Origin of the sequence: Nocardioides ginsengisegetis (assembly GCF_014138045.1) — a bacterium.
Classification (GTDB): domain Bacteria; phylum Actinomycetota; class Actinomycetes; order Propionibacteriales; family Nocardioidaceae; genus Nocardioides; species Nocardioides ginsengisegetis.
In genome coordinates this window covers 1874389-1986498 of record NZ_JACGXA010000001.1, presented here as the reverse complement: position 1 = coordinate 1986498, position 112110 = coordinate 1874389, and the positions used below count along the sequence as shown (strand labels likewise).

Annotated in this window: 117 protein-coding genes (2 of these 117 cut by a window edge); 67 read left to right on the top strand and 50 right to left on the bottom strand. The window is 71.4% G+C overall.

Translation table 11 applies throughout. The features are described from left to right. Window positions 1–471 carry the 5' portion of a crotonase/enoyl-CoA hydratase family protein gene (locus FB382_RS09470; protein WP_220481307.1) on the bottom strand. It extends 345 nt beyond the left edge of the window, so the window shows 471 of its 816 coding nt (coding positions 1–471); the start codon lies at window positions 469–471; its stop codon lies off the left edge, out of view. Window positions 472–517: 46 nt separating this feature from the next. Here FB382_RS09470 and FB382_RS09465 point away from each other — a divergent pair, with 46 nt between their 5' ends. The 5 genes from FB382_RS09465 to FB382_RS09445 all read left to right on the top strand — a co-directional run bounded on the left by FB382_RS09465 (window position 518) and on the right by FB382_RS09445 (window position 6875). Continuing rightward, complete coding sequence (locus FB382_RS09465) at window positions 518–2167, top strand: AMP-binding protein (protein WP_182538653.1); 1650 nt, start codon at window positions 518–520, stop codon at window positions 2165–2167. Further along, complete coding sequence (locus tag FB382_RS09460; RefSeq protein WP_182538651.1) at window positions 2167–3270, top strand: NAD(P)H-dependent flavin oxidoreductase; 1104 nt, start codon at window positions 2167–2169, stop codon at window positions 3268–3270. Before FB382_RS09465 ends, FB382_RS09460 begins: the two co-directional genes overlap by 1 nt. Before the next feature lie 30 nt (window positions 3271–3300). Next, on the top strand, window positions 3301–4779 hold the full coding sequence (locus tag FB382_RS09455; RefSeq protein ID WP_182538649.1) for an LVIVD repeat-containing protein: 1479 nt from the start codon (window positions 3301–3303) through the stop codon (window positions 4777–4779). Window positions 4780–4815: 36 nt separating this feature from the next. Then, complete coding sequence (locus FB382_RS09450; RefSeq protein WP_182538647.1) at window positions 4816–5379, top strand: CG0192-related protein; 564 nt, start codon at window positions 4816–4818, stop codon at window positions 5377–5379. A 362-nt stretch (window positions 5380–5741) separates the two neighbouring features. After that, window positions 5742–6875: an HNH endonuclease signature motif containing protein gene (locus FB382_RS09445; protein WP_246377133.1), complete on the top strand. Its 1134-nt coding sequence runs from the start codon at window positions 5742–5744 to the stop codon at window positions 6873–6875. Between the two features lie 25 nt (window positions 6876–6900). On the opposite strand, the gene FB382_RS09440 is transcribed toward FB382_RS09445, so the two are convergent. After that, on the bottom strand, window positions 6901–7386 hold the full coding sequence (locus FB382_RS09440; RefSeq protein ID WP_182538643.1) for a hypothetical protein: 486 nt from the start codon (window positions 7384–7386) through the stop codon (window positions 6901–6903). 62 nt (window positions 7387–7448) lie between these two features. Between FB382_RS09440 and FB382_RS09435 the strand changes: the two genes are divergently transcribed. Together FB382_RS09435 and FB382_RS09430 are read left to right on the top strand one after the other, a co-directional pair. Then, window positions 7449–7994 (top strand): hypothetical protein, encoded by a 546-nt coding sequence (locus FB382_RS09435; RefSeq protein WP_182538642.1) that lies wholly within the window; start codon window positions 7449–7451, stop codon window positions 7992–7994. Then, on the top strand, window positions 7991–8695 hold the full coding sequence (locus tag FB382_RS09430) for an alpha/beta fold hydrolase (RefSeq protein WP_182538641.1): 705 nt from the start codon (window positions 7991–7993) through the stop codon (window positions 8693–8695). The genes FB382_RS09435 and FB382_RS09430 overlap by 4 nt, the downstream gene beginning before the upstream one ends. 6 nt (window positions 8696–8701) lie before the next feature. Here FB382_RS09430 and FB382_RS09425 read toward each other — a convergent pair whose 3' ends face one another. Together FB382_RS09425 and FB382_RS09420 are read right to left on the bottom strand one after the other, a co-directional pair. Then, complete coding sequence (locus FB382_RS09425; RefSeq protein ID WP_182538640.1) at window positions 8702–9808, bottom strand: acyl-CoA dehydrogenase family protein; 1107 nt, start codon at window positions 9806–9808, stop codon at window positions 8702–8704. A gap of 3 nt (window positions 9809–9811) precedes the next feature. After that, complete coding sequence (locus tag FB382_RS09420; protein WP_182538639.1) at window positions 9812–10999, bottom strand: acyl-CoA dehydrogenase family protein; 1188 nt, start codon at window positions 10997–10999, stop codon at window positions 9812–9814. A 46-nt stretch (window positions 11000–11045) separates the two neighbouring features. Between FB382_RS09420 and FB382_RS09415 the strand changes: the two genes are divergently transcribed. The 4 genes from FB382_RS09415 to FB382_RS09400 all read left to right on the top strand — a co-directional run bounded on the left by FB382_RS09415 (window position 11046) and on the right by FB382_RS09400 (window position 15541). Beyond that, window positions 11046–12170 (top strand): 3-ketosteroid-9-alpha-monooxygenase, oxygenase component, encoded by a 1125-nt coding sequence (locus tag FB382_RS09415; protein WP_182538638.1) that lies wholly within the window; start codon window positions 11046–11048, stop codon window positions 12168–12170. Next, entirely contained in the window at window positions 12170–12472 is a 303-nt protein-coding gene (locus FB382_RS09410; protein ID WP_182538635.1) for a hypothetical protein, read from the top strand. The genes FB382_RS09415 and FB382_RS09410 overlap by 1 nt, the downstream gene beginning before the upstream one ends. A 7-nt stretch (window positions 12473–12479) precedes the next feature. Then, window positions 12480–13556, top strand: a complete 1077-nt coding sequence (locus FB382_RS09405; RefSeq protein ID WP_182538633.1) for a ferredoxin--NADP reductase — start codon at window positions 12480–12482, stop codon at window positions 13554–13556. A 104-nt stretch (window positions 13557–13660) separates the two neighbouring features. Then, window positions 13661–15541 (top strand): hypothetical protein, encoded by a 1881-nt coding sequence (locus FB382_RS09400; protein WP_182538631.1) that lies wholly within the window; start codon window positions 13661–13663, stop codon window positions 15539–15541. 12 nt (window positions 15542–15553) lie between these two features. Here FB382_RS09400 and FB382_RS09395 read toward each other — a convergent pair whose 3' ends face one another. Then, complete coding sequence (locus FB382_RS09395; RefSeq protein WP_343055541.1) at window positions 15554–15742, bottom strand: MBL fold metallo-hydrolase; 189 nt, start codon at window positions 15740–15742, stop codon at window positions 15554–15556. A 15-nt stretch (window positions 15743–15757) separates the two neighbouring features. Here FB382_RS09395 and FB382_RS09390 point away from each other — a divergent pair, with 15 nt between their 5' ends. From FB382_RS09390 to FB382_RS09360, 7 genes are all read left to right on the top strand, one after another. Beyond that, window positions 15758–17206 (top strand): recombinase family protein, encoded by a 1449-nt coding sequence (locus FB382_RS09390; protein WP_182538629.1) that lies wholly within the window; start codon window positions 15758–15760, stop codon window positions 17204–17206. A gap of 351 nt (window positions 17207–17557) precedes the next feature. After that, window positions 17558–17914, top strand: a complete 357-nt coding sequence (locus tag FB382_RS09385) for a helix-turn-helix domain-containing protein (RefSeq protein WP_182538627.1) — start codon at window positions 17558–17560, stop codon at window positions 17912–17914. Continuing rightward, on the top strand, window positions 17911–18588 hold the full coding sequence (locus FB382_RS09380) for a hypothetical protein (protein ID WP_182538625.1): 678 nt from the start codon (window positions 17911–17913) through the stop codon (window positions 18586–18588). Before FB382_RS09385 ends, FB382_RS09380 begins: the two co-directional genes overlap by 4 nt. Then, window positions 18585–19304 carry a hypothetical protein gene (locus FB382_RS09375; protein ID WP_182538623.1) on the top strand — a complete coding sequence of 240 codons (720 nt, stop codon included), beginning with the start codon at window positions 18585–18587 and terminating at the stop codon, window positions 19302–19304. The genes FB382_RS09380 and FB382_RS09375 overlap by 4 nt, the downstream gene beginning before the upstream one ends. Then, entirely contained in the window at window positions 19301–19495 is a 195-nt protein-coding gene (locus FB382_RS09370) for a hypothetical protein (protein ID WP_182538621.1), read from the top strand. Before FB382_RS09375 ends, FB382_RS09370 begins: the two co-directional genes overlap by 4 nt. Window positions 19496–19645: 150 nt before the next feature. Continuing rightward, window positions 19646–20056 carry a hypothetical protein gene (locus tag FB382_RS09365; protein ID WP_182538619.1) on the top strand — a complete coding sequence of 137 codons (411 nt, stop codon included), beginning with the start codon at window positions 19646–19648 and terminating at the stop codon, window positions 20054–20056. A 272-nt stretch (window positions 20057–20328) separates the two neighbouring features. Next, on the top strand, window positions 20329–21765 hold the full coding sequence (locus FB382_RS09360) for a phage major capsid protein (protein WP_182538617.1): 1437 nt from the start codon (window positions 20329–20331) through the stop codon (window positions 21763–21765). 174 nt (window positions 21766–21939) lie between these two features. On the opposite strand, the gene FB382_RS09355 is transcribed toward FB382_RS09360, so the two are convergent. Continuing rightward, window positions 21940–22155 carry a hypothetical protein gene (locus FB382_RS09355; protein WP_182538615.1) on the bottom strand — a complete coding sequence of 72 codons (216 nt, stop codon included), beginning with the start codon at window positions 22153–22155 and terminating at the stop codon, window positions 21940–21942. A gap of 117 nt (window positions 22156–22272) precedes the next feature. Here FB382_RS09355 and FB382_RS09350 point away from each other — a divergent pair, with 117 nt between their 5' ends. Next, a complete protein-coding gene (locus FB382_RS09350) occupies window positions 22273–22605 on the top strand; it encodes a hypothetical protein (protein WP_182538613.1) in 333 nt (110 codons plus the stop codon). Between the two features lie 2 nt (window positions 22606–22607). On the opposite strand, the gene FB382_RS09345 is transcribed toward FB382_RS09350, so the two are convergent. The 3 genes from FB382_RS09345 to FB382_RS09335 form a co-directional block, all read right to left on the bottom strand. Beyond that, window positions 22608–23081, bottom strand: a complete 474-nt coding sequence (locus tag FB382_RS09345; protein ID WP_182538611.1) for a hypothetical protein — start codon at window positions 23079–23081, stop codon at window positions 22608–22610. Next, the gene (locus tag FB382_RS09340; RefSeq protein ID WP_182538608.1) at window positions 23074–23517 is read right to left on the bottom strand and encodes a hypothetical protein; all 444 of its coding nucleotides are present in this window, start codon (window positions 23515–23517) and stop codon (window positions 23074–23076) included. Before FB382_RS09340 ends, FB382_RS09345 begins: the two co-directional genes overlap by 8 nt. Window positions 23518–23587: 70 nt before the next feature. Continuing rightward, entirely contained in the window at window positions 23588–23743 is a 156-nt protein-coding gene (locus FB382_RS09335; protein WP_182538606.1) for a hypothetical protein, read from the bottom strand. 83 nt (window positions 23744–23826) lie between these two features. On the opposite strand from FB382_RS09335, the gene FB382_RS09330 reads away from it, so the two are divergent. Next, window positions 23827–24606 carry a hypothetical protein gene (locus FB382_RS09330; RefSeq protein ID WP_182538604.1) on the top strand — a complete coding sequence of 260 codons (780 nt, stop codon included), beginning with the start codon at window positions 23827–23829 and terminating at the stop codon, window positions 24604–24606. Here FB382_RS09330 and FB382_RS09325 read toward each other — a convergent pair. Both FB382_RS09325 and FB382_RS09320 read right to left on the bottom strand, forming a co-directional pair. After that, window positions 24574–25245 carry an MBL fold metallo-hydrolase gene (locus FB382_RS09325; protein WP_425490070.1) on the bottom strand — a complete coding sequence of 224 codons (672 nt, stop codon included), beginning with the start codon at window positions 25243–25245 and terminating at the stop codon, window positions 24574–24576. The genes FB382_RS09330 and FB382_RS09325 overlap by 33 nt on opposite strands. Then, complete coding sequence (locus FB382_RS09320) at window positions 25239–25940, bottom strand: maleylpyruvate isomerase family mycothiol-dependent enzyme (protein WP_182538602.1); 702 nt, start codon at window positions 25938–25940, stop codon at window positions 25239–25241. Before FB382_RS09320 ends, FB382_RS09325 begins: the two co-directional genes overlap by 7 nt. 173 nt (window positions 25941–26113) lie before the next feature. Here FB382_RS09320 and uvrA point away from each other — a divergent pair, with 173 nt between their 5' ends. Next, entirely contained in the window at window positions 26114–29125 is a 3012-nt protein-coding gene (gene uvrA, locus FB382_RS09315; protein WP_182538600.1) for an excinuclease ABC subunit UvrA, read from the top strand. Window positions 29126–29139: 14 nt separating this feature from the next. Continuing rightward, window positions 29140–29556, top strand: a complete 417-nt coding sequence (locus FB382_RS09310) for a Rieske (2Fe-2S) protein (protein WP_343055540.1) — start codon at window positions 29140–29142, stop codon at window positions 29554–29556. On the opposite strand, the gene FB382_RS09305 is transcribed toward FB382_RS09310, so the two are convergent. Beyond that, window positions 29549–30844: a tetratricopeptide repeat protein gene (locus FB382_RS09305; protein ID WP_182538598.1), complete on the bottom strand. Its 1296-nt coding sequence runs from the start codon at window positions 30842–30844 to the stop codon at window positions 29549–29551. The genes FB382_RS09310 and FB382_RS09305 overlap by 8 nt on opposite strands. Window positions 30845–30978: 134 nt before the next feature. Here FB382_RS09305 and uvrC point away from each other — a divergent pair, with 134 nt between their 5' ends. The 10 genes from uvrC (at window position 30979) to FB382_RS09255 (ending at window position 40760) form a co-directional block, all read left to right on the top strand. After that, window positions 30979–32946: an excinuclease ABC subunit UvrC gene (gene uvrC / locus FB382_RS09300; protein WP_220481305.1), complete on the top strand. Its 1968-nt coding sequence runs from the start codon at window positions 30979–30981 to the stop codon at window positions 32944–32946. Beyond that, window positions 32946–33818: an RNase adapter RapZ gene (gene rapZ / locus FB382_RS09295; protein WP_182538594.1), complete on the top strand. Its 873-nt coding sequence runs from the start codon at window positions 32946–32948 to the stop codon at window positions 33816–33818. Before uvrC ends, rapZ begins: the two co-directional genes overlap by 1 nt. After that, window positions 33818–34786, top strand: coding sequence for a gluconeogenesis factor YvcK family protein (locus FB382_RS09290; protein WP_182538592.1), 969 nt, complete (start codon window positions 33818–33820; stop codon window positions 34784–34786). Before rapZ ends, FB382_RS09290 begins: the two co-directional genes overlap by 1 nt. A gap of 39 nt (window positions 34787–34825) precedes the next feature. Next, entirely contained in the window at window positions 34826–35812 is a 987-nt protein-coding gene (whiA, locus tag FB382_RS09285; protein ID WP_182538590.1) for a DNA-binding protein WhiA, read from the top strand. A gap of 160 nt (window positions 35813–35972) precedes the next feature. After that, on the top strand, window positions 35973–36968 hold the full coding sequence (gap, locus tag FB382_RS09280; RefSeq protein WP_182538588.1) for a type I glyceraldehyde-3-phosphate dehydrogenase: 996 nt from the start codon (window positions 35973–35975) through the stop codon (window positions 36966–36968). A 3-nt stretch (window positions 36969–36971) separates the two neighbouring features. Next, window positions 36972–38171: a phosphoglycerate kinase gene (locus FB382_RS09275; protein ID WP_182538587.1), complete on the top strand. Its 1200-nt coding sequence runs from the start codon at window positions 36972–36974 to the stop codon at window positions 38169–38171. A gap of 6 nt (window positions 38172–38177) precedes the next feature. Continuing rightward, window positions 38178–38969 (top strand): triose-phosphate isomerase, encoded by a 792-nt coding sequence (gene tpiA, locus FB382_RS09270; RefSeq protein ID WP_182538585.1) that lies wholly within the window; start codon window positions 38178–38180, stop codon window positions 38967–38969. A 30-nt stretch (window positions 38970–38999) separates the two neighbouring features. Continuing rightward, window positions 39000–39236, top strand: a complete 237-nt coding sequence (secG, locus tag FB382_RS09265) for a preprotein translocase subunit SecG (RefSeq protein WP_125036193.1) — start codon at window positions 39000–39002, stop codon at window positions 39234–39236. A 13-nt stretch (window positions 39237–39249) separates the two neighbouring features. Continuing rightward, a complete protein-coding gene (locus FB382_RS09260; protein ID WP_125036192.1) occupies window positions 39250–39612 on the top strand; it encodes an RNA polymerase-binding protein RbpA in 363 nt (120 codons plus the stop codon). Window positions 39613–39761: 149 nt separating this feature from the next. Continuing rightward, window positions 39762–40760, top strand: coding sequence for a type IV toxin-antitoxin system AbiEi family antitoxin (locus FB382_RS09255; protein WP_182538584.1), 999 nt, complete (start codon window positions 39762–39764; stop codon window positions 40758–40760). A gap of 76 nt (window positions 40761–40836) precedes the next feature. On the opposite strand, the gene pgl is transcribed toward FB382_RS09255, so the two are convergent. The 6 genes from pgl to tkt are packed head-to-tail and all read right to left on the bottom strand — an operon-like array spanning window position 40837 to window position 48792. Continuing rightward, window positions 40837–41568 carry a 6-phosphogluconolactonase gene (gene pgl / locus FB382_RS09250; RefSeq protein WP_182538582.1) on the bottom strand — a complete coding sequence of 244 codons (732 nt, stop codon included), beginning with the start codon at window positions 41566–41568 and terminating at the stop codon, window positions 40837–40839. Continuing rightward, a complete protein-coding gene (locus FB382_RS09245; RefSeq protein WP_182538580.1) occupies window positions 41565–42476 on the bottom strand; it encodes a glucose-6-phosphate dehydrogenase assembly protein OpcA in 912 nt (303 codons plus the stop codon). The genes pgl and FB382_RS09245 overlap by 4 nt, the downstream gene beginning before the upstream one ends. Then, entirely contained in the window at window positions 42473–43996 is a 1524-nt protein-coding gene (zwf, locus tag FB382_RS09240) for a glucose-6-phosphate dehydrogenase (RefSeq protein ID WP_182538579.1), read from the bottom strand. The genes FB382_RS09245 and zwf overlap by 4 nt, the downstream gene beginning before the upstream one ends. Further along, complete coding sequence (locus FB382_RS09235) at window positions 43993–45663, bottom strand: glucose-6-phosphate isomerase (protein ID WP_182538578.1); 1671 nt, start codon at window positions 45661–45663, stop codon at window positions 43993–43995. Before FB382_RS09235 ends, zwf begins: the two co-directional genes overlap by 4 nt. Beyond that, window positions 45660–46766, bottom strand: coding sequence for a transaldolase (gene tal, locus FB382_RS09230; RefSeq protein WP_182538577.1), 1107 nt, complete (start codon window positions 46764–46766; stop codon window positions 45660–45662). Before tal ends, FB382_RS09235 begins: the two co-directional genes overlap by 4 nt. After that, window positions 46759–48792: a transketolase gene (tkt, locus tag FB382_RS09225; protein ID WP_220481648.1), complete on the bottom strand. Its 2034-nt coding sequence runs from the start codon at window positions 48790–48792 to the stop codon at window positions 46759–46761. Before tkt ends, tal begins: the two co-directional genes overlap by 8 nt. Before the next feature lie 213 nt (window positions 48793–49005). On the opposite strand from tkt, the gene FB382_RS09220 reads away from it, so the two are divergent. Continuing rightward, window positions 49006–49950: a heme o synthase gene (locus FB382_RS09220; protein ID WP_182538575.1), complete on the top strand. Its 945-nt coding sequence runs from the start codon at window positions 49006–49008 to the stop codon at window positions 49948–49950. A 123-nt stretch (window positions 49951–50073) separates the two neighbouring features. Here the strand turns inward: FB382_RS09220 and FB382_RS09215 are convergent, their stop codons facing one another. From FB382_RS09215 to FB382_RS09190, 6 genes are all read right to left on the bottom strand, one after another. Then, on the bottom strand, window positions 50074–50934 hold the full coding sequence (locus FB382_RS09215; RefSeq protein WP_182538574.1) for a COX15/CtaA family protein: 861 nt from the start codon (window positions 50932–50934) through the stop codon (window positions 50074–50076). A gap of 1 nt (window position 50935) precedes the next feature. Beyond that, window positions 50936–51721: an ABC transporter permease gene (locus FB382_RS09210; RefSeq protein ID WP_343055539.1), complete on the bottom strand. Its 786-nt coding sequence runs from the start codon at window positions 51719–51721 to the stop codon at window positions 50936–50938. After that, the gene (locus FB382_RS09205) at window positions 51718–52659 is read right to left on the bottom strand and encodes an ABC transporter ATP-binding protein (RefSeq protein ID WP_425490067.1); all 942 of its coding nucleotides are present in this window, start codon (window positions 52657–52659) and stop codon (window positions 51718–51720) included. Before FB382_RS09205 ends, FB382_RS09210 begins: the two co-directional genes overlap by 4 nt. 47 nt (window positions 52660–52706) lie before the next feature. After that, window positions 52707–53369 (bottom strand): glycerophosphodiester phosphodiesterase, encoded by a 663-nt coding sequence (locus FB382_RS09200; protein WP_182538573.1) that lies wholly within the window; start codon window positions 53367–53369, stop codon window positions 52707–52709. Next, the gene (locus FB382_RS09195) at window positions 53366–54106 is read right to left on the bottom strand and encodes a phosphatase PAP2 family protein (protein WP_182538572.1); all 741 of its coding nucleotides are present in this window, start codon (window positions 54104–54106) and stop codon (window positions 53366–53368) included. Before FB382_RS09195 ends, FB382_RS09200 begins: the two co-directional genes overlap by 4 nt. Window positions 54107–54223: 117 nt before the next feature. Then, a complete protein-coding gene (locus FB382_RS09190; RefSeq protein ID WP_182538571.1) occupies window positions 54224–55093 on the bottom strand; it encodes a lysylphosphatidylglycerol synthase domain-containing protein in 870 nt (289 codons plus the stop codon). A gap of 181 nt (window positions 55094–55274) precedes the next feature. On the opposite strand from FB382_RS09190, the gene FB382_RS09185 reads away from it, so the two are divergent. From FB382_RS09185 to FB382_RS09130, 12 genes are read left to right on the top strand one after another with little or no spacing between them, the layout of a single operon-like run. Then, window positions 55275–55964 (top strand): helix-turn-helix domain-containing protein, encoded by a 690-nt coding sequence (locus tag FB382_RS09185; RefSeq protein WP_182538570.1) that lies wholly within the window; start codon window positions 55275–55277, stop codon window positions 55962–55964. Continuing rightward, entirely contained in the window at window positions 55961–57379 is a 1419-nt protein-coding gene (sufB, locus tag FB382_RS09180; protein WP_125036180.1) for a Fe-S cluster assembly protein SufB, read from the top strand. Before FB382_RS09185 ends, sufB begins: the two co-directional genes overlap by 4 nt. Before the next feature lie 50 nt (window positions 57380–57429). Next, window positions 57430–58620 carry a Fe-S cluster assembly protein SufD gene (gene sufD / locus FB382_RS09175; RefSeq protein WP_182538568.1) on the top strand — a complete coding sequence of 397 codons (1191 nt, stop codon included), beginning with the start codon at window positions 57430–57432 and terminating at the stop codon, window positions 58618–58620. Continuing rightward, entirely contained in the window at window positions 58617–58964 is a 348-nt protein-coding gene (locus tag FB382_RS09170; RefSeq protein WP_125036178.1) for a non-heme iron oxygenase ferredoxin subunit, read from the top strand. The genes sufD and FB382_RS09170 overlap by 4 nt, the downstream gene beginning before the upstream one ends. Further along, window positions 58961–59719 carry a Fe-S cluster assembly ATPase SufC gene (gene sufC / locus FB382_RS09165; protein ID WP_182538566.1) on the top strand — a complete coding sequence of 253 codons (759 nt, stop codon included), beginning with the start codon at window positions 58961–58963 and terminating at the stop codon, window positions 59717–59719. The genes FB382_RS09170 and sufC overlap by 4 nt, the downstream gene beginning before the upstream one ends. A 2-nt stretch (window positions 59720–59721) precedes the next feature. Then, window positions 59722–60984, top strand: coding sequence for a cysteine desulfurase (locus FB382_RS09160; RefSeq protein ID WP_182538563.1), 1263 nt, complete (start codon window positions 59722–59724; stop codon window positions 60982–60984). Between the two features lie 3 nt (window positions 60985–60987). Next, window positions 60988–61452 carry a Fe-S cluster assembly sulfur transfer protein SufU gene (sufU, locus tag FB382_RS09155; RefSeq protein ID WP_182538562.1) on the top strand — a complete coding sequence of 155 codons (465 nt, stop codon included), beginning with the start codon at window positions 60988–60990 and terminating at the stop codon, window positions 61450–61452. Further along, the gene (locus FB382_RS09150) at window positions 61449–61850 is read left to right on the top strand and encodes a metal-sulfur cluster assembly factor (RefSeq protein ID WP_182538560.1); all 402 of its coding nucleotides are present in this window, start codon (window positions 61449–61451) and stop codon (window positions 61848–61850) included. Before sufU ends, FB382_RS09150 begins: the two co-directional genes overlap by 4 nt. A 4-nt stretch (window positions 61851–61854) precedes the next feature. Further along, on the top strand, window positions 61855–62466 hold the full coding sequence (locus FB382_RS09145) for an acVLRF1 family peptidyl-tRNA hydrolase (RefSeq protein ID WP_182538558.1): 612 nt from the start codon (window positions 61855–61857) through the stop codon (window positions 62464–62466). A gap of 10 nt (window positions 62467–62476) precedes the next feature. Beyond that, complete coding sequence (locus FB382_RS09140) at window positions 62477–63361, top strand: ATP-binding cassette domain-containing protein (RefSeq protein ID WP_182538556.1); 885 nt, start codon at window positions 62477–62479, stop codon at window positions 63359–63361. Next, window positions 63358–64923, top strand: coding sequence for an ABC transporter permease (locus FB382_RS09135; protein ID WP_182538555.1), 1566 nt, complete (start codon window positions 63358–63360; stop codon window positions 64921–64923). Before FB382_RS09140 ends, FB382_RS09135 begins: the two co-directional genes overlap by 4 nt. A 10-nt stretch (window positions 64924–64933) precedes the next feature. After that, window positions 64934–65851 carry an aminoglycoside phosphotransferase family protein gene (locus FB382_RS09130; RefSeq protein WP_182538553.1) on the top strand — a complete coding sequence of 306 codons (918 nt, stop codon included), beginning with the start codon at window positions 64934–64936 and terminating at the stop codon, window positions 65849–65851. On the opposite strand, the gene ypfJ is transcribed toward FB382_RS09130, so the two are convergent. Then, window positions 65848–66789, bottom strand: a complete 942-nt coding sequence (ypfJ, locus tag FB382_RS09125; protein ID WP_182538551.1) for a KPN_02809 family neutral zinc metallopeptidase — start codon at window positions 66787–66789, stop codon at window positions 65848–65850. The genes FB382_RS09130 and ypfJ overlap by 4 nt on opposite strands. A gap of 63 nt (window positions 66790–66852) precedes the next feature. Here ypfJ and FB382_RS09120 point away from each other — a divergent pair, with 63 nt between their 5' ends. The 4 genes from FB382_RS09120 (at window position 66853) to FB382_RS09105 (ending at window position 71612) form a co-directional block, all read left to right on the top strand. Then, the gene (locus FB382_RS09120) at window positions 66853–68451 is read left to right on the top strand and encodes an ABC-F family ATP-binding cassette domain-containing protein (RefSeq protein ID WP_125036168.1); all 1599 of its coding nucleotides are present in this window, start codon (window positions 66853–66855) and stop codon (window positions 68449–68451) included. Window positions 68452–68484: 33 nt separating this feature from the next. Further along, the gene (locus tag FB382_RS09115) at window positions 68485–69288 is read left to right on the top strand and encodes an enoyl-CoA hydratase/isomerase family protein (protein WP_182538549.1); all 804 of its coding nucleotides are present in this window, start codon (window positions 68485–68487) and stop codon (window positions 69286–69288) included. After that, window positions 69288–71168 (top strand): ABC transporter ATP-binding protein, encoded by a 1881-nt coding sequence (locus FB382_RS09110; RefSeq protein WP_220481303.1) that lies wholly within the window; start codon window positions 69288–69290, stop codon window positions 71166–71168. The genes FB382_RS09115 and FB382_RS09110 overlap by 1 nt, the downstream gene beginning before the upstream one ends. 96 nt (window positions 71169–71264) lie before the next feature. After that, the gene (locus FB382_RS09105) at window positions 71265–71612 is read left to right on the top strand and encodes a cupin domain-containing protein (protein WP_125036166.1); all 348 of its coding nucleotides are present in this window, start codon (window positions 71265–71267) and stop codon (window positions 71610–71612) included. Here FB382_RS09105 and FB382_RS09100 read toward each other — a convergent pair. The 3 genes from FB382_RS09100 to FB382_RS09090 all read right to left on the bottom strand — a co-directional run bounded on the left by FB382_RS09100 (window position 71576) and on the right by FB382_RS09090 (window position 74162). Continuing rightward, entirely contained in the window at window positions 71576–71785 is a 210-nt protein-coding gene (locus FB382_RS09100) for a hypothetical protein (protein WP_182538547.1), read from the bottom strand. The two genes, FB382_RS09105 and FB382_RS09100, sit on opposite strands and share 37 nt — an antisense overlap. Window positions 71786–71873: 88 nt before the next feature. Next, window positions 71874–72590, bottom strand: a complete 717-nt coding sequence (locus FB382_RS09095) for a hypothetical protein (protein ID WP_182538545.1) — start codon at window positions 72588–72590, stop codon at window positions 71874–71876. A 75-nt stretch (window positions 72591–72665) separates the two neighbouring features. After that, entirely contained in the window at window positions 72666–74162 is a 1497-nt protein-coding gene (locus tag FB382_RS09090) for a hypothetical protein (RefSeq protein WP_182538543.1), read from the bottom strand. Between the two features lie 156 nt (window positions 74163–74318). On the opposite strand from FB382_RS09090, the gene FB382_RS09085 reads away from it, so the two are divergent. After that, window positions 74319–75266, top strand: coding sequence for a phosphotransferase (locus FB382_RS09085; RefSeq protein ID WP_182538541.1), 948 nt, complete (start codon window positions 74319–74321; stop codon window positions 75264–75266). 12 nt (window positions 75267–75278) lie between these two features. Here FB382_RS09085 and FB382_RS09080 read toward each other — a convergent pair whose 3' ends face one another. Beyond that, window positions 75279–76148 carry an SURF1 family cytochrome oxidase biogenesis protein gene (locus FB382_RS09080; RefSeq protein WP_182538539.1) on the bottom strand — a complete coding sequence of 290 codons (870 nt, stop codon included), beginning with the start codon at window positions 76146–76148 and terminating at the stop codon, window positions 75279–75281. Window positions 76149–76214: 66 nt separating this feature from the next. Here FB382_RS09080 and moaA point away from each other — a divergent pair, with 66 nt between their 5' ends. Then, window positions 76215–77204 (top strand): GTP 3',8-cyclase MoaA, encoded by a 990-nt coding sequence (moaA, locus tag FB382_RS09075; RefSeq protein ID WP_182541433.1) that lies wholly within the window; start codon window positions 76215–76217, stop codon window positions 77202–77204. 6 nt (window positions 77205–77210) lie between these two features. On the opposite strand, the gene FB382_RS09070 is transcribed toward moaA, so the two are convergent. Both FB382_RS09070 and FB382_RS09065 read right to left on the bottom strand, forming a co-directional pair. Further along, the gene (locus tag FB382_RS09070) at window positions 77211–77438 is read right to left on the bottom strand and encodes a hypothetical protein (RefSeq protein ID WP_125036159.1); all 228 of its coding nucleotides are present in this window, start codon (window positions 77436–77438) and stop codon (window positions 77211–77213) included. 133 nt (window positions 77439–77571) lie between these two features. Further along, window positions 77572–77928 (bottom strand): DUF3099 domain-containing protein, encoded by a 357-nt coding sequence (locus tag FB382_RS09065; RefSeq protein ID WP_182538537.1) that lies wholly within the window; start codon window positions 77926–77928, stop codon window positions 77572–77574. Window positions 77929–77994: 66 nt separating this feature from the next. Here FB382_RS09065 and FB382_RS09060 point away from each other — a divergent pair, with 66 nt between their 5' ends. The 4 genes from FB382_RS09060 (at window position 77995) to FB382_RS09045 (ending at window position 81548) form a co-directional block, all read left to right on the top strand. Beyond that, window positions 77995–78207: a dodecin gene (locus FB382_RS09060; RefSeq protein WP_125036157.1), complete on the top strand. Its 213-nt coding sequence runs from the start codon at window positions 77995–77997 to the stop codon at window positions 78205–78207. Window positions 78208–78270: 63 nt separating this feature from the next. Continuing rightward, the gene (gene fabG / locus FB382_RS09055; RefSeq protein ID WP_182538535.1) at window positions 78271–79020 is read left to right on the top strand and encodes a 3-oxoacyl-ACP reductase FabG; all 750 of its coding nucleotides are present in this window, start codon (window positions 78271–78273) and stop codon (window positions 79018–79020) included. A 44-nt stretch (window positions 79021–79064) separates the two neighbouring features. Then, window positions 79065–79835: an enoyl-ACP reductase FabI gene (fabI, locus tag FB382_RS09050; protein WP_182538533.1), complete on the top strand. Its 771-nt coding sequence runs from the start codon at window positions 79065–79067 to the stop codon at window positions 79833–79835. Between the two features lie 27 nt (window positions 79836–79862). After that, window positions 79863–81548 carry a Mur ligase family protein gene (locus FB382_RS09045; RefSeq protein ID WP_182538532.1) on the top strand — a complete coding sequence of 562 codons (1686 nt, stop codon included), beginning with the start codon at window positions 79863–79865 and terminating at the stop codon, window positions 81546–81548. 2 nt (window positions 81549–81550) lie between these two features. Here FB382_RS09045 and FB382_RS09040 read toward each other — a convergent pair whose 3' ends face one another. From FB382_RS09040 to FB382_RS09030, 3 genes are read right to left on the bottom strand one after another with little or no spacing between them, the layout of a single operon-like run. Further along, complete coding sequence (locus FB382_RS09040) at window positions 81551–81889, bottom strand: cupin domain-containing protein (protein WP_182538531.1); 339 nt, start codon at window positions 81887–81889, stop codon at window positions 81551–81553. An 8-nt stretch (window positions 81890–81897) separates the two neighbouring features. Beyond that, window positions 81898–84672, bottom strand: coding sequence for a cyanophycin synthetase (cphA, locus tag FB382_RS09035; RefSeq protein ID WP_182538530.1), 2775 nt, complete (start codon window positions 84670–84672; stop codon window positions 81898–81900). Continuing rightward, entirely contained in the window at window positions 84669–85655 is a 987-nt protein-coding gene (locus FB382_RS09030; protein ID WP_182538529.1) for a cyanophycinase, read from the bottom strand. The genes cphA and FB382_RS09030 overlap by 4 nt, the downstream gene beginning before the upstream one ends. Window positions 85656–85688: 33 nt before the next feature. Between FB382_RS09030 and FB382_RS09025 the strand changes: the two genes are divergently transcribed. Continuing rightward, on the top strand, window positions 85689–86204 hold the full coding sequence (locus tag FB382_RS09025; protein WP_182538528.1) for a histidine phosphatase family protein: 516 nt from the start codon (window positions 85689–85691) through the stop codon (window positions 86202–86204). Window position 86205: 1 nt separating this feature from the next. Here the strand turns inward: FB382_RS09025 and serB are convergent, their stop codons facing one another. Both serB and FB382_RS09015 read right to left on the bottom strand, forming a co-directional pair. Further along, window positions 86206–87438, bottom strand: a complete 1233-nt coding sequence (gene serB, locus FB382_RS09020; protein ID WP_182538527.1) for a phosphoserine phosphatase SerB — start codon at window positions 87436–87438, stop codon at window positions 86206–86208. Between the two features lie 34 nt (window positions 87439–87472). Further along, complete coding sequence (locus FB382_RS09015; protein WP_182538526.1) at window positions 87473–88207, bottom strand: hypothetical protein; 735 nt, start codon at window positions 88205–88207, stop codon at window positions 87473–87475. Between the two features lie 73 nt (window positions 88208–88280). On the opposite strand from FB382_RS09015, the gene FB382_RS09010 reads away from it, so the two are divergent. Genes FB382_RS09010 through FB382_RS08995 form a run of 4 tightly spaced genes read left to right on the top strand, consistent with a single transcriptional unit; the run spans window position 88281 to window position 91489 of the window. Continuing rightward, a complete protein-coding gene (locus FB382_RS09010) occupies window positions 88281–89078 on the top strand; it encodes an ABC transporter ATP-binding protein (RefSeq protein ID WP_182538525.1) in 798 nt (265 codons plus the stop codon). 42 nt (window positions 89079–89120) lie between these two features. Next, the gene (locus tag FB382_RS09005; RefSeq protein ID WP_182538523.1) at window positions 89121–89582 is read left to right on the top strand and encodes an NfeD family protein; all 462 of its coding nucleotides are present in this window, start codon (window positions 89121–89123) and stop codon (window positions 89580–89582) included. 21 nt (window positions 89583–89603) lie between these two features. After that, window positions 89604–90728, top strand: coding sequence for an SPFH domain-containing protein (locus tag FB382_RS09000; protein ID WP_182538521.1), 1125 nt, complete (start codon window positions 89604–89606; stop codon window positions 90726–90728). Continuing rightward, window positions 90725–91489: a TSUP family transporter gene (locus FB382_RS08995; RefSeq protein ID WP_182538519.1), complete on the top strand. Its 765-nt coding sequence runs from the start codon at window positions 90725–90727 to the stop codon at window positions 91487–91489. The genes FB382_RS09000 and FB382_RS08995 overlap by 4 nt, the downstream gene beginning before the upstream one ends. Before the next feature lie 3 nt (window positions 91490–91492). On the opposite strand, the gene FB382_RS08990 is transcribed toward FB382_RS08995, so the two are convergent. Further along, window positions 91493–92053 (bottom strand): RDD family protein, encoded by a 561-nt coding sequence (locus tag FB382_RS08990; RefSeq protein WP_182538518.1) that lies wholly within the window; start codon window positions 92051–92053, stop codon window positions 91493–91495. A gap of 71 nt (window positions 92054–92124) precedes the next feature. Further along, complete coding sequence (locus FB382_RS08985; protein WP_182538516.1) at window positions 92125–92484, bottom strand: DUF4267 domain-containing protein; 360 nt, start codon at window positions 92482–92484, stop codon at window positions 92125–92127. Window positions 92485–92508: 24 nt separating this feature from the next. Between FB382_RS08985 and FB382_RS08980 the strand changes: the two genes are divergently transcribed. Next, window positions 92509–93168, top strand: a complete 660-nt coding sequence (locus FB382_RS08980) for a nitroreductase family protein (protein WP_182538515.1) — start codon at window positions 92509–92511, stop codon at window positions 93166–93168. 10 nt (window positions 93169–93178) lie between these two features. On the opposite strand, the gene FB382_RS08975 is transcribed toward FB382_RS08980, so the two are convergent. Continuing rightward, complete coding sequence (locus tag FB382_RS08975; RefSeq protein ID WP_220481302.1) at window positions 93179–94144, bottom strand: alpha/beta hydrolase; 966 nt, start codon at window positions 94142–94144, stop codon at window positions 93179–93181. Between the two features lie 125 nt (window positions 94145–94269). On the opposite strand from FB382_RS08975, the gene FB382_RS08970 reads away from it, so the two are divergent. Then, window positions 94270–95553: a hypothetical protein gene (locus tag FB382_RS08970; RefSeq protein WP_182538513.1), complete on the top strand. Its 1284-nt coding sequence runs from the start codon at window positions 94270–94272 to the stop codon at window positions 95551–95553. On the opposite strand, the gene FB382_RS08965 is transcribed toward FB382_RS08970, so the two are convergent. The 6 genes from FB382_RS08965 to FB382_RS08940 are packed head-to-tail and all read right to left on the bottom strand — an operon-like array spanning window position 95529 to window position 101346. Then, on the bottom strand, window positions 95529–96320 hold the full coding sequence (locus FB382_RS08965; RefSeq protein WP_182538511.1) for a glycerophosphodiester phosphodiesterase family protein: 792 nt from the start codon (window positions 96318–96320) through the stop codon (window positions 95529–95531). The two genes, FB382_RS08970 and FB382_RS08965, sit on opposite strands and share 25 nt — an antisense overlap. After that, window positions 96317–97039 (bottom strand): gamma-glutamyl-gamma-aminobutyrate hydrolase family protein, encoded by a 723-nt coding sequence (locus FB382_RS08960; protein WP_182538509.1) that lies wholly within the window; start codon window positions 97037–97039, stop codon window positions 96317–96319. Before FB382_RS08960 ends, FB382_RS08965 begins: the two co-directional genes overlap by 4 nt. Window positions 97040–97050: 11 nt before the next feature. Beyond that, window positions 97051–97830 carry a 3-oxoacyl-ACP reductase gene (locus tag FB382_RS08955; protein ID WP_182538508.1) on the bottom strand — a complete coding sequence of 260 codons (780 nt, stop codon included), beginning with the start codon at window positions 97828–97830 and terminating at the stop codon, window positions 97051–97053. A gap of 10 nt (window positions 97831–97840) precedes the next feature. Then, window positions 97841–99217, bottom strand: coding sequence for an aldehyde dehydrogenase family protein (locus FB382_RS08950; RefSeq protein ID WP_182538505.1), 1377 nt, complete (start codon window positions 99215–99217; stop codon window positions 97841–97843). After that, window positions 99217–100590, bottom strand: coding sequence for a glutamine synthetase family protein (locus tag FB382_RS08945; protein WP_281379851.1), 1374 nt, complete (start codon window positions 100588–100590; stop codon window positions 99217–99219). Before FB382_RS08945 ends, FB382_RS08950 begins: the two co-directional genes overlap by 1 nt. Before the next feature lie 21 nt (window positions 100591–100611). Next, complete coding sequence (locus FB382_RS08940; RefSeq protein ID WP_182538503.1) at window positions 100612–101346, bottom strand: FadR/GntR family transcriptional regulator; 735 nt, start codon at window positions 101344–101346, stop codon at window positions 100612–100614. Between the two features lie 146 nt (window positions 101347–101492). On the opposite strand from FB382_RS08940, the gene FB382_RS08935 reads away from it, so the two are divergent. Genes FB382_RS08935 through FB382_RS22845 form a run of 3 tightly spaced genes read left to right on the top strand, consistent with a single transcriptional unit; the run spans window position 101493 to window position 106422 of the window. Then, entirely contained in the window at window positions 101493–103079 is a 1587-nt protein-coding gene (locus FB382_RS08935) for an amino acid permease (protein ID WP_182538502.1), read from the top strand. 12 nt (window positions 103080–103091) lie between these two features. Continuing rightward, the gene (locus FB382_RS08930; protein ID WP_182538500.1) at window positions 103092–103997 is read left to right on the top strand and encodes a phosphotransferase; all 906 of its coding nucleotides are present in this window, start codon (window positions 103092–103094) and stop codon (window positions 103995–103997) included. Beyond that, complete coding sequence (locus FB382_RS22845) at window positions 103987–106422, top strand: FAD-dependent oxidoreductase (RefSeq protein ID WP_182538498.1); 2436 nt, start codon at window positions 103987–103989, stop codon at window positions 106420–106422. The genes FB382_RS08930 and FB382_RS22845 overlap by 11 nt, the downstream gene beginning before the upstream one ends. Window positions 106423–106425: 3 nt before the next feature. Here FB382_RS22845 and FB382_RS08920 read toward each other — a convergent pair whose 3' ends face one another. The 4 genes from FB382_RS08920 to FB382_RS08905 all read right to left on the bottom strand — a co-directional run bounded on the left by FB382_RS08920 (window position 106426) and on the right by FB382_RS08905 (window position 109588). Then, the gene (locus tag FB382_RS08920) at window positions 106426–107379 is read right to left on the bottom strand and encodes an ABC transporter ATP-binding protein (protein WP_343055538.1); all 954 of its coding nucleotides are present in this window, start codon (window positions 107377–107379) and stop codon (window positions 106426–106428) included. A 2-nt stretch (window positions 107380–107381) separates the two neighbouring features. Beyond that, window positions 107382–108194: an ABC transporter permease gene (locus tag FB382_RS08915; RefSeq protein ID WP_343055537.1), complete on the bottom strand. Its 813-nt coding sequence runs from the start codon at window positions 108192–108194 to the stop codon at window positions 107382–107384. Continuing rightward, on the bottom strand, window positions 108187–108984 hold the full coding sequence (locus FB382_RS08910; RefSeq protein WP_182541428.1) for an ABC transporter permease: 798 nt from the start codon (window positions 108982–108984) through the stop codon (window positions 108187–108189). Before FB382_RS08910 ends, FB382_RS08915 begins: the two co-directional genes overlap by 8 nt. An 82-nt stretch (window positions 108985–109066) precedes the next feature. After that, entirely contained in the window at window positions 109067–109588 is a 522-nt protein-coding gene (locus tag FB382_RS08905; RefSeq protein WP_182538496.1) for a CAP domain-containing protein, read from the bottom strand. A 246-nt stretch (window positions 109589–109834) separates the two neighbouring features. Here FB382_RS08905 and FB382_RS08900 point away from each other — a divergent pair, with 246 nt between their 5' ends. Further along, window positions 109835–110929: a hypothetical protein gene (locus FB382_RS08900; RefSeq protein WP_182538494.1), complete on the top strand. Its 1095-nt coding sequence runs from the start codon at window positions 109835–109837 to the stop codon at window positions 110927–110929. Continuing rightward, the gene (locus FB382_RS08895; RefSeq protein ID WP_343055536.1) at window positions 110926–111579 is read left to right on the top strand and encodes a class F sortase; all 654 of its coding nucleotides are present in this window, start codon (window positions 110926–110928) and stop codon (window positions 111577–111579) included. The genes FB382_RS08900 and FB382_RS08895 overlap by 4 nt, the downstream gene beginning before the upstream one ends. On the opposite strand, the gene FB382_RS08890 is transcribed toward FB382_RS08895, so the two are convergent. After that, window positions 111562–112110 carry the 3' portion of a DUF2238 domain-containing protein gene (locus FB382_RS08890; RefSeq protein ID WP_182538492.1) on the bottom strand. The gene runs 42 nt beyond the window's last position, so 549 of the gene's 591 nt are visible here — the last part of the coding sequence; its start codon lies off the right edge, out of view; it ends in the stop codon at window positions 111562–111564. The two genes, FB382_RS08895 and FB382_RS08890, sit on opposite strands and share 18 nt — an antisense overlap.

The window sequence follows — 112110 nt, the reverse complement described above, 5'->3', positions numbered from 1 at the left end:
GGCGCTGCCGCCCAGCGGGTAGAGCCCCCACCTGGGCTCGGAGACCCCGAAGCGGGCCGACTCGCCGGCCACCCGGATGTCGGTCGCCTGGAGGATCTCGGTGCCGCCCGCGATCGCCGGGCCCTCGACCGCGGCGATGAGCGGCTTGGTGAGCCGGAAGCCCTTGAGCAGCGACTTGATCCGGCTCGGGTCGAAGGCCCCCGACTCGAAGCTGTCGGAGGGGGAGGAGGCGGACATCGCCTTGAGGTCCGCGCCCGCGCAGAAGTAGCCGCCGGCGCCGGTGAGGATGCAGACCCGGATCGAGTCGTCCTCGTTCACGCGGTCCCACGCGTCGGCCATGATCGCGAGCATCTCGCCGGACAGCGCGTTGCGTGCCTCGGGGCGGTTCATGGTGACCACCAGGGTGTGGCCGACCTGCTCCACGAGGCAGTGCGGGGCGGTCGTCTCGGGCGCGCTCTGGCCAGTCGTCATGGGCGTCATGCTAGCCAGAAACAAGAACGTGTTCTAGTCTCGCGGAGTGGCCCTGAACATTGCTGACCTCTTCGAGCACGCGGTCGACGCAGTCCCGGACAACCCCGCCCTCAAGGTGGGTGACCGGGTCGTCACCTTCGCCGAGCTGGAGGCCGACGCCAACCGGCTGGCCCACTACTTGAGCGGTCGCGGGATCGGGGTCGGCGACCACGTCGGCATCTACGCGAAGAACTCCATCGAGCACGTCGTCGCGCTCCTCGCCGTGGTCAAGATCCGCGCCGTCGCCATCAATGTGAACTACCGCTACGTCGAGGGCGAGCTCGACTACCTCTTCGACAACGCCGACGTCGTCGCCCTCGTCCACGAGCGCACCTACGCGCCGCTGGTCGCGGCCACGTTCCCCCGGCACGACCGGCTGCGCGTGGCGGTGGTGATCCCCGACGCGCTCGAGCCGCAGGACACGTCCGACGTGACGGCGTACGGCGGCGTGCTGTGGGAGGACGCGCTCGCCGGGCAGAGCCCGGACCGCGGCTTCGACGAGCGCAGCCCCGACGACCTCCACATCATCTACACCGGCGGCACCACCGGCTTCCCCAAGGGCGTCATGTGGCGGCACGAGGACTTCTGGCGCGTGCTGGGCGGTGGCATCGACTTCTACAGCGGAACGCCGCTTGAGGAGTACGACCAGAGCAAGCAGGCCAGCGACCCGCGGATGGTGACCTTCCCGCTGAGCCCGCTCATGCACGGCGGTGCCCAGGCCGGCCTGCTGATGCACCTCTTCGCCGGCCACCTCACGGTGCTCGAGCCGAAGTTCGACCCGGTCCGCACCTGGGAGATCATCGAGCGCGAGAAGGTCCAGCTGATCTTCATGACCGGCGACGCGATGGCCCGGCCGCTGATCGAGGCCTACGACGAACGCCTGGCCCGCACCGGCACGACGTACGACTGCTCGAGCCTCTTCGCCATCTCCAGCAGCGCGGCGATCTTCAGCCGTGCGGTGAAGGAGCGGTGGATGGCCGCCTTCCCCAACAGCATCTTCACCGACTCGATCGGCGCGTCCGAGACCGGCTTCCAGGGCATGGGGATGCAGGAGAAGGACAAGATCAGCAGCGATGGTCCGGTGGTCGCGCTCGGTCCGGCCAGCGTCGTCATCGGCGAGGACGGCCGGGTGCTCGACACCGCGACCGACGTCGGGCAGGTCGGCCGGCTGGGGCGCGGCGGGCACGTCCCGGTCGGCTACTACAAGGACCCCGTGAAGTCGGCGGCGACGTTCCTCGAGATCGATGGGCAGCGCTACTCCGTCCCGGGCGACTACGCCCGGATCGAGCCCGACGGGCGTGTCACCCTGCTCGGCCGGGGATCCAACTGCGTCAACACCGGCGGCGAGAAGGTCTATCCGGAGGAGGTCGAGATGGCGATCAAGGGTCATCCGGCCGTCTACGACGTGCTCGTCGTGGGAGTGCCCGACGAGAAGTACGGCCAGGCCGTCGCCGCCGTCGTGGAGCTGCGCGAAGGCGCCACCCTCGAGCTGGCCGAGCTGCGGGACTACCTGCGTCAGCACCTCTCCGGCTACAAGCTGCCCCGCGCGCTCACCCTGGTGGACCGGGTGCCGCGGAACGCGACCGGGAAGGCGCAGTACCCCGCCGCCAAGGAGATGGCGCTCGCCGCACTGACCCCGAGCGAGGTGACCGCCTGATGCGTACGCCGCTGTGCGACGAGTTCGGGATCGACTACCCGATCTTCGCCTTCACCCCGTCCGAGCACGTGGCCGCAGCGGTCTCCCGCGCCGGTGGCCTCGGGGTGCTCGGCTGCGTCCGGTTCAACGACCCCGACGAGCTCGAGAAGACGCTGACCTGGCTCGACGACAACACCGACGGCAAGCCCTACGGCGTCGACGTCGTGATGCCGATGAAGATCCCCACCGAGGGCACGTCGACCGACCTCGCGTCGTACATCCCCGAGGAGCACCGGAAGTTCGTCGACGAGACGCTGCTCAAGCTCGGCGTCCCGCCGCTTCCGGAGGGCGAGGGCCGCGAGGGCGTGCTGGGCTGGCTGCACTCCGTGGCGCGCTCGCACGTCGACATCGCGCTCGCCCACCGCCCGGTCCTGATCGCCAACGCACTCGGCTCGCCGCCGGTCGACGTGATCGAGAAGGCCCACGAGCACGGCGTGAAGGTGGCTGCCCTGGCCGGCGCCGCGAAGCACGCGCTGTCCCACGTCGCCAACGGCGTCGACATCATCGTCGCCCAGGGCTACGAGGCCGGCGGGCACACCGGCGAGATCGCCAGCATGGTGCTGACCCCCGACATCGTCGACGCGGTCGGGCCCGGCGTCCCCGTGCTCGGTGCCGGCGGCATCGGGTCGGGCCGGCAGGTCGCCGCGTCCCTCGCGCTCGGCGCCGCCGGCGTCTGGACGGGGTCGATCTGGCTCGGCACGGAGGAATACCGCAACCTCGCCTCCAACAAGGGCTGGGAGACGGCCTTCCTGCGCGCCACGTCGTCCGACACCGTCCGCACCCGCATCTACACCGGCAAGCCCGCTCGTCTGCTGAAGACGAAGTGGACCGAGGCCTGGGCGGAGGAGGGGGCGCCGACGCCGCTGCCGATGCCGCTGCAGAACCTGCTCGTCGCCGACGCGCACAACCGGATCAACGCCTCCGGCGACCCCGACGTGATCTCGATGCCGGTCGGCCAGATCGTGGGCCGCATGAACGAGGTGCGGCCCGTCGCCGACGTGATGGCCTCGCTGGTCGCGGAGTTCGAGGAGGCAGTCGCCCACCTCAACAAGGTCAACGGCTAACCTCCCCGCCCGCGCGTCGTTGGAGTCACCATGGTCATCCGCAGGTCTCGTCGTGCTTCCTCGCTCCGGCGCCTCGGCGTCGTGCTCACCGCCCTCGTCGCCGGGCTCCTCGGTCTGACGCTGTCGGGGGTGATGTCGGCGACCGGACAGTCGCTCCCGGCCCCGACGCCGCAGGCCGTGTGCGGTCCCGGCGCCCACCCCGAGACCGACATCCAGGGACGGGTGCCCCAGGCCGACTACGACAGTGGCCGGATCAAGCAGGACTACCGCTGCAACACCGAGAAGGTCGCCCACGAGGGGACGACCGGCGGCTTCAAGGTGATCCGGTATCGCGATGCCCAGGGGCACGTGTGCGCGTTCTACGACTCGACGCTGCTCTTTCCCAAGGACGCCCTCTTCAACGCCGGCACGGGCCTCGGCGTCGTCGTCCTCGACATGACCGACCCGACGCACCCGCGCCGGACCACGACGCTGCAGACACCCGCGATGGACACCCCGCACGAGTCGGTGCTGCTCAACAAGAAGCGCGGCATCCTCGGTGCGGTCTCGGGCAACCCGGCCACCGCGCCCGGCGTACTCGACCTCTACGACGTCAAGACCGACTGCCAGCACCCGGCCCTGCTCTCCTCGACGCCGAGCGCGATCCTGGGTCACGAGAGCGGCTTCGCGCCGGACGGCAAGACGTTCTACGCGTCCTCGACCGGTGGCCAGACGCTCGTCGCCATCGACATCACCGACCCGACCGCTCCGCAGCAGGTCTTCCAGCAGTTCGGCGTGAACTACCACGGCATGCGGGTCTCCGCCGACGGCAGGACGCTCTACGTCGCCAACATCGGCAACGACAGCACCGGCGCCCGCTTCGCCAACGGCGGCCTGCGCATCCTCGACGTCAGCGAGATCCAGGACCGGGTCGCCAACCCGCAGGTCCGGATCATCAAGGACCTCTCCTGGCCCGAGGTGTCGATCCCGCAGGTGCCCGAGCCGTTCACCCGCAACGGCCGCCAGTACCTCCTCGAGGTCGACGAGTACGCCAACTACAGCTTCACCTCGGCCGACCAGACGTCGGCGCCGGTCGGCGCGGCCCGGATCATCGACGTCACCGACCCGACCAAGGCCCACGTCGTCTCGGACCTGCGCCTCCAGGTCCACCAGCCCGCTGCGCGGAAGGGCCCGGAGAAGAACGACCCCGGCGCCAACATCCCCGTCCAGGGGTACGCCGGCCACTACTGCTCGGTCCCCACGCGCGACAACCCGCAGGTCGTCGCCTGCTCGATGATCCTGTCGGGCCTGCGGATCTTCGACATCAGTGACCTCCGCAACCCCGTCGAGGCCGGCTACTACAACAAGGTGCTCCCCTCGAACCGGCCCGAGAACCCCACCGCCTCCGGGGCCTTCGCGATGTCGCAGCCGGCGTGGGACGTCGCGCGCCGTTCCGTCTGGTACACCGACGGCAACTCCGGCTTCTACGTCGTGCGGCTCACCAACGGCGTCGGCAAGCTCCTGGACTAGGTCTTCGGCGCAACTGCCGTTTGCGAGGATGACGGCATGGCCCTCCTCCACGCGGCGACACTGAACCCGTCCAAGATCGAGCTGCTCTCCGCGTGGCTCCCCACCCAGCCCTGGGCGGGCGATGTCTCGGCGCTCGAGCAGGTCGGCGCCTACCGCTTCGACGATCCCCAGGGCGAGGTGGGCCTCGAGGCCTTCCTGCTCAGGACCGGTGACGGTCGTCTCCTGCACGTGCCGGTCACCTACCGCGGCGCACCCCTGGAGGGAGCCGACGGCGCCCTGGTCGGCACCACCGACCACTCCACGCTGGGCAAGCGGTGGGTGTACGACGGCACCGCCGACCCGGTCTGGCTGCTGGCGGCCGCCACTGCCGCACTCACCGGTGGGCACGAGGCGGAGCTCCTCATCGATCTCGGCAAGGGGCTGGAGCGCCGCGACCCGACCGTGCGGGTGCAGGGGAGCGGGTCCACCGACGTGCCTGTTCCCAGCCTCGATGACCTGTCGGTCTCCGTGGCGCGGGTCGTCGGTGAGCGGGTCGACGGCGCTGCCACGGTCAGTGCACGGTGGGAGGGCGGCGAAGCCGTGGTCATCGGAGTCGGCTGAAGGCCCGCCCGGCCTCGAGTGGGGGCCTGCACGCCGACGTTTGGCTGCGGGACCTCGCGCCTTCGGCGCGGATTTCTTGAGATTTCTGGGTCGCCGCAGGGTTCGCACGAGGTGCCTCCGGGCCCTGCTTCCTGGCTTTCGGTCGCCTGGCTCAACCGCTCGAACGAGGTTTCAAGATTCTTTCGATTCTTTACCTTTCTGGGGTCGAAATAGGGGCTCTGGCCTGCGGTTTTGTCGGTGGTCCCCGCTGGAATTGATCCATGACAGCGATGGTTCAGCAGGCTCCTCGACACCAGGTGTCGCGGGCCGTGGCCGCTGTCCACGCAAGCTTTGACGAGGTCTCCGATTCCTCGCTGTGGTCGATGTCGACGGAGGAAGCCGCCGCGACTTTGGCTGAGGCCACCCGGATGGTCGCGCGGGCCCAGGAGATCGAGCTGCGGGTCGCCGAGCACGCCAAGACCGTCGGCGTCGGCGAATCCGTCGGGGCCACCTCGACGACGAACTTCTGGGCGCATGCCACCCACCAGACCCGCACGGCTGCGCACGGGAAGATGCGCCTCGCGGTCGCGCTGGCCGCCCGGCCGGCGTTGCGTACGGCGGTGGCGGCCGGTCGCGTGCTTGTGGAGCAGGCGCGGGTGATCGTCGAGGCGGTGGAGGTCCTCCCGGCCGAACATCGCGACGAGGCGGAGGCGATGTTGATCAAGTTCGCCGCCGAGCACGACGCGCAGGAGTTGAAGAGGTTGGGTCGGCGGATCCTGGAGTTCCTGGACCCCGAGGCCGCGGAGGCGCACGAGGCCAAGCAGCTCGAGGACGAGGAGCGCGCTGCCGCGTTGTCGACCAAGCTGACCATGACCGATGACGGCCACGGCAAGGTCCACGGCCGGTTCACGCTGCCCTCGGCGCAGGCCGCGATGTTGAAGAAGGCACTGCTCGCGTTCGCCGCTCCCAAGCATCGCGCCGCGGTCGACGGCTGCGTGGGTGAGCGGCGACCGTCGGCGGAGCGGATGGGTCAGGCGTTCGTCGAGCTGATCGAGCGCTACCCGGTCAAGCGTCTCCCCAAGGCCGGCGGCGTCAACGCCACCGTCGTGGTGACGATGGACATCTCCACGCTGATGGGCGGCTTGAAGGCCGCGTCGCTGGACACCGGGGAGCGGATCACCGCAGGCCAGGCCCGGAGGCTGGCCTGTGAGGCGGGGATCATCCCGGCCGTCCTGGGTGGGAAGTCCCAGGTGCTCGACCTGGGCCGGAAGCGCCGGTTCCACAGCGAGTCGCAGCGGATCGCGATGGCGATCGAGCAGGGCGGCTGCAACGCGGAGGGATGTGACTGGCCGCCGGGGCTGTGTCACGGGCACCACCCGATCCCGTGGAGCCAGGACGGGGAGACCAACAAGGACGGCATGCTGCTCTGCCCCCACCACCACGCCCGGGCCCACGACCCGAAGTTCACGATGACCAAACAGACCGGCGGGAAGGTCGCCTTCAACCGCAGGACATAGGCCGGCACCCAGCTCGGTCAGGCACTCACGGGGTGACCGACCCCGTGTAGATCTCGTGCGCCGGAGCGTGGGGATCGGCGTCGTACGTGATGTCGAACGTCCCGGTGCCGTGCAGGCCCGCGTAGGCGCCGGTGCCGCTGACGACGGTCCAGTCGCCGCCGTGGGGCGGGACGGGCGTGAAGACCATCCGCACGGTGCCGTCCGAGCAGGTGATGTTCCGCTCCACGAGGCCGAGGTCCTTCACGTCGGCATGGCGGCTGGCGTGGGAGTCGCGGATGGTGCCGCCGGTGCAGAAGGGCGAGCTGCCGAGGGTGGAACCGTCGAGCACGTCGCCCGTCGCGATGGGCTCAGCGCCTGCTGTGGGAGCGATGTCGATGCTCGTCCGGATCACCAGGGTCTGCCCGGCCGGCTGACCGGAGGTCGTCGGGTCGGGCTCCGCCCCGCCGTCACCCACGCATGCGCTCAGGGGGAGCAGACCTGCGACGCAGAAGACGACGACGAAGGTGTGCATGGCGCCTCGAGCTGCACGAGTGGCTGGTGCCCCAGTGTCCGCCTTGGCGCTAGGTTTCCGCCATGCCAACTCTCGAGTCGGCGACGCCCCGCACTGTGCAGCGGCAGGTCGTCGTTGGTCTGGTGCTCGCCGCCATCGTGGTCGCTCTCGGCTTCGGGGTGCGGTGGTGGACCCACCCGTCGGTGTTCGGGGACGGGGGATTCGACTTCCGCGCCCTGCCGCAGCCGGTGGCGCACTCAGCGAGGGACCTGCAGGTCACGTTCAGCGCTGACGAGGAGCCGGTGACGCTTGCAGGGGTGGAGCCGGTCTGGGCGGACAACACGGCGCGCGCGACCGTGGCGTTCTCGGTGTGCCGAGGGGACAGCCACCGGCTGGCGATCGGCGCGCCCGCGGGGGATGCGGAAATCGTGTGCGACCCGCTCCGTCCGGTGGTCGAGGGGACCAGGATCGACCCACGCCAGGAGTACGTGGTCGCGACCATCACGCCCACTGCAGCAGGAGTGGCGCGCCTGGTCGGTGTCCGGCTGACCTACGCCACCGGGGCGAGGCACCTGTTCCAGCGGGGCACCGAGGTCATGCACCTCGACGCCACGGTGGTGGCCCGATGAGCGCCACGTTCGTCCTCGTCCACGGCGCCTGGCACGGCGCGTGGTGCTGGGACCGGCTGGTGCCTGAGCTGCAAGGCCGCGGACACGCGGCCGTCGCCATGGACCTCCCGGTCGACGACGGCGGCGCGACCTTCGAGGACTACGCGGCCGCCGTGCTGGACGCCTACCCCGCGGACCTGGCCGACGTCGTCCTGGTGGGGCACTCGCTGGGGGCGATGGTGCTGCCGCTCGTCGAGGCCGCGCGTCCGCCCGCCCTGTCGGTGTCCCTGTGCGGGGTGATCCCGAACCTCGGCGCGGCACCGTGGGACGACGCGCCGCCGATGGCCCGTGAGGGCGCCTTCGCCACGGAACAGCGTCCCGACGGGGCCACGGTGTTCCCCACGCTGGAGAGTGCGGTCACCTCGTTCTACGCCGACTGCACCGACGACGACGCCGCCTGGGCGTTCGCCCGGCTGCGTCCGCAGAACTCCTCGAGCCTGTGGGACCGCGCCTATCCCGTCGCTGTGCTCCCCGACGTACGACGTGCCGCCGTCGTCGGCATCGACGACGCAGCGGTCACCCTCGAGTTCAGCCGGGCCGTGACGCGGGACCGGCTGGGCGTCGACCCCATCGAGATCCCGGGTGACCACTCGCCGTTCCTCGCGCGGCCGGCGGAGCTGGCGGACGTGCTCGACCGGCTCGCCGGCGAGGCCCTGGGCTGACCAGGCTCAGGCGGGCTCCGCGGCGAGCGCCCGACCGACGGTGAGCGCCTGCTCGGTGCTGCCGCCGTGCAGGAACTCGAAGCGCTTGGCGCTCGTGAAGTAGCGGTGCGCCTCGCCGTCGAGGTCGATGCCGACGCCGCCGTGGACGTGGACGGTGGTGTGCGCCAGGCGGTGGCCGGCGTCGGCCGCCCACATTTTCGCGATCGCCACCTCGGAGTCGGCGGGGAGACCCTCCTCGAGTCGCCACGCGGCCTGCCAGAGGGTGAGCCGCTGCGCGAGCACGTCGATGTAGCCGTCGGCGAGCCGTTGCGACACGGCCTGGAAGGTGCCGATGGGGCGGCCGAACTGCTCGCGCGTCTTCGCGTACGCCGCGGTGAGCTGCAACGCCCCCTCGGTGATGCCGAGCTGCTCGGCGCTCGCGGCCACCAGCAGCAGCTGGCGGAGCCGGTGTGCGGCGCCGTCACCGGGCAGTCGCCGGTCCTCGGCCATGGCCACGCCGGAGAGGTCGAGCCGCGCCACGGTGTCGCCGTCGGACGTGCGCTGCGGCACGACGATCACGCCGGGGTCCGCGGGCGTGACGAGGAAGACCGCGACCCCGTCGCCGGTGTCGGCAGGCACCAGGAAGAGGTCGGCCGACGTCCCGGCCGGGACGATCGCCTTGCTGCCGGTCAGCAGCCAGCCCTCACCGTCGCGCGACGCGACCGTCGACGGCCGCTCGGGCGCGAAGGCCCGCTCCTCGGCCACGGCCGCCGTGAGCACCGTGGCGCCGGTCGCAGCGCCCGGGAGCCAGGCCGCCTGCTGCGCCGGCGAGCCGCACTCCGCGACCAGCAGGGACGCGGGGCCGTGCGCGGCCAGCGGCACCGGCGCGACGCGGCGACCCACCTCGACCAGCACGCGGAACAGCGCGACCAGCCCGAGCCCGGAGCCGTCGTACTCCTCGGGGAGCGCGAGCGACAGCAGCCCGGCGTTGCCGAGCTCGGCCCACAGCTCGCGGTCGAAGCGGTCGCCCGCCTGCTCGACCGCCTTCATCCGCTCGTTCGTGGCGCGATCCGTGAGGATGCGGGCGGCCAGTGTCGCCGCCTCGTCCTGCTCGGGGGTGAACGTGAAGTCCATGACCTACCTCTTCGCTGCGGGCAGCCCGAGCCCGACGTAGCCGATGATGTCCCGCTGGATCTCGTTGGTGCCGCCGCCGAAGGTCATCACGAGCGCGGAGCGGTGGTAGCGCTCCAGCCGCCCGGCCAGGACGGCGCCCTCCGAGTCACCGGTGATGCCGGCGTTGGGCCCGACGACCTCCATCAGCGACCGGTAGACCTCGGTCGCCAGCTCGGACCCGTAGATCTTGGTCGCCGAGGCCTCGGCAGGGGAGAGCGGCACCTGGGCGTCGGCGTCGGCCGCGAGCTTCCAGTTGATGAGCGAGAGGGCCTCGGTGCGGGCGTGCGCGCGACCGAGCGCGATCTGCACCCACTCGGCGTCGATCACCCGCTCGCCGGTCGGGCCCTTGGTCTCCTGCGCCCAGCGCCGGACCAGGTCGATCGAGTGCGCGAGCGGCGCGGACGACGTGAGCGCCACCCGCTCGTGGTTGAGTTGGTTGGTCATCAGCGACCAGCCGCCGTTGAGCTCGCCGACGAGGTTGTCGGCCGGCACCCGCACGTCCTCGTAGTACGTCGCACTCGTGCCGACCCCGGCCACGGTGTGGACCGGCGTGTAGGAGACGCCGGGGGAGTCCGCCGGGACCAGGATCATCGACAGCCCCTTGTGTCGCGGCAGGTCGGGGTCGGTCCGGCAGGCCAGCCAGATCCAGTCGGCGTACTGGATGAGCGAGGTCCACATCTTCTGGCCGTTGATCACCCACTCGTCGCCCTCCCGGCTCGCGCGCGTCCGGAGCGAGGCGAGGTCGGTGCCGGAGCCCGGCTCGGAGTAGCCGATCGAGAAGTGCAGGTCGCCCGCGAGGATCCGGGGGAGGAAGTACTCCTTCTGGGCGTCGGTGCCGTAGCGCATGATCGTCGGCCCGACCGTGTTGAGCGTCAGGTAGGGGATCGGCACGCCGGCGACCGCCGCCGCGTCGGTGAAGATCAGCTGCTCGACCATCGAGCGGGCCTGCCCGCCGTACTCCTCCGGCCAGCCGATGCCGAGCCACCCGTCGGTGCCGAGCTGGCGGATGACCTCCTTGTAGACCCCTGCTTCCCCGAACTCGCCGGTCGCGGAGGCCAGGCCCGCCCGTCGCTCGGGCGTGACGAGCGCGGCGAAGTACTCCCGCAGCTCCTCGCGGAGTCGCAGGTGTTCGGGGGAGAGGGCGATGTGCATGTCCGCCAGACTAGAACGTGTTCTCGTTCTGGTCCATAATGGCCGCATGAGCGAAACCCGACAGCTCGACCACGGCACGCCCCCTGAGCGCTTCGCCCGGGGCTGGCACTGCCTGGGGCTTGCCGAGACCTTCCGCGACGGCAAGCCGCACGGCATCGACGCCTTCGGCGGCAAGGTCGTCGTCTGGCAGGACAGCGCGGGCGAGATCAACGTGCTCGACGGCTACTGCCGGCACATGGGTGGCGACCTCACCCAGGGCTCGGTGAAGGGCGACGAGGTCGCGTGCCCCTTCCACGACTGGCGCTGGGGCGGCGACGGCCGCTGCAAGAAGATCCCCTACGCCAAGCGCGTCCCGCTGCGGGCCCGCACCCAGAAGTACCCCGTCGCGATCCGCAACGGCCAGGTGCTGATCTGGCACGACGCCGAGGGCTCCGAGCCGGACCTCGACATCCTGCCGCCGGAGCTGCCCGGCGTCGGCACGTCGACCTACACCGACTGGACCTGGGAGGTCGTCCCGATCACCGACTCCCACTGCCGCGAGCTCATCGACAACGTCGTCGACATGGCGCACTTCTACTACGTGCACTTCTCGTTCCCGACGAGCTTCCGCAACGTCTTCGAGGGCACGCAGGCGACGCAGTACATGGAGTCCAAGGGGCGCCCCGACGTCAGCGGCGGGTACGGCGACGCCGACCTCTTCCTCAAGTCGGAGGCGACCTACTACGGCCCGGCGTACATGGTCAACTGGCTCGATGTCGACTACAAGGGATTCCAGACCGAGGTCATCCTCATCAACTGCCACATCCCGACCGGGCCCGACTCCTTCACCCTGCAGTACGGCATCACCGTCAAGAAGCCCGAGGGGATCGACGACGACACGGCGCAGTACATCTCGAGGAAGTACGCCGAGATGTTCGGCGGCGGCTTCCTCCAGGACGTGGCGATCTGGAAGAACAAGGTCCCGGTCCAGAACCCGCTCCTCTGCGAGGAGGACGGCCCCGTCTACCAGCTGCGCCGCTGGTACGAACAGTTCTACGTCGACCGCGCCGACGTCGTGCCGGAGATGACCGAGCGCTTCGAGTTCGAGGTCGACACGACCCGCGCCAACGAGTACTGGCAGGCCGAGGTCGCCGAGAACCTCGCCCAGCGGGCCGCCGAGACCCCGGCCTGATGGCCTCCTTCGTCCCGACCAGCGAGGAGACGCTGGAGGACCAGCGGCTCTACACCCGTGCCCGGCTGGTCGAGGTCGCCTGCCTGGACTGCCTCGCCACGGTCGGCGTCAAGAAGAACTCCGAGCACCACACCTCCATCCAGTGGACGGACCGGGCGCTGGGGGACTGCCAGGAGTTCGCAAGGATGTCCGCCGAGCCCGGCGGGCGCCCGGTGTACGCCGCCTGCCCACGGCTGGCCGCGAGCATCGAGGCCGCCGTGCGCGACGGGGCCGTCCCCATCGGGGCCGAGGACGGGTACTGAGGTCGGCATGGACACCGAGTCGTTCGAGCTGAAGGTCGTCGACGTCGTCGAGGAGACCGACGACGCCCAGTCGATCACCTTCGAGGTGCCCGAGGACGTCGCCGCGCACTTCGCCTACAAGCCGGGGCAGTTCCTCACCGTCGCCGTGCCCAGCGACCTGACCGGCGTCGCCGCGCGCTGCTACTCGCTGTCCAGCAGCCCCCGCGCCGACGGGCCCGAGGCGACGCTGACCATCACCGTGAAGCGCACCCGCGACGGCTATGCGTCCAACTGGATCTGCGACAACGTCCGCGCGGGCAGCACGCTGCGGGTGCTGGCGCCGAGCGGGATCTTCACCCCGGCCTCGCTGGACGACGACCTGCTGCTCTTCGCCGGCGGCTCGGGCATCACCCCGGTCATCTCCATCACGCGTACGGCGCTCGCGCGCGGGACGGGCCGGATCGTGCTGTTCTACGCCAACCGCGACGAGCGGTCGGTCATCTTCTCCGAGGACCTCCAGCAGCTCTCCGCCGATCACCCGGACCGGCTCGTGGTCGTGCACTGGCTGGAGTCGGTGCAGGGGCTGCCGAGCCAGGAGCAGCTGCGGGCGTTCATCGCGCCGTACACCTCGTGGAACGCCTTCGTCTGCGGGCCGGCGCCGTTCATGAAGCTGACCGTCGCGGCCCTGCGCGAGCTGGAGTTCCCGCGCGAGCGGCGGCACCAGGAGAAGTTCGTCTCTCTGGGAGGCAACCCGTTCGGCGACCTGCACGAGCTCGACGACGTCGAGGTCTACGACGACGACGAGCCCGAGGTGGCCGGACCCCAGGGGCCGGTGAAGCTCGAGGTGGAGCTCGACGGCGAGGAGCACGTCTTCGACGACTGGCAGCCCGGCACCAAGCTGCTCGAGCACCTCGAGGCCAAGGGCGTGAAGGCGCCCTACTCGTGCCGCGAGGGGGAGTGCAGCGCCTGTGCCGTCCGACTGCTCGAGGGCGAGGTGCGGATGCTGCACAACGACGTCCTCGACGAGGAGGACCTGGCCGAGGGGATCCGGCTCGGGTGCCAGTCGGTGCCTGTCACCGACACCGTGAAGGTCACCTATCACTAGGCCCCAGCACCGGGCGCCAAGCGGGCGCTTGAGAACTACAGTGCTGTAGTTGTCGCCCTCGGGTTGTCTGGGGCGCATGTGACTGGTGTGATCATTGGGTGCTGATGCGTCTCATGGGGAGCGCGCTGGCGGCCGGACTGGCTGTCGGCGTCCTCGTCGCCCCCGCGGAAGTCCCGTCCGCACCGCCCATCGGCAGGGACCTGCGGCTCGCCGCGGCGGCGCCGGCCTCGCCGACGTACACGACCTTCACGCTGAACATCAGGCACGACCTGGGCAAGCGCAAGGCCCGCCAGGACATGCGCAAGGCGCTGACCACGCTCGGTGACGCCGGCGGCTTCCAGGAGATGTCCGACCTCGTCGACCGCCAGACGCTGATGCGGCTCTGCAAGGACCTCGACTGGGGCTGGTACATGCCCAAGGACGAGGGTCAGGAGATCCCGATCGTCTGGGACCGGTCGCGCTTCCGGATCATCGACGGGCACACGGTCAAGGTGCATGGCCCCGAGGAGGGGGTCACGCCGAGCCGCTACATCAACGTGGTGCGACTGCGGGAGCAGGCGACGGGCAAGGTGTTCGGCTTCATCAACACGCACACGATCGCGCAGGCGTCGTACGACGCGCAGGCCACCGACATGCACCGCATCCCGCGGCTGCGCAAGCACTTCCGGATGCTGCGGCGCGAGATCCTCGCGCTGTTCGCCAGCACCGAGCACGTCTTCGTCAGCGGCGACCTGAACGTCAACTACCTCGCCGACCGCAAGCGCCGGGTGAAGGGGCTGCCGACCGACGAGCTCGGCGACCTGGTCTCCTTCGACATGCCGCTGCAGGGCTCGCGCGGCCCGACCTCGCTGCTGGACTACGGCATGACCGTCAAGGACGGCAGCGGCCTGGAGCTGGCGCACTCGCGGATCGTGCACGGCTGGAACTCCGACCACGACGCCGTCCAGCTGACCTACCGTCCGGTCGACCTGTTCCGGACCGGGCCACTCTTCAACCGGCCGGTCTCCTCGATCGCCGACCGGCACCGGGTCCTCAACCGCGTCGCCCGCGCGATCGACGACGCGGAGCCGGGCGGACTGGTCCGCGTGATCAGCTCCCGGATCGACGACGACGCGGTCACCACCGCCCTGGTTCGCGCGGCGGCCGAGGGCGTCGACGTGCGGGTCGTGCTCGGCGACGGCACGGCGACCGGCGCGGAGAAGCGCCTCGAGGCGGCGCTGGGCACCGACCGGAAGGCGGGCTCGTGGTTCCACCGCTGCTCGGGCACCTGCCTGGGCGGCGCTGGCAAGCAGCAGGCCAACGTCGTGCTCGTCAGTCGCGCCGGCGGCACCACCGACCTCACCCTGGTCGGCTCCGGCCCACTGGTGCGGAACGAGGCGGGTCGCTGGACCGACGCGTTCCGGGTTTCGACGTCGTCGGTGTACGACGGCTACGCCCGGCTGTTCACGCGGTACGCCGCGGACGGCACCGACACGTCACCGCGACGCGTGCTTGCGTGGGGCGCCTTCAAGGCGCAGCTCTACCCCGTGCCGTCCGGGCGCCGGCACGACCCGGTGCTCAAGGCGCTCGCGCCGGTGGGGTGCCGCAACGCCCGCGGTCTGCGCACCGACGACGGCCGGACCAACGTGCGGATCGCCGTACAGGCGTGGTCGGGCGAGCGCGGGCGGCTGATCGCCGAGCGCCTCGGCGTCCTCCAGGACCGCGGCTGCGACGTGGCCGCCGTCCTGGGGCCCAAGGTCCTCGGCGGCATCCGCAGGCAGCTCGCCCGGGCGCACATCCCGACCCGGGATGCGGCCACCGGGCAGAACCTGCTCGTGGTGGACGGCCGCTACGGCAAGCTCGCCGGCGGGCACGTCGCCTGGACGGGTGCGCCCGGGTGGACCGACCAGTCGCTGGTGAGCGACGGCATCACCCTCGCGGTGCCGTACAAGGAGACGGTCCGCGGCTACCTCGACGGCTTCACCCGGGCCTGGCGCAACGGCTGAGGACGCCGGGCCTCACCAGCCGCGGGCCCGCCACTCCGCGAGGTGCGGACGCTCCGCGCCCAGCGTCGAGTCGCCACCGTGGCCCGGGTAGAACCACGTCTCGTCGGGAAGCCGCTGGAAGACCTTCGTCTCCACCTCGTCGATCAGCTGGATGAACGCCGCCTCGTCCCCGAACGTGTTGCCGACCCCGCCGGGGAACACGGTAGATTCCTAAAGGTGAACACCTCACCAGCACCGAGTCCGCGGGTCGTGCTGTACGCCCGCATCAGCGAAGACGTCACGGGCGAGGGCGTCGGGGTACGCCGCCAGCTCGACGCCTGCCGGGACCTCGCCATCGCGCGTGGCTGGATTGTGGTGGCCGAGGCCACCGACAACGACGTGTCGGCCCTCCGTGGCAAGCATCGCCCTGGTTACGCCCAGGTGCTAGACCTCGTTCGGGCCGGCGAGGTGGAGTTCGTGGTCGTGTGGCAGACGTCGAGACTGCTTCGGAACCGTCGCGAGCGGGCGGAAGCGATCGAGCTGCTCGGCCGACAGCGGGTCGGGATCATCACCGTGAAGGGCCAGGACCTCGACCTCTCCAACGCCTACGGCCGCGGCATGGCCGGGATGCTCGGGGAATTCGACACGATGGAGTCCGAGGTGAAGTCCGAGCGGGTTGCCGCCGCGGCGGCGGACCGTGCCCGCAACGGCCGGCCCAACGGCGCCCTCGGGTACGGGTGGCGCAAGGACGGGACGGGTAGCGCGGCGGTGTACGTCGAGGAACCCGAGCAGGGGGAGGTCGTGCGCGGGATCGTGCGCCGACTCCTCGGCGGCGAGTCCCTCCACGGCATCACGGACGACCTCAACGCCCGCGGGGTGCCGGCACCCAACTCGGCCCGATGGGGCAAGACGTCCGTGCGGAAGGTGGCGACCCGACCGGCGAACGCCGGACTTCGCGTGCACCATGCGGGGCGTGCGACGGAGACGACCTATCCCGGGACGTGGCCGGCCCTCGTGACCGTCGAGGAGCTGGAGCGCGTCCGCGCTCTGCTGGCGGCCCCAGAACGCCGGACCAACGGGATCACGCGTCCTGGTGCCCGCAAGCACCTACTGACGTGGGGGATCGGCGTCTGTGGCGTCTGCGGCGGCAATCTGCGGGTCGGGGTGAAGGGGAACGCCCGCCACGGCACCAAGAAATCCCTCTACCTGTGCGCGGAGAAGGGATGCGTCGGTCGTGACGAGGCGAGCGTCGACACCCTCGTTCGGGGTGTCGTGATGGAACGGCTATCCCGAGACGACGCCCTCGACTGGCTACTCGGCGACGACGACGAGGCGCGCCGGATCGGGGAGCGGGCCCGCGAGCTCCGCACGCGCCTCGACGACGCGGCCGACCAGTACGCGGACGGCGTGATCGACTCCCGCCAACTCGAACGGATTACCGCCCGACTCCGGCCGGAGATCGAGCGCGCCGAGCACGACCACGCCCGAGCGAACCGATCCCTCGACCTCGACACCCTTCGTGCCCTTGCCGGGCCGCAGGCGGGGGAGCGATGGGACCAGATGGCGCTGGCGGCGCGCCGCGCCGTCCTGGAGACGCTGGGTCTCGTGGTGCACGTGGACCGGGTCGCGAGGCGTGGCCCCGGGTTCGACCCGGAGTCGGTTCGGATCGCCTGGCGGCAGGGCTAAGTCTCTGTTGCTTCGGTTGCCGGGCACATGGGGCCGACGTACGTTCTTAGTGGCGGTCTAACCGTCGTTGACCTGGAGGCGTCGCCCAGAAAGTGGCGGCGAGCGGGGTGGTTGCCCGCGGTCATCTGATCCGATCACGACCCGACCTTGGTACGGCGACCGGGCACATCCCGACCAGATGGCCTTCGCGTGGTGATTCAACCGCGAAGGCATCCGAATGCCCACTCCTATCCCCGATGACCGTATGGCGGCCCACGTTCGCCGGATCGTCGACGAGGCCCCGCCCCTGACCGCCGAGCAGCGCGAGCGGCTCCGGGCGATCCTCCGCCCGACGTCCCCAGGCGCCCGGCGATGACCGACCGCAGCCCGCACCCGGTCCGACGTCGCGCGCCGACCGCCCACGTTCGGTACGCCCAGGCCGTCGCCGCCAGCACCCTGAGCCCATGGGCGCGCCTCGTGGCCCTCGTCATCGCGGACCTCGCACAGGCCGCCGACCCCGTCGACGGTGCGCTGGTGGTCGAGGTGTCCGCCGACGAGCTGGCACGACAAACCGGGATGGCCCGGTCCACCGCACTCAAGGCCCGTAACGAGCTCCGCGACGCCGGCTACCTCCGCTGGCAAGCGCCGGCCGCCGAACGGTGGCAAGGCCGGAGCTGCATCTACCTGTGCACCATGCCCACCGCGGTCGATGGGGAGACGTCGTCGTGACCTGGACCCGCCTCTCCGATAACTCGATGGACCGGCCCGAGTTCCTCGCGTTATCGCGGAGCGCGCGCCTCCTCCACATCGAGGCACTGGTCTACTGCAACCGCCACCTCACCGACGGACTGATCCCAGCCGCCGCCCTGCCCCGGATCACCGACGCGAACAACGTCCCGGCGCTGGTCGACGAGCTACAGGGCGCCGGGCTGTGGGTGTGGGACGAGAGCCGTACCGCCTACCTCCTCGACTGGAGTGACCAGGAGGCGGCCGAGAACGTGCGCAAGCGCAAGGCGGACAACCGCCAACGCCAGGAGCTCTATCGCCGGCGCCAGGAGAACCATCGGGACGACAAGCACGACCTCTGCGTGCCCCGTTACTGCCCCATTCGCCGCCGGCACGACCTCGACGACCACACCGGGTGTTCCGCCGCATGGTGCCGTAACGCCGTTACTTCCACTGTTACGGACCGCGTTGGTAACGACCCCCCGTCCCGTCCCGACCCGTCCCGTCCCGTAGGGACAGGGACAGGGGAAAGGACGGGAGGCGCTGTCGCGCGCTCCGCTAACGCGGCGCGCGACACGCACCCGACCTGGAGTGGAAAGGGACTGCCGCCGGGCCTCGCGATCGACGACCTGATCGGCGAGGCCACCGGCGCCTACGACGACGAGGAGACCACGTGATGAAGAGGAAGTGCCCGAGCCCCTACGCCATTGGCGTGCGCATCGACGACTGGCACGACGACGGGCACGCGAGCATCGAGCTGGCGCCCCAGCTCAGCCAGCTCTACGACGTGGAGTGGGCGAAGGCGAGGCAGGAGTACGGCCGTCTCCAGGGCGTGCCGCCGACAGAGGCGAGGGTCCCCGACGGCGTGCGGGACGCGATCGAGCGGGAGTGCAGGGCGTGGCCGTACACGATGGCCGAGACGGTCGACGCCTTCCGCTGGGTGGCCGGCGTCACCGGCCGCGTCGGACTCTGGCTCACCAACGACGTGGCAGCCCGGGGCCGGGACCACTGCCCGCGGGATCAGGGCTGCTCCGTATCCGCAGGCAGCACCAAGTACCCGGACATGTCCTCGTTCCTCAATCCGGCCGACATCGACCTGGGTGGCGAGGCGGGCCCCGTGGTTTACCTCCACGTCCCGTGGGAGGAGCGCCGCGTGTGGGTCGACCGTGCGAAGGCCCTCATCCGCCGCGTCGTCGAGGCCGAGCAGTGGCGACCCAGTGCCGGGGACGAGCGTGCGTGGGCCGGCGACACAACGTGCGCCCCGACCCTCGCCGCCCCCGTCACCAGCATCCCCAGCACCGACACACCGAAGGAGCACCACGTGACACCTACCTACAAGCAGCACCCGGAACGCCGTGACGCACCCGCCCCGGCCACGGAGGTGGCGGAATGAGCCGCGAGGACGAGCCCCAGATCGACAAGGCCCGCTCCTGCAACCTCGACGGCGGTCGGGCCGCGGTCGTCGTGATCTACGCCGACGGCGAGGAATGGCTCTGGCTCCTCGATGACCCGGCCGGTGACACCGGCTGTGCCTGCTCGCGGTGCGCGCCGCACGAGCAACTCGCGACCGCCGTGGAGGCGTAGGGGGAACGGGCGCGGCGGCCCCGCTGGCGCACAAAAACCCGCCCCAGGGCGACGCCGGGCCGGGTGGCGGGTAAGGGGGTCGCCCGCCTCCCGGCCTAGGCCCCCAGAACCACGAAGACCGAAACCAACCACCAACGAAGGAGAAGCGCCATGACCAACCACGACGACCCCACCGACAGCACCGACGACGACGAACTGCAACCCGCCGTGGAGCACGTGGTGCCGAACGTTCCGGAGGACGTCCGTCGGCACGAGTGGCTGGTGTGGGCCGGCATCGTCAGCGAGCTTCTGGCACGCGACGGGCTGTCCACACGCGGCCTCGACCATGTGCGCCGCGAGCTCCGGCCCGGCGGCCGGTGGGCCCTGCCCCGACACCTCGACGACGCCGACGGCGTGATCCTCGGTGTGCCGACGGGGATGGGCGAGCAGGCCGCTGAGCTGCTCGACGCCGTGACGCGGCGGCTGATGCAGCACCGTCCGGGGCTGGCGTCGTACTACGCAAACGACCTCGCGCCGGTCGTGCCGGACGACGCCTCGGGCCTCGACGGCATGCCGACCTGACGACACGCAGGCGCCGCGCCTCGGAGAAGTCCCGAGGCGCGGCGTAACGTCGGTCTCAGGCAAACGCCGTCCGCCACAGCAACCGGGGCCCGCAAGGGTCAAGCAGGCGATTCTGGCTGGACACCCTTTGCCGCGGATCGCACGACCCGACCGGCCCACGCCAGCCGCGCCTCGCATGAGGGACCGACGGCCAACCCTGGGCCACGACGACGGGCCATCTCCCTCGCGATGCGCTGCCCTCATTCCTTCGTACCCGTTAGAGGTGCATCCCCATGTCTTCTCCCCAGCTCGACGCGCTGAATGCGCGACGTGCCAACCTCCAGGCCGAGATCGACGCCCGGATCGACGAGCCGGTCCCGGCCAACCGCGCCGCGGCCGCACGTGCGAATGCCGAGATCCAGGAGCTCGTCGACGAGGTCAAGAGTCTCGACGCCCGCATCCAGACCACCGAGACCCAGGAACGTCGACGTGACGCCGACGCCGCCGCCCGTTCCCGGCTCGGCCAGGACACCGACGACCAGGGCCGCGCCCCGGCCCGACGTGGCTTCGGCCGCGGCGCCGACACCGTCTACGGGCGGACGAGCGGTGAATCGTACTTCCGCGACCTGGTCGCCGTCAGCCTCAACGGCGGCGCCATGCAGCACGACGCGATCCGGCGTCTCAACGAGCACGCGCAGATGGTCGAGCGGGCCTCCGGCGACCTGCCGAAGGAGTTCCGGGCCACGCCGTTGCGGATGGCCGCTGGGTCGCTCGAGCAGCGGGTGAACCCCAACCGGACCGACGGCCAGGGCGGCAACTTCGTCCCGCCGCTGTGGCTGATCGACGAGTACGTGTCGCTGCTTCGCAACGGCCGCGCGACGGCCGACCTGTGCAGCGTGCGGGAACTGCCGCCGGGCACCGACTCCATCAACCTGCCGAAGGTCGCGACCGGCACCACGACCGCGATCCAGACGGCGGACGCCGCAGCCGTCAGCTCGACGGACATGACCGACGCCAACGTGTCGGGCCCGGTCCGCACGATCGCCGGCCAGCAGGACTTCGCCCTCCAGCTCCTCGACCAGTCCCCGATCAACTTCGACGAGGTCCTGTTCCGCGACCTTCTCGCGGACTACAACGCCCAGCTCGACACCCAGGTGCTGTCCGGCACGGGCGCGTCGGGCCAGGTCGGCGGGCTCCTGCCGATGTCGGGAACCAACGCCGTGACCTACACCGATGCGACCCCCACGCTCGGCGAGTTGCTGGTGCCGATCGCCCAGGGGATGTCCCAGGCGATCAAGAACGGGAAGCGGCCGCCGACGGCGATCGTCATGCACCCGAGCATCTGGAACTGGGCCCTGACCCAGCTCGACACCACGGGCCGGCCGTTGGTCGACCTCAACTCCAACGGCCTGAGCTCGATCGCGGTCCTCAACGAGAACGCCCTGTCCGGTGTCGTCGGGTCGATGGGTGGTGTGCCGATCGTGGTGGACGCCAACCTGCCCACCAACCTCGGCGCCGGCACGAACGAGTCGCGGATCATCGTCGGCGCGTACCCCGAGGCCTACCTGTACGAGGGTGCGGTGCGGACCCGGGTGCTCCAGGAGGTCCTGAGCGGCACGCTCCAGGTTCGCGTCCAGCTCTTCAACTATCTCGCCTTCATCGGCAACCGCCGGCCGTCCGCGTTCTCCGTCGTGTCGGGCACGGGCCTGATCATGCCGACAGGCTTCTAGCCGACTGCCCCCAATCGGTCGGGGCGTCAACCACACCGCCGGCGGTTCGTACTTGGCGCCGCGCGGAACGGATGGTGTGTGGAGTGGAATCTCCTTTCGACCACGACGAAGCCACCAGCGCCCCGACCCGATCGGCAGGACCGTCCCGTCGCGGGGACGGTCCTGCCCCCGGCGTCAGTGAAGGGCAGCGGCGTACGGCGCGTGCTGCTTCACGATCCGGAACGCCTCGGGCTCGCGGTCCTCGGACACGTCGGAGATGTCGATGATGGCGGTCCCGGTGTCGCCGGATCGTGGGCTGCCGGTGGTGGCATCGAAGCCCGCGGCACGGAGCGCGGCCTTGGTTGCGGGCAGCGCGTTGGGCTGCTTCAGATCGAACGAGATGGTCTTCACCCCGACACCGTAGGCACCCGAACCCCGGGGGGAGGGTCAATCCGGTGACGACACCGATGACGACCCCGCAGTCGCCCTTTCACACCCACGGCATTTTCCACATGAAGGGAGCCACAGATGGCGGCCAAGAAGCCGAACGCCCCACACCTCGCCGTCGTGGCGTCTGCCGGCGCCAGGCGCCGCTATCGGGCCCGTGCGGGTGCTGTCACCGCCGCGGCCAACAGCGGCGATCAGCGCGCGGTTCTCGTGGCGATCCGGACCCGTCTCGCGCGTGAGGTCGACTCACCGCACACCGCGGCACGCGACCTCGCGGCGCTCACCATTCGACTACTCGCCGTCAACGCCGAGATCCGCGAGCTCGACGCTGCGGCGAAGGCGGCCGGTGCGGATAGCACCTCAAGCGGCACCGGTGGGACGCCGGACGAGGCCTTCGGCCCCTCCGACCTCTGACCTCAACTCAGCGGCGGGGGCGAGAACGGCAAACCGGCCTCGCGGACGATCGCTGAGAATGCGGTGCCAGCCCGTTTGGCCCGCTTGGTTGCGTCCGCGACCTGTGTCCGAAGGTCGTCATCGGACATACGACGCGGCTTGCCCTTCTTGAAGTTGACGTAACCCGCGCCCAACGAGTCGAACCCAGCAAAAATGAAGACCGAATGCGCGACCTGGACTCTGACTCGGTTGATGAACCGCAAGTCGTCCAGGAACTCGGAGTAGACGACCGTGGGTTCGGGGAGTTCGGTGACGATTTCCCCGAGCAGCTTGACCTTCTCCTCGACGGGAATTCGGTCCGCCGCATAGTGCAAGAACCACCCGAACGCGCGCTCGTCCTTTGCGATGGACGCCGCAATGATCCATGTCGTGAGGTTCTCGAGCGCCGCGGCCCTTGAAAGGATGGATTCGGGCCGTGGCCCGCGTCGATTAGCCACCGTGGGACCCGGCCAACACGTCCGCGAGATGCCCATCGAGGATCTCTTGGGCGCGAGCCACCTCGACTGCGTCCCAACATTCCGAGGAGTTGACGACGACGCGCGCCGCGAGGCGGATGTTCTCGGCGACCTGCATGGCCAGGTCCCGCTGAGCCGAGTCCCAGGCCCGTCCCGCCGAGTCGTCGAAGGCGTTTGCGTACCACCACGAGTCCGGCCCGTCGCTGCCGTACTTGGTAGGCGAAGGTCGAAGTCCGTCCGCGCCGGCCGCAGTCGTCAGCTCGTCGACCTTGACCTGGAGCGCACGGAGGTCGGCCCGGGGATGAAGGCAACGGTCCGAGACAGGCCCACGTGATTGAGAAGGCGCTTCGGTGGCACACCCGCTCGCGGTCAGCGACGATGCCAGCGCGATTCCAAGTGCGATCCCCCGGAGGCTCATGGGACCCGATTGTGAGGCAACCATCCGCTTTTGGCGCGAGAAATTGTCACAACCGGATTGTGCGCGCTCCCTAAAGGCTGCTGACGGCTTCCTGGGCGGCCCGCAACACCAAGCCGGCCGCGATCAGCGCGTCAGCGATGTCTAGGTTGGTCGACTCGTCGTTGAGCTGCACGCACCCGAAAACGTCGCGAACCATCTCGATCGTTTCGGCGTGAGACATATCCATGCATTCGATAAGACGACCGGGGGGGCCCCGGTCAAGGCCCGGGTTTCAACCAGACGCGACCTCGTGGCGTGCATGATGTCTCGGTGCCAGACAAGAACTCGGGGGAGAACCCAAGCGCTGCGTTCGTCGTGGAGGTCGTGATCGTGGGCCTCTGCGTCTTCGCTGTCGCGATCACCGTGGCCCTGGTGACGGATGCAGGTCCCGGCTCCACCCCGGACTGGATCGCGGCGCTCTCGACCTTCGCCGCGTTTATCGCGGCCGTGTTCGCTGGCTGGTACGCGCACCGTGCACTCCGAGTAGAGCAGCGGCGAGACGCTCACCGCGACAACACCGAACGGAGAGCCCAGGCCGTGATGGTCGCCGCATGGGCCGACTTCGCGGCGTCGGCCGAGATCGCCCACACATTCCCGGGAGACGGCGCACCCACCGTCACGGTCGGCCCAACCGTGCCAGCGCTCCTGGTTGCGACGGTGCACAACGCATCACCGTTGCCGGTGCACCAGTTCTGGTTGCAGGTGTACCTCCCGGCCCCGGACCGCACCGGTCGCTACGTCCTCGTCGCCGATCACGAGGTTGGCAGGGTCCTGCCTGGGGAGACGAAGGAGGTCGACCTTCTCGACTCTGTCCGCGTGTGGCCCGACCGTGACCTCCCGTCGCCGAGTAACCCGATCTATCAGAAGTTGGCGGCCGAGTTCGCGGGCCGCGGCACCGCCCACGACGGCCCTCCGGACATTGGCCTTGGCTGGTCCTTTAGGGACAACGGATACGTCGAGTGGGTGCGAGAACCCGGATTCGGTTTCGGAGAAGGCCCCCGTCCGGACGTCGTCGGATCACCAGCCGCGGGCGCGCCATTGACCGAGTGACGGCCGTTCGGCCCCCAGCGTCGAGTCGTTGCCGTGTCCGGGGTAGAACCACGTCTCGTCGGGTAGGCGCTGGAAGACTTTGATCTCGAGCTCGTCCATGATCTGCGCGAACGATCCCTCATCTGTTGTCCTTCCAGGACCGCCGGGGAACAGCGAGTCGCCGGTGAACAGGTGCGGGTGGCCCTCGGGGTCGTCGTAGAGGAGCGCGATCGAGCCCGGCGTGTGGCCGGCGATGGCGATCACCTCGAGGGAGACCTCTCCGACGCGGACGACGTCGCCCTGACGCACCGGCCGCGTGACCTCGACGCCGGTCTGCTCGGTGATGGCGTCGGCGTCGGGGACCCCGGCCGCGACCTCGGCCCCGGTCGCGTCGACGACGGCCTTGAGGGCGCGGTGGTGGTCCCAGTGCTGGTGGGTGGTGACGACGGTGGTGAGGCCGGCCTCGCCGACGAGGGGGAGCAGGGTCTCGGGCTCGGCGGCGGCGTCGACGAGCACCTGTGCCCCGGTCGCCCGGCAGGTCAGCAGGTAGCAGTTGTTGGACATCTTCTCGTCGACGGCGACCTTGGTGATGCGGAGGCCGCCTGCCTCGCGGACGTCGGGGGAGCCCCCGGGCGACACGTCCCCGGTGTAGGTCACCACGCGGCCATCTCCGGCAGGTCGCCGCTGTCGCTGGTCAGGCCCTCGCCGCGGCCGCGCCCGGTGAGCCACCAGGCCAGGTCGCGGGACTGGCCGGAGACGGTCGGACCGCCGGTGCCGTAGTCCCAGGTGCGGTCGAGGTCGGTGGCGTGGGCGTGGAAGGAGCCGGGCTCCCGGGCCGTCGCGTTGTCGAGCACGATGGCCGCGAACTCGGGTGTCCAGTCCGCGTGCGTCGGCCCGGCGGCCATGTCGACGTGGTGGATCTCGACCTCGCCCAGGCGCATGCCGGGCGCGGCGGCGGCCGGGAACGAGCGGCCGCCCGGCACCCGCTCGACGGTGCTGTCCCACCGCTCGTCGGGGATCGAGCTGGCCGCGTCGGCGAAGTCGGTGGTGGACGCGAGGAACCGGGTGCGCAGGGTCTGGGGATCGCTGGCGGCGAGCTCGTCGATGTCACCGTCACGGGCCTCCTGGGAGGCATACATCGGCACCTGCTCGCCGGCGACGATGCCGCGGAGGGCGCCGGCCAGCCCCTCGGCGTTCAGGGTGAGGTGGGCGAGGACGTGGGCACGGGTCCAGCCGGGCAGCAGGCTCGGCCCGGTCCAGGCCTCGTCGGGAAGGGCGTCGACGGAGCGCACCAGGCGCTGGGTCGCCTCCTGGAGCAGGTCGGCTGCGGCGCTGGTGCGGGTGAGATCGGGCATGCGACATTCCTACCCGAGCGGCCCGACAGCGACCAGTCCGGCGCGATGGGTGGACTGTCGGTGGGCCGTGAGATCGTGGTCGCGTTTCGCCCATCACCCGCGTGGCGGCTTGCCCCGCTCCGTAGGATTGGCGAACACTTGTTCGAACAGACTTCTCTCTTCGAGGATTGCCAGTGCAGGATCAGCTGATCATCCGTGGGGCGCGCGAGCACAACCTCAAGGACGTCTCGATCGACCTCCCTCGCGACTCGCTCATCGTCTTCACCGGCCTCTCCGGGTCGGGCAAGTCCTCGCTGGCGTTCGACACGATCTTCGCCGAGGGCCAGCGCCGCTACGTCGAGTCGCTCTCGGCGTACGCCCGCCAGTTCCTGGGGCAGATGGACAAGCCGGACGTCGACTTCATCGAGGGCCTCTCGCCCGCGGTCTCGATCGACCAGAAGTCCACCAGCAAGAACCCCCGCTCGACGGTCGGCACGATCACCGAGGTCTACGACTACCTCCGGCTGCTCTACGCCCGCGCCGGCCGCCCGCACTGCCCGACCTGCGGCTCGCCGATCGAGCGGCAGACGCCCCAGCAGATCGTCGACAAGATCCTCTCCCTCGAGGACGGCCGCCGCTTCCAGGTGCTGGCGCCGGTCATCCGCGGCCGCAAGGGCGAGTACGTCGAGCTCTTCCGCCAGCTCCAGCAGCAGGGCTTCTCCCGTGCGCGGGTCAACGGCGAGACCCACACGCTGGACGACCCGCCCAAGCTCGACAAGCAGAAGAAGCACACCATCGAGGTCGTGGTCGACCGGCTGGCGGTCAAGGAGTCCTCCAAGCGACGCCTCACCGACTCGGTCGAGACCGCGCTCACCCTCGCCGGTGGCCTGGTGCTCTTCGACTTCGTCGACCTCGGTCCCAAGGACGCCGGCCGCGAGCTGCGCTTCTCCGAGAAGATGGCCTGCCCCAACGAGCACGCCATCGACACCGACGAGCTCGAGCCCCGTTCGTTCTCCTTCAACTCCCCGTTCGGGGCCTGCCCGGTCTGCCACGGCCTCGGCACCCGGATGGAGGTCGACCCCGAGCTGGTCGTCCCCGACGTCACCGCGACGCTCGGCGAGGGCGCCATCCAGCCGTGGAGCCAGGCCCACGTCGCCGACTACTTCCTGCGGCTGATGGGCGCGCTGGGTGACGAGCTCGGCTTCGACCTCAACACGCCCTGGCAGGACATCTCGCCGCTCGGCCAGAAGTCGCTCCTCGACGGCCACGCCACCAAGGTCCACGTCGTGACCCGCAACCGCTACGGCCGCGAGCGCGCCTACTACGCCGAGTTCGAGGGCGTCCGCAGCTACATCGAACGTCGCCACCGCGAGGCCGAGTCCGACACGAGCCGCGAGCGGTTCGAGGGCTTCATGCGCGAGGTCCCGTGCCCGGCGTGCGACGGCAGCCGCCTCAAGCCGGTCTCGATGGCCGTGACGCTCGGTGCGCGGGAGTCCGGCGGCAAGAACATCGCCGAGGTCTGCGCCCTGCCGATCAACGAGACCGCCGAGTTCCTGCGCACCCTCGACCTGAGCGCCCGCGAGCGCCAGATCGGCGAGCGGGTGCTCAAGGAGATCCAGGAGCGGCTCAACTTCCTGCTCGACGTCGGCCTCGACTACCTCTCGCTGGACCGCCCCTCCGGCTCGCTGAGCGGCGGCGAAGCGCAGCGGATCCGGCTCGCGACCCAGATCGGCGCCGGCCTCGTCGGCGTGCTCTACGTCCTCGACGAGCCCTCGATCGGCCTGCACCAGCGCGACAACCACCGCCTGATCGAGACCCTGCTCCGGCTCAAGGACCTCGGCAACACCCTGATCGTCGTCGAGCACGACGAGGACACGATCCGGGTCGCCGACTGGATCGTCGACATCGGTCCCGGTGCCGGCGAGCACGGCGGCCAGGTCGTCCACAGCGGCAGCGTCGCCGACCTGCTCAAGCACCCCGACTCGATGACCGGCCAATACCTGTCTGGCCGGCGCGAGATCCCCGTCCCCGCCGTGCGCCGCCCGCGCACCAAGGGCCGGGAGCTCACCGTCCACGGCGCCCGCGAGCACAACCTCCAGAACGTCGACGTCAGCTTCCCGCTCGGCCTGTTCGTCGCCGTGACGGGCGTCTCCGGGTCGGGCAAGTCGACCCTGGTCAACGACATCCTCTACACCTCGCTGGCCAAGCAGATCTACAACGCCCGCGCCGTCCCCGGCCGGCACCAGAAGATCACCGGTCTCGAGCACGTCGACAAGGTCATCCACGTCGACCAGTCGCCGATCGGCCGCACCCCGCGGTCCAACCCCGCGACCTACACCGGCGTCTTCGACCACATCCGCAAGCTGTTCGCCTCGACCCCCGAGGCCAAGATGCGCGGCTACCTCCAGGGCCGGTTCTCCTTCAACGTCAAGGGCGGTCGCTGCGAGGCGTGCGCCGGCGACGGCACGATCAAGATCGAGATGAACTTCCTGCCGGACGTCTACGTCCCCTGCGAGGTCTGCCACGGCGCGCGCTACAACCGCGAGACGCTCGAGGTGCACTACAAGGGCAAGACGATCGCCGAGGTCCTCGACATGCCGATCGAGGAGGCCGCCGACTTCTTCGCCGCGGTGCCTGCGATCGCCCGTCACATGAAGACACTGTGCGAGGTCGGCCTGGGCTACGTCCGCCTCGGCCAGCCGGCCACCACGCTGTCCGGCGGCGAGGCGCAGCGCGTCAAGCTGTCCTCGGAGCTGCAGAAGCGCTCCACCGGCCGCACCGTCTACGTCCTCGACGAGCCGACGACCGGCCTGCACTTCGAGGACATCCGCAAGCTGCTGCTGGTGCTCGGCCGCCTGGTCGACGCCGGCAACACCGTGCTGGTGATCGAGCACAACCTCGACGTCATCAAGACCGCCGACTGGCTGGTCGACATGGGTCCCGAGGGCGGGTCGCGCGGCGGCCTGGTCGTCGCCGAGGGCACGCCCGAGGCGGTCGCGGCCGTCGAGGCGAGCCACACCGGCACGTTCCTGGCGCCGCTGCTCGACGGCAAGCACGCCAAGCAGCCCGCCCGGATGCTCAGCGCCAAGACCGAGCCCGTCCCCGCCAAGCGCGCGGCCGCCAAGAAGACGACGGCCAAGAAGGCAGTGGCGAAGAAGACGGTGGCGAAGAAGGCGGTCGCCAAGAAGTCGGCTTCGCAGCGGTAGGTAGGGTCGCGGTCGTGACCACGGAATCCGGAATCTCCCGCCGCCACGCCCTCGCCGGTGCCGCCACCATCGGTGTCGGCCTGCCGCTCCTCGCCGCGTGCGGCGGGGGATCGGACGCCACGACGGGGGCCCCGGCGTCTCCCGACGCCGGTCCGCTGGGCGCCACCGCAGACATCCCGGTCGGCGGCGGCACGGTCTTCGCGGACCAGAAGGTCGTCGTCACCCAGCCCACCGCGGGCGAGTTCAAGGGCTTCTCGGCCACCTGCACCCACCAGGGCTGCGTCGTCGCCAACGTGACCGAGACGATCAACTGCCCGTGCCACGGCAGCAAGTTCTCCATCGAGGACGGCTCCGTGCAGAACGGCCCCGCCACCCGGGCTCTGCCCGAGGTCACCGTCACGGTCGACGGCGACCAGATCAGCATCAGCTGACGCCGGCGGGCACCCCCGGCAGCTTGCGGCGCCACGACTCGTCGCGCGGGGACCTCCGGCGGTCCAGCCGCGCGTCCAGGACGACGCGCGCCTCGTCCCAGCGCCCGGCGCGGATGAGCGCGGCGATCCGGGCCTCCTCGACGATCTCGCGCTGCGCGTCCGAGCCGCCGAGCCGACGGGTCGGCCCGGCCAGTGCGGCGAGCTCGTCGGCGGCCCGCGAACACCGACCGGAGGCCATCGCGCCCAGCGCGCGGGCCAGCGGCGCCACGACCTCGCGCTGGGTCGGGTGTGCGTGCGCGGCCGCCCACGTGGCGAGGCGGCCGAGGCCGCCCGTGTCGCCGAGGGCCAGCAGCGTCACGGCCGCGTGGAGGGCCAGGAACGGCGTCGACGGGGTCTCGAGGACTCCGCGCCCGGCCACCGACGCGACCGCTGCGATGTCCGGCACGTCCTCGGCGCCCGGGGTCAGGGCCCACCGGAACAACAGCGAGCCGCTGTCGACCAGCGCCCGGCAGCCCAGGCCGCGCTCGGGGCGCAGCTGGGACTCATAGCGCCGGCGTACGGCGTCGAGGTCGCCCAGCGTCAGCTCGTGCAGGGCGGCGTGCCAGGAGAAGTGGCTGAGGCTGTCGATCGAGGCGCCCTCGCCCGTCACCCAGCCGTCCATCCAGGCCAGCCCGGCCTCGTGGTCCCCGGTCTCGTAGTGGGCGTGCGCGCGGGCGTGTGCCGAGTGCCCCGCCCCCGGCTCCTCCGCGAGCGAGCGGCAGGACAGCTCCATCGCCTCGTCGAACCGGCCCTGCTCCTGGCGCACGAAGGCGAGCAGTCCGGTGAACCACCAGTCGTCGCCGTACGCCGGGATGGCCCGCTCGACGATCGCCCAGGCCTCCTCGGGCACCTCGGTGACGCCGGCGAAGGCGATGGTCGGCACGGCCGTCGACAGCAGGAGGGCGTCGCGCGGGTGCGCCTCGAGGTGCCGCACCAGCGCCGAGGAGTCCCCGCGGACGTGGGCGGCGACGGCGTGCACGTGGCTGCGCTCGCGGGCGGTGCCCCGGGCGGCGTGCAGCTCGGCGTCGCGCAGCCGGGCCCGGACGTCGACCGCCGCGCACAGCTCGTGGCCGAAGAGGGCGAGCGCCGCATGTCCCATCGCGAAGGTCGGGTCGACGGCGATCGAGGTCGCCACGGCCTCGGCGGCTCCGGTGCGCAGCGCGAGCAGGTCGCGGACCCCGCGGGTGTAGGCGGTGGCCGCCTCGGGCGAGGTGGTGAGCTCGTAGTCGTAGAGATCGCGACAGACCATGTAAATACAGTAAGTCACGCGAGATAAAAACCGGAGAATCTGCGTCGCGTCGGCGCAACTGCCGGACTGTCCCCACGGGACCGTAGGGTTGCGGTGTGCCTGCTGGTCGACCTTCCCGTTCCTCCCGAGGGCCGTTGTCCTACCGTCCCGAGCCCGGCTCGATCCCGACCCAGCCGGGCGTCTACCGGTTCCGAGACCCGCGCGGCCGGGTGATCTACGTCGGCAAGGCGAAGAACCTCCGCGCCCGGCTCTCGTCGTACTTCCAGGACGTCGGCAACCTCCACCAGCGCACGGCCACGATGGTCACGACCGCGGCCAGCGTCGAGTGGACGACCGTCAACACCGAGGTGGAGGCGCTCCAGCTGGAGTACTCCTGGATCAAGGAGTTCGACCCGCGCTTCAACGTCAAGTACCGCGACGACAAGTCCTACCCGTGGCTCGCGGTCACCGTCGGCGAGGAGTTCCCGCGGGTGATGGTCGGCCGCGGCGCCAAGCGCAAGGGCACCCGCTACTTCGGCCCCTACAGCCACGCCTGGGCGATCCGCGAGACCGTGGACCAGCTGCTGCGCGTCTTCCCGATGCGCTCGTGCAGCAACGGCGTCTTCAAGCGGTCCAGCCAGATCGGCCGGCCATGCCTGCTCGGCTACATCGACAAGTGCTCGGCGCCGTGCGTCGGCTCGGTGAGCGCCGAGGAGCACCGCGCGATCGTCGACGACTTCTGCGACTTCATGGCCGGCCAGACGACCGGGTTCGTGCGCCGCATCAAGAAGGAGATGTACGCCGCCTCCGAGGCCGAGGACTACGAGAAGGCCGCGCGGCTGCGCGACGACCTCGGGGCTCTCGAGAAGGCCCTGGAGAAGCAGGCCGTCGTGCTCGGTGACGGCACCGACGCCGACGTGATCGCGCTCGCCGAGGACCCGCTCGAGGTCGCGGTCCAGATCTTCTACGTGCGCGGTGGCCGGATCCGCGGCCAGCGCGGGTGGGTGGCCGACCGGGTCGAGGAGGGCGAGACGCCCGAGCTGGTGGAGACCCTGCTCCTGCAGCTCTACGCCGGCGCCGACGACGCCGGTGACACCATCCCGCGCGAGATCCTGGTGCCGGCGATGCCCCCGGACGCCGCGACCTTCGAGGAGCTGCTCAGCGACCTGCGGGGGAGCCGGGTGGCGATCCGGGTCCCGCAGCGGGGCGACAAGAAGACGCTCCAGGAGACGGTGGCGCGCAACGCCGGCCAGGCGCTGGTGCTGCACAAGACCAAGCGGGCCAGCGACCTGACGACCCGCAACCGCGCGCTGGAGGAGATCCAGGCGGCGCTCGAGCTCGACGAGGTGCCCCTGCGCATCGAGTGCTACGACGTCTCCAACCTCCAGGGCACCGAGGTCGTGGCCTCGATGGTGGTCTTCGAGGACGGCCTGCCCCGCAAGTCCGAGTACCGCCGCTTCGTCATCAAGGGCGTCGACGGGCAGAACGACGTCGCGTCGATGCACGAGGTCATCACCCGCCGCTTCCGGCGGCTGCTCGACGAGCAGTCCCGCAGCACCGAGGTGTCCACCGAGAGCGGGCCGATGCTCGTCGACCCCGAGACCGGGCGACCCCGCAAGTTCGCCTACGCGCCGGGCCTCGTGGTCGTCGACGGCGGCCCGCCGCAGGTCGCGGCGGCGCAGCGGGCCCTCGACGAGCTCGGCATCGACGACATCCCGGTCTGCGGCCTGGCCAAGCGCCTCGAGGAGGTCTGGCTGCCCGCCGAGGAGGACCCTGTCATCCTCGCGAGGTCCAGCGAGGGGCTCTACCTCCTCCAGCGGATCCGCGACGAGGCCCACCGCTTCGCGATCACCCACCACCGCAACCGGCGCTCCAAGTCGATGGTCGAGAGCCTGCTCGACGACGTGCCGGGCCTCGGCGAGGTGCGACGCAAGACCCTGCTCAAGCACTTCGGGTCGCTGAAGAAGCTGCGGTTGGCGACCGTCGAGGAGATCGCCCTGGTGCCCGGCATCGGCGAGCGCACGGCGACGGCCATCAAGGATGCGGTCGCGTCGGCGAGCAGCAAGACTGGCCCCGTGATCACCAGCATCAACACCGCCACCGGTGAGATCGAGGAGTCCTGATGACGTTGGAAGACCACCGCGGCGAGCTCGTGGTCGTCACCGGCATGACCGGCGCCGGACGCAGCACGGCCGCGAAGGAGCTGGAGGACCTCGGCTTCTACGTCGTCGACAACATGCCGCCCAGCCTGCTGCGGGACGTCGTGCGGCTCGTCGACGAGAGCAAGGGCCCCGAGCAGCCCATCGCCGTCGTGGTCGACGTGCGCAGCGGCTCGTTCTTCCAGTCCCTGCAGGCCAACCTCGCACAGGGGGCCACCGGCCGGCGTACGACGCTGGTGTTCCTGGAGGCCTCCGACGACGTCCTCGTACGCCGCCAGGAGGCCGTGCGACGCCCGCACCCCCTCCAGGCCGGCGGCCGCCTGCTCGACGGCCTCCAGCGCGAACGCTCCGTCCTCGCGGAGCTGCGCAGCGACGCCGACCTGGTCATCGACACCTCGACGCTCAACGTGCACCAGCTCACCGACCGGATCGCGGAGGCCTTCGGTGCGCCGGAGGCGATCCAGCTCCAGGTCACCGTGACGAGCTTCGGCTTCAAGTACGGCATCCCCGTCGACGCCGACTTCGTCGCCGACATGCGCTTCCTGCCCAACCCCTTCTGGATCCCCGAGCTGCGTGCGGGCACCGGCCGGGACCGCGAGGTGGCCGACTACGTCAAGAGCCGGCCCGGGGCCGCGGAGTTCCTCGACGCCTACGTGCCGCTCCTGGCCGGCGTGGCTGAGGGCTACCTCCGCGAGGGCAAGCGCTTCATGACGGTGGCCGTCGGCTGCACCGGCGGCAAGCACCGCAGCGTCGCGATGACCGAGGAGATCGCCCGACGCCTCAAGGACCTCGGCTACACGACCCGGGCCGCCCACCGCGACCTCGGCCGGGAGTGATGACCCACCGCGCCCAGTCGGCCGTGGCCCTCGGTGGTGGCCACGGCCTGCACGCGTCCCTGCAGGCCCTGCGACGCCTGGTCGACGAGCTCGTCGTCGACGACCTGACCGCGATCGTCACGGTCGCCGACAACGGCGGCTCGTCGGGGCGCCTGCGCGGGGAGTTCGGGGTGCTCCCGCCCGGTGACCTCCGGATGGCGCTCGCCGCCCTGTGCGGCGACGACGACTGGGGCGCGACCTGGGCGGAGGTGCTCCAGCACCGCTTCGCCGGCGACGGCGAGATGCGCGGCCACGTGATCGGCAACCTGCTGATCGTCGGGCTCTGGGAGCGCCTGGGTGACCACGTCAAGGCCCTCGACTGGGTCGGCAAGCTCCTCGGTGCCACCGGACGCGTGCTGCCGATGGCGCTGACACCGCTCGACATCACCGCACAGGTGCGCGGTCTGGACCGCTCCGACCCGGATGCCCTGACCACGGTGCGCGGTCAGGTCGAGGTCGCGACCACGGAGGGCGTGATCGACTCGGTGCAGCTCGACCCTGCCGACCCGGTGGCCTGCCCGGAGGCCGTCGCCGCGATCCGCGACGCCGACTGGGTCGTGATCGGGCCGGGTTCGTGGTTCACCTCGGTCATCCCGCACCTGCTCGTCCCCGAGCTGCGCCGCGCCCTGGCCGAGACCGACGCCCGCGTGATCATCGTGCTCAACCTCGACGAGCAGGCGGGGGAGACCGGCGGCTTCGGTCCCGACGACCACCTGGCGGTCCTCTCCGAGCACGCCCCGGACCTCAAGGTGCACGCCGTGCTCGCCGACCGGGCCCGCGTCGGTGAGGGCCTCGCCGATCTCGAGCACGTCGTGCACGCCCACGGCGCACGCCTGTTCGTCGACGACGTGGCGGCCGACGACGGGTCTCCACGGCATGACCCTGCGAAGCTCGCGGCGGCCTATGCGAGGATCGTCGAGCACTCCTGATTCGGCAGGGTGATTGACCAGCATGACAGGATCGGCAGCATGGCGATGACGGCACAGGTGAAGGCTGAACTCTCCTCCACCCAGATCACGAAGACCTGTTGTCGCAAGGCGGAAGTCGCCTCGATGCTCCGCTTTGCCGGCGGTCTGCACATCGTCAGCGGACGCATCGTGGTGGAGGCTGAGCTCGACACCGGCGCGGCCGCCCGAAGGGTCCGCAAGGACATCGCCGAGGTCTACGGCCACCAGTCCGACGTGGTCATGGTCCAGGGCAACGGCATCCGCAAGGGCAGCCGCTACATCGTCCGGATCGTCAAGGACGGCGAGGCCCTCGCCCGCCAGACCGGACTCCTCGACCAGCGCGGGCGACCCGTGCGCGGCCTGCCGCCGGCGGTCGTGTCCGGTGGTGGCTGCGACGCCGTCGCCGCGTGGCGCGGCGCCTTCCTGGCCCATGGCTCGCTCACCGAGCCCGGCCGGTCCTCGGCCCTCGAGGTGACCTGCCCCGGCCCCGAGGCCGCGCTCGCGCTCGTCGGCGTCGCCCGCCGCCTCGGCATCCAGGCCAAGGCCCGCGAGGTGCGCGGCGTGGACCGCGTCGTGATCCGCGACGGCGACGCCATCGGCCAGCTGCTCACCCGGCTGGGCGCCCACGAGTCGCTGATGGCCTGGGAGGAGCGCCGGATGCGCCGCGAGGTGCGCGCGACGGCCAACAGGCTCGCCAACTTCGACGACGCCAACCTGCGCCGCTCGGCGCGCGCGGCCGTCGCCGCGGGCGCCCGCGTGGAGCGTGCGCTGGAGATCCTCGGCGAGGAGATCCCCGACCACCTCAAGCTGGCCGGCTCGCTGCGCCTCGAGCACAAGCAGGCCTCGCTCGAGGAGCTCGGCCAGCTGCACGAGCCCGTGCTGACCAAGGACGCCATCGCCGGCCGCATCCGCCGCCTGCTGGCGATGGCCGACAAGCGCGCCGAGGAGCTCGGGATCCCCGACACCGAGGCGTCGCTGACCCCGGAGATGCTCGCCGACGAGGCCTGAGCAGGGCGCCGGCAGGGCGTGACCACGGTTACTTGCACGTACGCCGGGACGCCGGTGTCAGCGACCGAGACCGGGCGATAGGGTCGATGGCGCTGGTCACCGAAGGCCAGTGTTCGTCCACGGGGTCACCAAAGGCCCCACACCTAGGAGGCATGGACCCATGACCGTCCGCGTAGGCATCAACGGCTTCGGCCGGATCGGCCGCAACTTCTTCCGGGCCGTTCGGGCCTCCGGTCTCGACATCGAGATCGTCGGCGTCAACGACCTGACCGACAACGCCGTCCTGGCGCACCTGCTCAAGTACGACACGATCCTCGGCCGTCTCGACGCCGACGTGACGTCGACCGACGACGCGATCGTCGTCGGCGGCAAGGAGATCAAGGCGTTCGCCGAGCGCAACCCGGCCGACCTCAAGTGGGGTGAGCTCGGTGTCGACATCGTCGTGGAGTCCACCGGCTTCTTCACCGACGCCACCAAGGCGCGTGCGCACGTCGACGCCGGCGCCAAGAAGGTCATCATCTCGGCCCCCGCGTCCAACGAGGACATCACGGTGGTCATGGGTGTCAACCACACCGACTACGACCCGGCGCAGCACACCGTCATCTCCAACGCCTCGTGCACCACCAACTGCCTGGCGCCGATGGCCAAGGCCCTCCACGACGAGCTCGGCATCGTCAAGGGCCTGATGACGACCATCCACGCCTACACGGCGGACCAGAACCTCCAGGACAACATCCACAAGGACCTGCGTCGCGCCCGCGCCGCGGCCCTCAACGTGGTGCCGACCTCGACCGGTGCGGCCAAGGCGATCGGCCTGGTCATGCCCGAGCTCAAGGGCAAGCTCGACGGCTACGCCTTGCGCGTCCCGGTCCCGACCGGCTCGGCCACCGACCTCACCTTCGAGGCCGGCCGTGAGACCACCGTCGAGGAGGTCAACGCGATCGTGCAGAAGGCCGCCGACGGCCGCTTCCTGCGCTACTCGACCGACCCGATCGTCTCCTCCGACATCGTGACCGACCCGGCGTCCTGCATCTTCGACGCACCGCTGACCAAGGTCATCGGCAACCAGGTCAAGGTCGTCGGCTGGTACGACAACGAGTGGGGCTACTCCAACCGCCTCGCGGACCTGATCGCCTACATCGGCGAGACGCTCTGACGCATGGCTGACTACGGCAACCTCGGTGACGTCGCCGGCAAGCGGGTCCTGGTCCGCTCGGACCTGAACGTCCCGCTGGACGGCACCACCATCACCGACGACGGCCGGATCCGCGCCAGCGTCCCCACCATCCGCTCCCTGGCCGAGGCCGGGGCGCGGGTGGTGGTGACCGCGCACCTCGGTCGCCCCAAGGGCGCCCCCGAGGAGCGCTACTCGCTCCGCCCGGTCGCGGCCCGCCTCGGCGAGCTCCTCGGCACGGACGTCGCGTTCGCCACAGACACGGTGGGGGAGAGCGCCCGCAGCACGGTCGACGGCCTCGCCGACGGCCAGGTGGCGGTGCTCGAGAACGTCCGCTTCAACCCGGGCGAGACCAGCAAGGACGACGCGGAGCGCAGCGCCTTCGCCGACCAGCTTGCGTCGCTGGCCGACGCGTTCGTCTCTGACGGCTTCGGCGTGGTGCACCGCAAGCAGGCCTCGGTCTACGACGTGGCGCAGCGGCTCCCGCACGCGATGGGGGCGCTCGTCGCCACCGAGATCGACGTGCTCCGTCGGTTGACGGTGGACCCCGCGCGCCCGTACGTCGTGGTCCTCGGCGGCTCGAAGGTCTCCGACAAGCTCGGGGTCATCGACAACCTGCTCGGCAAGGCCGACAAGCTGCTCATCGGCGGCGGCATGGTCTTCACGTTCCTCAAGGCCCAGGGCCACGAGGTCGGCAAGAGCCTCCTCGAGGACGACCAGCTCGACGTCTGCCGGGCCTACCTGCAGCGTGCCGAGGAGTCGGGCGTCGAGATCCTGCTGCCGACCGACATCGTGGTCGACACGGCCTTCCCGTCCGGCGACCGCACCCCCGAGCCCCGCGTGGTCCCGGCGACGGAGATCCCCTCCGACGCCCTGGGCCTCGACATCGGCCCGGACTCGGGCGCGGCGTTCGCGGCCGCCCTCGCCGACGCCGAGACGGTGTTCTGGAACGGTCCGATGGGCGTCTTCGAGGTCGCCGCCTTCGCCGAGGGCACCCGTGCCGTCGCCGAGGCGCTGACCAAGGTCCCCGGCCTCTCCGTGGTCGGTGGTGGCGACTCCGCCGCGGCCGTCCGCACGCTCGGCTTCGACGAGTCGGCCTTCGGCCACATCTCCACCGGTGGTGGCGCCTCCCTCGAGTACCTCGAGGGCAAGGAGCTGCCCGGCATCCAGGTCCTGGAGGACTGAACACACATGGCCAAGCGCACCCCGCTCATGGCGGGCAACTGGAAGATGAACCTCAACCACCAGGAAGCGGTGGTGCTGGTCCAGAAGCTCGCCTGGACGCTCAACGACAAGAAGCACGACTACGCCCGCGTCGAGGTCGTCGTCTGCCCGCCCTTCACCGACCTGCGGTCGGTGCAGACGCTCGTCGACGGTGACCGCCTGCAGGTGAAGTACGCCGCCCAGGACGTCTCCACGCAGGACTCCGGCGCCTACACCGGCGAGATCTCGGCCTCGATGCTGGCCAAGCTCGGCTGCTCCTACGTCGTGGTCGGGCACTCCGAGCGTCGCGAGTACCACGCCGAGAGCGACCAGGTCGTCAACGCCAAGGCCCACAAGGCGCTGGCGGCCGGGATGACGCCGATCGTGTGCGTCGGCGAGGGCCTGGAGGTCCGCAAGGCCGGCGAGCACGTCCCCTACACGCTGGCGCAGGTCGACGGCTCGCTCGCGGGGTTCACCGCCGAGCAGGTCGCCGGCCTCGTCGTGGCCTACGAGCCCGTCTGGGCGATCGGGACCGGTGAGGTCGCGACCCCCGACGACGCGCAGGAGGTGTGCGCGGCGATCCGGGCCCGCATCGGCGAGACACACGGTGCGGACGCGGCGGGCGCCGTACGCGTTCTCTACGGCGGTTCGGTCAAGGCTGCGAACGTCGCGGGCATCATGGAGCAGGACGACGTCGACGGCTGTCTCGTGGGAGGTGCGAGCCTCCAGGCAGACGAGTTCGGGGGGATCTGCCGCTTCCACGAGATGCCTGTCCTGTAACGCTGCAGGCGTGACGTAGGCTTTACCACCGTGACTCTCTTCTTCACGATCATCCTCGTTGCAGCGAGCGTGCTGATGGTCCTTCTGGTCCTGCTCCACAAGGGTCGCGGTGGCGGCCTCTCGGACATGTTCGGCGGTGGCGTGTCGAGCTCCCTCGGGGGCTCGTCCGTGGCTGAGCGCAACCTCGACCGCCTCACGGTCGGGATCGGCGTGATCTGGTTTGCCACCGTGATCGCTCTCGGCCTGCTCCTGGCCTACCAGAACTGAGGAAGGAACACCCGTGGCTGGTGGTGGAGGAAACGCTATTCGCGGTAGCCGGGTGGGGGCCGGCCCGATGGGTGAGGCGGAGCGTGGCGAAGCAGCCCCGCGCCAGGCCGTCACCTACTTCTGCTCGCACGAGCACCGTTCGGTCGTGACCTTCTCGGTCGAGGCCCAGGTGCCGGACTCGTGGGACTGCCCCAAGTGCGGTCTCCCGGCCGGCCGGGACGCCGAGAACGCGCCCCCGGCTCCGAAGATCGAGCCCTACAAGACGCACCTCGCCTACGTGAAGGAGCGTCGCTCCGACAAGGAGGCCGAGGACATCCTCGACGAGGCCCTCGCCCTCCTGCGCTCACGCCGCAAGTCCGGCGACATCATCTTCTGACGCGACACGGCACTTGGGGGCACTCCCAGCGTGCCGAAGGGGCACTTGCAGGCACTCTCACGGGGGTGAGACGGCTATCCGGGGAAGTCCGGGTCAGTGCCTGTGGATGAGCTCGGCGACGGATCGCCGTCGAGATGCATCCTCGAGCCATGCGACCCCCACCTTCGTGGCTCCCGCCTGACCTGGTTCTCCTCGACGAGCGCTGCCCGCTGCCCCTGGATCGACCGTTCACGGCCGACCAGGCGGCGGGGCTGGGCGTCTCGAGATGGTTCATCAGGCTGCTCATGGATCGAGCCCTGATCAGGCCGATCCTGCGCGGCACCTACGTCGTCACCCAGGTCCGCGACTGTGTCGATCTGAGGGCGGCGGCCCTTCGCCTGGTCATCCCCGAGTCGGCGATCGTCACCGACCGGACGGCGGCGTGGCTGCTCGGCGTGGACATCCTGCCGCGCTCGGCCGTCCATGCGCCCCCTCCGCTCGACGTCTTCAGCTCGACCTGCTCGAGACTTCGACGCCCGGGTGTCGCGAGCGGCACCCGACAGTTCCTCCCGCGCGACCTGACCGTCGTGCATGGAGTGCGCGTCACCACGCCGCTGCGCACCGCCCTGGACCTGGGGCGCCGCCTCTGGCGCTTCGACGCGCTGGCGGCGCTCGACGGGTTCCTGCGGATCGGGGTCGACCACGACGAGCTGCTGGCCGAGGTCGAGCGCTTCCGCGGGGAGCGGGGCGTGGTTCAGCTCCGCTGGCTGGCGCCCCTGGCCGACGGCCGGTCGGAGTCGGTGGGCGAATCGGTCCTGCGGCTGCACTGGTACGACGCGGGGCTACCGAAGCCCGAGCTCCAGTGGTGGGTCCACGACGAAACGGGCGCTCCCGTCTTCCGTCTCGATCTCGCGCACCCCGAGCTGAGGTATGCCGCCGAGTACAACGGCGAGCGGTTCCACTCGGGCGACGAGGCGGAGGGGAAGGACGCTCACCGCCTTGAGTGGCTCGAGTCGCGGGACAGCTGGCTCCTCGACGTGTTCACGGGCGCCGACGTGTTCGGACTCCAGGCCACCGCGCCGGACCGGCTGCTCGCGGGATTTCACCGGGCCCGCCAACGGTGCGGGCTCTGGGTGCCCGAGTCGGCGTACCGCGACGCGCAACCGTAATGCCGTCTCGGCGAGCTGAGGCTGCCTCCAACTGCCGTCTCGGGGCGATGAGAGTGCCCCCAAGTGCCCTCTCGCGTCAGAGGCGCGAGGCGGCGGGGCGGTCGAGGAACCAGATGGTCTCCTCGAGGCCGCTGACGCCGGCGGCGGGGATGTCGTGGAGGTCGGGCGGGGGCTCGGCGAGGGCGCGGGCGACGGCGTCGGCCTTCTCCTCGCCGCTGACCAGGAACCACACGGACCGCGAGCGGTTGAGGGCGGCGAGGGTCAGGCTGATCCGCTCGGGCGGCGGCTTGGGCGAGTCGTGGACGCGTACGGCGATCCGGTCGTCGACGTCCAGGGCGGCGTGGCCGGGGAACAGCGAGGCGACGTGCCCGTCGGGGCCGACGCCCAGCATCAGCACCTCGAACTCGCCGGCGCCGTCCGCGCGCATGGCGTCGCCGTAGTCGGCGGCTCCCTGCTCCGCCGAGGAAGCGTCGGCCGTCGAGGGCATCGGGTGCACCTTGCCCGGGTCGACCGGCACCGCGTCGAGGAAGTCCGACCTGGCCTGGCCGGCGTTGCGGTCCGGGTCGTCGGGAGCCACGAAGCGTTCGTCGCCCCACCAGACCACGACCCGCGACCAGTCGACGTCGGAGTCGGGGGAGAGGCGGGCGACCTCGGCGTGGATGCGCCGGGCGATGGTGCCGCCGGTGAGCCCGATGTGCGGCTCGCGGCCGTCCGCCTGCGCGTCCTCGATCCGGGACAGCAGCTCGCCGGCGACGGCGGTCGCCAGCGCCTCGGGACCCTCGTGGACCTCGACGAGGGCGGCGCTCACGTCGCCGTCCGCATCGCCAGCAGCTTGCGCGCCGTCGCGGCGTAGATGTCGTCCTCGTCGAGGCGCCGCAGCTCCTCGCCCAGCAGCTCGGGCAGGTCGCGACGCTTGAGCGCGATCGGCCGGTCCGGCCGGCCCGGCGAGCTGAACGTCGCCAGCTTGCCGTCGGGACGCGCGATCGAGATCGGCCCGTCCTTCGTCTCCAGGACGACCTCGGTGATGCCGGGGCCCGAGGATGCGTGCCGCGACACCTTCACCTTGAGCCGGTCGGCCAGCCATGCGGCCAGCAGGTCGGCGCTGGGACTGATCCGCTCGGACGTGACCGACGCCGACGTCACCTTGAGCTCGTGCTGGTCCAGCGCCGCGGCCAGCAGCGCCCGCCACGGGGTGATCCGCGTCCACGCGAGGTCCGTGTTGCCCTTGGCGTACGACGCGCACTGCTGGTGGATCGCCTTGCCCTTGTTGCGCGAGGCCCCGGCCGCATCGGTGATCCGCCGCTGCGCCAGCATGCCGAGCGGGTCCGTGGCCGGGTCGTCGGGCGGGTTCGAGGGCCACCAGACGGCGACGGGGGAGTCGGGAAGCAGGAGCGGGAGCACGACCGACTCGGGGTGCTTGACCACCTCGCCCTTGAGCCGGATCAGGGCGGTCTCGCCGGTCCAGCCGGAGCCGGTGCCGACCTGGGCGTTGACCACACCGCTGCCGCGGCCGTCACCGAGGATCACGCCCAGCACCCGCGCGGGGTGCTCGTGGGAAGCAGCCTGCGCGGCCGCCATCGCGTCCTCCGCGACGTCCTCGTCGACGACGATGACCAGGGTCATCACCATGCCCATCGCAGGGCTGCCGGCCTTGGTGCGGGCGCGGACGAACTCGGCCGCGATCCCCGCGGAGTTGGTGTCCAGGAGCTCGATCATGGACGTCGCCACACCCTTCCGTCACGCGCCAGCATCTTGTCGGCGGACGCGGGTCCCCAGGTGCCGGACTCGTAGGCGTCCGGCTTCCCCTTCTTCGCCCACGCCTCGAGGATCGGGTCGAGGATCTTCCACGAGAGCTCGACCTCCTCGTGCCGCGGGAACAGCGGCGGGTCACCCAGCAGCACGTCCAGGATCAGGCGCTCGTAGGCCTCGGGTGACTCCTCGGTGAACGAACCGCCGTAGGCGAAGTCCATGTTGACGTCGCGGATCTCCATCGCGGTGCCGGGCACCTTGGAGCCGAAGCGGATCGTCATGCCCTCGTCGGGCTGCACGCGGATGACCAGCGCGTTGTGGGTCAGCTCCTCGGTGGAGGACTCGCTGAACGGCAGGTGCGGCGCCTGCTTGAACACGACCGCCACCTCGGTGACACGGCGGCCCAGCCTCTTGCCGGTGCGCAGGTAGAACGGCACCCCGGCCCAGCGGCGGGTGTCGACGTCGAGCCGCACCGCCGCGAACGTCTCGGTCGTGGAGGTCTTGCGGATCCCCTCCTCCTCGAGGAAGCCGACGACCTTCTCGCCGCCCTGCCAGCCCTCGGCGTACTGCCCGCGGGCGGTGGCCAGGTCGAGGCGGCGCGGCAGCGCGATGCTCTTGAGCACCTTCTGCTTCTCGATCCGCAGGCTCTCGGCGTCGAACGAGGTCGGCTCCTCCATCGCGACGAGGCACATCAGCTGGAGGAGGTGGTTCTGGATGACGTCACGGGCGGCGCCGATGCCGTCGTAGTAGCCCGCGCGGCCGCCGATGCCGATGTCCTCGGCCATGGTGATCTGCACGTGGTCGACGTAGTTGTTGTTCCACAGCGGCTCGAACATCGCGTTGGCGAAGCGCATCGCCAGGATGTTCTGGACCGTCTCCTTGCCGAGGTAGTGGTCGATCCGGAAGATCGAGCCCGGCGGGAAGACGCCGTCGAGGATGCCGTTGAGCTCGCGTGCGGACTCCAGGTCGTGTCCGAACGGCTTCTCCACCACGACCCGGCGCCACGATCCCTCCTCCGGATCGGCCAGCCCGTGCTCCTGCAGCTGGCCGACGACGTTCCCGAAGAACGCCGGCGGGATCGCGAGGTAGAAGGCGTGGTTGCCGCCCGTGCCGCGCACCTCGTCGAGCTCCTCGATCGTACGGCGGAGCGTCTCGAAGGCGCGGTCGTCGTCGAAGTCGCCCGACACGAAGCGGAAGCCCTCGGCGAGCTGCTTCCAGACCTCCTCGCGGAACTCGGTGCGGGCGTGCGCCTTCACCGAGTCGTGGACGATCTGCGCGAAGTCCTGGTTGGCCCAGTCGCGGCGCGCGAAGCCCACGAGGCTGAAGCCGGGCGGCAGCAGGCCCCGGTTGGCGAGGTCGTAGATCGCCGGCATGACCTTCTTGCGCGACAGGTCACCGGTCACGCCGAACAGCACCATGCCGCACGGGCCGGCGATGCGCGGCAGGCGGCGGTCCTGCGGGTCGCGTAGGGGGTTGGTGTAGGTCACGAAAGCGCCTCTCGTACGACGTCGAGGTCGCCGGGGCCGCTGACGTGCAGGCGGAGCACGGGGCGGCCGTGGGAGGCCAGCACGGACCCGTCGCCGACCGCCTGGGCGGTGAGGAACTCGTGGAAGGTGAAGGGCCGGTCGGGGACGGCGAGGTCGGCCTGCGGGTCGCCCGTCACCTGGAGGTAGACGCCGGTGGCGGGGCCGCCCTTGTGGTACTGCCCGGTGGAGTGCAGGAAGCGCGGACCCCAGCCGAACGTGACCGGCCGGCCGGTGCGCACCGCCAGCGTGTCCCGCACGCCGGTGAGCGCGGCGTCGCGGTGCCGGTCGAGGTAGGCCTGGACCGAGACGTAGCCGTGCTCCTGGTCGAGCTCGGAGAGCAGCGCGGCGACGGCGGCGGAGACGGTGCGCGCCTCGGGCGGCAGCCAGCCCGGCGAGGCGTAGACGGTGACCGGACCCTGGACGAAGAGCGGGGTCGGGGTCTCGCCGCCCCCGTCGAGCATCTCGCGGGCCGCGGCCTTGGCGCTCTCGACGTCGGGCTGGTCGAACGGGCTGATCCCGATGACCCGGCCCGCGACGGCAGTGGCGTACTCCCACAGCAGCATCTGGGCACCGAGCGGGGCGTCGACGTGGACGCCGTAGCCGGAGGTCGGGCGCACCTGCTCGGCGTCGGGGCCGAAGACGAAGTCGGGCCCGAACGTGGCCAGCACCTCGTCGCCGGTGCTCGGCACGAAGTTGGGGGAGTCGAGCGCGTCGACGACGACCGGCAGGATGCCCTTGCCGTCCTTGCCCGTGGACTCCGCGATCAGCTGCTCGGCCCAGTCGCCGAACCCGGCGTACGTCGCTCCCGCGTTGGCGAGCACCAGCTTGTCGACCCCGGCGAGGTTGGCCACGCCGAGCAGGCCACCGAGCCGCAGCCCGGGGTTGTCGACCGAGTCGGCCTCCAGTGCCGGACGGATCGCCTCGGCCTCGTCGAGCAGCCGCCCGATGTCGGCGCCCGCGAGACCGCTCGGGACGAGCCCGAAGGCCGTCAGGGCGGAGTAGCGGCCGCCCACCTCGGGGTCGGCGAGGAACACCCGGTAGCCGGCCTCGCGGGCCGACTTCTCCAGGGGCGAGCCGGGGTCGGTGACGACCACGATCCGCTGGGCGGGGTCGATGCCCGCGTCGGTGAACGCCTTCTCGTAGGCGCGCCGCTGGCTGTCGGTCTCGACGGTGCCGCCGGACTTGGAGGACACCACGACGACGGTCTCGCCGAGGCGGTCCTCGAGCGCGGTCCGCACGAAGTCGGGGTCGGAGGAGTCCAGGACGTCCAGCTCGACGCCGGCGGCGCCGCAGATCACCTCGGGCGCGAGCGAGGAGCCGCCCATGCCACAGAGAACCACGCGGCTGAGCCCGGCGTCGCGGAGCTCGACCTGCAGGGCCGCGATCTCCGCGACCAGGGGTCGCGACGTCTCGGAGAGGGAGACCCAGGACAGCCGCTTGCCGGACTCGTCCTCGGCGGCCGGGCCCCAGAGGGTCTTGTCCTTGCGGGCGATGCCGCTCGCGACGCCGTCGGCGACGAGCGCCTGCACGGTCGCCGCGAACGACGCCTCGTCGGGATAGCCGAAGAACAGCTCGAACGCCGCTCCTGTGTCACTGCCACTCACGGTGTTCCAAGCTGTCTCGGTCATGCCCCGGCCTTCTCCATCTGTCCGCTGACGGTCTGCACGAGCTCGTCCCACGACTTCTGGAACTTGTCGACCCCTTCGTCCTCGAGCACCTTGAGCACGTCCTCGAAGTCGATGCCGACGGCAGTGAGACGGTCGAAGACCTGCTGCGCCTCGGCGCCGCGGCCGGTGACCTGGTCACCCTTGACCTCGCCGTGGTCGGCGAAGGCGTCCATGGTCTTCTCCGGCATCGTGTTCACGGTGTCGGCCACGACCAGGTCGGTGACGTAGAGCGTGTCGGAGTAGTCGGGGTTCTTGACGCCCGTCGAGGCCCACAGCGGACGCTGCGCGTTGGCCCCGGCCTGCGCCAGCACCGTCCAGCGGTCGTCGGCGTGGACCTCCTCGAAGGCGGCGTACGCGAGGCGGGCGTTGGCCACGGCGGCCTGGCCGCGCAGCCCGAGCGCCTCCTCGGAGCCGATCTCCTCCAGGCGCTTGTCGATCTCGGTGTCGACGCGCGAGACGAAGAACGACGCGACCGAGTGGATGCGGGACAGGTCGAGGCCGGCGTCGCGCGCTGCCTCGAGGCCGGACAGGTAGGCGTCCATGACCGCGCGGTAGCGCTCGATGCCGAAGATCAGCGTGACGTTGACGCTGATGCCCTCGGCGATCGCGGCGGTGATGGCCGGCAGGCCGGCCTCGGTCGCCGGGATCTTGATGAGGACGTTCTCGCGGTCGACGGCCTGCCACAGCTCACGGGCCGCGGCGATGGTGCCCTCGGTGTCGTGGGCCAGGTCGGGCGCGACCTCGATCGAGACGCGGCCGTCGGCCGGAGCCTGCGCGTGGACCGGGGCCAGCACGTCGCAGGCGTTGCGGACGTCCTCGGTGGTCAGCTCGAAGATCACGCGGTCGACGGCCGTGCCCTGCGCGACGAGCTCGCGGACCTGGTCGTCGTAGCGCTCGCCGTCGGAGATGGCGCCCGCGAAGATCGTGGGGTTGGTGGTCACGCCGACCACCGACTTCTCCTTGACCAGGTCGGCCAGGTTGCCGCTCTCGATCCGCTCGCGCGACAGGTCGTCGAGCCAGATGGACACCCCCGCCTCGGCGAGGGCCTTCAGACGGTCACTCATGCGATGCCTCCCGGATGCTGTCGTGCGCGGCGGCCACGACGGCCTCCGCGGTGATGCCGTACTCGGTGAAGATCCGCGCGAAGTCCGCGGACGCGCCGTAGGTGTCGATCGAGACGATGCGGCCGTGGTCGCCCACGATCTCGCGCCAGCCCTGCGCGACGCCGGCCTCGACCGAGACGCGCGCCTTGACGGTCGGGGGGATCACGGTCTGGCGGTACGCCGGCTCCTGCTCGTCGAACCACTCGCGGCACGGCATGGAGACGACGCGGGCCTGCACGCCCTGCTCGGCGAGGAGCGTGCGCGCCTCGACGGCGAGCTGGACCTCGGAGCCGGTCGCGACCAGGACCACGTCCGGCTCGCCGCCCTCGGCGTCGAGCAGGACGTAGCCGCCGCGGTGCACGTTGGAGGTGTCCGCGAAGCCCTCGGTGCCGCGCGGGAAGACCGGCACGTTCTGGCGCGTGAGCGCGAGGCCGGCGGGACGGTCGGTGCGCGAGAGCACGGCCTTCCACGCGGCCGCGACCTCGTTGGCGTCGCCCGGCCGGACGATGTCGAGGCCGGGGATGGCGCGCAGCGCGGCGAGGTGCTCGATCGGCTGGTGGGTCGGACCGTCCTCACCGAGGCCGATGGAGTCGTGGGTCCACACGTAGGTGACCGGCAGCTTCATCAGGGCCGCGAGGCGCACGGCGCCGCGCATGTAGTCGGAGAACGTCAGGAAGGTGCCGCCGAAGACGCGGGTGCCGCCGTGGAGGGCGATGCCGTTCATGATCGCGCCCATGGCGTGCTCGCGGATGCCGAAGTGCAGCACGCGGCCGGCCAGCGGGTCACCGGACCACTCGTCGGTGGAGCGCGTCTTGGGGATGAAGGACGGCGCGTCCTTGATCGTCGTGTTGTTGGACTCCGCCAGGTCGGCCGAGCCACCCCACAGCTCGGGCACGCGGGCCGCGATGGCGTTGATCACAGCGCCGGAGGCCTTGCGGGTGGCGACACCCTTGGGGTCGGCCTCGAAGGTCGGCAGGTCGTCGGCCCAGCCCTCGGGGAGGGTGCGGGTCTGCAGCCGCTCGTAGAGGTCGGCGTCGGCGGAGGGCTTGGTCGTCCAGTGCTGGAACGCCTTGTCCCACTCGGCCTGCGCGGCCTTGCCGCGCTCGACGGCGAGCCGGGTGTGGGCGAGGACCTCGTCGGGGACCTCGAAGGTCTGCTCCGGGTCGAAGCCCATGACCTTCTTGGTCGCCGCGACCTCCTCGGCGCCCAGCGCGGAGCCGTGCGCGGCGCCGGTGTTCTGGGCGTTGGGGGCGGGCCACGCGATGATCGTGCGCAGCACGATGAAGCTCGGCTGGTCGGTGACCGCCTCGGCCTTCTGGATGGCCGCGTGGAGCGCCGGGACGTCCTCGACGTACTTCGTGCCGTCGTTGGTCCAGTCGACGGTCTGCACGTGCCAGCCGTAGGCCTCGTAGCGCTTGGCGACGTCCTCGGTGAAGGCCACGTCGGTGTCGCCCTCGATGGAGATCCGGTTGGCGTCGTAGATCACCGTCAGGTTGCCCAGCTGCTGGGTGCCGGCGATCGAGGAGGCCTCGCCCGAGACGCCCTCCTCCAGGTCGCCGTCGGAGCACAGCGCGTAGACGTGGTGGTCGAAGGGGGAGTCGCCCTCGTCGGCGTTGGGGTCGAGCAGGCCGCGCTCGCGGCGGGCGGCCATCGCCATGCCGACCGCGTTGGCGACGCCCTGGCCCAGCGGGCCGGTCGTGGTCTCGACGCCGGCGGTGTGGCCGTGCTCGGGGTGGCCGGGGGTCAGGCTGCCCCAGGTGCGCAGCGCCTTCAGGTCGTCGAGCTCGAGGCCCCAGCCGCCCAGGAAGAGCTGCGTGTAGAGCGTGATCGAGCTGTGGCCGCACGACAGCACGAAGCGGTCGCGACCGGGCCAGTGCGGGTCGGCAGGGTTGTGCCGCATGACCTTCTGGAAGAGGAGGTACGCCGCGGGGGCCAGGCTCATGGCCGTGCCCGGGTGGCCGTTGCCGACCTTCTGCACCGCGTCCATGGCCAGGACACGGGCGGTGTCCACGGCCCTGTCGTCGACGTCGGTCCAGTCCAGTCCAGCGGTGGTGCTCACAAGGGTCCTCTCGGGGGTGGTGCGCCCGTCGGCGTGAAGAAGCCAACGTCACAGGCGCTGGTGCTCAGGCAGGGCCGAGCCTACTCACCCGGCGCGATAGGATCGAACCCAGCAAGTGCCCCCTTCCCACCGAGGATCCCCGTGACCTACGTCGGCCAGTCGACCTCTGCTGCGCACCAGCAGGAAACGACCCCGGCGACCGTGAAGGACGTCATAGCGGCGTACGTCGGTCTCACCAAGCCGCGCGTCATCGAGCTGCTGCTCCTCACCACCGTCCCGGTCATGTTCTTCGCCGCCCGCGGCATCCCCGCGCTGGGGCTCGTGGTCGCCACGGTCGTCGGCGGCACCTTCTCGGCCGGCTCGGCCTCGGTCTTCAACTGCGTCTACGACCGCGACATCGACGAGCAGATGCGACGCACGCGCCGCCGGGCCCTGCCACGGCACATCGTCTCGCCGCGCTCGGCCCTGGTCTTCGGCTTCGCGCTCGGCATCCTGTCGACGGTGATCCTCTACGTCTGGGTCAACCCGCTCTCGGCGCTGCTGTCGGTCTCGGCCAACGCGTTCTACGTCTTCGGCTACACCATGTGGCTCAAGCGCCGGACCACCCAGAACATCGTCTGGGGCGGCCTCGCCGGCTGCTTCCCGGCCCTGATCGGCTGGACCGCCGTGACCGGCCAGCTCTCGTGGGTGCCGGTCATCCTCTTCGCGGTCGTCTTCTTCTGGACGCCGCCCCACACCTGGGCGCTCGCGCTGCGCTACCGCGAGGACTACGCCAACGTCGACGTGCCGATGCTGCCCGTGGTGGCGCCGGCCGCCGAGGTGGGCCGCCAGATCGTCATCTACAGCTGGGTGATGGTCGCGACCTCGCTGCTTCTGTGGCCCGTGGCCGGCACCGGTCTGGTCTACCCCATCGCCGCGGCCGTGCTGGGTGCGGTCTTCCTGCTCGAGGCGCACCGCATGTGGGGGCGCACCAAGGGCACCGAGAGCCTGACGGAGATCCAGCCGATGCGGCTGTTCCACTCCTCCAACCTCTACCTGTCGCTCCTCTTCGTGGCCGTCGCGCTCGACCCGCTGCTGACGCGCTGACGCCCGCCTGAAAAAAGTTCGGACCCGGACGCAACCAAACGGCCGGCCACCGCGTCTCTTGGTGTGACGACGGCCGATCTCGCCCACGGGGGTGCGGGGGAGGCCGTCGTCGCCATGTCCGGGTCAGGCGGGTTCGCGGACCCGGACCAGCACCCAGGTCACGCTGGCCGAGACCAGCGCCGCGCCGAGCATGTGGAAGCCGACCAGCACGATCGGCAGGTCGGTGAAGTACTGCACGAAGCCGATCGCCCCCTGCGCCACCTCGATCGCCAGCAGCACGCCGACGGCGACCGTGGCCTCGCGTGCCGCGCTGGTCGCGAGCAGTGCGAAGAGCAGCCCGACCGTCAGTCCGACGAACAGGAACACCACGTCGGCGTGCAGCTGGCTCAGCTGCAGCGGGTCCAGGCCGTTGCGCGGCGCCTTCGCGTCGCCGGCGTGGGGGCCGGAGCCGGTCACCACGGTGCCGACGTACAGGACGAGCCAGGCGGAGGCGAAGGTCGCCCAGGCCAGCCCGACGACCGGCCCGGAGGCGGGCGTGGGGGCGGGGTGGTCGATCCGGCGCAGGAACAGCACGGACAGCCCGATGATCGCCATCGAGCAGAGCAGGTGGAAGGACACGATCCAGGGGTTGAGGTCGGTCAGCACCGTGATGCCGCCGATGACGGCCTGCGCGGGGATGCCGAGCGCGAGCAGGACCGCCATCCGGCGCAGGTCGCGGCGGCCGGTCTGCCACGCGGAGACCAGGGTCGCGATGGCCACCGCCACCAGCACGAACGTCAGCATCCGGTTGCCGAACTCGATCGCCGAGTGCACCGAGTAGGCGCCGTGCGGCGTGAAGGACTCGTCGTGGCAGCGCGGCCAGGTCGGGCAGCCGAGGCCGGAGCCGGTCAGGCGGACCGCGCCGCCGGTCACGACGAGCACGGAGTTGGAGACCAGGGTCGCCCACGCGAGCGGGCCGATCCAGCGGTCGAGGCGGGGGATCACGTCACTCCCAGGTGAAGGTCTTGGCGGTGAGGGCGGTGCCGAGCACGGCCCAGACGAGCAGCACGGCGAGGTCGGTCAGGTCGGTGCGGCCGTGGATGAGCGCCTCGCGCATCGCGTCGCCCAGGGCACCGGAGGGCAGCCAGGCGACGACGTGGCCGAAGGCGCCGTACGCCGACGCGGGGAGCACCACCGCGCCGCCGGCCATGAGCAGGAGGTAGACGAGGTTGGCCGCGGCGAGTGTCGCCTCGGCGCGCAGCACCCCCGCGACGAACAGGCCGAGCGAGGCGAAGGCGGCCGTGCCGAGCACGACCGCGAGCAGGGCGCCGAGGATCCCGGGGTCGGGGTCCCAGCCGAGCAGCAGCGCGACGCCGGAGATCACCACGACCTGGAGCACCTCGACGGCCAGCAGGCCGCCGACCTTGCCGGCGAGCAGGCCCGACCGGGGGAGCGGGGACGAGCCGAGCCGCTTGATCACGCCGTAGCGGCGCTCGAAGCCGGTCGCGATCGCCAGCGACGTGAACGCCGTCGACATGATCGCCAGGGCGAGCACGCCCGGCGTGAAGACGTCGACCGGCGGGTGGCTGAAGGTCATGCCGATGCGGTGCGCGCCCTCGACGCCGCCGACCAGCACGATCACCGGGATCACGACGGCCAGCAGCAGCTGCTCGCCGTTGCGCAGCATCAGCCGTGACTCCATGGCGGCCTGGGCGGCCACCATCCGCGGGAACGGCGCGGCGCCGGGCTTGGGGGTGAACATGCCCTGGTGGTCGAGCTTGTCGGGACTCACGGCGCCAGCTCCCGTCCGGTCAGCCGGAGGAAGACGTCCTCCAGATTGCGCTGGCCCAGGGTCAGGGACTCGGGCAGCACGTCGTTCTCCTCGCACCACCGCGACACCTTCGCCAGCGTCGAGGGGTCGGCCGGACCGGTGACGAGCAGGCTGAGCTCGTCGAGCTGGGTGACCTCGGTCCCTTCGCCCAGGGCGGCCCGGAGCGACTCCGGGGAGCCGGGCGGGAACGGCCGGGTGACGACGAGCCGGATGGTCGCGGCCGCGCCGCCGCGGGTCAGCTCCAGCGGCGTCCCGGAGGCGATGAGACGCCCGTGGTCGATGATGTGGATGTGGTCGGCGAGGCGTTCGGCCTCGTCCATGTAGTGGGTCGTCAGCACCACGGTCACGCCGTCGCCGCGCAGCTCCTCGAGCAGCTCCCACGTCGTACGCCGCGCCTGGGGGTCCATGCCCGCGGTGGGCTCGTCGACGAAGACGATCTCGGGGCGGCCCACGACCGCCATCGCCAGGCCGAGGCGCTGCTGCTGGCCCCCGGACAGCCGGCGGTAGGGCGTGCGGCCGCAGTCGCCGAGGCCGAGCCGTTCGGCGAGCATCCCCGTGTCCAGCGGGTGGGCGTGCAGGGCTGCGACGTGGTCGAGCATCTCCATCGCCCGCACGCCGCTCCAGGCGCCGCCACCCTGGAGCATGACACCGATGCGGGGGAGCAGGTCCTTGCGGTCGCGCACCGGGTCGAGCCCGAGCACCCGGACGGTGCCCTGCTGCGGCTTGCGGTAGCCCTCGCAGGTCTCCAGGGTGGTCGTCTTGCCGGCGCCGTTGGGGCCGAGCACGGCGGTGATGGTGGCACGTTCCACGACCAGGGAGAGCCCGTCGACCGCGACCTTGTCGGCGTACCGCATCACCAACCCGTCGATCGCGACGGCGGGCGCGGGGGAGTGGAGCACCGGCTCAGTCTAGGTAGGGCTTCCGGGCGGGCGGTGCCCGGGCCGCGTCAGTCGTCCGTCGCCTGCCGGGCCCGGAGCTCGCTCAGGATCGCCGGCTCGTCGCTGATCACGCCCGTGACACCGATGTCGAGCACGGCGTCGAGCGCAGCGAGGTCGTTGACGGGCCAGGTCATGACCACCTCGACGTGGCGGTGGAGCCCCGACACCGCCTCCCGGGTCAGCAGGGAGCGGTGGACCGAGACCCCGTGCACCGGGGGTCCTGCCTCGAGGCGGCGCGTGAGGCGCGCGAGCTCGGTCCGGTTGCGCGAGGAGAGGACCGGGCGCACGAACGGGAGCTTCGCGAGGGTGTCGACCGAGGGCCACCAGCGCCCGCACACCAGCACGGGCCGGTGGTGCCCGCTCTCGTGCAGCAGCCGAGCCACGGAGCGCGCTGCCGAGACACGTCGACCCTTGATGTCCAGCATGAAGGTCGTGTCGTGCCGGTCCGCCTCGAGCAGCTCGGCGAGGCCCAGGCGGGGCGCGGACGCAGATGCGAGCTCCCAGCGGTCCCAGAGGAAGGGCAGCGGTCCGGCCGTCTTCAGGTGTCTGACCTCGAGCCGGCCACGGTGCTCGTGCACGTCGCACTCGATGACGTCGACCCCGAGCGCGTTGGCCGCGTGGAGGCCCGCGAGCGAGTTGCCCGCCCGGTGGGCGATGGCGAGGGCGGTCACGCCGACCCCCTCAGCCGGCCCTGCCGCCGCTGCTCGAGGCGCAGCGCGACGTAGTGCCCGACGAGCACGAGGACCACCCCGGCGACCACGTCGAGGATGTAGTGGTTGGCGGTGACGAGGACGGCGAGGGCCATGAGCGCCGGCATGACGAAGCCCACGACCCGCAGCCACAGCGACGACGCGGCCGTGACGATCGAGATGCCGACGAGGAGGTCCCAGCCCGCGTGCAGGCTGGGCATCGCGGCGTACTGGTTCACGAAGGCCGGAGGCTGCAGGACCCGATAGGCGTTGGAGCTCTCGGTCACGGTGTCGACGACCTCGAGGTCCGTCAGCCGGGGAGGGGCCACGGGGAAGGTCACGAAGATCGCCATGCCCAGGGCGCCGGAGACCAGCATGGCGTCGCGAAGCCTCAGGAAGACGTCCCGGTGGCGCCACGCGAGCCAGACCATGGTGGCGACGATGACCGGCCAGTGGCCCCAGATGTAGGTCCAGTTGGCGATGGTCTCCAGCGCCTCCGACCTCGTGACCGGTGCCTGCAGGTCCTTCTCGACGTCGATCCCGAGCACGTGCTCGAACGCCAGGATGCGGTTCGCGCGGTGCACCGCCTGGGGCGCAGCGCCCTCGGTCAGGCCGCGGACCCCGAAGTAGACGATGATCCCGAGCACGACCCATCCCGCCTGGCCCAGGACCCAGAGCAAGCGTGTCCGCACGAGCTCCGGACCCCGCTGTTCGTGCATCAACGCCTTCCCGGGGGCGGCGTCGCCCTCTCGGCGTCCATCGTTCCCGCTGGGCGGCCGGAGGTCCGGAGGCGAAGGTCCCGAGACCGGCTCCTTTCGATCCCCCGGTGAGGGATCTCAGGCTGGCGCGGGGACCGCCGTGCGGCGCAGCGCGCGCCGGGTGAGCACGAGGCTCACGCCTCCCAGGGCGAGGGCGGGCAGCCAGGCCACCGCGGCCTTGAGCGCGACCGCGGCCGTGGCGGCCGCCCAGGGCACACCCAGGGCGACGAGGGCCAGGACCAGGGCTCCGTCGCGGGGACTGGCGCCGTTGGGCCCGGGGATGGCGCCGGCCAGCTGGCTGGCTCCGAAGGCGCCGAGGACCGCCAGGGGGGAGACGGCGTGGCCCGTCGCAGCGATCGTCCCGAGCAGCAGTCCGGCGATGCTGAGCTGGTAGCCCGTCGACAGCACGAGCGCGTGGACCAGTTGGCGTGGGCGCGGGAGGGGACGCGAGGGCATCAGGTCCGGGCGGACCCGGCGGAGGACCAGGACCGCGACGACCAGGGCGACCCCGAGCGCCAGGGCACCGAGCAGCATGCGCATCGGCAGCGCCGTGGCGGCGAACCCGACGAAGGCGGCCAGGGCGACCGCACCGACGAAGCGGTCCATGCCGACGCTCAGCACCGCGTCACCGCGGCCGAGCCCGGTGCGACCGAGCCGGTGGATGCGCCACACGTCGGCGCCCACGTGTCCCGGGGTGAGGAGGCCGAGCAGCTCGGACTCGGCGTACGCCCGCAGGTGCCAGGCCCGGCTCAGCCCCGCGTCGGTCAGGGCCCGCCACCGCAGGGGGCACAGGACGTACTTGCCGACCACCCACGGCGCCAGTCCCAGTGCAACGGGCCAGAGCGTGACGTGCGGGAGCCGGGGGAGGGTGAGCACGGGCACGACGATGCTGATCGCGACACCGAGGACGAGCAGGATGCGTGAGTGCAGAACAGCACGCAGGGTCATGGAGATCCTTGGAACAGGTGGACAGGGCCGGAAACGTCCCCCACCGTCTACCCATCCAGTGAAGCAGACACACCTGTGGACGACCTGTCATCCCGGGCTCGTCCCGGGCTCATCCCGGACTCCGGACGGCTTAGGTCAGCCTTACTTGAAGGCGCGACAGCATTAACGGCACACTGGTGTTGTGGAATTCGAGGAAGCCCACCTCCGGGCACACGACCAGCCGACGCGCCAGCGCGTCGTGCGGTCGATCCTCGACAACGGTCCCTCGACGGCAGCGGCCCTGGCCGAGCGCCTGGACCTGACCCCCGCGGCCGTCCGTCGCCACCTCGACCAGCTGCTCGAGGACGGCACGATCGAGGCACGCGAGCCGCGCAGCGCCGCCCACCGCGGTCGCGGTCGACCGGCCAAGCTGTTCGCCCTCACCGAGGCGGGCCGCGACGGCTTCGACCAGCAGTACGACGACCTCGCGGTGCAGGCGCTCCGCTTCCTCGACGAGACCGGCGGCGACGAAGCCGTCCGCGCCTTCGCCGAGCGGAGGTTCGCCTTCGTGGAGGAGCGCTTCGACGTGGTCCGCGAGACCCACCCGCAGCTCACCCCGGCCGAGGTCCTGGCCCGCGTCTTCACCGACGAGGGCTATGCCGCCTCGGTCCGCGACCTGCCCGTCGGGGAGCAGCTGTGCCAGCAGCACTGCCCCGTGTCGCACGTCGCCCATGAGTTCCCCCAGCTGTGCGAGGCGGAGACCCAGGCCATCAGCCGGGTCCTCGGCCGCCACGTGCAGCGCCTCGCCACCATCGCCCACGGCGACGGCGTCTGCACCACATGCATTCCCGACATCCCCACCCGCAAGACGAAGGAGCAGGTCTCTTCATGACGACCATCGACGAGCGCAATCCCGAGCTCGAGGGCATCGGCCGCTACGACTTCGGCTGGCGCGACAGCGACGACGCCGGCTCCGCCGCCAAGCGCGGGCTCAGCGAGGAGGTCGTCCGCGACATCTCCTCGAAGAAGAACGAGCCGCAGTGGATGCTCGACCTGCGCCTGAAGGGCCTCAAGCTCTTCCACCGCAAGCCCATGCCCACGTGGGGCTCGGACCTGTCGACGATCGACTTCGACAACATCAAGTACTTCGTCCGCTCCAGCGAGAAGCAGGCGGCCACGTGGGACGACCTCCCCGAGGACATCAAGAACACCTACGACAAGCTCGGCATCCCGGAGGCGGAGAAGCAGCGCCTCGTCTCGGGCGTCGCGGCCCAGTACGAGTCCGAGGTCGTCTACCACTCCATCCGCGAGGACCTCGAGGCCCAGGGCGTGCTGTTCCTGGACACCGACACCGCGCTGCGGGAGCAGCCGGAGCTCTTCCAGGAGTACTTCGGCACCGTCATCCCCGTCGGTGACAACAAGTTCGCCGCGCTCAACACCTCGGTGTGGTCGGGCGGCTCGTTCATCTACGTCCCGCCGGGCGTGCACGTCGACATCCCGCTGCAGGCCTACTTCCGGATCAACACCGAGAACATGGGCCAGTTCGAGCGCACCCTGATCATCGTCGACGAGGGCGCCTACGTGCACTACGTCGAGGGCTGCACCGCCCCGATCTACTCCTCCGACTCGCTGCACTCGGCGGTCGTGGAGATCATCGTGAAGAAGGGCGGCCGCTGCCGCTACACGACCATCCAGAACTGGTCGAACAACGTCTACAACCTCGTCACCAAGCGCGCCACGTGCGAGGCCGGCGCCACCATGGAGTGGGTCGACGGCAACATCGGCTCGAAGGTGACGATGAAGTACCCCGCCGTCTACCTCATGGGCGAGCACGCGCGCGGCGAGACGCTGTCGATCGCGTTCGCGGGCGAGGGCCAGCACCAGGACGCCGGCGCCAAGATGGTGCACGCGGCGCCCAACACCTCCTCCTCGATCCTGTCGAAGTCGGTGGCGCGCGGCGGTGGCCGCACCTCCTACCGCGGCCTGATCCAGATCAACGAGGGCGCCCACGGCTCCAAGTCCAACGTGCTGTGCGACGCGCTGCTCGTCGACCAGATCAGCCGCTCGGACACCTACCCGTACGTCGACATCCGCGAGGACGACGTGTCGATGGGCCACGAGGCCTCGGTCTCGAAGGTCTCCGACGACCAGCTCTTCTACCTCATGTCGCGCGGCATGGAGCAGGACGAGGCGATGGCGATGATCGTCCGCGGCTTCATCGAGCCGATCGCCAAGGAGCTGCCGATGGAGTACGCCCTCGAGCTCAACCGGCTCATCGAGCTGCAGATGGAGGGTGCGGTCGGCTGACGCCGGCCCCCGCCCCCGCCCCTGTTTTCGACACCGTAGGAAGACGATCCGTGACTGTTACCGATACCGCGCGCCCCGGCGTGGCCGACGCCCTCGAGCTCGGCAAGGTCGACTCGCACCTCCACCCGGCGGGGTCCTTCGACCTCGCCGACCACCCCGTGCCCACGGGCCGCGAGGAGATCTGGCGCTTCACGCCGCTCAAGCGGCTGCGTGACCTCCACGCCGACGCGGACCTCTCCGGCACGACCGTCGGGGCCGAGGCGCACGACGCCCCCGAGGGCGTCACCATCGAGCCCCTCGAGGCCGGCGACGCCCGCCTGGGCGCCAGCGGCTTCGTGCCCAGCGACCGCCTCGCGGCCCGCGTCTGGCAGGACGCGGCTCGCCGCTACGCCGTCCGCATCGCCGCCGACACCGAGCTGACCGAGCCGGTCCTCATCGACGTGACCGGCTCCGACGCGGCCGGCGCCTGCTCGACCCACGTGGTCGTCGAGGCCGGCGCGCACAGCAAGGCGACCGTGGTCTTCCGCTTCACCGGCTCTGCCACCCTGGCCGACATCGCCGAGATCGTCGTCGGCGACGGCGCCCAGCTCACCGTCGTCAGCATCGACGACTGGGCCGACGACGCCGTCCACGTGGGCCACCGGCACGCCAAGGTGGGCCGCGACGCGACGTTCAAGCACGTCGACGTGACCTTCGGTGGCGACGTCGTACGACACGACACCACCGCGCACTACGCAGGCCCTGGCGGCTCGGTCGAGATGCTCGGCCTCTACTTCGCCGACGAGGGTCAGCACATCGAGCACCGCCTCTTCGTCGACCACACCGCGCCGCGCACCAAGAGCCATGTGGTCTACAAGGGTGCGCTGCAGGGCGAGGGTGCCCACACGGTCTGGATCGGCAACGTGCTGATCCGCAAGGAGGCCGAGGGCATCGAGACCTACGAGGAGAACCGCAACCTCGTGCTCACCGACGGCTGCCAGGCCGACTCGGTCCCCAACCTCGAGATCGAGACCGGCGAGATCGAGGGCGCGGGCCACGCGTCCGCGACCGGCCGCTTCGACGACGAGCAGCTGTTCTACCTCCGCTCGCGCGGCGTCTCGGAGAAGGAGGCGCGCCGCCTGGTCGTGCACGGCTTCTTCAACGACCTGATCCGCAAGATCGACGTGCCCGAGATCGAGGCCGGCCTCATCGAGACGGTCGAGGTCGAGCTCGCCAAGAACGTCCTCAAGGAGCTCGCGTGACCTTCCAGCGCGCCTGCTCCCTCGCGGAGGTCCCCACCGACGAGGCCCTCGGGGTCAACATCGGGGCCTACGGCGTGGCCGTGGCCCGCGACGGCGACGAGGTCTTCGCGATCCAGGACCTGTGCTCGCACGCCGCCGTCGCGCTCAGCGAGGGCGAGGTCGCGGACTGCACCGTGGAGTGCTGGCTGCACGGCTCGCGCTTCGACCTCCGCACGGGCAAGCCGACCGGACTGCCCGCCACCGAACCCGTCGCGACCTTCCCTGTCGAGGTCCGCGACACCCCCGACGGACCCGACGTGTACGTCGACACCACCACCACTCTGAACGGAGTCACCCCCTCATGACCACGCTGGAGATCAAGGACCTGCACGTCTCGGTCGACACCGAGGACGGCGCCAAGGAAATCCTCAAGGGCGTCACGCTGACCATCAAGGCGGGCGAGACCCACGCGATCATGGGCCCCAACGGCTCCGGGAAGTCGACGCTGGCCTACTCCATCGCCGGCCACCCGAAGTACACCGTCACCGGTGGCACCGTGACCCTCGACGGCGCCGACGTGCTGGCCATGTCGGTCGACGAGCGCGCCCGCGCCGGCCTCTTCCTCGCCATGCAGTACCCCGTCGAGGTGCCCGGCGTCTCGGTGTCGAACTTCCTCCGCACGGCCAAGACCGCCCTCGACGGCGAGGCCCCCAAGCTCCGCACGTGGGTCAAGGACGTCAACGCCGCGCTCGAGAAGCTCAACCTCGACCCGACCTTCGGCACCCGCTCGGTCAACGAGGGCTTCTCCGGTGGCGAGAAGAAGCGCCACGAGATCGCCCAGCTCGAGCTGCTCAACCCGAAGGTCGCCGTCCTCGACGAGACCGACTCGGGCCTGGACATCGACGCGCTCAAGATCGTGTCCGAGGGCGTCAACCGCTTCAAGGGCCAGGAGGGCAAGGGCGTCCTGCTGATCACCCACTACACCCGCATCCTGCGCTACATCACGCCGGACTACGTCCACGTGTTCGTCAACGGCAAGATCGCCGAGCAGGGCGGCCCCGAGCTCGCCGACCAGCTCGAGGCCGAGGGCTACGACAAGTACATCAAGGCCGGAGTCTGAGCATGACCCTCCCCGGACTCCTCCCCGAGCTGGAGGTCATCCGCAAGGACTTCCCGATCCTCGAGCGCACGCTCGCGGGCGGGCTGCCGCTGGTGTACCTCGACAGCGCCAACACCTCGCAGAAGCCGCAGGTGGTGATCGACACGATGGTCGACCACCTCGAGCGGCACAACGCGAACGTCGCGCGCGCCATGCACCAGCTCGGTGCGGAGTCCTCGGAGGCCTTCGAGGCTGCCCGCGACAAGGTCGCGGCGTTCATCAAGGCGCCGAGCCGCGACGAGGTGATCTTCACCAAGAACGCCTCCGAGGCGCTCAACCTGGTCGCCAACACGCTCGCCTGGGCACGGGGTCCGCTCGAGATCGGGGAGGGCGACGAGGTCGTCATCACCGAGATGGAGCACCACTCCAACATCGTGCCGTGGCAGCTGCTCACCGAGCGCAAGGGTGCGACGCTGCGCTGGTTCGGGCTGACCGACGACGGCCGGCTCGACCTGTCCGACATCGACCGCCTGATCAACGAGAAGACGAAGGTCGTATCGCTGACCTGGGTCTCCAACATGCTCGGCACGGTCAACCCGGTCGCGGAGATCGCTCGCCGGGCCCACGAGGTCGGCGCGCTCGTCGTCGTCGACGCCTCGCAGGCCGCCCCGCAGCTGCCCGTCGACGTCGTCGCCTCGGGCGCGGACCTGCTGGCCTTCACCGGCCACAAGGTCGTGGGCCCGACCGGCATCGGCGTGCTCTGGGGCAAGCGCGAGGTGCTCGAGGCGCTGCCGCCGTTCCTCGGGGGCGGCGAGATGATCGAGACCGTCACGATGGAGCGCTCGACCTACGCCGGGCTGCCGCACAAGTTCGAGGCCGGCACCCCGCCGATCGTCGAGGCGGTCGGGCTCGGCGCGGCCGTGGACTACCTCGGCCACATCGGCATGGACAACATCCACCGCCACGAGCAGGCCATCACCGGCTACGCCCTGGAGGGCCTGGCGACCGTGCCCGGCCTGACCGTGATGGGTCCGCTCGACGCGAGCGAGCGCGGCGGGGCGATCTCCTTCGAGATCGACGGCGTGCACCCCCACGACGTGGCGCAGGTGCTCGACTCCCGCGGCGTGGCCGTCCGGGCGGGGCACCACTGCGCCAAGCCGGCGCACGCCCGCTTCGGCGTGCAGAGCTCGACCCGGATGTCGTCGTACCTCTACACGACGCCGGGCGAGATCGACGCCCTGGTCGAGGCGCTGGAATACACCCGCAGCTACTTCAAGTTGGGTTGATACATGAGTCAAGAGCTCGACGCGCTGTACCAGGAGATCATCCTGGACCACTACAAGAACCCTCACCACAAGGGCCTGCGGGACCCCTTCGAGGCCGAGGTGCACCACGTCAACCCCACGTGCGGTGACGAGGTGACGCTGCGCGTCCACGTCGACGGTGGGACCGTGCAGGACGTGTCGTACGACGCCGTCGGCTGCTCGATCTCGCAGGCGTCCGCGTCGGTGATGACCGACCTCGTGATCGGCAAGTCCGTCGACGAGGCGATGTCGATCCACGAGGAGTTCCTGACCCTGATGCAGGGCAAGGGCACCGTCGAGCCGGACGAGGACGTCCTCGAGGACGGCATCGCGTTCGCCGGTGTCGCCAAGTTCCCGGCGCGCGTGAAGTGCGCCCTGCTGTCCTGGATGGCCTGGAAGGACGCGACCGCGTCGGCCCTGGCCACCGCAACGTCGGAGGAGAACCGATGACCGAGAACACCACCGAGACCACCAGCGCCGTCGACCACGGCGACGACCTGCCCGAGGTGCCCGCGGCCAACGCGTCCGGCGGGACCTCCACGGTGACCGTGGACGACGTCACCGAGGCGATGAAGGACGTCGTCGACCCCGAGCTCGGCATCAACGTCGTCGACCTCGGCCTGGTCTACGACGTGCACCTCGACGACAAGTCCAACGTCGTCCTCGACATGACCCTCACGTCCGCGGCCTGCCCGCTCACCGACGTGATCATGGACCAGACCAACTCCGCCCTCGAGGGCCTCGTCAACGACGTCGCCATCAACTGGGTCTGGATGCCGCCGTGGGGCCCGGACAAGATCACCGACGACGGCCGCGAGCAGCTGCGGGCGCTCGGGTTCAACGTCTGAGTCGTTGACCCACGTCCTGGTCCCCGCCGCTCGCCTCGAGCGGTGGGTCCTCAACTTCAACGGCCGCCACGGCACCACCGCGCTCGCGGTGGCCGGCGGTGCGCTGACCGGGGCGGCCAGTGACGGCTCGACGTTCGAGGCCCGGCTGCCCTTCGGGGAGCAGTACGCCGGCCTGCCGGACGCCGCCGCCTTCGCCGCCGCGCTCGTGGCCCCGGCCGACTGGGGGGTCCTGCTGGTCCGCAAGGGCGGCTTCGCCGTCGCCCGGCTGGCCGGGGAGAAGACCACCGAGTCGAAGGTCGGCCAACGCCACGTGCAGGGCCGCACCAAGGCGGGCGGGCAGAGCCAGCAACGCTTCGCACGCCGGCGCGACAACCAGGCCCGGCAGGCCTACGAGGCCGCGGCCGACCACGCCGCCCGCATCCTGGCCGGCGTGACCGGCCCGGTCGCCACCGGCGGCGACCACACCGCCGTCGAGGAGGTGCTGGCCGACGCGCGGCTGCGCCACGTCGTACGCGACGGGGCCTGGCTGCCGGTGCCCGACCCGCGACGGGCGGTGCTGGAGCAGTCCGTGCTCGACGCCCTGTCGGTCCGCGTGGACGTGGTCAACAGCCCCTAGAGTCGGAGTCGTGACGACGCCGATCGCGGTCCGCGGCCTGGTGAAGCGCTTCGGCACCCATCGTGCGCTGGACGGGCTCGACCTCACGGTCGAGGCCGGCGAGGTGCACGGCTTCCTCGGGCCCAACGGGGCCGGGAAGTCCACGACGCTCCGCGCCCTGCTCGGGCTGCTGCGCTGCGACGCGGGCAGCGCGACGGTCTTCGGCCTCGACCCGTGGCGCGACTCGGTCGCGATCCACCGGCGCTTGGCCTACGTGCCCGGCGACGTGGCGCTGTGGCCCAACCTGTCGGGCGGCGAGACCATCGACATGCTGCTGCGGATGCGCGGCGCCGACCCACGCGCCGGGCACCGCGCCGAGCTCCTCGAGCGCTTCGCGCTCGACCCCACCAAGAAGGGTCGCGCCTACTCCAAGGGCAACCGGCAGAAGGTCGCCCTCGTCGCGGCGCTGGCCGTCGACGTGGAGCTGCTGGTGCTCGACGAGCCGACGTCGGGCCTGGACCCGCTGATGGAGCAGGTCTTCGCCGACTGCGTCGCCGAGCGGGTGGCGGCGGGGACGACCGTGCTGCTGTCCAGCCACATCCTGAGCGAGGTCGAGCGGCTCGCCGACCGGGTCACCATCATCCGCGAGGGGCGGACCGTGGAGTCCGGCAGCCTCGACGACCTCCGGCACCTGCGCCGGAGCCGGATCCGGGCACAGCTCGACGGCACGATCCCCGACCTGGCCGGCACCCCCGGCGTCCACGACCTGGCCGTCGACGGACACACCGTCACCTGCACCGTCTCGCCCGAGGCCCTGCCGCACGTGCTGGGCGAGCTGACCCGCGCCGGCGTCACCGCCCTGACCAGCACGCCGCCCACCCTCGAGGAGCTCTTCCTCGACGCCTACCGAGCATGAACCGCTTCACCGGCACCCTGGCGCTCACGCGACGGGCGGTCCGGCGCGATCGCATCCTGCTGGTGGTCTGGATCGGCCTCCTGGTGCTCGTCGTCTACGCCTCCGCCGCCGCGACCGCCGGCCTCTACCCCTCGGTCGCGGACCGGGTGTCGGCCGCGCGCGCGATCAACGCCAGCCCCGCGATCGTCGCGCTCTACGGGCCGATCCTGGACGTGACCAGCCTCGGCGAGCTCGCGATGACGAAGCTGACGGTGCTCTACGCCGTCATCGTCGCGCTCCTGCTGCTCGTCGTGGTGCGCCGCCACACCCGCGGCGAGGAGGAGTCGGGTCACGCCGAGCTGCTCGGCGGCACCGCCATCGGGCCGGACGCGCTGCTGGCCGCCGCCCTCCTGGAAGGTACGTCGATCGCCGCCACCGTCGGCGTGCTCGCCGCGGCAGCGGACGTGGCGGGCGGCCTCCCGCTGACCGGCAGCGTGGCCTTCGGCGCGTCCTGGGCCGGGATCGGACTGGTCGCGGCCGCGCTGACGGCGGTCGCGTGCCAGCTCTCGGCCAGCAGCCGGACCTGCGCCGGTCTCGCGGGCGGCGCCCTGGCCGTCCTCTACCTGCTCCGCGCCGTCGGCGACACCGGGCCGGTGTGGCTCAGCTGGCTCTCGCCGTTCGGCTGGTCGACCCGCCTCAGCGCGTGGCGCGACCCGCGCTGGTGGGTGCTGCTGCTCGACGTCGGTCTGGCCCTCGGCCTGTCCTCAACCGCGCAATTGCTGCGGAACCGCCGCGACCTCGGCTCCGGCATCGTCCCCGCCCGCCCCGGACCGGCGCAGGGCGGGGCCCGGCTGGGCGACGCCTTCGCGCTGGCCTGGCGTGTGCACCGGACCGCCCTGCTGTCCTGGACCCTCGGCGTCGCGGCGATGGGCGGCGTGATGGGTGCGATCGCCCCGGGCGTGAAGGACCTCCTCGACACCGACGCGGGTCGCCGGATGATCGAGAGCATCGGGGGAGCGGGTGCCCTCGAGGACGCCCTGCTCGCCGCCGTCCTGTCGATCGCGGCGGTCGTCATCACCTGCTTCGGCCTCGCGGTGGTCGGCCACGGCGGCACCGACGAGCACGACGGCCGCACCGAGCAGGTGCTCGCCACCGCCACCTCCCGCACCCGGGCCTTCGTGGCGTCCACGGCGGTGGCGACCGGGGGTGCCGCCTGGCTGCTGGCGGTCACGGGGCTGGCCACCGGCGTCGGCCTCGGCCGGGACGCCCCCGGGCTGGTCGAGGCGGCGCTCGCCCAGGCGCCCGCGGTCTGGACCGTGCTGGCCGTCGCCGTGCTCCTCTTCGCCGTCGACAGCAGGTGGGCACCGCTGGGCTGGGGCGTCCTCGGCGCCTGCTTCGTCGTCGGCCAGCTCGGCGACCTCCTGCACCTGCCGGGCTGGCTGGTGGGCCTCTCGCCCTACGCCCACAGCCCGGCGATGCCGGTCGTGGCCTTCGCCGCCACGCCCGCACTGGTCCTGACCGGTGTGGCCGCTGCGGTGCTGGTCACCGCGTGGTGGCGCTACGCGGGGCGCGACATCGGCTAGCGTCCGAAGCATGTGGCAGCCCGAGACGGGGTGGCATCCGATGCCGGCGGGGTCCGGCACGTCCACGGTCGGCGTCTGGCGGACCGTCCTGGGTGACCAGCCCGTGGTGGTGAAGCGGCTGGCCGCGCCGTTCGAGAACGACCCCGCCGAGCTCAGCGACCCGCACCACTTCGCCTACTGGCGGCGTGCGGCCGACGTCGTCACCAGCGGTCTCGTCGGGGCGACACCGGGCCTGCGCTGCCCGGTCCGGACGTCGGTCGCCGAGGACGTCGAGGGCATCACGCTCACCCAGGACTGGGTCGAGGACTCCGCCAACAGCGGCCTGTTCTGTGCCCACGGCCTCGGCCGCTTCGCCGGCGCCGACCTGGGCGACGCGCCCTGGCTGGCCCGCGACCAGCTCCGCGACCGGCTCGCGCGCGTCGAGCGCCGCGGCGGCTGGCGCGCCCTCGCCCGGACCACGGTCGCCGACGTCGCCGAGCACCTCTGGGGGCGCCGTACGTCGCTCCTGGACGCGCTCGACGCCCTGCCGCAGGTCGCGCAGCACGGCGACCCGGTGCCCGCCAACCTGCCGGGCCGCGAGGGCGACGACGTCGTGGCGCTCGACTGGGGCACCCTCGGGCACGGCCCGGTCGGCGCCGACCTCGGCTACTTCATGCTCTCGGCACGTGAGGACTTCGAGCCACTGCTCGACGCCTACCTCCTCGGGATGCCCGACGGGCTCGCGACGCGCGAGCAGGTCGCGCTCGGGGCCCGGGTGACCGCGGTCGTCACGGTGCTCAACCGTGCCGAGTGGGCGCTGGCCCGGGTGGCCGGGGGAGAGGGAGCGCTCGCCGGGAAGTACCGCCACCCGGCCGTCGCGCCGCACCTGCGCGCCCTCCAGCGGCAGTTCCCGCAGATCGAGGCCCTGATGGAGGGCGCAGCGCCCTAGAGGTCGTTGGTGGCGAACGTGTCGCAGGCCTTGAGCGAGCCCTGCTGGTAGCCGGTCATGAACCACTTCACCCTCGACGCCGCCGACCCGTGGGTCCACTGCTCGGGGTTGACCCGGCCGTTGACCTCCTCCTGGATCCGGTCGTCGCCGACCGCGGTGGCCGCGGCGATGGCGTCCTGGATGTCCTGGTCGCTGAGCGACTCGATCAGCGCCACGCCGTCGGCGTTGTCGGTGGACGTGGCGTTCTTGGCCCACATGCCGGCGTAGCAGTCGGCCTGCAGCTCCAGGCGCACCGAGTCGGACTTGGGGCCCTGCTGGGTCTTGACCCGGCTCATGGTGCCGAGGAGGTTCTGGATGTGGTGGCCGTACTCGTGGGCGATCACGTAGGGCTCCACGAAGTCGCCGCTCGGACCGTTGAGCTGCTTCTGGAGCACGGCCTTGTAGAAGCTGGTGTCGAGGTAGATGTACTGGTCGTTGGGGCAGTAGAACGGCCCGACGTCCGAGGTCGCGTTGCCGCAGCCGGTGTCGATCGCGTCGGTGAAGGTCTCGATGCCCGCCTCGGCGGTGAAGTCGGTGCCGGCCTGGTCGGGCAGGGTGCTGGACCAGTAGTCGTAGAGGGAGTTCTCGACGGCGACCCGGGCGCAGTCGGCGGACTTGTTGGCGTCCTCACCGGTCTTGCAGGAGGTGTAGCGGCCGGTGTCGGCGCCGGTGAAGCGGCTGCTGTCGAGGCCGCTGGTCGTGCCGCCGCCGCCGTTGTCGAGGCACTGCGTCAGGACGAGGTAGAGGATGACGATGATCACGCCGCCGATCCCGCCGCCGGCGCGCACGCCACCCGGAATCGGGATGCTGGCGCCGCCCCCGCCCGCTCGGCCACCCCGGCCGCGGCCGGCGTCGCCCATGCGCTGGGTGTCCAGGCGGGCCTTGGGGTTGAAGCGCATGGGTCCTCCGGGGGCTGCTCAGTTCGTGCGGGGCGGTGAGCCGCGCCTAGACTAACCACCCTCATGATCACCGCCCACCAGCTCGAAGTCCGTGCCGGCGCGCGGCTCCTCATGGAGAACGTCAGCTTCCGGGTCGCCGCCGGCGACAAGGTCGGTCTGGTGGGCCGCAACGGCGCCGGCAAGACCACCCTCACCAAGATCCTCGCGGGGGAGGCGCTGCCCGCTGCGGGCAACGTCCAGGCGACCGGCGAGGTCGGCTATCTCCCTCAGGATCCCCGCATCGGCGACCCCGAGGTCCTCGCCCGCGACCGGATCCTGTCCGCGCGCGGTCTCGACGACGTCGTACGACGCCTCCGGGCCGCCGAGACCGACATGGCCAGCGGTGACCCCGACGTGGCGGAGAAGGCCATGCGGCAGTACTCCCGCGCCGACGCCGAGCTGCACGCCGGTGGTGGCTACGCGGCCGAGTCGGAGGCCGCCCAGATCGCCAACAGCCTCGGCATCGAGGAGCGGATCCTCGGCCAGCAGCTCAAGACCCTGTCCGGCGGCCAGCGCCGCCGCGTGGAGCTCGCGCGCATCCTGTTCTCGGGCGCGGACACGCTGCTCCTCGACGAGCCGACCAACCACCTCGACGCCGACTCGATCGTGTGGCTGCGGGAGTTCCTGAAGTCTCACAAGGGCGGGCTGATCGTGATCAGCCACGACAACGACCTGCTCGAGACCACGGTCAACAAGGTGCTGCACCTCGACGCCAACCGCGGCGTCATCGACGTCTACAACATGGGCTGGAAGGCCTACCTCACCCAGCGCGAGACCGACGAGCGTCGCCGCAAGCGCGAGCGTGCCAACGCCGAGAGCAAGGCCAAGACGCTCACCGACCAGGCCAACAAGATGCGGGCCAAGGCCAGCAAGGCCACGGCGGCCCAGTCGATGCTCAAGCGCGCCGAGAAGATGATGTCCGGGCTCGAGGGCGAGCGCGCGGCCGACAAGGTCGCGAAGATCAAGTTCCCCTCGCCGGCCGCCTGCGGCAAGACCCCGCTCACCGCGAGCGAGCTGTCGAAGTCCTACGGCTCGCTCGAGGTCTTCACCGACGTGGACCTGGCCATCGACAAGGGCAGCCGCGTGGTCATCCTCGGGCTCAACGGTGCCGGCAAGACCACGATGCTGCGCATCCTCGCGGGCGTCGACAAGCCGGACACCGGCGAGGTGATCCCGGGGCACGGGCTCAAGCTGGGCTACTACGCCCAGGAGCACGAGACCCTCGACACCAACCGCACCGTGCTGGAGAACATGCAGAGCGCCGCTCCGCAGCTCACCGACACCGAGGCGCGCAGCGTGCTCGGGTCGTTCCTCTTCTCCGGGGACGACGCCCAGAAGCCGGCCGGCGTGCTGTCCGGTGGCGAGAAGACCCGCCTCGCGCTCGCGTCGCTGGTCGTCTCCAGCGCCAACGTGCTGCTGCTCGACGAGCCCACCAACAACCTCGACCCCGCCTCCCGCGAGGAGGTGCTCGCGGCGATCCGCACCTACGAGGGCGCGATCATCCTGGTGACGCACGACGAGGGCGCCGTACGCGCCCTGGAGCCGGACCGCGTGCTGCTCCTGCCGGACGGGGACGAGGACCTGTGGAGCGACGACTACGCCGACCTGGTGTCCCTGGCCTGAGGCCGGCGTGCGCGGGGTTCCTAGACTCCGGGCATGACACCTGACGCGATCGCGGCCGCCGGCCTCCGTCTCCACCAGTCCGGGGCGGTCGCCACGATCACGCTGGACCGTCCCGACGTCCGCAACGCGCAGACCCCGGCGATGTGGCGGGCCCTGGCGGCGATCGGCGCGGCGCTGCCCGAGGAGACCCGGGTCGTGGTGCTGCGCGGCGAGGGGCACTCGTTCTCCGCGGGCCTGGACCGCGCCATGCTCGCGCCCGGCGCCGCCGCCGAGGGCGTCGAGACCGTCGCCGACCTGCTCGCGATGGACGACGCGGACATCTCGTCCACGATCGACGCCTACCAGCAGGGCTTCACCTTCCTCCACGACCCGCGGTTCGTCTCGATCGCCGCGGTGCAGGGCTATGCGATCGGCGCTGGTTTCCAGCTCGCGCTCGCCTGCGACCTGCGCGTGGTCACCAGCGACGCGCAGTTCTGCATGAAGGAGGCCGCGCTCGGGCTGGTGCCCGACCTCGCGGGAACAAAGCCGCTCGTCGACAGCGTTGGCTATGCCAGGGCGCTGGAGATCTGTGCCACTGCGCGGATGGTCGACGCGGCCGAGGCCGTCGAGATCGGGCTCGCGCAGGCCGTGGTCGCCGCCGAGGAGCTCGACACCACCGTCGAGCACCTGGTCGCCGCCCTGACCGCCCCGATGGCCGGGGCGGTGTCGGAGACCAAGGCGCTGCTGCAGGCGGCGTCGGGGCGCGACCTGGACGAGCAGCGCCGCTTCGAGCGCGAGGCCCAGGTCCGCCGGTTCCGCGAGCTGGCCCGGCTGCAGGGCGGAGATGGAGGCAGCTGATGTCGATGATGGGCATGGGCCCGGCCTTCCGGGCGATGCGCACCGACCGCAGCGCCGTCGACCAGCGCCTGGCGCGCGGCACCGTCCGTCGCGTCTTCCGCTACGCCGGTCCGCACCGGACGCTGATCGCGCTGTTCCTCGTCTTCACCGTCGTCGACGCCGGACTGGTCGTGGTCTCGCCGCTGCTGGTCAAGCGCATCGTCGACCACGGCATCCTCGGCGGCGACGGCCGTCTCGTCACGATCCTGGCGCTGGCGATGGCCGGTGTGGCGCTCGCCGACGCCCTGCTGAGCGTCGTCGTGGGCTACCTGTCGTCGCGGATCGGGGAGGGCCTGATCTACGACCTGCGGGTGCAGGTCTTCGCCCACGTGCAACGCCAGTCGCTCGCGTTCTTCACCCGCACCCAGACCGGCGCGCTGGTCTCGCGCCTCAACAACGACGTGATCGGTGCCCAGCGGGCGTTCACCTCCACCCTGTCCGGCACCGTCTCCAACGCCATCTCGGTCGTGGTCGTGGGCATCGCGATGATCGCGCTGAGCTGGCAGGTCACCCTGCTGTGCCTGCTGCTGTTCCCCGTGCTGTTCCTGTCCTCGCGCTGGGTGGGCAACCGGCTCGCCGGCCTCACGCGCGAGCAGATGGACGGCAACGCCGACATGGGCAACGCGATGACCGAGCGCTTCAACGTGGGTGGCGCGATGCTGCTCAAGCTCTTCGGCCGCCGCGACGACGAGGACGTGAAGTTCGCCTCGAAGGCCGGGCGGGTCCGCGACCTCGGCGTCCAGATCTCCCTGATCCAGCGGGTGTTCGTGGCCGCGATGCTGGCTGTGCCGGCGCTCGCGACCGCGTTGGTGTACGGCGTCGGCGGCCACCTCGCTCTCGACGGCACCCTCACCGTCGGCACCCTGCTGGCCCTCGCCACGCTGCTGGTCCGCCTCCTCGGCCCGCTCCAGGGGCTCTCCAACGTCCGGATCGACGTGATGACCGCACTGGTCAGCTTCGAGCGGGTCTTCGAGGTGCTCGACCTGCCTTCCCTCATCCAGGAGAAGCCCGACGCCGTCGCCCTGCCGCCGACCGCCTCGCGCCTGGAGTTCGACCACGTCGCCTTCACCTACCCCCGCGCCGACGAGATCTCGCTCGCCTCGCTCGAGGGCGTGGCCCGCAAGGAGTCCCGCGACAGCGGCCAGGTGCTCGCCGACATCTCCTTCGTCGCCGAGCCGGGCCAGATGATCGCGCTGGTCGGGCCCTCGGGCGCCGGCAAGACGACGGTGACCCACCTCGTCGCCCGCCTGTACGACGCCGAGCGCGGCGTCGTGCGGGTCGGCGGGCAGGACGTCCGCGACGTCACGCTGCAGTCTCTCGAGGACGCGGTCGGCTACGTCACCCAGGACGCCCACATGTTCCACGACACGATCCGCGCCAACCTGCTGTATGCCCGACCCGAGGCCGGCGACCAGGAGATCTGGGACGCGCTCGAGGCCGCCCAGATCGCCCCGCTGGTGCGTGGGCTGCCCGACGGCCTCGACACGGTCGTCGGTGACCGCGGCTACCGGCTGTCCGGTGGCGAGCGCCAGCGGCTCGCGATCGCCCGGCTGCTGCTCAAGGCCCCGGCGATCGTCGTACTGGACGAGGCGACGGCGCACCTCGACAGCGAGTCGGAGGCCGCCGTCCAGCGGGCGCTCGACGCCGCGCTCGAGGGGCGCACGTCACTGGTCATCGCGCACCGGCTCTCGACCGTGCGCAACGCCGACCGGATCCTGGTCCTCGACGGCGGCAAGATCAGCCAGGCCGGCACCCACGCCGAGCTCCTCGCCTCCGGTGGCCTGTACGCCGACCTCTACCGGACGCAGTTCATCCAGGACGCGCCGGCCGAGGCGCTGTAGGGGCCCGCAGACGATCCAGATGGGCGATTCCGGGGAGGCCGTGACCGGCCTAGATTGGGGTCGCCCGGGGACGGCCCTGCACACCTGGAGGTAGTCGTGTCATCACTGAACATCGCCACACCCAACGAGGTCCGGCCGTTCCGGGCCCACGGTCACATGGACGTCGTCACGCTCGACGACTTCACCCTCGGCATGGGCACCTTCGAGCCCGGCTGGCGCTGGTCGGAGGACGTCAAGCCGATCGCCGGGACCGAGTCCTGCCAGGTCCGCCACACCGGCATCTGCGTGTCGGGCCAGATGGTGATCCGCATGGACGACGGCACCGAGAGCACCATCGGCCCCGGCGACGTCGTGCTCATCGAACCCGGCCACGACGCCTGGGTCGTGGGCGACGAGGCCTGCGTGCTCTACGACACCGGCGTCGCGGCGTACGCCAAGGCGTAGGCCCCGACCTCGCCCGCTGGGGCGTCGAACGGCGCGATCGGGACGCTCCAGCCGGCGGGTCCGACCTGCTCCCTCGCGGTGAACTCGCCCGCGTAGTAGCCGTTGTGGCGGTGCACGTGCGCGCGCCCGGCGGACGTGCCGGACTCCTGCTCGACGGCGACCCATGCGGCCATGCCGGTCACCTCCCTCCGAGGATCGTTTCCCGGACGGAGGGGCGTCAGGTGGCGGGTGATACGTCGCTCGGGCCTCGACCTGGGAACGTCAGGGTCGGGGGAGGGAACCCCACGTGCCTTCGGTGTGCACGAGCACCACGGCGAGCGCTGCGGCCGAGGCCGCCATCGCCGCGAACCACAGCAGGCGCGTCCAGCGCCCGGGCACCCCGGTGGCTGGGTGCTGCCCGGGCAGGATGGTGAGGCGGAGCGCCGGGACGAGCCGGCTCAGGAGATGCAGCCCGGCGGCAGCCACCCACACCGCGAAGAAGCCCTGGTGGAGGGTGATCCAGTCGATGCGGAATCCGAGCACCGTGAGCAGGTCCTGACGTGCGGACTCCTCGCCCAGCAGGATCAGGAGGACGCCCGTGGCGAGCAGGCCCAGCGTCGAGACGACCACGAGTGGGCCGAGCACCCGGAGCAGGAGCGGCGGTGGGCCGGCCTCGCGGTAGGGCGTCCGGCCGAGGTAGTAGCCCGCCATCTTCCAGCCGGTGCTCGCCGTCTTCATCACCGCCGGCGGCACCAGCAACGCGCCGAGAGCGACGTGCCACGAGATCAGCCCCCGCACGTCGAAGAGGGTCAGCAGCTCCGCGACCGACAGGACGAGCAGCACCAGGCCCGTCCACGCGGTCAGCAGGACGTTGCCGGCCGGCCCTCCCGTCACTGGCAGGACGGGGCTCTCGGTGGTCGTCCGTCCGCTCGCCTCGGCGTAGGCGTCCACGAACGCACGCTGGAGCCCGCCGGTCGACTTCTCTGTCGCAGGGTGCATGAGGGCACCTTGGCAGCCTCGCCTGTGTGTTTCCTGTGCCTGCGCGCCTCGCGGAACTCCCGATCCGGTCGGCCTTCACCGGTGCGACGTGTCGCTCCTGCCGGCGCCGAGGGTGAGCTGTCCGGTGTGGAACTGGTGCTGGAGGCGGACGAGGGCGCGGTCGAGGGGGTCGGGGCTGAGCCATGCCCGGGCGTCGGTCTCGGTGAGTTCGTGGGTGCCGGCGGCGTCGACGAGGCGGTGCAGTCCCTGGGGGGTACGCCAGAGTGTCTCGCCGGTCCCGGTGGTGGCGACGCGGTAGCCGAGGTGGGTCTTGGCGCGGTGTGCGGTCCGGGAGAGTGGTCGGCCGGTGTGGCTGCTGGTCTGGCCGGGTGGGCCGGTGGGTCGGTAGGGCACGGGGTGGTCGACGTCGACCTTCCGCGAGACCCGGGTGGCGTGCGGGAAGCAGTCGAGGGGTTGTCGGAGGTGGATGCGTTCCTTGATGGCCTCGGGGTGCTCGTAGGCGCAGCTGGAGACGAGGTCCTTGAGGTCGATGACCGGCTTGATGCTCACTCGGGTGTGGGCGAGGAGTTCGGTCAGCTGGGCGAGGGCGACCGGGCCGATGCCTTCGACCCGCGCCACACCGCTGGCAGTGCCGGTGAGGGCTGCTTCGTGGAGGTGGACGTAGAGGATCGACGTGGGCCGGAACGTCTCGGGCTTGGCCGACTTCAGGGCGTCGAGGAGGTCGGCGGGGAACGCCAGGGCCCGCGGGGTGTGGTCCTCGACAGGCTCGGCGTCCTCTGGCTGCTCGGTGTGTTCGAGGAGGAGTTGGAGGAGCTCGGCGGGGCGGGCGAGCCAGCCGAAGGCCAGGGAGCGGAGCAGGTCGCGGGGCGCGTCGGCGTGCTCGGGGCGGGTGGCGAGGATGTCGGCGACTCGGGTCACGACGGCGTCGACGTAGGCGGCGTCGCCGGCGTTGACGCGGGCGATGACGTGCCGCAGCCCGACCGCGTCGGTGCGCGAGAGGGACACGTAGCGGCGGTGGCGGGCTTCCTCGAGGCGGGTGGCGTGGGTGGCGGGGTCGGCCTCGATGATCTTGGCCTCGACCAGGGCGATCACCCGGGCGGGGGACTGGGACCCGATGGCCCGGGCCACGGCCTGGTCGACCAGGTCGACGAGGGCCAGGGGCAGGTCGCGGGTCAGGACGGCGACCTTGCGGGCCAGCCAGGGCTCGGCGCGGCCGGTGCGGGTGACAGTCCAGGTCTGGGGGAGTCGGTGCCGCAGGTCGAGCGCGTCGGCGGCGGCTGCGCGGGCGGAGAGGGTGTGGACGCCGCGGGCGATGCCGAGCTCGCACAGTGACAGCTCCCGGACCCGCGGGGTGCCCTCCCCACCGAGGTCGACCAGGCGGTCCGAGCCCGGCGGCAGCGGGATCGTCGGGTCCGGCCGCGGATCGTCACGGGGGTCGGAGGCGTGAAGGTCGCACCAGTGCAGCACCAGGAGCAGGTCCTCGACCTCGGCCTGCCGCCGCCGCGTGACCACGTCCCCGAGCAGCGCGAGCGTGTCGCCTGCGTCGAGGTCGGTCACCGGGATATGGGCCATGCCTGATTCTAATCGAACATATGTACGAACGCAACAGGCTGTAGCGAATCAAGATTCCTTGCAGGGTCCGATGACGAGGCGTTTGTTGACGTCAGTCCCTTCGATACCTTCTGGTCGTGTAGCACGGCCGGAGGCCGCTGGGTACTGTGCGGGGCCGTGAGCTCGCACAGTGATGAGACGACCGACGAGGTGCCGGACCTCGGAGCACCGCCACAGCGGCTGACCGTCGACGTCGAGACCGTCCGCCGGCTGGTCGCGGAGCAGTTCCCGCAGTGGTCGCAGCGGCCCGTCGCACCGGTCAGCAAGCCCGGTTGGGACAACCGCACGTTCCACCTCGGTGACGACCTGCTCGTCCGACTGCCCAGCGCTGCGGAGTACGCGCTCGCGGTCGAGAAGGAGCACCGCTGGCTCCCCGAGCTGGGGGAGCGGCTACCCCTCCCGGTCCCGGTCCCGCTCGGCCTGGGACGGCCGGGTGCCGGATATCCCTTCCCGTGGTCGGTCTACGGATGGCTCCCCGGCGAGGCCGCCGACCGGGCGGCGACGATCGACCCGTCCGGCATCGCCGAGGACGTGGTCGGCTTCCTCGGGGCACTCCGGCGCATCGACGCGACGGACGGCCCCCAGCCCGGCGTCCACAACTGGTTCCGCGGCGCGACCCTGCGGACGTTCGACTCGTACGCCCGGGGTTCGCTCGCGAAGCTCGACGGCCACATTGACGTCGACCTGGCCACGGCCGCCTGGGACGACGCCCTGGCGGCCCGGTGGGACGGGGTGGACGTCTGGTTCCACGGCGACATGGCACCCGGGAACCTCCTGCTCGACGGGGGCAGGCTCACCGCGGTGATCGACTTCGGCACCTGCGGGGTCGGGGATCCCTCCTGCGACCTCGCCATCGCGTGGACCCTCCTGACCCGCCAGGGCAGGCGGCTCCTGCGCGAACGCCTCGACATCGACGAACCCACCTGGTCGCGGGGCCGTGGGTGGGCTCTCTGGAAGACGTTGAGCAACCTCGCCAACGCTGTCGAGGACGGGGACGAGCCCGAGGAGCGCGAGGCGCGGCGGGTCGTCGAGGCGATCCTGGAGGACTACCGCGACGCGCACTGACCGGGCAGGGCGTCAGTCCTCCCCGGCCTTGGCCTCCCGCTCGGCGGCGTACGCCCGCTGGTAGGCGGCCCGCACCTTCTGCTTCTGGGCCTGCTTCGCCGCCTTCTTCTGCTTCCGCTCGGCCATCGCTTCGGCAGCGGCCGACGTCTCGCCGCGGAGCAGGGCGCGGCGCTCGTCGTAGAGGAGGTAGAAGAAGCCGAAGACGGCGAGGACGCCGAAGAACCACCACTGCAGGCCGTAGAAGAAGTGCGGGCCGTTGTCGAGCTCGGGGAGCTCGGTGGGCTCGAGGGTGTCGGCGGCCGGCGGGTCCTCGGACTTCAGGTCGACGAAGCCGCCGTAGACGGGCGTGTCGATCGCCTTGCCGATCTCGACGCTCGAGATCGCCCGGGTCGACAGGTCGGTGACGGCCGCGCTGTCGCCCGTCGCGTCCACCCGCACCCAGCCGGTCACGGTGACCTGCCCCGACGGTGGGGCGGGCAGCGTCGAGGTGTCGCCGCCGCGGTTGTCCGACGGGGTCCAGCCGCGGTCGACCAGCAGGGCGGTACCCGAAGCCGTGACGAGGGGGACGACCACGTCGACGCCGGACTGCCCGTCCCGCGTGGCGTAGCGGAGCACGACGGTGTGGTCGGTGTCGTAGGTCCCGGTGGCAGTGACCAGACGCCACTCGTCGCGGTCCGACACGCCGGAGCCGGGGCGCAGGACTGAAGCCACGGGCGCGGGCGGCAGGGACTCGTTGCGCTCGACGATCGCGTTGCTGGCCTTGCGGTCCTCGAGGCGGTGGAACTGCCACTCGCCGAGCCACCAGCACGCCCAGGCGATCAGGACGACGGCGACCGCGAACGACAGCCACCGTCGGCTGACCAGGAACAGGAACGATCGCACCCAGCGAGGCTATCCGGGCGGTGGGCGACGCCCCGGCGCGGGTGCGCCCGTAGACTCGCGGGTGTGATGACACGTGCGCTCGAGGACCGCTACGGCCGTGTGGCGACGGATCTGCGCGTGTCGCTGACCGACCGTTGCAACCTGCGCTGCTCCTACTGCATGCCGGCCGAGGGACTCGACTGGCTGCCCGACGAGACCGTGCTCTCCGACGACGAGGTCGTCCGCCTCGTGCGCATCGCGGTGGAGCGTCTCGGGGTGCGCGAGGTGCGCTTCACCGGCGGCGAGCCCCTCGTACGCCGTGGGCTGGTCGACATCGTCCGCCGCACCCACGAGCTGGGCGTCGAGACGTCGCTGACCACCAACGCGCTCGGGCTCTCGCGCACCGCCCAGGCCCTGGCCGACGCGGGCCTGGACCGGATCAACGTCAGCCTCGACACGATCCGTCCCGAGACGTTCCTCGAGATCACCCGCCGCGATCGGTTCGACGACGTGGTCGCGGGCCTCGAGGCGGCGCAGGCCGCCGGCCTCGGCCCGATCAAGATCAACGCCGTGCTGCTGCGCGGCGTCAACGACACCGAGGCGCCCGAGCTGCTCCGCTGGTGCCTGGACCGCGGCTACGAGCTCCGCTTCATCGAGCAGATGCCGCTCGACGCCCAGCACGGCTGGAGCCGCGAGGCCATGGTCACCGCCGACGAGATCTTCGAGCGGCTCGAGTCCGCCTTCGTGCTCACCCCGGCCAGCGAGCCGCGGGGGAGTGCGCCCGCCGAGCTGTTCATGGTCGACGGCGGGCCCGGCACGGTCGGGGTCATCGCCTCGGTCACGCGGCCCTTCTGCGGTGACTGCGACCGGGTCCGGTTGACCGCGGACGGCCAGGTCCGCAACTGCCTCTTCGCCCGGCAGGAGTCCGACCTGCGCCTGGCCATGCGCTCGGGTGCGAGCGACGAGGAGCTGGCCGACCGCTGGGTCGTGGCGATGGCGGGCAAGCTGCCCGGGCACGGCATCGACGACCCGACGTTCCTCCAGCCCGACCGCCCGATGTCCGCGATCGGCGGCTGACGGGCGCTAGCGGCCGCCCTCGGGGCCCTGGTCGACCGGCGCCTCGGCGACGGGCACGACGTCGCGCAGGAATCCCCGCGCGGTCAGGAAGTCGGCCAGGCCGGCCCGGTGCTCCGCGCACGCGACCCAGACCTTGCGGCGGTCGGGGGTGTGCAGCTTCGGGTTGTTCCACAACAGCGCCCAGACGGCCTCGGACTGGCAGCCCTTGCCGGAGCAGGTGGGGGTCTCGGTCATGCCGTCCTCCCACGAAAAGGTCGGGAAATGGGCAGTGCCGGACAGCCACGGGGGAAGCCGTCCGGCACCACCGCGAACTGAGACGGGGGAGACCCAGCTCGCGCCGAGGATTCTGTCACCTGCGCCGAGGAAGTCAAATACCGTCGTCGCCGGAGTGGCGTCCCGAATCCGTGCCCGGAGGCAGCTGGGCACGGCCGAAATCGGCGTCCAGCAGCTCGAACCCGTCGGATCCGGAACCGGAATTGTTGGCCATCACCACGGCGACGTACGGCAGGATCAGCGCGCCGGCGATCAGGATCGGCCACAGCCACTCCAGGTGCGCCAGGGCGGCGACGACGGCCCCCACGAAGCAGACCGTCCGGATGCCCATGGACAGCAGGTAGCGCTTCTGGCGCGCGGCGATGTCGTCGGCGCGGTTGGTGGCTGCCGTCGTGATGCGGACCGGCTCTGCCTCGCGCGCCCTGCGGCTGTGGCTGTGGGTCCGGGCCATGCCGCCATCCTACGTCGGTACGCTCACAGTCCGTTCCCCACCGGGCTCGCCCACCAGGAGGCACTCATGAGCAACCGCACCTACCGCGTCAGCGAGATCGTCGGCACGTCGCCCGACGGCATCGACCAGGCGATCCGCAACGCCATCGAGCGCGCCAGCAAGACGCTGCGCCACGTCGACTGGTTCGAGATGACCCAGGTCCGCGGTCAGGTCAAGGACGGCGCCGTCGAGCACTTCCAGGTCGGCCTCAAGGTCGGCTTCCGCCTCGAGGACGACTGACCAGTCCGTCTCAGCCCGTGAGGGTTTTAGGTCTACTCCTGGGTAGTCGCTAGCGTCCTCGACGTGAGCCAGAGCACCCCGGACAACACCGACACCGTCCAGGCGGCAGCGCCGCGCTCGGTCCTCGTGACCGGCGGCAACCGCGGAATCGGTCGCGCCATCGCCGAGGCGTTCATCGCCAACGGCGACCAGGTCGCGGTCACCACGCGCAACGGCGGGGCTCCCGAGGGCGCCCTCGACGTCCGCTGCGACATCACCGATGCGGCCGCCGTCGAGGCCGCCTTCGCCGAGATCGAGGCCGCGCACGGCCCGGTCGAGGTGCTCGTCGCCAACGCCGGCATCACCGCCGACACCCTCATCCTGCGGATGTCCGAGGACGACTGGTCCTCGGTCATCGACACCAACCTGACCGGCTCCTTCCGGCTGGCCAAGCGTGCCGCCAAGGGCATGCTGCGGCTCCGCCGCGGCCGGATCATCTTCATCTCCTCGGTCGTCGGTCTCCTCGGCTCGGCCGGGCAGGTCAACTACGCCGCGTCCAAGGCCGGGCTGGTCGGCATGGCCCGCTCGCTGGCCCGCGAGCTCGGCTCCCGCTCGATCACCACCAACGTGGTGGCCCCGGGCTTCATCGAGACCGACATGACGGCGGTCCTCACCGACGACCAGAAGTCCGCCATCAAGACCCAGGTGCCGCTCGGCCGCTACGGGTCGACCGCCGAGATCGCCTCAGCGGTCACCTGGCTGGCCAGCGACGGCGCGGCGTACGTCACGGGGGCCGTGATCCCCGTCGACGGCGGCCTCGGCATGGGCCACTAGGTCTCGACAAGCTCGACCAACGGAACACGACAGAGGGAACTGACATGGGCATTCTCGACGGCAAGCGGATCCTGGTCGCCGGCGTCACGATGGACTCCTCCATCGGATTTGCCACGGCGAAGGTGGCGCAGGAGCAGGGCGCGACCGTGCTCATCTCCAACTTCGGCCGGGCGCTCGGCATCACCAAGCGGATCGCCAAGCGGCTGCCGACCGAACCGCCGGTGCTCGAGCTCGACGTGACCGACCCCGAGCACCTCGAGCGCCTGCCCGAGCTGGTGCGCGAGCACGTGGACGGCCTGGACGGCGTCGTGCACTCCATCGCCTACGGCAACCCCGAGACCCTGCTCGGCGGGAAGTTCCTGCAGGGTCCCTGGGACGACGTCGCCCAGGCCGTCCAGGTCTCGGCGTACTCCCTGAAGTCGCTCGCGACCGCCTGCCAGCCGCTGATGGGCAGTGGCGGTTCGGTCGTGGGCCTGACCTTCGACGCGACCGTGGCCTGGCCCGCCTACGACTGGATGGGCGTAGCCAAGGCCGCCCTCGAGTCGACCTCCCGCTACCTGGCCCGCGACCTCGGCCCGCACGGCATCCGCTGCAACCTGGTCTCGGCCGGTCCGCTCAAGACGCTCGCGGCCAAGGCGATCCCGGGCTTCGAGGAGCTCGACTCCATGTGGGCCGAGCGCTCGCCGCTCGGCTGGGACAACACCGACCAGACGCCGACGGCACGGGCCGTGTGCGCGCTGCTGTCGGACTTCTTCCCGGCGACGACGGGCGAGATCGTGCACGTCGACGGCGGCTTCCACGCGATGGGGGCCTGACCGCACTGGTCGGATAGCGTCTGGTCGGTGACTTCTCTCGTCGAGCTCCGGGTCCTCGAGGGCCCCAACCTCTACTTCCCCCGGGCCGCCATCAAGCTGACGCTGGACATCAGCGCGCTCGCGGCGGCGCCCGACGAGGTGGCGCAGCGGTTCGCGAAGCGGATCGGGCTGCGCAACGTCCGCACGGGCGCGGCGGAGTCGGGCTTCCGCCAGCGGTTCGCCGTGCGCGCGGTGGCCAGGCTGGTGCGGGCGATCGCGGCGGAGTCCGGCACGCAGCGCCTTGCGGTCCGGGTGCGCACGACCAGTGACCAGCACCAGATCGTCGTCGCCTTCCCGTGGCGGCACCGCGAGCGCGCCCAGGAGATGGGCCGCGCCGTGGCCTCGGTGCTCGACGCCGTGCCCGGCACCGACATCGAGACCGCGGTCAGCGAGGCTGCCGAACGGGTCCGCGCGAGCGAGCCCGGTGCCCGGCCGCACACGCTGACGCCGCGCGTCCCCGTCGTGGCCGTCACCGGCACCAACGGCAAGACCACGACGTCGCGGATGATCGCGCACATCGCGCGCACCGACGGCAAGCTGGTCGGCTGGTCCAACACCGACGGCGTCTACATCGACGGCGAGCTCGTCGAGGCCGGCGACTACTCCGGTCCCTCGGGCGCCGGACGCGTGCTGGCGCACAAGGAGGTCGAGTTCGCGGTCACCGAGACCGCCCGCGGCGGCATCCTGCTCAAGGGCATCGGGCTGACCCGCAACGACGTCTCGGTCGTCACCAACGTCACCGCCGACCACCTCGGACTCCAGGGCATCGACACCGTCGACCAGCTCGCGGAGGTGAAGTCGGTGGTCCCGCAGATCACCCGCAAGGACGGCTGGGCGGTCCTCAACGCCGACGACCCGCGCGTCCTGGCGATGCGCGGCGTGATCAAGGCGCAGCCCTGGGTCTTCTCCCGCGACCCAGACTCCCCGGCGATCCGCGAGGTGCTCTCCGCCGGCGGCCGCGCCACCACCGTCATCGACGGCTGGGTGGCCGTGCTGGCCCCGCACGGCGACGCCGACCCGCTGGTCGAGCTGGTCGACGTGCCGATGACGCTGGCCGGGCTCTCCCGCTTCAACGTCGAGAACACCCTCGCCGCGGCCTCCGCCGCCCTCGCGATCGGCATCCCGCGCGACGTGGTCGTCGAGGGGCTGCGGACCTTCCGCCCCGACGCGGAGCACAACCCTGGCCGGATGAACTTCTTCTCCGTCGGCGAGGTGTCGGTGGTGATCGACCTGGCCCACAACGAGGCCGGGCTCGAGGCGCTGCTCGAGATCATGAACGGCGTACGTCGCCCCGGAGCCCGCCTGCTGCTCGGCCTCGGGGTCGTGGGGGACCGCCAGGACGACCTCATCGAGAAGCTGGGCGAGATCGCGGCCCGGGACAGCGACGTGCTGGCCATCGGCCACAAGGAGAAGTACCTCCGCGGCCGCACCTACGACGAGCTCGACGACCTGATGCGCGCCGGCGCCGCGCGGGTCGGCGTCACCAGCTTCGCGTCGTACCCGACCGAGGTGGCGGCCCTGTCCGCGCTGGTCGGTCAGGCCCTGCCCGGCGACGTCGTCGGCCTCATGTGCCACGCCGAGCGCGAGGAGGTCTACGCGTGGATCGCCGGTGCCGGCGGCACGCCCGACGACAACGCGACGCTGGCCGCCAAGGTGCGTGCCGCGCGCGTCTGAGGTCAGTCGCGCGCGACGTCGAGCTCGCCCTCGACGACCAGGGCGGTGAGCCCGGCGACAGAGCGGGTCTGGTGCGGCTCGTTGGGCTCCCAGACGGCCGCCTGCCCGGGACCGAGGACGACCTCCACGCCGTCGCTCCCGGACACCGTCGCGTCCCCGCTCACGACCACGAGGAGCTGACGCCCGGCCGCCGGGTGGCGGCCGATCCGTCCACCCGGGCGGAGCCGGACCACGACCACGTGTGCGTCCATGGTGAGGGCGAGCCCACCCACGGTGACGCCGCGGCTCGCGTGCTCGTCGATCGCGCGCCGGGGGACGGCGTCGAGGGCCAGGACGCGCACCGGTCGGCTCAGGCGTCCGTCGACGCCGGCACGTAGTCGGGGTCACCCGCGGGGGCGTCGGTCCGCTCGCCGCTGCCCGCCTGGGCGATGTTGGACCACTGCTCGAGCTCGGCCATGACCTCGCCGTGCTTGTCGACGCAGACCACGACGAGGTCGCCCTTGTTGGCGCGGCTCATGGCGTGACGGACGGCCTCGATCTCCTCGAGGACCTCCTCGACCTGCTTGCAGCGGGCGCCCTCGGCCATCGCGGCGCGCACGCCCTCGAGCACGAACGCGGCAGTCTCCCCGCGCTTGCGCCCGCGCAGCTGGACGTCCTCGCGGACGATCACCACGTCGAAGTGCTGGGCCGCGATGTGCCCGAGCTCGCGCATGTCCTCGTCGCGCCGGTCGCCGGCGGTGGAGATGATGCCGATCCGCGACGGGCGGGCCAGGTCGTGCGAGGACGACAGCGAGTCGCCGGTGCGGTCCACGAAGTCGCCGAGCATCTTCATGCCGGGCGCGTTGTGGCAGTAGTCGACGATCACGTTGACGCCGTTGACCTCGACCTCGTTGAGGCGGCCGGGCGAGAGGTAGTAGCTCGTCGAGAACGTCCGCAGGCCCTGGCGGATGTCGTGCAGCGGGGCGCCGATGGCGAAGGCGGCCGCGGCGGCGCCGAGGGCGTTCTGGACGTTCATCCGGGCGCGGCCGCTGAAGGTCGAGGGGAGGAGGTGGGTCCAGGCCAGCTGCATCTCGCGGCGGCCGTGCTTGACCACGATCATCTCGCCGCGCTCGGACGGGTTGAGGACCAGCGCCTTGCCGCCGCGACGGCAGTGGGCGTCGATCATCTCGCGCACCTCCGAGCCGGGCTCCTCCATGGAGAACCACACGACCTGGCCCGAGCAGCGGCGCCGCATCTCGCGGACCAGCGGGTCATCGGCGTTGAGGACGGCGTGGCCGTCGCGCGGCACCGCCTCGACGAGGACGGCCTTGACGTCGGCGAGCTGCTCGACGGTGTCGATCCCGCGCAGGCCGAGGTGGTCGGGCTGCACGTTGAGGACGACGGCGACGTCGTTGCGCTCGTAGCCGAGGCCCTCGCGCAGGATGCCGCCGCGGGCGACCTCGAAGACCGCGAAGTCGACGCGTGGGTTCTGCAGGACCATCCGGGCCGACCGCGGGCCGGAGGCGTCGGAGCGGATCAGCAGTCGCTCGTCGATCACGACGCCGTCGGTGGAGGTCATGCCGACCTTGCGGCCCATGCCCTTGAAGATGTGGCTGATCATCCGTGACGTGGTGGTCTTGCCGTTGGTGCCGGTCACGGCCACGATCGGGATCCGCGAGGTGGCGCCCGGCGGGAAGAGCATGTCGACGACCGGCTTGGCGATGAACTGCGGCTCGCCGATGGTCGGGTGCGTGTGCATCCGGAAGCCCGGGGCCGCGTTGACCTCGCAGATCGCGCCGCCGGTCTCGCGGACCGGCTCGGTGATGTCGGGGCAGATGAAGTCGATGCCGGCGATGTCGAGGCCGACCATGCGGGCGGCCTCCTCGGCGATCTCGACGTTCTCCGGGTGCGCCTCGAAGGTGCGGTCGATGGAGATGCCGCCGGTCGACATGTTGCCGGTCAGGGCGAGCTTGACCATCGTGCCCTCGGGCACGACGGAGTCCATCTCGAAGCCCTGCTCGCGGACGAGGTCCTCCGCGGCCGCGTCGACCTTGATCCGGGTCAGCACCTTCTCGTGGCCCACGCCGCGCCGCGGGTCGGCATTGGCGGTGTCGACGAGCTGCTCGACGGTCGAGGTGCCGTCGCCGGTGACGGAGGCCGGGACGCGCTCGGCGATCGCGGCCACCCGGCCGTCGATGATCAGGCAGCGGTAGTCCTTGCCGGTCACGAACGACTCGACGATGACGGTGCCGCGGCGCGACTGCTCCTTGGCGATGTCGAACGCCTCGCGGACGTCCTTCTCGTCGAGGAGGTTCAGGCAGACGCCCCGGCCGTGGTTGCCGTCGAGCGGCTTCACGACGACGGGGAAGCCGATCCGCTCGGCGACGCGGACGGCCTGGTCGGCGGTCCGCACCGACTCCTGCTTGGGCACGGGCAGTCCGGCGGCGCCGAGCAGGCGGGTTGTGAGGTCCTTGTCCGAGGCGATGTCGACGGCGATGGCGGACGTCGCGGAGGTCATCGTGGCCCGGATGCGCTTGGCGTGCACGCCCTGGCCGAGCTGGACGAGGGAGTACTGGTTGAGGCGGATCCACGGGATGTCGCGGGACACGGCCTCGTCGAGGATCGCCTGGGTCGAGGGGCCGAAGGCGGTGCGCTCGGCGCGCAGGATGAAGGCCTCGAGCTCGGTGTCCCAGTCGAACTCCGGGTCGGCCTCGACGAGGTGGTTGACCAGGCGTACGGCGAGCCGCGCGGCGGCCAGGCCGACCTGCTCGTCGACGTACCCGAAGATCACGTTGTAGTGGCCGGGGCGCCCCTTCACGCCGCGCGTCTTGCCGCGGCGGATGTCGTGGCCGACGACCTGCTGCAGGGCGAGGGCGGCGTGCTCGGCGACGTGGCCGAGCCAGGTGCCCTCGTTGAGGCGCTCCACGAAGCCGCCGCGGCGACCGCGCGAGCAGGAGTGCTCGCGCAGGCCGGGCAGCATCTGGAGGATGTTGTCGGTGAAGCCGGGGATCGTGTTGGTGGGGAACTTCTCCAGCGAGCCCAGGTCGACCACGAGGTGGATCGCCTTGTCGTAGGACCAGACGTTGGCGCCGCGGTAGACCCGGGTCTCGACGATCGCGAGGTCGGGGGTGGGGCGTTCGGTCATGCGGAGGCTCCGTCCGGGTCGGGGGCTGTGGTCGTGGCCGACTTCCTGCGCGTAGTACGCGCGATCCGGCGGCGCAGGTTGGTGGGGGAGACGCCGTCGGCGGCGATGTCGCGGGCCAGCTGGCGCAGGTCGCGGCCGGCCTCGGCCATCTCGGCGGCCTCGCCCGGGTCGACGGCGGGCACGTGCGGGAGCAGGGTGCGGGTGGACAGGTCGAAGCGCGAGCCCTGGGGCAGGACGTGCAGCACCACCCCGCTGGCCAGCAGGGGCGAGGAGCGCTTGGCCTCATAGGCGTTGGTGACGATCCGGGAGGGGTCGAAGATCGCGACCGCGCCCTTGCCGACGACGCTCATGATCTCGTGGCCGTCCTCCACCTCGACGACGGCGGCGGTGTCCTCGTCGACACCGATCCCCAGGAGCTGGGGCGACTGGCTGACGATCATGAGCAACCGACCGTAGCGGTTGCGCTGGTCGAAGTGCTGGTCGATGACCGAGGACTGGAGCAGGCCGAGCCCGGCCGCGACCTGCGTCATCCGCTGCTTCGGGGTCGAGCCCGGGCCGCCGAAGGCGACCATGTGGCTGGACTGGATGCTGGCGCCGGCCGAGGTCCCGGCGATGACCGTGCCGGCCTCGTTGGCGGTCACGAGGGCATCCGCCAGGGGCGTGCCGGAGATGATCGCGGAGAGCTTGAGCTGGTTGCCGCCGGTCATGAATATGCCCGTCGCCTCGGTGAGGCGGCGGGCGAGGTCGGGGTCGTGGGAGTCCTCGCGGGTCTCGGGACGGACGGCGACCACGTCGGCCGCGCCGAGCTTGCGGAAGAGCGCGTCGTAGACCTCGACGACCTCCGGTCCGAGGGAGGAGGCGGTCGGGATCACCGCGATCCGGGCGTTCTCCCCACCGGCAGCAGCGACGAAGTGCTTGAGGATCGTGGGTCGGCGCAGCTTGTCCTCCGCGCCGCCGATGATCATGAGAGGTCCCCTGGGCATGACAGGGAGGCTAGCCCCTGACAAGGTTGGCGCGTGCAGCAGCAGTCCCGCGTGGTCGTCGTCGTCCGTCATGCCAGCGCCGAGCAGGTCGGCCCCACCGATGCCGAGCGGGAGCTCGCCCCCGGGGGCCACGACGACGCCCGCGACGCGGGCCGCTGGCTCGCCGCGCAGGGCGTGCGGCCCGACCACGCCTGGGTCTCGGCTGCCACCCGGACGGTGCAGACCTGGCAGTGCCTGGCCGACGCGGCCGGGTGGGGGATCGAGCCCGAGGTCGACCGCGGGCTCTACTCCGCCGGGCCCGAGACGGCGCTGGACCTGATGCGCTCCACGCCTGACGAGGCACGCACCCTCGTGGTGGTCGGGCACAACCCGACGATCGCCTACCTCGCCTCGATGCTCGACGACGGCCACGGCGACCAGGCGGCCTCGGCCCTGATGACGTCGGGCTTCCCCGCAGGCGCGGTCACGGTGTTCGCCTTCGACGGCGACTGGGGCGACCTCGACCCTGCGTCCTGCCGGGTCGTGGGCTTCCACGTGGGCCGCGGCTGACCTACACCGGCGGTGACGGCGTGACGATGCCGGCTTCGGCGTCGGCGAGCTCGATCTCCTCGCGGGAGATGCCGAGGAGGTACATGATCGCGTCGAGGTAGGGCACGTTGACCGCCGTGTCGGCGGCGTCCTGCACGACCGGCTTGGCGTTGTAGGCGATCCCGAGCCCCGCGGCCGCCAGCATGTCGAGGTCGTTGGCGCCGTCGCCGATGGCGATCACCGCCTCGGGAGGTACGCCGACCTCCGCGGCGAACTCGCGCAGCGCGGCCGCCTTGCCGGCGCGGTCGACCACCGGACCGACGATCCGGCCGGTGAGCCGGCCGTCGACGATCTCGAGCTCGTTGGCGCGGGCGTAGTGGATGCCGAGCTCCTCGGCGAGCCGGTCGGTGATCTGGCTGAAGCCGCCGGAGACGATCGCGAACCGGTAGCCCAGCCGGCGCAGGGTGCGCACCATCGTCCGGGCGCCCGGCGCGAGCAGGATGGCGTCGTACACCGCGTCGATGGCGGTGGCGTCGACGCCCGCGAGCAGCGCCACGCGCGTGCGCAGCGACTCCTCGAAGTCGATCTCGCCGCGCATGGCGGCCTCGGTCACGGCGGCGACCTCGGCCTCGCAGCCCGCGTGCGCGGCGAGCATCTCGATCACCTCGCCCTGGATCAGCGTGGAGTCGACGTCCATGACGATCAGGCGCATCCCGCGGCGGAGCAGGGTCGCGGGCTGGACGGCGACGTCGAGGCCCTGGCGGGCGGCCTCGACGGCCAGCACCTCGCGCAGCCGGTCGGGGTCGGCGCCGGAGACGTGCAGGTCGATCGCGGTGACGGGGTAGCGCGCCATCCGCTCGATCCGGTCGATGTTGGCGCCGCTGTCGGCGATCCGGCCGGCCACCGCCGCCATAGCCGAGGCCTTGAGCGGGGACCCGATGATCGTGACATGCGAGCGGCCGCCCGCGCGGGAGCGGTTGTCGCCCACGCCGCGGTCGACCTCGACCGTCATGTCGAGGGCCCGGGCGGTGTCCTCGACCTCGCTGCGCAACCGACGCCACTCGCGCGGTGCGGTCACGAGGACGCCGAGGATCAGCCGGCCACGCAGCACGATCTGCTCGATGTCGACCACCTCGACCCCCGCCTGCGAGAGCGTCGAGAGGATGGAGGAGGTCACGCCGGGCCGGTCCTTGCCGGTCAGCGTGATGAGCAGGGTCTCGGGCCTGGAGGCCTCGGTGCCGTACGTCGGAGTCATCGCCCGCCGAGGCTAACGCCTCGACCCGTCGGGCTCAGGACGGCGGCCACACCTCGGGCGAGCACGCGGCCACCAGCGCCCGGCGCCCGGCGCGCGCCAGCGGCACCAGCGAGGCGCGCCGCGCCTCGATCTCGTGGGCGGAGACGGCGCCGCCGTCGTCCTCGAGCGCCAGGTCGACGATGCCGAGCGCCTGCACGCCCCGCGAGGCGAGGTCGACGCACCGGGCCGGGATGCCGGCGGGGGAGTCGAGGTGGGGGCGGTGCCGGAGGTTCATCAGCTCGTCGGCGACCTCGGGCCGCCACCGCGCCACGTCGAGCCGGGCCAGGGCTCCGGCCGACTCGAGCAGGGCCGCGCGCAGCGTGCGGTCGGCCTCGCCGATGTCCGGCAGCTGGCGTCGTTCCGCGGGCATCGCGGTCCACGTGATCGCCGCCCCGACCCGCTCGGGCACCAGCCCGACGCCGGCGCCGGACACGACCACGGCCTCCCCGACGTCGAGCGCGGCCGTGTTGAAGTCTCGCGGGCCGCCCAGGCCGACGGGGTCGCCCTCGACCGGGATGGCCGCCCCGAAGGCGGTGGCGCCGAGGGCGCGCAGGCGGCCGAGCGCGACCACGAAGGTGTCGGTGCCGCCCTCCGGGTCCAGGCCGGCCACCGCGTGCGTCGCGTCGTCCGCGATCACGGCGTCGATGAGCAGGTCGGTGACGACGTGCCCCCGGAGCCAGGCCGTGCCCCACCACGCGAGGCGGGCGGAGGCGGGCAGCGTGGGGCTCACGGCTCACGATGCTACGCACGGACCCGCACGTCCCTGCACGGGGCGGCGGTCGCGTCTGGATAGGGTGAGGCCCATGACCGCCGTGCTCGAGTTCGCCGACGTGACGGTCCAGCGGGGCGGGGCCACGCTGCTCGACGGGATCGACTGGACGGTCGAGGAGGACGAGCGCTGGGTGATCCTCGGACCCAACGGGGCCGGCAAGACCACCCTGCTGCAGCTCGCCGCGGCACAGATCCACCCGACCTCAGGGGTCGCGGGCATCCTCGAGGAGGTCCTCGGCACCGTCGACGTCTTCGAGCTCCGGCCGCGCATCGGGCTGACCAGCGCGGCGCTCGCCGAGCGGATCCCGCGGCACGAGCTCGTGCACGACGTGGTGGTCTCCGCGTCGTACGGCGTGGTCGGGCGCTGGCGCGAGCAGTACGACGCCCTCGACCACGACCGCGCCACCAACCTCCTCGAGGAGGTGCGCGCCGGCCGGCTCAGGGACCGCACCTTCGGCACGCTCAGCGAGGGCGAGCGCAAGCGCGTCCAGATCGCGCGGGCCCTGATGGCCGACCCGGAGCTGCTGCTGCTCGACGAGCCGGCCGCCGGCCTGGACCTCGGCGGCCGCGAGGACCTCGTGTCCACCCTGTCGGTGCTGGCGATGGATCCCGACAGCCCGGCCACGGTGCTGGTCTCGCACCACGTCGAGGAGATCCCGCCGGGCTTCACCCACGCGCTCATGCTGCGCCAGGGCAAGGTCGTGGCGTCCGGGCTGCTCGACCACGTCGTCACCGAGGCCAACCTGTCGGCCACCTTCGGGATGCCGCTGGCGCTCAGCCACGAGGACGGTCGCTGGGCCGCCCGGCGGCGCACCCGCCACGCTGGCTGAATCCAGACCGTTCCGCGGGGTCCCAGCGGATAGGGTCGTGGCATGGAGTGGTTCCGGGATCACATGTGGGAGACCTGGGCAGCGCTGGCCGTGCTGCTGGGGCTGGCCGAGCTGTTCAGCCTCGACCTGATCCTGATCATGCTCGCGGTCGGCGCCCTCGCCGGACTGCTGACCGCCGCGCTGTCGGCACCGGTGGTCGCGCAGATGCTCGTCGCCGCCGCGTCGGCGGTGGCGATGCTGGCCCTGGTGCGCCCCGAGCTGGTCAAGAAGCTCCACGGTGGTCCCGAGCTGCGGCTGGGCCACGGCAAGCTGGTCGGCCAGCAGGGCGTCGTCACCGAGCTGGTGACCGCGCTCGAGCCCGGCCGGATCAAGCTCGCGGGGGAGATCTGGAGTGCGGCACCGTACGACGAGACCCTCACCATCGCCCCCGGCGAGACCGTGGAGGTGCTGCAGATCCGCGGCGCCACGGCGTACGTCCATCCGATTCCCAAGCTCGAGTCCTGAGCCCACTCCAGAGGAGGTGCCATGCCCGTCATTCTCGTGCTCCTGGCGCTGGTGTTCCTGTTCCTGATCGTCATGCTCGCCAAGACGGTGCGGATCGTGCCCCAGGCCCGGGCCGGCATCGTGGAGCGCTTCGGCAAGTACAAGCAGACCCTGCCGGCCGGCCTCAACGTCGTCGTGCCGTTCGTCGACAAGGTGCGCTACCTCATCGACCTGCGTGAGCAGGTCGTGAGCTTCCCGCCGCAGCCGGTGATCACCGAGGACAACCTCGTCGTCTCGATCGACACGGTCATCTACTTCCAGGTCACCGACCCGATCGCTGCGACCTACGAGATCGCCAACTACATCCAGGCGATCGAGCAGCTGACCATGACCACGCTGCGCAACATCGTCGGCGGCATGGACCTCGAGGAGACGCTGACCAGCCGCGACCAGATCAACTCCGGCCTGCGCGGCGTCCTCGACGAGGCCACCGGCAAGTGGGGCATCCGGGTCAACCGCGTGGAGCTCAAGGGCATCGACCCGCCGCCGTCGATCAAGGACTCGATGGAGAAGCAGATGCGCGCCGACCGTGAGAAGCGCGCCGTCATCCTCACCGCCGAGGGCCAGCGGCAGGCCGCCATCCTCACGGCCGAGGGCTCCAAGCAGTCCTCGATCCTCAACGCCGAGGGTGCACGCGAGTCGCAGATCCTGCGCGCGCAGGCCGACCGCGAGTCCTCGATCCTGCGCGCCCAGGGTGAGGGGCAGGCCATCCAGACGGTCTTCCAGGCCATCCACGACGGCAACCCCGACCAGTCGCTGCTGGCCTACCAGTACCTCCAGATGATGCCCAAGATCGCCGAGGGCGGCGCCAACAAGCTCTGGATCGTGCCCAGCGAGATCGGCAAGGCGCTCGAGGGCCTCGGCTCGACCATGAGCAACCTGCAGGGCATCCCGCAGCAGGTCGAGGGCCCGAAGACGCGCGTCGACATGGGCAGCACCGAGACTCCCTCGCTGAGCGAGGCCGATTCCGAGCTGTCGAAGACGACCGCCGCCGTCGAGGCCGCCATCAAGGAGGCCGAGATCGCGGCCAACCCGGGCAAGGGCCGCGCCGCGGACCTGCCGACCGGCGGCGCGCCGGAGACGGGTGCGGAGCCGCCCGCCCAGTGACGCCGTACGACGCTGTCGCGATCCTGCTCGCCGGGTTCGCGGCCGGCACCATCAACACCGTGGTGGGGTCGGGGACGCTGATCACGTTCCCGACCCTGCTCGCGTTCGGCATCCCGCCGGTGACGGCCAACGTCTCCAACACGATCGGTCTGGTGCCCGGCTCGGTGTCGGGGGCCTGGGGCTACCGGCGCGAGCTCGCGGGCCAACGCTCGCGGGTCCTGCGGCTCGCGCTGGCCTCGCTCCTCGGTGGCCTGGTCGGCGGCCTGCTGCTGCTGGTGCTGCCCGACGGGGCCTTCGCCGCGATCGTGCCGGCGCTGATCCTGCTCGGGCTGGTGCTCGTCGTCTTCCAGCCCCGGATCTCCGCCTGGGTCGCCCGCCGACACGACGCCCTCGGCGGTCTGCCCGAGCACGGCGCCTGGTGGGTGTGGCCGGCCGTCGCGCTGGCCGGCGTCTACGGCGGCTACTTCGGCGCCGCCCAGGGCGTGCTGCTGATGGCGATCCTGGGCATCGGGCTCGACGAGGCGCTGCAGCGGCTCAACGCCGTCAAGAACGTCCTCGCCGCGATCGTCAACGGGGTCGCGGGCCTGCTCTTCGCACTCGTCGCCGACGTCGACTGGCGCGTCGTGGCCCTGATCGGTGTCGGCTCGGTGATCGGTGGTCAGGTCGGCGCGACCGTCGGGCGCCGCCTGCCCACCACCGTCCTGCGCGGCTTCATCGTGGTGGTGGGCGTCGTGGCGCTCGTGTCGTTCCTGCTCGGTTGAGGCTCAGACTTCCTTCACGACCCGGGTCTCGCCGGCGAAGTGGTCGTGCCACGCCTGCCGGTTGACGGTGTCGTTGTTGATGCCGACGGCGATCATGATGACCGCGACCAGCTCGGCCAGGCCGCCGAGGATCCCCAGGAACGGGACGATCCCCAGGATGCCGGCACCCATCCAGATGTTGCGGCGCAGGGCCTGCTCCATCGTCGGGTTGCCACCGCCCGGACCTTGCGTGTGCAGCTTCATCACCATCTTGCCGACGGTCTGCCCCCGGCTGGACTCCAGATAGGTGAAGTAGCCCAGGTAGATCACGGTGCTGACGACGGCCGAGACCGCACCGGCGGCCCAGGTCGAGGCGGCGTAGAAGCCGCCACTGTCACCCATCACGGCGCCCACGATGATCGCGCTGACGATCACGCCGTTGACGATCGCGAGCAGGATCCCGTCGATGAGCCGCGCCAGGAACCGGTCGAGCAGCTCTGCCGGGCGGGTGGCCGCACGGGCTCCGGAGTAGGAGCCGGCCGCGGGGTCGAACCCCGGGGCGGGCGTGGGAGGTTGTTCGGTCATGGAGGACCTCCTCGAGGACGCGTCCCCAGTGGGCGCGTCCCTTCCCATGCTAGGGCTGGGAGGCCCCGGCGTCAGGAGGACGGACGCAGTCCCTGCAGGCCCGCCGCGACGGCGCCGATCGCCGGTGCGGTCACCCCGGCGGCCGTCACCTTCGGGACGGTGCCGTCCTGGAGGGCGAGCCAGCCCGCCGCGGCGTCGGCCGCGTCGACGGCGATCCCGGCGAGGACCAGCGCGCGCCGGGCCTTGCCGCGCGAGAGCAGCGTCAGCGCGCCGAGGGCGATCTCGCGCGAGCCGAAGAGCCGCGACATCAGCGCGAGCTGCGGGTTTGCCTCGACGTCGAGCTGGAACAGCTTCCCGGCGAGCTGCGGGTTGCCGAGGGCGAGGGCGCCGATGGCCACGCGGCCCAGCGAGAGTCCGGTCACGGGGTTCATGGCCGGAACGCTAGCGTGCCCGTCATGGAGCTGTACGACGTGATGCGCACGACCAGCGCGGTCCGGGAGTTCACCGGCGACCCACTGCCCGACGACGTGCTCGGCCGGATCCTCGACAACGCCCGGTTCGCCCCGAGTGGTGGCAACCGGCAGGGCGCGCACCTCGTCGTGGTCCGTGACCCCGCGACCCGGGAGGCGCTCGCCGAGCTCAACAAGCCCGCGGTGCGCCGCTACATGGCGCAGAAGAAGGCGGGGGAGAGCCCGTGGAACCCGCTCGCGGCCCCGGGTCCCTCGGCCGAGGAGATCGCCGCGACCGGCGTGCCCGACTCCTTCGTGCAGCCGGTGCTGACCGCCGGGGCCGTCCTCGTCGTCTGCGTCGACCTCGGCGTCGTGGCCGCCATCGATCAGGACCTCGACCGGGTCGGGCTGGTCTCGGGCGCCTCGGTCTACCCGCTCGTGTGGAACATCCTGCTCGCCGCGCGCAACGAGGGCTTCGGCGGCACCATCACCACGATGGCGGTCGCGGAGGAGCCGGCGGTCAAGGCGCTGCTCGGGATCCCCGACCGGTTCGCGCTGGCCGCGGTGGTGCCGCTGGGCAGGCCCGTGAAGCAGCTGACGAAGCTGTCGCGCCAGGAGGTGGGCGAGTTCGTCACCCGCGAACGGTTCGACGGCGAGGCGTTCTGACCCCGGCGGGTCAGTCCACGAAGGCCGTGCGCCACCGGTCCAGGACGTCGTACGCCGCCTTGCGCACCGCCGGCAGCGACAACACGACGTCGTGCCGGGCGCCCTCGACCGCGACGTAGGTGACGTGCGGACCGATCGCGGTGGACCAGCGGCGGATCTGGCGCACGTCGAGCACGATGTCGGTGCCGTGCACCTGCTCGTTCATCTCGTTGGGCACCGACGACGCCCCCGACGAGAGCACCAGCACCGGCGCGGCCACGGACAGGCCGCGGTGCAGCTCGGCGTGGCCGTTGCGGATGGCGCGCAGCCACCCGGCGTAGACGGTGAAGGACTGGAGGGGCTTCCAGTCCAGGTTGAAGTCCCACTCGCCCTCGTGCCCGCTGTGCAGCGAGCGCGTGTAGAGGCCGGTGACCGTGCGTCGGATCTCGCGCCGCGGCTGGCGGGCGCCGACCTGCTTGACGACCGGCGTGCCGAGCACGCGCAGGGCGGCGCTGCCCTGCATGTCGAGCCACGGGGAGTTGAGCACCACGCCGGTGAGTTCGGGCGGCTGCTCGTGGTCGAGCCACAGGGGCAGGATCAGCCCGCCGGTGGAGTGGGCAGAGCCGACGACGTGGTCGTGCCCGTCACGCTCGGTGATCCGGCGCCAGGCCTCGGTGAGCTCGGGGTAGTAGTCGTGGAGGTCGAGGGTGAAGTTGGGGGTCTGGTGCGGGCGGATCGAGCGGCCGTACTTGCGCAGGTCGAGCGCATAGAAGTCGTAGCCGCGGGCGTTCCACCACTCCGCGAGCTCGGTGTGGAAGAAGTAGTCCGCGAAGCCGTGCACGTGCAGCACGGCCCGCGTGGTGGGCTCGTCGGCCGGGCGGCGGACCAGGGTCGCGACGACCGGCCCCTCGTCGTCGTCGGGGAGCTCGATCTCCTCGGCGAGGTACGGCGCCCCCAGGACGTCCTCGTCGATCCGCGGGCCGGTCGTCTCCGTCATGGCGTCAGTGTGTCAACCCGCGCGTGACGCAGGTGGACCAGACCCGCCGGCAAAGTCCTCAGGTCCGGGTGCGGCGTGCCGTTGGGGGAGGAACGCGTGGAACGGCGAAAGGAATCGCATCCGCCATGCACACTCTCGGAAACCGCACCTCCCGTCTCGGCCTTGGCGCGCTCGTCGCGGCCGTGCTCTCACTCGCGCCCCTGGCCCCGGTGGTCTCGTCGGCCGGCACCGCGACCACCCGGTCCGGCCTGACCGTCCTCACCGACCCTGTGGCGCCGCCGGCACCGGCGCCCAGCGCGCTGGGCCAGTCGGCCCTCGTGCCGCTGCCGGCCCCGCTGCGCGACACCTTCGCCCTCGACTCGAGGCCGGGGTCGTCCCGCACGCTCTTCCTCAAGTTCACCGGCGGCACCGTCGCCGGCACCGCCTTCAACGCCGACTTCGGGCTGGACTCCATCACCGCACGGCCGTGGTCGATCACGCCGCCCGTCGACACCAACTTCAGCCCTACGGAGCTCGCCGAGATCCAGCGCGCGTGGCAGGTGACGGCCGAGGACTTCGCGCCGTTCGACGTCAACGTGACGACGCGGACGCCGGCCCCCGACGCGCTGGACCGCTCGTCGGACGCGGATGCGTCGTACGGCGCGACGGTGCTCGTCACGCAGGGCGGGCCGCTCCAGGCGGCCTGTCGCTGCGGCGGACTGGCCTACGGCAACGTCTTCGGTGCGGTCGGGGCCGCCAAGGACTACGCCCAGCCGGCGTTCGTCTTCGGCTCCTACTCCGGCGAGGACATCGGCGAGGGCGTCAGCCACGAGGCCGGGCACCTCTTCGGGCTGATGCACGACGGCACCGCGACCCTGGCCTACTACGACGGCCGCGCGCCCTGGTCGCCGATCATGGGCTCGAGCTTCTCCCAGCCCGTGAGCCAGTGGTCGCTGGGGGAGTACCCCGGTGCGAACAACACCCAGGACGACGTCGCGATCATCGCCCGCAGCGCCCCGATCCGTCCCGACGACCACGGCGACACCGCCGCGACCGCCACGCCCCTCGTGCCGGGCACCGTCGTCAACGGGGTGATCACCACGCGCACCGACGTCGACGCGTTCATCTTCACCGCGTCCGGGCCGGTCACGCTCACCGCGTCGACCCTCGCGGTCAAGGCCGACCTCGACGTGGGGCTGCGGATCACCGATGCCGCCGGAAACACGGTGGCGACCGTCGATGCGCCGACCACCCGGGACACTCGCCTCAAGGCGCTCGGACTCGGCGCCACCTGGACGGCCACGCTCCCGCGCACCCCCGCGACCTACGTCGCGTACGTCGACGGCGTCGGCACCGGGTCGCCCACGACCCCGGGCCGCTACTCCGACTACGGCTCGCTGGGGACCTACCGGCTGCTGCTCCTCCGGTAGGTGGCGTCCGCGCGGATGGCCAGGGCCAGCTCGGGGTGGTTGGTCGTGACCAGCCAGGCCCGTCCGGGGCGGAGCCAGTGACCGAGGGCGCGCGGGGTGTCGACGGTCCACACCAGCAGCGGGATGCCGCGCCGGCGGGCGAAGCGGGCGACCCCGAGGCGGGCGAGCCAGTGGTGCGCGACGACGACGGAGGCACGGGAGAGGCGGAGGCGGCGACCGGGCAGGAGCTCGGACCGGCGGATCCTGATCCGCTCGCGCACCGCCAGGCCGCGGGTGTTGCGGCCCAGCGACAGGCCGACGAGCAGGGTCAGGCCCTGGCTGTCGCCCCAGTCGCGGATCGCCCGGACGGCGCGGTCGCTGCCGGTGGTGACGACGAAGCCGTCGGGGCCGAGCCGCTCGACCGCGAGCGCGGTGGCGGCCACAGCCTGCTCGGGACGGGCGGCGCTGGCCTTCAGGTCGATGTGCGCGGAGCGACGGCCGGCGAGGAGGCCCAGGGCGTCGTCGTAGGTGAGCAACCCCGGGGAGTGCTCCCGCGCCTCCGCTGCGGTCACGTCCGTGAAGGCGACCTCGTCACCGTCACGCACGAAGGTCGGGTCGTGCGCCACCACGAGGACCCCGTCGGCGCAGCGTTGCACGTCGAACTCCACGAAGTCGACGTCGAGGGCCAGGGCCGCCGCGAAGGCGGTCGAGCTGTTCTCCAGGTCGACCCGGAGGCCCGCCCCGGCGCGGTGCGCACTGACCAGGACCCGCTCGCGGGGACGGGTCACGCGCTCACCCTGCGCTCGGCGTGGGCGGTTGCGGCCTCGAGGAGTCCCGCCAGCAGGCCCACGTCGGCGGACGTCTCGGGGTGCCACTGCACCGCCACGCAGAAGCGGTCGCCCGGTGCCTCCATGGCCTCGAGGGTGCCGTCGGCCGCGTGCGCGGACGCCGTGAAGCCCGGGTGCGAGCGCACCGACTGGTGGTGGTGGCAGCTCACGTCGAGCGTCGTCCCGACGAGCCCGGCCACGCGGCTGCCGGGGACGGTCGCGACCGGGATGGTCCCGAAGACGTCGCCGCCGGGGGAGTGCTCCTCGTGGTCGACCAGGTCGGGCGTGTGCTGGTCGAGCTCTCCGCCGGCGTGCACCGCCATCAGCTGCATGCCCCGGCAGACCCCGAGGACCGGGAGGCCCGCCGCGTCGGCCGCGTCGAGCAGCGCGGTCTCCCAGGCGTCGCGGTCCGGCCGCCAGCCCGCGGTCCGCGGGTGCGGCGGCGCGCCGTACCGCTCGGGGTCGACGTCGGCCCCGCCGCTGATCACCAGCCCGTCGAGCCGGGCGACGACCGCCGCGGCGGCGTCGGGCGTCGCCACCGGAGGCAGCAGCAGCGGCACCCCACCGGTCGCCTCGACGGCCCGGGCATACTGCGCCGGCAGCAGGTCGGCGGACTGGTGCCACACCCCCCACGACGCGTCCTCGCGGTAGGTGGTCAGGCCGATCACCGGGAGCCCCATGCTCACCCCCCTCAGAGCGGCGTGACGTAGGCGCCGGAGATGCCGCCGTCGACGAGGAACGTGTTGGCGGTGATGAAGCTGGACTCGTCGGAGGCCAGGAAGAGCACGGCGTTCGCCATCTCCAGCGGCTCCGCGAAGCGGCCCATCGGCACGTGCACCAAGCGTCGCGCCGCGCGCTCGGGGTCCTTGGCGAACAGCTCCTGCAGCAGCGGCGTGTTGACCGGTCCGGGGCACAGCGCGTTGACCCGCACGCCCTCGCGGGCGAACTGCACGCCGAGCTCGCGCGACATCGACAGCACGCCGCCCTTGGAGGCGGAGTAGGAGATCTGCGACGTGGCCGCGCCCATCACCGCGACGAACGACGCGGTGTTGATGATCGACCCCTTGCCCTGCGCCAGCATGTGGGGCAGCGCCGCCTTGCAGCACAAGTAGACGCTGGTCAGGTTGACCTCCTGGACCCGGCGCCAGGCGTCCAGGTCGGTGTCGAGGATCGAGTCGTCCTCCGGGGGGCTGATGCCGGCGTTGTTGAAGGCGATGTCGACCGACCCGTAGGTGTCCTTCGCGGTCTGGAAGAGCGCGTCGACCTCGTCCTTGGAGGTGACGTCGACCTTGACGAAGGTGGCGACGTCGGTGCCGCCGAGCTGGCCGACCAGCTCGTGGCCGCGCTGCTCGTCGATGTCACCGATGACGACCCGGGCACCCTCCTCGACGAAGCGCTGCACGGTCGCCAACCCGATCCCCGAGCAGCCTCCCGTGACGACGGCGACCTTGCCCTGGATACGTCCTGCCACTGTGTGCCTCCTAGTGCGCGATGAAGACGTTCTTCTCCTCGGTGAACGCCATCGGGGCGTCCGGACCGAGCTCCCGGCCGAGGCCGGACTGCTTGTAGCCACCGAACGGCGTCCAGTAGCGGACCGCCGAGTGGCTGTTGACGCTGAGGTTGCCCGACTGCACGCCGCGGGCCACCCGCAGGCCGCGGCCGAGATCGTTGGTGAAGATCGACCCCGAGAGGCCGTACTCCGAGTCATTGGCCAGCTCCACCGCCTCGGCCTCGGTGTCGAACGGCATCACCGCGACCACCGGGCCGAAGACCTCCTCGCGCCAGATCCGCGCGGCCGGGTCGTCCACCGTCACCACGCTCGGCGGCACCCAGAAGCCGTCGCCGCCGGGCGTCGCGCCGGCGAAGGCCACGTCGACCTCGTCGAGGTAGCCCTGCACGACGCCCCGCTGCTTGGCCGAGATCAGCGGCCCCATCTCGCTCGACTCGTCCGCGGGGTCGAGCACGCGCATCCCGAGCACCGCCGGCTCGAGCTTGGCGAGGAACTCGTCGTACGCCGACCGCTCGACGAGGATGCGCGAGCGCGCGCAGCAGTCCTGGCCGGCGTTGTCGAAGACGGCGTACGGGGCCGACGCGGCCGCCGCGTCGATGTCGGCGTCGGCGAAGACGATGTTGCTGCTCTTGCCGCCGAGCTCGAGGGTCACCCGCTTGACCTGGTCGGCGCAGCCGGCCATCACCTTCTTGCCCACCTCGGTGGAGCCGGTGAAGCAGACCTTGCGGACCAGCGGGTGCGTCACGAAGCGCTCGCCGACCACGGAGCCGTGGCCCGGGATGATCGTCAGGACGTGCTCGGGGAGGCCGGCCTCGAGGGCGAGCTCGCCGAGCCGGATCGCGGTGAGCGGCGTGAGCTCGGCCGGCTTCAGGACCACCGTGTTGCCGGCGGCCAGCGCCGGGGCGAAGCCCCAGCCGGCGATCGGCATGGGGAAGTTCCAGGGGACGATGATGCCCACGACGCCGATCGGCTCGTGGAAGGTCACGTCGGTGCCGCCGGCGACCGGGATCTGGCGTCCGAAGAGCCGCTCCGGCGCGCCGGAGTAGTAGTTGAGGCAGTCGCGGACGTTGCCGGCCTCCCAGCGCGCGTTGCCCCAGGTGTGGCCGGCGTTGCGCACCTCGAGCTCGGCCAGCTCCTCGACGTGGTCGTCGACGACGGACGCGAACCGTCGCAGCAGCGCGGCCCGCTCGCCGGGAGCGACGGCGCGCCAGGACACGAACGCCTCGTGGGCACGCTCGATCGCGACGTCCGTCTGCTCGACCGAGGCCAGCGGTACGTCGGTGACGGCCCGGGCCGTTGCTGGGTTGATGACCGTGTAGATCTCGGTGGTGGAGCCTGTCGAAACCATCAGAGCCTCTCGAATCCGCGGTGGAGCTCCCAGTCGGTGACGGCCGCCCGGTAGGCCGCGAGCTCCACGTCCGCCATGTTCACGTAGTGGTCGACGACCTCGTCACCCAGGGCCGCCCGCGCGACCGCCGACGTGGCGAACACCTCCCGCGCGGCGGCCATCGTCGAGGGCACCTTGTCGCGGCCCGACGTGTAGGCGTTGCCGACCAGCTCGTCCTCGAGGGGCAGCTCGTGCTCGATCCCGTGCAGCCCGCCGGCGAGCATGGCCGCCAGCGCGAGGTAGGGGTTCACGTCGGCGCCGGGGATGCGGTTCTCCATCCGGGCACCGGCGCCGTGACCCACCAGGCGCACGGCGCAGGTCCGGTTGTCGAGCCCCCACGCGATGGTCGTCGGCGCGAAGGAGCCGTCGGCGAAGCGCTTGTAGGAGTTGATGTTCGGGGCGTAGAGCAGGGTGAAGTCGGCCGCCGTCGCGAGCACCCCGGCCACGAAGTGGTCGTAGAGCGGGGTGCGGGCGCCGTCCTTCCAGAACACCAGTTCGCCGTCGGCGCCGCGCAGGGACAGGTGGATGTGGCAGGAGTTGCCCTCGCGCTGGTCGTACTTCGCCATGAAGGTGATCGCCTTGCCCTGCTGGGCGGCGATCTCCTTCGCGGCGGTCTTGTAGACAGCATGGTTGTCGGCGGTCGTCATCGCCTCGGCGTAGAGGAACCCGACCTCGTGCTGGCCGAAGTTGCACTCGCCCTTGGCGCCCTCGACCTCGAGGCCGGCGGCGTACATGTGGTTGCGGATGTCGCGGAGGAGCGGCTCGACCCGGGAGGTGCCGAGGATCGAGTAGTCGACGTTGTACTGGTTGACCGGCACCAGGCCCCGGTAGCCGTCGAGCTTCGCCTGCTCGTACGTCGTGTCGAAGGCGATGAACTCCAGCTCCGTGCCCGACAGCGCGGTCCAGCCGTGCGCGGCGACCCGGTCGAGCTGGCGCTGCAGGATGGCGCGCGGCGACTGCACCACGGGGGTGTGGTCGGGCCAGACCAGGTCGCACTGGATCATCGCCGTGGCGGGATGCCAGGTGACGAGCCGGATCGTCTCCTCGTCCATGACGAACTCCATGTCGCCGTAGCCCTTGTCCCACGACGAGATGGTGTAGCCGTCGACGGTGTTCATGTCGACGTCCACGGCGAGCAGGTAGTTGCAGCCCTCGGTGCCGTGGCCCTTGCCGCCGTCCCACACGTGGTCGGCGAAGTAGTGCCCGTGCAGGCGCTTGCCCTGCAGCCGTCCCTGCATGTCGGTGAAGGCGACGACGACCGTGTCGATCGTGCCGTCCTCGATGCGCGCCACGAGGTCGTCCATGGTCAGGTGCCGGTCGTTGCGAGTGGACAAGGCGCTCTCCTGGGTGTCGGGTCAACCCACCAGTCCGCGCAGGAGCGCGGCGGTGTCGTCGCAGTGTTCCTCCATGACCACGCGCGCCCGGTCGGCCTTCCCGTCGAGGATGGCCCGCACCAGGGCGGCGTGCTGGCGGTCGGAGTGGTTGATGTTCTGCTCGAGCACCGGGATCGCCAGCAGCATCTCGTGCAGCGTCGACTGCACCGAGGTCACCGACTCGATGACCCGCGGCGACCCGGTGAGCGCGGCGATGGTCAGGTGGAAGCGCGAGTCGGCCTGGCGGTGCGCGGCGGGCTTGCGGGCCGCCACGACGGCGGCGTGCGCCTCCTCCAGCTGCGTACGTCGATCGCCGGTGGGTCGCGTGGTCGCGGCCAGCTGCGCGGCTCCGGGCTCGACGATCCGGCGGAAGTCGAGGGCGTCCAGCCAGTCCTGGCGCTTGGCGGCCGTGGTGCGTGCGGCCGCGCGGGCCGAGGGCGTCCGCGGCTTGAGCGTGACCACCGTGCCCCCACCACGGCCGCGCCTGGTCTCGACCAGTCCGGCTTCCCGCAGGGCCGCCATCGCCTCGCGCAGGGTGGCCCGGGAGACCCCGAGCCGCACCGCGAGCTCGCGTTCGGACGGCAGGGTCGACCCCAACGGGTAGACGCCCAGCCGGATCGTCGTGGCCAGCTGCTCGACGCAGGCCTCGAACGCGTGGTGCCCCCGCACCGGCCGCAGCACCGCCTGGGTGAGGTCGTGCACGGGGGAGGCCGTCATGGTGCTCATCCTGATTTCGGGGTATGCCCGTGTCAATCGGCAATTGGTCTGGGTTCATACCAATTTTGCGTAGGGCTATGGACACCCTGAATCGGGCGGGTCTACCGTCCCGGAAAAGGCTGCATCACACCCACGGAAGGTGCCGCATGGCTGACACTGCTGACAAGCCGCAGCTCTCCGAAGACGAGGCCATGCTGGCCAAGCTGGGCTACAAGCAGGACCTCAACCGGTCCTGGTCGGGCTTCTCCAACTTCGCGATCTCGTTCTCGATCATCTCGATCCTCGCCGGCTGCTTCACCAACTTCGGCGCCGGCTTCAACAACGGCGGCCCGATCTCGATCTCGTGGTCGTGGCCGATCCTCGGCCTGTTCATCCTGATCATCGGCTTCACGATGTCCGAGCTCGTGTCGGCGTACCCGACCTCGGGCGGCATCTACTGGTGGGCCTCCAAGCTCGGCGGCCCGGCCGCTGGCTTCTTCACCGGCTGGCTCAACCTGATCGGCCTGGTCGCGGTGACCGCGGGCGTGGCCTACGGCTGCGCGACCTTCATCGACCTGACCATCAGCACCTACTCGACGTCGTTCGCGGGCCACTACTCGCTGACGCGGGTCTTCATCATCTTCGTGATCGTGCTCGTACTGGCCTCGGTGCTCAACATCTTCAGCGGCCACCTGATGGCGGTCATGAACAACGTGTCGGTGTGGTGGCACGTGGCCGGCGCTGCGGCGATCGTGCTGGTCCTGATCCTGGTCCCCGACCAGCACCAGAGCTTCAGCTATGTCTTCACCGAGCGGTTCAACAACTCCGGCTACGGCGGGGGCAGCACCAGCAGCCTGGGCTTCTGGTTCGCGATCGTGCCGTTCGGCTTCCTGCTCACGCAGTACACCATCACCGGCTTCGACGCCTGTGCCCACCTGTCCGAGGAGACCGCATCGGCCTCCAAGGCTGCGGCCAAGGGCATCTGGCGCTCGATCTTCTACTCCGTCCTCGGCGGCTACGTCCTGTTGCTGTGCGTGGTGTTCGCGATCCCGAACGACGCCAACGGCAATCCCGACAACGCCCTGGCGGGCGCGGGTGTGGCCGGGATCTTCGTGCAGTCGCTCGGCACCAACTGGGCAACCTTCGTGCTGTTCATCTCGGCGTCCGCGCAGTTCTTCTGCGCCACGTCGTGCATGACCTCGGCATCCCGGATGACCTACGCCTTCAGCCGGGACGGGGCCGTGCCCGGCTCGGGGATGTGGAAGCAGCTCTCGGCCAACCGGGTGCCGGCCAACGCGGTGATGCTGGTCGGCGTCGCCTCGGCCGTGCTGACGCTGCCGGCGCTGATCAAGGTCGACGTCAACGGCGTGCCGGTCCCGCTGGCGTTCTACGCCGTCACCTCGATCGCGGTCATCGGCCTCTACCTGGCGTTCGCGATCCCGATCTGGCTGCGCTTCCGCCACGGCGACAAGTTCGACGTCGGCTCGTGGAACAACGGCTCGAAGTACAAGTGGATGAACCCGATCGCGGTGGCCGAGATCCTCATCGTGTCGGTCTACCTGATGATGCCGTCCACGCCGGGCGCCAACCCGTTCCGCGACGAGTTCGAGTGGAAGTTCGTCAACTACGCGCCCATCGTCACGCTCGGAGCGCTGCTGCTCCTGGTGATCTGGTGGAACGTCTCGGCGAAGAACTGGTTCACCGGGCCGAAGCACACCATCGACGACGCCGTGCTCGAGGCGTTCGACAGCTGACGCGTGAGCTCCATGGCCGGAGTGGAGGCCCTGCTGGACCGGATCCCGGTCCTGCAGGGCCTCCCGCGCACGGTCGTCGAGCTGCACGGCGGGCTGACCAACCACAACCTGCACGTCACCACGCCCGAGCGCGCCGTCGTGGTCCGGCTCTTCCGCGGTGACCCGGACCTGCTCGGGATCGACCGCGACGCCGAGCACGCCAACACGCTCGCGGCCGCCGCGGCGGGGGTGGGCGCCGGCGTCGTGGACTACCTGCCCGAGCTCGGGGCGCTCGTCATCGACTACATCCCGGGGGAGACCTACGACAACGCGACGTTCGCGCGCCCCGGCGTCGTGACCCGGGTGGGCCGGGCGATCCGGCGGCTCCACGACGGGCCGCGCTTCGTCAACGACTTCGACATGTTCGCCCGCCAGGCGGGCTACCTGCGCACGGTCCGCGAGCAGGGCTACCGCCTCTTCGTTGGGTACGTCGACCACGCGGCGGACTTCGCCCGCGTGCGGTCGGCCCTGTCGGTGCGGGCCGGGGCGACGGTCCCGTGCAACAACGACCTGCTCGCCGGCAACTTCGTCGACGACGGCGAGCGGCTCTGGCTGATCGACTACGAGTACTCCGGCAACAACGACTGCTGCTTCGAGCTCGGCAACACCGCCAACGAGTGCGAGCTCGACGACGACCAGGTCGAGGAGCTGACGACGGCCTACTTCGGCGTGGCGTCGCGGCACCGGCTGGCCCGGGTGCACCTGCAGGCGCTCTGCAGCCAGTACGGCTGGTCGCTGTGGGGCGCCATCCAGGCCGCGGCCAGCGAGATCGACCACGACTTCTTCGCGTGGGGGCAGGAGCGCTTCGACCGGGCCGCGGCGACCTTCACCAGCCCGCGCCTGGACCGGCTGCTCGAGGAGGCCGTGCGTGACGACTGACCTCCCCGCCCGCGCCCGGGTCGTGGTCGTCGGCGGCGGCGTGATCGGCACGTCGGTGGCCTACCACCTGACCAAGCTGGGCTGGACCGACGTGCTGCTGCTCGAGCAGGGCACCCTCTCGTGCGGCACCACGTGGCACGCCGCGGGCCTGGTCGGGCCGCTGCGCGCCTCCGAGAGCGGGACCCGACTCGTGCAGTACTCCGCCGAGCTCTACGCCCGCCTCGAGGCCGAGACCGGGCTCGCGACGGGCTACCGCAACGTCGGCGGGGTGATCGTCGCGCGCACCGAGGACCGCATGGTGCAGCTGCGGCGCACGGCGGCCAACGCCGCGGCGTACGACATGGAGTGCGAGCTGCTCACGCCCGCGCAGGCCCGCGACCTGTGGCCGGTGATGGCCGTCGACGACCTGCTCGGCGCGATCTGGCTGCCGGGGGACGGCAAGGTGAACCCGACCGACCTCACCCAGTCGCTGGCGAAGGGGGCGCGGCAGGGCGGGGCCCGGATCGTCGAGCGGGTGCGGGTGACCGGCTACACCGTCGCCGGGTCGGGCGCGGGGCGTCGGGTCACCGGGGTGCGGACGGACCGGGGGGACGTGGAGGCGGAGGTCGTGGTGACCTGCGCCGGCCAGTGGTCCAAGGCGCTCGGCGACCGGGCGGGGGTGACGGTGCCGCTCCACTCCGCCGAGCACTTCTACGTCGTGACCGAGGCGGTCGACGGCGTCCACCCGGACCTGCCGATCATGCGCGACCCCGACGGCTTCACCTACTTCAAGGAGGAGGTCGGCGGCCTGGTGGTCGGCGGCTTCGAGCCCGAGGCCAAGCCGTGGCGCTCGCCCGACACCATCCCGCACCCCTTCGAGTTCCAGCTGCTCGAGGAGGACTGGGAGCACTTCTCGGTGCTGATGGACGAGGCGCTGGTGCGGATCCCGGCGCTGGCCGAGACCGGGATCCGCAAGTTCTACAACGGCCCCGAGTCGTTCACCCCCGACAACCAGTTCCTGCTGGGGGAGACCCCCGGGCTTCGTGGTCACTTCGTCGGCGCCGGCTTCAACTCCGTCGGCATCGCCTCCGCCGGCGGCGCGGGCCGGGCGCTCGCGGAGTGGATCGTCGAGGGCGAGGCCACGACCGACCTCGTCGGGGTCGACGTACGCCGCTTCGCGCCGTTCAACGCCAACAACCGCTGGCTGCGCGACCGGGTCGCGGAGGTGCTGGGCCTGCACTACGCGGTGCCCTGGCCCAACCGCGAGCTCGAGACCGCGCGGCCCTTCCGCTGCTCGCCGGTGCACGACCGGCTGGCGGCACGCGGAGCGGTGTTCGGCTCCCGGATGGGCTGGGAGCGGCCCAACGTCTTTGCCCCGAGCCCGGCCGAGCCCCGCCTCCACTACGCCTGGGGCAAGCAGTCCTGGCTGCCGTGGTCCGCAGCAGAGCAGCGGGCCACCCGGCAGGACGTCGCGGTCTTCGACCAGACCTCCTTCAGCAAGTACGTCGTCTCCGGACCCGGGTCGCTCGCCTGGCTGCAGTGGGTCTGCGCCAACGACGTCGACGTCGAGCCGGGCCGGGTCGTCTACACGCCCTGGCTCAACGCGCGCGGCACCTATGAGGCCGACCTGACCGTGACGCGGGTCGCTGCCGACGAGTTCTTGCTCGTGAGCAGCTCGGCCACCACCGTCCGCGACCTCGACTGGCTCGAGCGGCACCGGCCCGACGGCGTCACCGCCACGGTCCGCGACGTGACGTCGGCCCACGCCGTGCTCGGCGTGATGGGGCCGCGGTCGCGGGAGGTGCTCCAGGCCCTCACCGACAGCGCCCTGGGGGAGGAGGCCTTCCTCTTCGCCACCAGCCGCGAGCTCTTCCTCGGCCACGCGACCGTCCGTGCGACCCGGATGACCTACGTCGGCGAGCTCGGCTGGGAGCTGCTCGTCCCGATGGAGCTGACCACCGGGGTCTACGACCTGCTCCGGGCTGCCGACGTTGCGGACGCCGGCTACTACACGATCGAGTCGCTGCGGCTGGAGAAGGGCTACCGGGCCTTCGGTCGCGAGCTGACCCCCGACTTCGGTCCGGTCGAGGCGGGCCTGGTGTTCGCCACCGCGCTCGACCGGGACAAGGACTTCCTCGGCCGGTCGGCCCTGGCCGCGCACCGGGAGGCCCTGCGCGCCCCCGGCCCCCGGCGGCGGCTCGTGTCCTTCGTGCTGGAGGACCCCGAGCCGATGCTGTGGGGCGGTGAGCTGGTGCTGCTCGACGGCCGTCCTGTCGGCCAGGTCACCAGCGCCGCCTGGGGCGAGACGGTCGGCGCGTGCGTCGGGCTGGCCTACCTCCGCCGCGACGAGGCGGTCACCGCCGACTGGCTGGCCGCCGGTGGCTTCCAGGTCGACGTCGGCGGGGACCAGTTCGGGATCCGGGCCACGCTGCGCGCGCCGCTGTAGCCCTCAGCGGCTGTAGAGCTCGCGGATGACGTCCTCGATGTCGGGCTCCTGGATGGACAGGTCAGCCACGTCGTACGACGCCGCCACGGCCGCGACGACCGGCGCGGCGCTCGCGTCGCTCGGGAACGCCAGCCACTGCCGGGGACCCTCGACGCGGCGCGTCACCGCGCCCGCGACCTCGATCGGCGGTGCCTCGTCGACGAGGTCGACCACGAGCGTCCGCGTCGAGCCGCCCTGCCGGTGCAGGTCGGCCAGCGGGCCGTCGAAGACAGCGGTGCCGTGGTCGATGACGACGACCCGGTCGCACAGCGCCTCGATGTCCTGGAGGTCGTGGGTCGTCAGCAGCAGGGTCGTGCCGCGCCGCGCGTTGAGGGTCCGCAGGAACTCCCGGAGCCTTCCCTTGCTGATCACGTCCAGCCCGATCGTGGGCTCGTCGAGGTAGAGGATCTCGGGGTCGTGCAGCAGCGCCGCCACGATGTCGCCGCGCATCCGCTGGCCCAGGCTGAGCTGGCGGACCGGCGTGTCCAGCAGGTCGCCGAGGTCGAGCAGCTCGACGAACTCCGCGAGGTTCGCGCGGTGCCGGGCCGGGTCGGTGCGGTAGATCTTCTGGAGCAGGTCGAAGGAGTCGCGCAGCGGCAGGTCCCACCACAGCGTGGTGCGCTGGCCGAAGACGACGCCGATGCGGCGGGCCAGCTCCACGCGGTGCTTCTGCGGCTCGAGCCCCGCGACGCGCAGGTGTCCCGACGTCGGCACGAGGATGCCGGTGAGCATCTTGATCGTCGTGGACTTCCCGGCGCCGTTGGGCCCGATGTAGCCGACCATCTCGCCGGCGCCGATGCTGAAAGTCAGGTCGCGGACGGCGTGGACCGTCTCGGCCCGCCGGCGCAGGCGGCCCTCCTTGCGGCGTACGACGAAGGTGCGCTCGAGGTCGCGGACGTCGATGAGCGGTGCGGTCACGGTCAGCTCCCGGTCGAGGTGTAGGTGCGGACGCCGGCGCGCCAGACCAGCAGGGCCAGGCCGACCATGAGCGCCCCCACGGGCAGCGGCAGGAGAGCGAACCACGCGGGCGCGCCGAACGGGTCGGGGCGGTCGAGCAGGTAGAGGCAGGAGTACCAGTTGGTGAAGGCCACCGGGATGACGAAGGTCAGCGACTTGGCGACCTCGGTGGGGAAGATCGTGAGTGGGTACTGCGTCATCGTGTTGCCGCCGTAGGTGAACGCGTTGGCGATCTCGGAGGCGTCGTGGGTCCAGAATTGCACGCAGGAGACACCCACGAACAGGGCGAAGAAGATCGCGACCGCGCCGACGCACATGAGGACGGCGACCGCGACCTTGGCGAGGTCCCAGTCGACGTGCCAGGCGCCGTAGCCGAACACGATGACGGTCTGGCTGATCCGGCCGAGCCGGCGGAGGGCGAACCGGTCGGCGCACACCTGCACCAGGAGCGGCACCGGGCGCACCAGCATCGCGTCGAGCGTGCCCATCCGGATGTGCTGGCCGATCAGCTCCACGCTGCCGATGACCATGTCCGCGATGCCGATGCCGATCCCCGAGGCGCCGTAGAGCAGCGCGACCTGCCAGAGCTCGAAGCCCGCGAGCCGGTCGATGACGTGGAACATCAGCCCGATGGCGACGAAGTCGAGGAACGTCATCAGGAAGCTGCTGATCGTCATCGTCACGAACGAGCCGCGGTAGGCCAGCGCCGAGCGCACCCACATCGCCGCGATCCGTCGGTAGTCGCCCGCCGCCCCGAGCACGGAGAGGTCAGCCACCCTGGACCACCACCTTGCGGGTGGCGGCCGCGAGCACCGCGCGGCAGCAGGCGAACAGCACGACCAGCCACAGGACCTGGACGCCGAGCGCGGCGAGGAGGTCCGTCCCGGCGTCCTTGCCGAGCCAGATGTCGGCCGGCGTCTGGAGGTAGGACGCCCACGGCAGCGCGAGCGCGATCGAGCGCAGCGGCTCGGGGAAGATCACGAGCGGCAGCGCCATGCCGGTGAAGAAGATCGCGCAGACGCCGGACAGCATCTTCACCCCCGACTGGTCGAGCAGCCAGAACGCGGAGGAGGCGACGAGGAAGCGGATCGCGAAGCTCGTCATCACGGCGAGGACCAGGCTGGCGAGGAACCCCAGGGCAGCCGCGGGCGTGCCGGGGAGCCGGATGTGGAAGACGACCAGGCCGATCACCGTCGGCCCCAGACCCCGGGTCAGGAAGTGGTACGCCGCGCGGCCGAGGTCGCCGGCGAGGTACCACCCCAGCAGGCCGACCGGGCGGTAGAGGTCGACCGCGACGTCACCGGTGCGGATCCGCTCGGCGAGCTCGTCGGTCGTGCCGCCGCCCCACAGCGCCACCGTCATCAGCAGCGCCTGGCCGATCCAGACGTAGGTCACGGCATCCGTGGCGTCGTACCCGCCCGCGTGCGGGCGCTGCGCCCACAGCGCGAGGTAGGCGTAGGAGTAGATGACCCCGAAGACCGAGTTGGTGAAGATGCCCGACACGGTCGCGGCCCGGTAGGTCGAGTAGCGCCGGAACGCGCGCGTCGCGATGGCGACGTGCAGCATCACGGGACCTCCGGGTCGGGTGGGTGGGGAGGCAGCACCCTCTCACACCGGGTGCCCGCGGGACGTCCGGATATCCGGTCGGTCAGTTCACGTCGCCGAAGTTGAGCACCCCGACGAAGCGGCCCTGGGGGTCGATCCGGACGCCGATCCCGGCGCGGTTGGCCCGGGGCTTCATGATCACGGCGCGGTGCTCGGGGGAGTGCAGCCACGCCTTCACCACGTCGCCCGGCGTGATCCCGGTGCCGCGGACCAGCGTCTCGCCGACCCACGTCAGGTCGCAGCCGTTGAGGATCTTCATCTGGTCGCGGTGCTCGAACGCGCCGGTCAGCGCCAGGTGCCGCGACCAGCGCTCGGCGTAGCCGTCGATGCAGGACCCGAAGTAGCGCACCTTGGCCAGGCCCGCTGCCTTCCGGTGCTGGTTGATCTTGAAGGCGACCCGGTTCTCGTACTCCGTGAGGTGGAGGAGGGGGTCGATCGCGGTGTGGGGCGCGGGCACCCGCCAGATCGAGGCCGAGGCGGGGGCCGGGGCGGCGGCCAGCGCCGTGCCGATCGCGGCGAGCAGGGAGGCGAGCAGGGCGATCGCGGGGGCGAGTCGCGGGGTCATGGAGGGCTCCGTTCCGAGGCGGGGCTTGTCTAGACCGGGGAGGGTCCGCACCCAGTCTGACAGTGGGCTGCCTCACATGCACCTGTCTGTTCGGACTTATTTCGTAACTCGGTGTTTCAACCCGAGTGCACCCGGGGACTACCCATCCACCGGACGAGCTCCCCGAGACCTCTCCGGGATGCGAACACCGTCCGAGTCAGATCTCACAAAGGCCAGCCACCACTGGCAGAAACCTGGAGCCCCACGATGTCTCGACCCGCCACCCTCCGACGATCCCTCGCCGCCACCGCCGCCCTCGTGGCCGCGTCCTGGGGCGCCGCGGCGCTCCCGGCGCAGGCCGACGACACCTCCGGCCAGACCCAGGGCACGAACCAGGGCACGAACCAGGGCCAGCACGGCCACGGTCACGACAAGTCGGGCGACAACTCGGACGACACCTCGGACGGCAAGAGCAACAACGGTCACCACGGCGACAAGGGCGACCAGGGCGACAAGGGCCACAAGGGCAACGGTGGCGACAAGGGCAACGGTGGCGACAAGGGCAACGGTGGCGAGAAGGGCCCGAAGGGTCCGAAGGGCGGCCACGGCGACCCGGCCGGCAACAACGGCACCGTGAAGATCGCGCCCCTCGGCGAGATGGACGGCATCCCGCAGAACTCGCCGCACCCGGGCTGCACCTTCCAGGTCGAGTGGTACGGCTACGACGAGGGCGCCGACATCGTCTCCCAGGTGAGCTTCGCCATGCAGGCGCCCACCAAGGACGTCGGCCTCACCGTCGACGGCCCCTCCAGTGTCTTCGTGGGCGGCGACCCGGCCTCCGGCGCCGGCACCGACTCCGGCCTGGACGGCACCGAGACCTACACGCTGTCCTTCGACGGCGAGCCGCACCCGAAGCAGGGCTTCCACGTGAAGCTCACCGTCGCGACGCCGAAGTCGAAGGGCAACGACACGAAGACCAAGGTCTTCTGGGTCGCGCCCTGCGAGGACGACACCGACACCGGCGACACGGGTGACACCGGCGGCACGACGGGTGGCACCGGCGGCACCACGGGCGGCACCGGTGACACCGGCACCGAGACCGAGGGCAACGGCGGTTCCGGCGACGACCTCGAGGTCCTCGGCGTCCAGGCCTCGACCGGCCAGCAGACCTCGAGCGACGACACCCAGGTCGCGGGCACCCAGGCGTCGCAGGGCGTTCCGACCTCGGTCGACGCCGGTGAGTCCGGTCCCCGCACCTTCGCCGACTGGATGCGCTCGCCGCTGCCGCTCATCGGGGTCGCCTTCGGCCTCGCCCTGATCGCGTTCGCCGCGCGTCGTCGCCTGGGTTCCACCCGCGCGTGACGACTCGCTCCGACAGCACCGCCGAGCGCGGCCGGCGCCCCTGGGGCCCGGCCGTGCTCGGCGTGCTCGGCCTCCTGCTCGTGGCGGGGGCCGGGTTCGCCTGGTTCGGCCAGGCACCACCGGCCAAGTCCGCCGGACCGGGGCAGCCCCCGTCGGCGAGCGCGTCGGTCGCTCCGGTCGCGGAGGCGACCCGTGCGCGCTGGGTGCCCGGGGCCCCGCGACGCGTGGTCATCCCGCGACTCGGCGTGCGCGCTCCGGTCGTCCCGGTGAAGGCGCCCGGGGGGACGCTCACCCCGCCCAGCGACCCGCAGGTCCTCGGCTGGTGGGCCGACGGCGCGCGTCCGGGCGCGGCCCGCGGCAGCGCCCTGGTCACCGGCCACACGGTCCACACCGGCGGTGGCGCGCTCGACGACCTCGAGACGATGCGCCGCGGTGACCGCGTCTCGGTGCGCACCGACCACGGCTGGATCCGCTACGTCGTGCGCTCGGTCCACGTCTACGGCAAGGGCACCATCGCCCGGCAGGCCGAGCGGCTCTTCAGCCAGGACGTCGTCGGACGCCTGGTCCTCATCACCTGCGAGGACTGGGACGGCACCCGCTACCTCAGCAACGTGGTGGTCGTGGCGACCCCGTCACGCACGCAGCACTGAGCCCCTCAGCGCCCGCCGTACGGCGAAGCCGGCGACCAGCGCGCCCAGCGTGCCGAGGGCCTCGTCGCCGAGCGTGTCCTCGTAGGCGGTGTCCAGCTCCGTCCCGTGCCGGATGAAGGTGAACCACTCGCCGAGCTCCCACCCGACGGCCAGCGCGGCACCGAGCCCGGTCACGAGCAGCACCACGGCCCAGCCCGGCTGCACCCTGCGGCAGACCAGCAGCCCGATGCCGGCGCACAGCAGCAGCCAGTTGGCGAAGTGGTTGAGGTCGTCCCACCACACGACCGCGTCGTAGAGGTCGAGGCTGTTGCCGGTCACGTCGACGAGGAACGGCAGGGCGACGAGCGTGAAGGCACCGTACGGCGGCGGCGCGAAGCGGTCGCGGCGGCCGACGAGCAGCCACCACAGCGTCGGCGCGAGCAGCATCAGCAGCGGGTAGGCGACCAGCCGCGCGCCGAACGCCTTGTCGGCGAACCGGTCGATCCCCGGCACCCACTCCGCGACCGCGAGCTGGCCGACCGTGAGGAGCAG

Coding starts and splice junctions, on each gene's coding strand:
- FB382_RS09460 (WP_182538651.1), top strand. CDS start 2,167: ATGCGTACGCCGCTGTGCGACGAGTTCGGGATCGACTACCCGATCTTC.
- FB382_RS09455 (WP_182538649.1), top strand. CDS start 3,301: ATGGTCATCCGCAGGTCTCGTCGTGCTTCCTCGCTCCGGCGCCTCGGC.
- FB382_RS09450 (WP_182538647.1), top strand. CDS start 4,816: ATGGCCCTCCTCCACGCGGCGACACTGAACCCGTCCAAGATCGAGCTG.
- FB382_RS09445 (WP_246377133.1), top strand. CDS start 5,742: ATGTCGACGGAGGAAGCCGCCGCGACTTTGGCTGAGGCCACCCGGATG.
- FB382_RS09440 (WP_182538643.1), bottom strand. CDS start 7,386: ATGCACACCTTCGTCGTCGTCTTCTGCGTCGCAGGTCTGCTCCCCCTG.
- FB382_RS09435 (WP_182538642.1), top strand. CDS start 7,449: ATGCCAACTCTCGAGTCGGCGACGCCCCGCACTGTGCAGCGGCAGGTC.
- FB382_RS09430 (WP_182538641.1), top strand. CDS start 7,991: ATGAGCGCCACGTTCGTCCTCGTCCACGGCGCCTGGCACGGCGCGTGG.
- FB382_RS09425 (WP_182538640.1), bottom strand. CDS start 9,808: ATGGACTTCACGTTCACCCCCGAGCAGGACGAGGCGGCGACACTGGCC.
- FB382_RS09420 (WP_182538639.1), bottom strand. CDS start 10,999: ATGCACATCGCCCTCTCCCCCGAACACCTGCGACTCCGCGAGGAGCTG.
- FB382_RS09415 (WP_182538638.1), top strand. CDS start 11,046: ATGAGCGAAACCCGACAGCTCGACCACGGCACGCCCCCTGAGCGCTTC.
- FB382_RS09410 (WP_182538635.1), top strand. CDS start 12,170: ATGGCCTCCTTCGTCCCGACCAGCGAGGAGACGCTGGAGGACCAGCGG.
- FB382_RS09405 (WP_182538633.1), top strand. CDS start 12,480: ATGGACACCGAGTCGTTCGAGCTGAAGGTCGTCGACGTCGTCGAGGAG.
- FB382_RS09400 (WP_182538631.1), top strand. CDS start 13,661: ATGCGTCTCATGGGGAGCGCGCTGGCGGCCGGACTGGCTGTCGGCGTC.
- FB382_RS09385 (WP_182538627.1), top strand. CDS start 17,558: ATGACCGACCGCAGCCCGCACCCGGTCCGACGTCGCGCGCCGACCGCC.
- FB382_RS09370 (WP_182538621.1), top strand. CDS start 19,301: ATGAGCCGCGAGGACGAGCCCCAGATCGACAAGGCCCGCTCCTGCAAC.
- FB382_RS09365 (WP_182538619.1), top strand. CDS start 19,646: ATGACCAACCACGACGACCCCACCGACAGCACCGACGACGACGAACTG.
- FB382_RS09360 (WP_182538617.1), top strand. CDS start 20,329: ATGTCTTCTCCCCAGCTCGACGCGCTGAATGCGCGACGTGCCAACCTC.
- FB382_RS09350 (WP_182538613.1), top strand. CDS start 22,273: ATGGCGGCCAAGAAGCCGAACGCCCCACACCTCGCCGTCGTGGCGTCT.
- FB382_RS09340 (WP_182538608.1), bottom strand. CDS start 23,517: ATGAGCCTCCGGGGGATCGCACTTGGAATCGCGCTGGCATCGTCGCTG.
- FB382_RS09335 (WP_182538606.1), bottom strand. CDS start 23,743: ATGGATATGTCTCACGCCGAAACGATCGAGATGGTTCGCGACGTTTTC.
- FB382_RS09320 (WP_182538602.1), bottom strand. CDS start 25,940: ATGCCCGATCTCACCCGCACCAGCGCCGCAGCCGACCTGCTCCAGGAG.
- FB382_RS09305 (WP_182538598.1), bottom strand. CDS start 30,844: ATGGTCTGTCGCGATCTCTACGACTACGAGCTCACCACCTCGCCCGAG.
- rapZ (WP_182538594.1), top strand. CDS start 32,946: ATGACGTTGGAAGACCACCGCGGCGAGCTCGTGGTCGTCACCGGCATG.
- FB382_RS09290 (WP_182538592.1), top strand. CDS start 33,818: ATGACCCACCGCGCCCAGTCGGCCGTGGCCCTCGGTGGTGGCCACGGC.
- whiA (WP_182538590.1), top strand. CDS start 34,826: ATGGCGATGACGGCACAGGTGAAGGCTGAACTCTCCTCCACCCAGATC.
- gap (WP_182538588.1), top strand. CDS start 35,973: ATGACCGTCCGCGTAGGCATCAACGGCTTCGGCCGGATCGGCCGCAAC.
- FB382_RS09275 (WP_182538587.1), top strand. CDS start 36,972: ATGGCTGACTACGGCAACCTCGGTGACGTCGCCGGCAAGCGGGTCCTG.
- tpiA (WP_182538585.1), top strand. CDS start 38,178: ATGGCCAAGCGCACCCCGCTCATGGCGGGCAACTGGAAGATGAACCTC.
- FB382_RS09255 (WP_182538584.1), top strand. CDS start 39,762: ATGCGACCCCCACCTTCGTGGCTCCCGCCTGACCTGGTTCTCCTCGAC.
- FB382_RS09245 (WP_182538580.1), bottom strand. CDS start 42,476: ATGATCGAGCTCCTGGACACCAACTCCGCGGGGATCGCGGCCGAGTTC.
- FB382_RS09235 (WP_182538578.1), bottom strand. CDS start 45,663: ATGACCGAGACAGCTTGGAACACCGTGAGTGGCAGTGACACAGGAGCG.
- tal (WP_182538577.1), bottom strand. CDS start 46,766: ATGAGTGACCGTCTGAAGGCCCTCGCCGAGGCGGGGGTGTCCATCTGG.
- tkt (WP_220481648.1), bottom strand. CDS start 48,792: ATGGACGCGGTGCAGAAGGTCGGCAACGGCCACCCGGGCACGGCCATG.
- FB382_RS09195 (WP_182538572.1), bottom strand. CDS start 54,106: ATGCACGAACAGCGGGGTCCGGAGCTCGTGCGGACACGCTTGCTCTGG.
- FB382_RS09190 (WP_182538571.1), bottom strand. CDS start 55,093: ATGACCCTGCGTGCTGTTCTGCACTCACGCATCCTGCTCGTCCTCGGT.
- sufB (WP_125036180.1), top strand. CDS start 55,961: ATGACGACCATCGACGAGCGCAATCCCGAGCTCGAGGGCATCGGCCGC.
- sufC (WP_182538566.1), top strand. CDS start 58,961: ATGACCACGCTGGAGATCAAGGACCTGCACGTCTCGGTCGACACCGAG.
- FB382_RS09160 (WP_182538563.1), top strand. CDS start 59,722: ATGACCCTCCCCGGACTCCTCCCCGAGCTGGAGGTCATCCGCAAGGAC.
- sufU (WP_182538562.1), top strand. CDS start 60,988: ATGAGTCAAGAGCTCGACGCGCTGTACCAGGAGATCATCCTGGACCAC.
- FB382_RS09150 (WP_182538560.1), top strand. CDS start 61,449: ATGACCGAGAACACCACCGAGACCACCAGCGCCGTCGACCACGGCGAC.
- FB382_RS09135 (WP_182538555.1), top strand. CDS start 63,358: ATGAACCGCTTCACCGGCACCCTGGCGCTCACGCGACGGGCGGTCCGG.
- FB382_RS09130 (WP_182538553.1), top strand. CDS start 64,934: ATGTGGCAGCCCGAGACGGGGTGGCATCCGATGCCGGCGGGGTCCGGC.
- ypfJ (WP_182538551.1), bottom strand. CDS start 66,789: ATGCGCTTCAACCCCAAGGCCCGCCTGGACACCCAGCGCATGGGCGAC.
- FB382_RS09120 (WP_125036168.1), top strand. CDS start 66,853: ATGATCACCGCCCACCAGCTCGAAGTCCGTGCCGGCGCGCGGCTCCTC.
- FB382_RS09115 (WP_182538549.1), top strand. CDS start 68,485: ATGACACCTGACGCGATCGCGGCCGCCGGCCTCCGTCTCCACCAGTCC.
- FB382_RS09110 (WP_220481303.1), top strand. CDS start 69,288: ATGTCGATGATGGGCATGGGCCCGGCCTTCCGGGCGATGCGCACCGAC.
- FB382_RS09100 (WP_182538547.1), bottom strand. CDS start 71,785: ATGGCCGCATGGGTCGCCGTCGAGCAGGAGTCCGGCACGTCCGCCGGG.
- FB382_RS09095 (WP_182538545.1), bottom strand. CDS start 72,590: ATGCACCCTGCGACAGAGAAGTCGACCGGCGGGCTCCAGCGTGCGTTC.
- FB382_RS09090 (WP_182538543.1), bottom strand. CDS start 74,162: ATGGCCCATATCCCGGTGACCGACCTCGACGCAGGCGACACGCTCGCG.
- moaA (WP_182541433.1), top strand. CDS start 76,215: ATGACACGTGCGCTCGAGGACCGCTACGGCCGTGTGGCGACGGATCTG.
- FB382_RS09070 (WP_125036159.1), bottom strand. CDS start 77,438: ATGACCGAGACCCCCACCTGCTCCGGCAAGGGCTGCCAGTCCGAGGCC.
- FB382_RS09065 (WP_182538537.1), bottom strand. CDS start 77,928: ATGGCCCGGACCCACAGCCACAGCCGCAGGGCGCGCGAGGCAGAGCCG.
- FB382_RS09060 (WP_125036157.1), top strand. CDS start 77,995: ATGAGCAACCGCACCTACCGCGTCAGCGAGATCGTCGGCACGTCGCCC.
- fabI (WP_182538533.1), top strand. CDS start 79,065: ATGGGCATTCTCGACGGCAAGCGGATCCTGGTCGCCGGCGTCACGATG.
- cphA (WP_182538530.1), bottom strand. CDS start 84,672: ATGACCGAACGCCCCACCCCCGACCTCGCGATCGTCGAGACCCGGGTC.
- FB382_RS09030 (WP_182538529.1), bottom strand. CDS start 85,655: ATGCCCAGGGGACCTCTCATGATCATCGGCGGCGCGGAGGACAAGCTG.
- serB (WP_182538527.1), bottom strand. CDS start 87,438: ATGACTCCGACGTACGGCACCGAGGCCTCCAGGCCCGAGACCCTGCTC.
- FB382_RS09010 (WP_182538525.1), top strand. CDS start 88,281: ATGACCGCCGTGCTCGAGTTCGCCGACGTGACGGTCCAGCGGGGCGGG.
- FB382_RS09005 (WP_182538523.1), top strand. CDS start 89,121: ATGGAGTGGTTCCGGGATCACATGTGGGAGACCTGGGCAGCGCTGGCC.
- FB382_RS09000 (WP_182538521.1), top strand. CDS start 89,604: ATGCCCGTCATTCTCGTGCTCCTGGCGCTGGTGTTCCTGTTCCTGATC.
- FB382_RS08990 (WP_182538518.1), bottom strand. CDS start 92,053: ATGACCGAACAACCTCCCACGCCCGCCCCGGGGTTCGACCCCGCGGCC.
- FB382_RS08985 (WP_182538516.1), bottom strand. CDS start 92,484: ATGAACCCCGTGACCGGACTCTCGCTGGGCCGCGTGGCCATCGGCGCC.
- FB382_RS08980 (WP_182538515.1), top strand. CDS start 92,509: ATGGAGCTGTACGACGTGATGCGCACGACCAGCGCGGTCCGGGAGTTC.
- FB382_RS08975 (WP_220481302.1), bottom strand. CDS start 94,144: ATGACGGAGACGACCGGCCCGCGGATCGACGAGGACGTCCTGGGGGCG.
- FB382_RS08970 (WP_182538513.1), top strand. CDS start 94,270: ATGCACACTCTCGGAAACCGCACCTCCCGTCTCGGCCTTGGCGCGCTC.
- FB382_RS08960 (WP_182538509.1), bottom strand. CDS start 97,039: ATGGGGCTCCCGGTGATCGGCCTGACCACCTACCGCGAGGACGCGTCG.
- FB382_RS08950 (WP_182538505.1), bottom strand. CDS start 99,217: ATGGTTTCGACAGGCTCCACCACCGAGATCTACACGGTCATCAACCCA.
- FB382_RS08940 (WP_182538503.1), bottom strand. CDS start 101,346: ATGACGGCCTCCCCCGTGCACGACCTCACCCAGGCGGTGCTGCGGCCG.
- FB382_RS08935 (WP_182538502.1), top strand. CDS start 101,493: ATGGCTGACACTGCTGACAAGCCGCAGCTCTCCGAAGACGAGGCCATG.
- FB382_RS08930 (WP_182538500.1), top strand. CDS start 103,092: ATGGCCGGAGTGGAGGCCCTGCTGGACCGGATCCCGGTCCTGCAGGGC.
- FB382_RS08910 (WP_182541428.1), bottom strand. CDS start 108,984: ATGCTGCACGTCGCCATCGCGACGCGCGCGTTCCGGCGCTACTCGACC.
- FB382_RS08905 (WP_182538496.1), bottom strand. CDS start 109,588: ATGACCCCGCGACTCGCCCCCGCGATCGCCCTGCTCGCCTCCCTGCTC.
- FB382_RS08900 (WP_182538494.1), top strand. CDS start 109,835: ATGTCTCGACCCGCCACCCTCCGACGATCCCTCGCCGCCACCGCCGCC.